This window comes from Streptomyces sp. NPDC044064 (assembly GCF_056434245.1).
In genome coordinates, this window is the sequence record NZ_JBWKFN010000005.1 from 106014 (window position 1) to 219428 (window position 113415).

Sequence of the window (113415 nt, forward strand, 5' to 3'; positions counted from 1 at the left end):
CGCTCCCCCCACCCCCCCCCCCCCCCCCCCCCCCCCCCCCCCCCCCCCCCCCCCCCCCCCCCCCCCCCCCCCCCCGCCGACGTGGCGCTGCTCGGGGTGCAGCTGTGTTCCGCGGTCCACTACCTGCACGGACAGGGCCTGCTGCACCTGGACCTCAAGCCGTCCAACGTGGTGGTGGACTGCGGCCATGCGAAGGTGCTGGACCTGAGCGTCGCGCGGCCGCCCGGCAGCGCGCCCCCGGGCCTGGGCACCTTCCGCTACCTGGCTCCCGAGCAGGCCCGCGGCGGGCCGCTGACGGAGGCGGCGGACGTATGGGGCATCGGCATCACGCTGTACGAACTCGCCTGCGGTGAGGCACCGTTCGACGGCGGCGGGGCCGTGGACGAGTCCTGCGAGGGGCAGTGGGCGGACGACTGTCCGCAGCTGGAGCGGAGCGCCCCGCCCGTCGCGTCCCGGCGGCGGCTGCCGGCCGCTCTGGCCGCTGCCGTCGACGGCTGTCTGCGCGCCGACCCGGCGTCCCGGCCCACCGTCGGCGAGCTGGCCGCCGCCCTCGACGCGCCGGCGCCCGGCCGCCGGCGCCACACCGCGGGCGCCTGAGGCCGTCCCGGGGTGGGCCGGGTTCACTCCCCCTCGGGGGCCTGGACCTGGCCGACGCGCAGGTCGGCCGTGGCCAGGACGGTGCCGTCGGGCTTGGTCAGGCGGGCACCCTTGACCGTCTTGAGGTCGATGGGGGTCGCCGCGCCCCAGTGGCCCTGACCGTCACGCAGGTCGAAGTCACCGACGCGGGTGGTGGTGCCGTCCGCGTGCTCCAGGAGACAGGTGGCCCTGCCGGTGTACGAGGCGTGGGTGCCGTTGAGGTCGACGGTCATGAAGAGCCATCCGGGGGGCCCGGGGTTGGCGTAGACCTCGCCGGCCGGATCCCCGGTCCCGTGGGCCGAGGTCAGGTCCCCGACCAGCACGGGCTCGGTCTCGACGGCGGGGGCCGACGAGGCTGTGAGCGCCTCGACGGCGGTGCCGATGCCCCAGCCGGCGAAGCCGCAGGCGACGGCGAGCGCGGCCACGACGGAGACCAGCCCCAGCCGGGCCCGGCGGGCGCGGCCGCGGAAGCCCTTGTGCTCGGCTGCCCACGGGTGCGCGTGCGCGCGGCCCTCGGGAACGCTCGCGGCGCGGGCCAGTCCGCGCGCCACCCGGGTCTCGAACCCGTTCGGCGGCTCGGCCGGCGGCAGCAGGCCGAGCAGCCGGTCGCCGACGAGGGTCAGATGCCCGACGTACTCCCGGCAGTCCGCACACTGCTCCAGGTGCTCGACCGCTTCGGCCCGCTGGCGCCCGAACAGCACGCCGAGTGCCAGCTCGGCGCCGCTCTCCCGGAGCTTCTCGCAGGTCACGTCACTGACCATGGTCGCCTCGCTTCGGAGACGTGAGCGTGTTCCGCAGCTTTGCCATCGCGGTTCTGATCCGCGTCTTGGCGGTACCCAGCGGGATGTTCTCCCAGTCGGCGATCTGCTGGGCCGTCATTCCGTAGATGCCCGCCATCACCAGGGCACGACCCTGTTCCCGTGGCAGTTCCGCCACGGCGGCCCGCAGCCGGGCCGAGGCCTCGTCGGCCAGCGCCCACTGCTCGGGCGTCTCGCTGACGACGTCCAGGAGCACGTCGAGGTCCTCCGGCGCCATCGGCTCGCTGCGCCGCGACCGGAGTGCGTCCACGGCGAGATTGTGCGCGATGGTCGTCAGCCAGGTCGCCACCGAACCGCGGCGCGGGTCGTAGATCTGGGCATGACGCCACGCGCGCTCGAATGTCTGCTGGGCGATGTCCTCGGCGAGCTGCGGGTCTCCGGTGACGGCGATGGCGACACCGAAGACCGTGTGCTGGAACCTCCGTACAAAGGTGGCCGCGAGTTCCGGGTCACCGGTGGCCAGCCCGGACAGCAGAGCCTCGTCCGGGAGCCGGCCCACAGGGAACCGAATCCCTTGCATACCTCCATATACGGTCCGCCCCCGCCAGGAGATTGTCCGGCCTTCGCGGCGGAAGATCACATTGCTATTCTCCGCCCGTCACCCCGGTGGCGCCCGTCAGTGGCCGTTCTGGGCCAGCCGCAGGAGGTGGTCCGCCAGGGCCTGCCCGCCGGTGGGCTCCCGGCTGATCAGCAGCAGCGTGTCGTCGCCCGCGATGGTGCCGAGGATGTCGTGCAGCTCGGCCTGGTCGATGGCGGAGGCGAGGAACTGGGCGGCCCCCGGAGGGGTCCGCAGGACCACCAGGTTGGCGGAGGCCTCGGCGGAGATCAGCAGTTCCTGGGACAGGCGCCGCATCCGCTCCTCCTTCGCCGACTCCCCGAGCGGCGCCCGGGGCGTGCGGAAGCCGCCCTCGCTCGGCACCGCGTAGATCAGGTCGCCGTCGTTGTTGCGGATCTTGACCGCGTTCAGCTCGTCGAGGTCCCGCGACAGCGTCGCCTGGGTCACGCTCAGCCCGTCGTCGGCGAGCAGCTTCGCCAGCTGGCTCTGCGACCGCACCGGCTGCCGGTTGAGGATGTCCACGATCCGGCGGTGCCGTGCGGTGCGGGTCTGCGGCACGGCGGGCCCGGCGCCCGCCGCGTGCTCATGGTCCTGCGCCTGGCTCATCGTCGTCTCATTCTCCGGATCGTCCGTCCCCGTTCTCCGGGTTCGCTGCGTCGAGGATGCCAGGCAGCGCCCGGAGGAAGGCGCCCGTCTCCTCGTCGCTCAGGTTCAGCGGCGGCATGAGCCGCACGACGTCGGGAGCGGGCGCGTTCACCAGGAACCCGGCCTCCTGGGCCGCCTGCTGCACGTGCGGTGCGAGCGGCCCGGTGAGCACGATACCCAGGAGGAGGCCCGCGCCCCGGACATAATCGATCAACGGGTGGCCGAGCGCTTCGATTCCCTCGCGCAGCGCCCCGCTCTGCCGCTTGACGTTCTCGAGCAGCCCCTCGTCCGCGATGGTGTCGAGGACGGCGAGCCCCGCGGCGCACGCGACCGGGTTGCCGCCGAAGGTCGTACCGTGCTGGCCGGGCCTGAGCAGGTCGGCGGCGCGCCCGAAGGCCACGGTGGCGCCGAGCGGCAGCCCGCCGCCGAGCCCCTTGGCGAGCGTGACGACGTCGGGCAGCACGCCCTCGTGGGCCTGGTACTCGAACCAGCTGCCGGTACGGCCGATGCCGGTCTGCACCTCGTCCAGGACGAGCAGCGCCCCGGTGGCGGCGGTGATCGCCCGGGCCGCCTTCAGATAACCGGTCGGGGGCACCACGACCCCGTTCTCGCCCTGGATCGGCTCGATGACGACGAGCGCCGTCTCCTCCGTGACCGCCGCGGCGAGCGCCTGGGCGTCGCCGTAGGGCACGTGGGTTACGTCGCCGGGCAGCGGCAGGAACGGCGCCTGCTTGCCGGGCTGGCCGGTGAGCGCCAGGGCGCCCATGGTGCGGCCGTGGAAGCCGCCGGTGGTCGCCACCATGTGGGTGCGCCCGGTCAGCCGGCCGATCTTGAAGGCGCCCTCGTTGGCCTCGGCGCCCGAGTTGCAGAAGAAGACCTTGCCGTCCCGGCCGAAGACCTGCAGCAGCCGTTCGGCGAGGGCGACGGGCGGCTCGGCGATGAACAGGTTGGAGACGTGCCCGAGGGAGGCGATCTGCCGGCTGACGGCCTCGACTACGGCCGGGTGGGCGTGGCCGAGCGCGTTGACCGCGATGCCGCCGACGAAGTCCAGGTACTGCTTGCCGTCGGCGTCCCACAGCTTGGCGCCCTCGCCGCGCACGAGGGGCAGTCGGGGGGTGCCGTAGTTGTTCATGAGCGCGCCCTGCCAGCGCGCGGTCAGCTCTGCGTTGGTCGCGGTGCCCGTCATGACTGCTCCCCCTCGGTTTCGTCGGGCACGACCATCGTGCCGATGCCCTCGTCGGTGAAGATCTCCAGCAGGATCGAGTGCTGGACCCGGCCGTCGATGACGCGGGCGGTGGTGACGCCGTTGCGTACGGCGTGCAGGCAGCCCTCCATCTTCGGCACCATGCCCAAGGACAGCTCCGGCAGCAGTTTCTCCAGCTCGGACGCGGTGAGGCGGCTGATCACCTCGTCGGAGTCCGGCCAGTCCTCGTAGAGGCCCTCGACATCGGTGAGGACCATGAGGGTTTCGGCCCCAAGTGCCGCAGCGAGTGCCGCAGCCGCCGTATCAGCATTGACGTTGTAGACATGTCCGTCGTCCTGGGATCGGGCGATCGAGGACACGACCGGGATGCGGCCGTCGGCCAGCAGGGCCTCGATCGCGCCCGTGTCGATCGCGGTGATCTCGCCGACCCGCCCGATGTCGACGAGTTCGCCGTCGATCTCGGGCCGGTGCCTGGTGGCGGTGATGGTGTGGGCGTCCTCGCCCGTCAGGCCCACGGCGAGCGGGCCGTGCTGGTTGAGCAGCCCGACCAGCTCGCGCTGCACCTGCCCGGCCAGCACCATCCGTACGACGTCCATGGCGTCCTCGGTGGTGACCCTGAGGCCCGCCTTGAACTCGCTGACGATGCCGTGCCGGTCGAGGGCGGCGCTGATCTGGGGGCCGCCGCCGTGCACCACGACCGGCCTGAGGCCGGCGTGCCGCAGGAAGACGACGTCCTGGGCGAAGGCGCTCTTCAGCTCCTCGTTCACCATGGCGTTGCCGCCGAACTTGATGACGACGGTCTTGCCGTGGTGCCGGGTCAGCCAGGGCAGCGCCTCGATGAGGGTCTGGGCCTTGGGCAGGGCGGTGTGCTTGCGCGTCGTTCCAGTGCTCATGAGGAGTAGGCGCTGTTCTCGTGGACGTAGTCGGCGGTCAGGTCGTTGGTCCAGATGGTGGCGGTCTCGGAACCGGCCGCGAGGTCGGCGACGATGTGCACCTCGCGGTAGCGCATGTCGACCAGCTCGCGGTCCTCGCCGACTCCGCCGTTCTTGCACACCCAGACGCCGTTGATGGCGACGTTCAGCTGCTCCGGCTCGAAGGCGGCCCTGGTCGTGCCGATCGCGGACAGGACGCGGCCCCAGTTGGGGTCCTCGCCGTGGATCGCGCACTTGAGGAGGTTGTTGCGGGCGATGGAGCGGCCCACCTCGACGGCGTCGTCCTCGGACGCCGCGTTGATCACCTCGACCCTGATGTCCTTGCTGGCGCCCTCGGCGTCCCGGATCAGCTGCTGGCCGAGGTCGTCGCAGACCTGGCGCACGGCCTCGGCGAACTCGGCGTACTCCGGGGTGATGCCGGAGGAGCCGGAGGCGAGCAGCAGCACCGTGTCGTTGGTGGACATGCAGCCGTCGGAGTCGACGCGGTCGAAGGTGACCTTCGTGGCCGCGCGCAGCGTCCGGTCCAGCACCTCCCCGTCCAGGTCGGCGTCGGTGGTGAGGACGACCAGCATGGTGGCCAGGCCCGGCGCGAGCATGCCCGCGCCCTTGGCCATGCCGCCGACGGTCCAGCCGTCCCTGGTCGCCACGGACGTCTTGTGGACGGTGTCGGTGGTCTTGATGGCGATGGCGGCCTTCTCGCCGCCGTGCTCGGAGAGCTGGGCCGCGGCCGTCCCGACGCCGGGGAGCAGCTTGTCCATGGGCAGCAGGACGCCGATGAGGCCGGTGGAGCAGACGGCGACCTCGACGGCACCCCGGCCGAGCACCTCGGCCGCCTTCTCGGCGGTCGCGTGTGTGTCCTGGAAGCCCTTGGGGCCCGTGCAGGCGTTTGCACCGCCGGAGTTGAGGACCACGGCCGACACCTGGCCGCTCCTGAGGACCTGCTCGGACCAGAGCACCGGCGCGGCCTTCACACGGTTGGAGGTGAAGACGCCCGCGGCGGCACGGCGCGGCCCGTTGTTGACCACGAGGGCCAGGTCGGGGTTGCCGTTCTCCTTGATCCCGGCGGCAATGCCGGCCGCCGTGAATCCCTTGGCTGCCGTGACACTCACGGTGCGACTCCGATCGTGGAAAGCCCGGTGGTCTCGTCGAAACCCAGGGCGATGTTCATGCTCTGTACGGCACCGCCCGCGGTGCCCTTGGTCAGGTTGTCGATGGCGCTGATCGCGATGATGCGCCCCACGGCCTCGTCGTACGCGACCTGCACCTGAACGGCGTTGGAACCGTGGACGGACGCGGTGGCGGGCCACTGTCCCTCGGGGAGCAGGTGGACGAACGGCTCGTCGGCGTAGGCCTTCTCATAGGCGGCGCGCACGGACTCCCCGGTCACCCCGTCCCGGGCGGACGCGCTGCACGTGGCGAGGATGCCGCGGGGCATCGGCGCGAGGGTCGGGGTGAACGAGACGGAGATCCGCTCGCCGGCCACCCCGCTGAGGTTCTGGATCATCTCGGGGGTGTGCCGGTGCCCGCCGCCCACGCCGTAGGGCGACATCGACCCCATGACCTCGCTGCCCAGCAGGTGCGGCTTGGGCGCCTTACCCGCGCCGGAGGTGCCGGACGCGGCGACGATCACCGCCTCGGGCTCGGCGAGTGCGGCCGCGTAGGCCGGGAACAGGGCGAGGGTCACGGCGGTCGGGTAGCAACCGGGCACCGCGATGCGCTTGGACCCCTCCAGCGCGGTGCGGGCGCCCGGAAGTTCGGGGAGGCCGTAGGGCCAGGTACCGGCGTGCGGGGAGCCGTAGAACTTCTCCCAGTCGGCCGCGTCCGCGAGGCGGAAGTCGGCGCCCATGTCGACGACGAGGACATCCGGGCCGAGTTGCTCGGCGACGGCGGCGGACTGCCCGTGCGGCAGCGCCAGGAAGACGACATCGTGCCCGGCGAGCACCTCGGCCGTGGTCTCGGTCAGTACCCGGTCGGCCAGCGGCAGCAGATGCGGCTGGAGCGCGCCGAGCCGCTGCCCGGCGTTGGAGTTGCCGGTCAGGGCACCGATCTCGACCTCGGGGTGCGCGAGGAGCAGGCGCAGGACCTCTCCGCCCGCGTATCCGCTCGCTCCGGCCACCGCCGCACGTACCGCCATGTCCACCCTCCTCTGGATGGCATGACTATACGTATCGATGCACGTTTATGCAATCGACCGGGGGAGCATCACCCAGCGGGACACGACGAACGTGACCGGGATGGCCGCCGCGGAGGCGAGCAGCGGGGCGAAGCGGCTGCCGGCGTGCAGGACGTCCACGATCACGTACACCCCGGCGGTCGTGATCAGGAAATTGGTGACGTTGGTCAGCGGGAACAGCAGGAATTTCCGCCAGGTGGGCCGCGTCCGGTAGGTGAAGCGCGCATTGAGGAAAAAGGAACCGATCATGCTGAGCAGAAAGGCGAGAATATGGGCGGCCAGGTAGGGCAGCCAGGTGAGGAACAACAGGTAGAGACAGTAATAAGTGGCGGTGTTGACCACACCGACCGCAGCAAAGGTGACGATCTGTCGTTTCAAGGAATGAGGTCTTTCGTCCGTTCCACATTGGTCGCCTGCACCAGGAAGTGCGGGCGCCCCTTCACCTCGTAGTAGATGCGGCCGGTGTACTCCCCGATCACTCCCAGCATGACCATCTGCACGCCGGCGAGGGCCGTGACGGCGGTGATGATGGTCACATAGCCGGGCGTCTGGACGCCGTTGACGAGCGCGGCGCCCACGATCCAGGCGGTGTACAGCCCGGCGCACAGCAGCAGGCCCATGCCGAGCCAGAGGGCGGCGCGCAGCGGCCGGTTGTTGAAGGAGAGCAGGCCGTCGAGGCCGTAGTTGAGCAGGCTGCGGAAGGACCAGGAGCTGCTGCCGGCGTCACGTGTCGCGTTCTCGTACTCGAAGGTGGTGCTCGGGAAGCCGACCCAGGCGAACAGGCCCTTGGAGAAGCGGTTGTACTCGGTGAGGTTCAGGACCGCGTCCACCACTCGGCGCGACAGCAGACGGAAGTCGCCCACGCCGTCGACGAGTTCGACGTCGACCATGCGGTTGATGAGCCGGTAGTAGAGGCGGGCGGTGACGGTGCGGGTGAGGCGGTCGCCGGTGCGGCTGCGTTTGGCGATGACCTGGTCGTAGCCCTGGCCGCGCAGCTCCACCATCCGCTTGATCAGCTCCGGCGGGTGCTGGAGGTCGGCGTCCATGACGACGACCGAGTCGCCCGAGGCGTGCCTGAGGCCCGCGAGCAGGGCCGCCTCCTTGCCGAAGTTGCGGCTGAAGGAGACGTACCGCACCCGCGAGTCGCGGTCGGCGAGGTGCCCCAGCACGGCGAGCGTGCGGTCCCGGCTGCCGTCGTCGACGTACACGAACTCCATGTCGTGGCCGAGCGGCAGCAGCTCGTCCGCGATCTTCTGGACCTCCTCGTGGAAGCGTTCGAGGACGTCTTCCTCGTTGTAGCAGGGCGCGACGATCGATATCAGCATGGCGGTCCCCCAGGGGCGCGGTCAGAGGGCGGTGGTCACGCGCTCGCGTGGCGGTGTGGTCGTGGGCGGTGCCGGGGCGCGTCTGCGGCGCACGGCGGTGAAGGTGCCGAGCAGGGCGAACGTGAGCAGCGAGGCGCCCCCGACGGCCGTGCCCAGTCGCAGCCCGGGCGGGTGGAAGGTGCAGGTCAGCAAGGTCGAGGTGCCGGCGATGCCGGCGATGCCGTCCAGGGGGACGGCGATCAGCCCGTGGTACTCCCCCGCCGGCCGGGCCGCGCCGCCGCCGGTGGCGCACCGCCAGCCGGCGATCCGGGGCGCGGCGACGACCGCGATCCCCTTGCTGCCCGCGGGCAGTCGGGCCCGGATCGTGCCGTCCGAGACGGTGACCTCGGTGGCGCCGGCGGCCTTCAGCCGGCCGGCCGCCGTGCGCAGGCGTGCGGTGTCCAGGCAGCCGATCGCACCGCCCGGGATACGGCCGGGCCGCTCCGGGGTCAGTTCGATGCGCAGCCGGCCGGAGGCCGGGGCCGGGCCGAGCGGCGCCATGGCCGCGCGGTTGCGCGGGTATTCGAAGTGGAAGCGGGCGGCGGTGCCGGCGCCGTGCTGCCGTGCCGTGCCCGAGTAGTGCGGGGCCCACAGGTACACCTGCGTCCCGGCCGGGCAGCGGGCCGTGATCGTCGGGCTCGTCACGGCGTTGCCGGAACCGACCCGGCCTCCCCGGGCCGGCTTTCCGGTGTCGCCGTGAACGGCGAGCCGGGGCACGGTGTAGACGCGGCTGCCGAGCAGCAGTTCCTGGTTGCGGTACGGCGACGGCCCGAAGGCGGCCCGGTCGGGAGCGGTCCGCACGGTCACCAGCGGCGGCACGTCGCGCCGGGTCACGGTCACCCGGCCGCCGTCCTGCGGCACGTGCTTCTGGTGCGGGTCCGGCGGCGAGTGGACCCGGGCGCCGACCGAGAAGATCACGTCGGTGACGGCGTTGTCCAGGCTCTGCACGCTGCGGCCGCGCGAGGTCCAGCCGTCGCCGAGCGCGGTGAGCGTACGGCTGAGGACGTCGGAGGTGAGGCTGCTGTAGTACTGGGCCCCCTGGCCGCCCACCAGCATCGGGTCGTTGCCGACGGTCTGCTCGCGGCCGGGGTCGGTCCGGTACCGGGGCCAGCCCTCGGCCCCCGCGACGACGTCCGCCTGCCGCTGCTGCCGCTGCCCCCAGGGCGCGTAGTCGTCCAGGTGTCCGAGGCGCAGCCGGGTGGCCACGGCGGAGGTGGCGGCCGTCTCGCCGAGCTGCGCACCGAGCAGGAGGACGACGGCCAGGCCGGCCAGCCGGGTGCGCCGGCCCGCGTCCGCGCGGGCGAGCAGGGCCAGCCCGCCGAGCGCGCCGGCGGTGGCGAGCAGCAGCACCGGCCAGGCGAAGGCCCGCACCAGGTCGCTCCGGCCGGCCACGAGGGCGATCAGGGCGAGCAGCCCGGCCGCCGCCGTGAGCGCGCGCCGGTCGGGCGGGCCGTACGACAGCGCGTGCCAGGCGGCGATGACCAGCAGCCCGCAGAGCACGAAGGCCTGGCGGTAGGGGCTGCCCTGCGGGGTGGCGAAGGCGTGCCAGACCAGGTGGGTCGGCGCCCACTGCAGTGACAGGGTCACCGCGAGCACGAGGAGCGTCCAGCCCGCACGCACCCGGACGGGGACCGCGCGGTGGAACGGCAGCGCGAGGGCGAGCAGCAGGGCCGTGATGCCCACGTAGACGGCCGGGGAGCCGAAGCCGTACGTCGCCGGCATCAGCCGGGCCAGCACGTCCTCGCTCGCCACCGGGGCGAACTGCCGGACACGGCCCGGGTAGGCATGCTTGGTGCCGAAGTAGACGACCGTCACCAGCGGAGCGGCCAGGCCCACGCCGAGGACCACGGTGAGCACGGCGCGGCCGGCCGCCGCGAGCGCCCGCCGCCGGGGCAGGTCCGCGAGCAGCAGCCGGAGCAGCAGCACAAGGCCTGCGCCGACAGTGGCCATGTAGGCGGTGTAGAAGTTGGCCGTCCAGGCGAGGGCCACGACGAGGACGCCCAGGTGACGGCGGCGCCCGGCGATGGCCCACTCACCGACCAGGCACAGCAGCGGCAGCGCGACGAGGCCGTCCAGCCACATGGGGTTGTAGGAGGCGTCGGCGACGCTCCAGCCGCACAGGGCGTAGGAGGCGCCGAGCAGGCCGGCCGCCCACCAGCGGCCGGGGCGCAGGGCGAGCAGCAGGCAGGCCATGGCGGCGGCCGCGGCCGCGGTCTTCAGTCCGGTGACGACGTATACCGCGAGGTCGATCTCGTCCCGCGGGAAGAGGGCCACGAGCAGCGCGAACGGGCTGCCCAGATAGGTGCCGATGTCGGGCAGGAAGCTGGAGCCGTAGCCGGACTGCCAGTTGACGAGGAGGCCGCCGTCGGCCCTGCCGTGCAGCAGGTCCCACAGGTGGGCGTGGAAGGGCACGTACTGGTTGCCCAGGTCGTTGACGCTGCGGGTGCGGGGGCCGAACGGGTAGCTGCGGGCAAGGACGTCGGCGGCACAGAACGCCGTGACCGTGACGGCAGCGGCGAGCAGTGCGGCGGCCCGCCTCGGCCGGGATATCTCTTTCACGCCCTGTTCCTGTCCGGGTGCCGCCGCGCGCTGCAATGCATTTTCGGTGCTCCCCCACGGAATGTATGCCTCGTCGATTCGCCGTCTTAGACGGGACACGTTTCCTGTTGGTTGTGTGCTCAGCGAAAAGTGAGGCGACTTCCTCCGAATACGGGAAACACCGTGTGAATTTCATGAAGCCAAGGAAAACAAACGCTTTCCGGATGGTGTTTTCAAGGTGAACCGGGCTCGGACCCGGGCCCGCTTGACCTGGAGCGCGCTCCAGGTTCTACGGTTGTGTTCATGACCAGCGGACAGCCTCTCCCGCAGGACCGGGAGTCCTCGTTGACCATCGCCCAGGTGGTCGAACGCACCGGCCTCTCGCACGACACGCTGCGCTACTACGAGAGGGCCGGCCTGATCGAGCGGGTCGGCCGCACCACCGGCAACCAGCGGCGCTACCAGGCGGCCGACCTGGCCTGGCTGGAGTTCCTGCTCCGGCTGCGCGAGACCGGCATGTCGATCGCCGACATGCAGCGCTTCGCCCGGCTGCGGGCGGAAGGGGACGCGACGGTCGCGAACCGGCTGGAGATGCTCCGCGAGCACCGCGCCGAGCTGGCCGGCCGCATCCGCGCGCTGAGGCGCAACGCGGTCGCGCTGGACGACAAGATCGATCACTACCGACGGCTGCTGCACGAGCGGGAGCCGGGAACGGACGGCCTCACATGAGCGAGAGCACCACCCGTGACGAGCGTTTCGCGCACGGCCTGGAAGTCCTGAAGAAGGTCGACGGCGAGGCCGGGCAGCGGGTCGTCGACTCGCTCGCCGACATCAGCCCGGAGCTGGGGCACCAGATCGTCTCGTGGGCCTTCGGGGAGATGTACGACCGGCCCGGACTCGCCCCGCGCGACCGCCAGCTGGTCACCCTGGGCATGCTCACCGCGCTCGGCGGCTGCGAGGCCCAGCTGGACGTGCATGTGAACGCGGCGCTCAACGTGGGCCTCACGGCCGAGCAGATCACCGAGGCACTGCTGCACTCCGCCGTCTACTGCGGCATGCCGAAGGCGCTGAACGCGACCTTCGCCGCGAAGAAGGTCTTCGCCGAGCGCGGGCTGCTGCCGCTCGGACAGCAGCCCGCGGGCGGCACCGTGGCCACCTCGGCCCGATCCGCAGGAAGGTGACGGAGTTCGCCGGGAAGGCGCAGGCGCCGTACGTGCCGCGGAGGCCTGGGCGTTGACGACCTTGACGATCAGCTCACCGGTCCTCGCGTCCCAGGTGACGACCTGGCGGAACGGCTCGGCCGGCCGGTCGTCGGTGAAGCTGCCCCACCGCTGCCCGTCGAGGTACAGGGTGACGCGGCGGCCGCGCACTGATGTCGATGTCGTGGGCCCGGCCCGTCTCGACCGAGCCCGCCTTACGAGTTCGAAGTATCGGACAGTGGTCAGCACTTCGAACGGCAAGATAGGGAAGGGATATGCACGTCGATGGGGCGGACGGACAGGGGTGATGATGGGCGGGTTCTGGCCCGTGGCCGACGTCCTGGCCCACCTGGCCGGACGCTGGCGGGTGGAGCGGACCGTGCGCGATCTGGCGAGCGGGCAAGAAGGGCGGTTCGAGGGACTCACCGTCTTCAGCCCGCTCGACGGCGGCGGACTGCTGCACGAGGAGTCGGGGACCTTCACCTGGCAGGGCGTGGCACGTCCCGCGACGCGCACGCTGCGCTTCCTGCCCGGGGCCTCGCCCGGGACGGCCGACGTCCGTTTCGCGGACGGCCGGCCCTTCCACGACCTGGACCTGACCTCGGGACGGTACGCCGTGGGCCACCCCTGTGCGGCCGACCTCTACCGGGGCGAGTTCACGGTCACGGACGCCGGCCACTGGCGCTCGGTGTGGCGGGTCGGCGGACCGGCGAAGGACCTGCTGCTGACCACCGACTACGTGCTCGAGGGCTGAGCGGACCCGCCGTCCAGACGGAGGTTCCAGCGGCCCGAGCGGCCCGTCACCGTGGACGTGGACAGCGGGCGCACGTCGATGTTCCAGTACGTCGCGGGCGGCGCCTTCAGGGCGTACACCAGGGCGGCGCGGATCACCGAGGGCTCGGCGACGGCGACGATCCGGCCGCCGTCGCCCACCGGGCGCGTGTCGAGCCAGCTCGCGACCCGGGAGATGAAGGCCAGCAGCGACTCGCCGCCGTGCGGGGTGGAGCGCGGATCGGCGAGCCAGGCGTCCACGGCGTCCGGTTCGCGGGCCATCGCCTCGCCCAGCGTCAGCCCACGCCAGCGGCCCATGTCGCAGTCGCGCAGCGCGAGCTGGACCAGGGGGGCGTACCCCAGGGCGTCGCCGGTGGCACGGCTGCGCGGGGTCGGGGAGCAGTAACGCAGGTCGGCCGCCCGCAACGGCAGCAGGTCCCAGGCCATGCGCTGCACCTCGTCCCAGCCGGCCTGGTCCAGCGGCCGGTCGTCCTCGAAGCGCTCCGCGAGCAGCGGGGAGCTGCGCGCGGCTGCGACGAACGTGACCCGAAGTGGCATGCGGTGATGGTGAGCCTCGGGTGTACGCAGGTCAAGGCCCATTACCCGGGGTGTGCGGCCGCTTACCCGAAGAGGTGGACCATCCACTGGTCGGGGCGGTCCAGCGGCCGGAAGCCCACCTTCTCGTACACCCCCTGGGCGTCCTCCGTGGCGAGCAGCATGCGCCGCAGCCCGAGGGGCCGCAGGTGGTCCCGTATCCGGCCGACGAACGCCGTGCCGACGCCCTTGCCGCGCACCGAAGGGTCGACGTACACGTCGGCGAGCCAGGCGAACAGGGCCCCGTCGGTCACCACGCGCGCGTACGCCACCTGCTCCCCGGAGGCCGTCGCGTACACCCCGAAGTTGATCGAGGACGCCATCGCGCGCTCGTGCTTCTCCCGCGGGCGGTCGATCGCCCAGTACGCGTCGGTCGACAGCCAGCTGTGGACGCGGTCGACGTCCACACGGGCGGTGTCGGCGGAGAACTCGTAGCCGTCGGGAAGATCGGGTGCGTCGCTCATACCGGGATCCTCACAGGGCCGGCAACCGGCGTCGAATCGATTTGCCCGGCGCTACGACCGCCTTCCCGCCTGAGCACGCCCTGCCTCAGAGCGCCTCGTCGCACGCCACCCGCAGCCGCCGGATCCCTTCCGTGATCTCCCCCACCCCCGCCACCGCCGCGAAGCTCAGACGCAGGTGGGCCGCCGGGGGTTCGGCGCTGAAGTAGGGGCGGCCGGGGGTGAGTGCGACGCCGTTGCGAAGAGCGGCCGCGGTCAGGGCCGACTCTCCCCCGGAGCCGAAGGCCCGGGAGGCGCCGCCCGCGCCGTCGGGGAGACGGAGCCAGAGGTGGTAGCCGCCGGAGGGGATGTGGGGCAGGGCGAGTTCGGGCAGATGGAGGGCCAGTTCGGTCGCCATGGTGGTGCGGCGGGTCTTCAGCTCGGCCGACAGGGCCCGCAGATGGCGGGGCCAGGCCGGGGACCCGACGAGTTCCAGGGCGGCCTCCTGGAGCGGCCGGGGGACGAAGAAGCTGTCCACGACCTGGATCGCGCGCAGGCGTTCCAGCACGGGCCCGCGCGCGGCCAGCGCGGCAACCCGGAAGCTGGGCGAGGTCGCCTTGGTCAGTGAGCCGACGTGGACGACCACGCCGTCGGGGTCGTCGGCGGCCAGCGTGCGGGGCAGCGGGCCGGAGTCCGCGTGCACGAGACGTCGTACGAAGTCGTCCTCGATGACGAACGCGCCCGCGGCGCGGGCGATGCGCAGCACCTCGGCCCGGCGGTCGGGGGCCAGGACCGCGCCGGTCGGGTTCTGGAACAGGGGCTGGCAGACGAAGACCCGGGCGCCGGTGGCCCGGAAGGCGTCGGCGAGGAGGTCGGGGCGCACGCCGTCGGGGTCGACCGGCACCGGGACCGGGCGCAGTCCGGCGGCGCGGGCGAGGGCCAGCATGCCCGGGTAGGTGGGCGACTCCACGAGGACCGGGGCGCCGGGCGGGGCCAGCGCCCTGAGGGCCGTGGCCAGCGCGGCCTGGCCGCCCGCGGCGATCAGCACCTCGGCCGCGGTGACCGCCCCGCCGATGCCGCGCGCGAACCACTCGCGCAGTTCGGGCAGCCCGTCCAGCGGCGGTCTCCCCCAGGCGCCGGGCCGCCGTCCGGCCCGGGCGAGGGCCGCGGCCATGGCCCGCTCGGGCTGCAGCGAGGGGTGCGGATAGCCGCCGTTGAACTCCAGCACGCCCGGGGGCGGGGTGGTGAGCGAGACGGTGACCCCGGAGGCGTCCACCGTGCGCGGTACGAGCTCGGCGATGCCGTCGGCGCTCAGCGCGACCTCCTGCCAGGAGGTGTCCCCGGCGGGCTCGGCGACGGCGTGCGGTGTTGCGCGGAAGGCGCCGGCGCCGGGCCGGGTGACCACCAGGCCTTCGGCGGACAGCTGGGCCAGGGCCCGGGAGACGGTCACCGGGCTCACCCGGAACCGCTCGACCAGAGCCCTGCTCGACGGGAGCTTTCCACCCGGCGAGTAGCGGTCAAGCTCCCTTCGAAGCTGTTCTGCCAGTTCGCCGACACTGCTACGCTCATGCATGAGAGCACAGAGTAGCGCTACTACCGCAACGGCGATAGCGGTCACCGCTCCCCGCGAACACCGGTCCTTCGGCATCGGGATGGCCGCCCTCGGCGTGACCGCCTTCTCCCTGACCTTCCCGTCCACCGCCTGGGGTCTGGAGAGCTTCGGCCCCTGGTCCCTGGTGGCGGTGCGGGGCGTCCTCGCGGCGCTGGTCGCGGGTGGGTGTCTGCTGGTACTGCGGGTGCGGCTGCCCGACCGCAGGCATCTGCCGGGCCTCGCGGTCGTCGCCGCCGGGGTGGTGTTCGGCTTCCCGCTGCTGACCACGCTCGCGCTGCAGACCTCGACCACCTCGCACGCCGCCGTCGTGGTGGGGCTGCTGCCGCTGACCACCGCCGCCTGCTCGGCGCTGCGCATGGGCCACCGGCCCTCGCGGCGGTTCTGGCTGGCGGCGCTGGCGGGCGCGGCGGCCGTGCTCGCCTTCACCGTCGGCCAGAGCGGCGGCGCGCTCACCGCGGCCGACGGCTACCTGTTCGCCGCGCTGCTGGTGTGCGCGGCCGGCTACACCGAGGGCGGGCGGCTGGCCCGGGTCATGCCCGGCTGGCAGGTCATCGGCTGGGCGCTGGTGCTGTGCCTGCCGCTGAGCCTGCCGGCCGCCGTGCTGGCGCTGTCGTACGAGCCGGTGCATCTCACCTGGCACGGGCTGACGGGTCTGGTGTGGGTCTCGGTGGTGTCGCAGTTCCTCGGGCTGGTCGTCTGGTACCGGGGCATGGCGGCCATCGGGATCCCGAAGGCCAGCCAGTTGCAGTTGGCCCAACCGCTGCTCACACTGGTGTGGTCGGCGCTGCTGCTGGGCGAGCACCTTACGGCGGCCGCTCCACTGACCGCCGTCGCCGTGCTGGTCTGCATCGCCGTCACCCAACGGTCATGACCGTGAGGAGAGCCTGATGCGCGCAACCGTCGGCGACCAGCTTGTCCAGCACGGCAGGGTGGTCGGCGAACACGACAAGATCGGCGAGATCGTCGAAGTGATGGGCCAGAAGGGCGAGCCACCGTACCGCGTCCGCTTCGAGGACGGGCACGTGGGCATCTGCTCCCCCGGCCCCGACACCGAGATCCGGCACAAGGAAATGCGAACGTCGTAGCTCAGCGCGGTGGCTTCGCCGGCTGCCCGTAGTGGTCGGCGACCACCCGCGCCATCGCTCCGGCCGGATCCGCCGCCACGTCCTTGGCGGCGAAGAACACGTGCCCGCGGACCTGCGGGTACCCGGCGGCGAGCGTGAGGTGCCGGGACAGCTCGACCGGGTCCTGCCACTGCGAGGGCTGCCCCGCGGCCCCCGCCTTGTACAGCGCCTCCCCGATGTACAGCTGCGTCCTGGTCCCCTCGGCCGCCTGCGCCCACCAGTCGACCAGCGTCGCGTAGTCGGCGGCGGCGAAGCCGATGTGCCAGTAGAGCTGCGGGACGATGTAGTCGATCCAGTGGTTGCGCACCCACTTGCGGGTGTCCGCGTGCAGGTCGTCGTACGTCTGCACGCCCGCCCGGGTGTCCGAGCCCCGTGAGTCGGTCGTGGCGTTGCGCCACACCCCGAACGGGCTGATCCCGAACCGGGTGCCGGGCCGCACCTGCTTGACGGCCGCCGCCGTCTCCCGCACCAGCTTGTCGATGTTGTCGCGGCGCCAGGCGGCCCGGGTGTCGAAGTCGCCGCCGTACCGGTCGTACGCGGCGTCGTCGTCGAAGGTCTGCCCGGCGACCGGGTAGGGGTAGAAGTAGTCGTCGAAGTGGACGGCGTCCACCGGGTACCTGACGACCGCGTCGAGCATGGCCTGCTCCACGAAGGCACGCACCTCGGGCAGGCCCGGGTTGTAGTAGAGCTTCCCGCCGTAGGGCACCACCCAGTCCGGGTGCCTGCGGGCCGGGTGCGAGGCGGCCAGGCGGGTCGGGTCCGTGTGATTGGCGACACGGTACGGGTTGAACCAGGCGTGCAGCTGCAGGCCGCGGGCGTGCGCCTCCCGCACGGCCGTGCCCAGCGGGTCCCAGCCCGGGTTCCGGCCCTGGGTGCCGGTCAGGTACTCCGACCAGGGCTCGTACGGCGAGGGCCACAGGGCGTCCGCCGTGGGCCGCACCTGGAGGATCACCGTGTTGAGCCGGTCCCGGACCGCCCGGTCCAGGTGGGCGATCAGCTCCGCGCGCTGTGCGTCGGCCGTGAGGCCGGACTTCGAGGGCCAGTCGCGGTTGGACACGGTCGCCAGCCACACGCCCCGCATCTCGGCGGCCGCGCGCGGCCACGGCCAGCGCGGGTCCGGCCGCTCCGGCGCCGCCGCCGAGCCCTGGGCCGTCGCCAGCGTCGACAGCGCCGCCAACGCGAACGCGCGCCGTGTCAGTCGCCCCATCTGCACACCCCCATACGCTCCGGATCCGCGCAGTGACGGATCGTTCCGCGCCCCAGGATGCCCCCACCCGGACGATCGATCATCGATACTTGGCGGTAACGTGCACGATCGGAGCAGGCGCCGAACCCGGAGGTCTGCCAGAGCCGGAAACCAGCGAAGGGGTCGATGTGACGGACTTCCCATCGGGAGACATTGCGCGCGTCGGAGTCGTGGGCTGCGGCCAGATGGGCGCGGGCATCGCCGAGGTGTGCGCCCGCGCGGGACTGGACGTGAAGGTCGCCGAGACCACCGGCGAGGCCCTGGAGATCGGCCGTACCCGGCTGTACAACTCCCTGACCAAGGCCGCCGAGCGCGGCAAGATCACCGAGGAGGAGCGGGACGCCACGCTGGCGCGCCTCAGCTTCACCACCGACCTCGGCGAGTTCGCCGACCGCGATCTGGTGATCGAGGCGGTCGTCGAGAACGAGCAGGTGAAGACGGAGATCTTCCAGGTGCTCGACCAGGTGCTGACCCGCGCGGACGCGATCCTGGCCTCCAACACGTCCTCCATCCCGCTGGTGAAGCTGGCGGTCGCCACCTCCCGCCCCGACCACGTGGTCGGCATCCACTTCTTCAACCCGGCCCCGGTGCAGCAGCTGGTCGAGCTGATCCCGGCGCTCACCACCTCCGAGGGCACGCTCAGCCGCGCCCAGCTCTTCGCCGAGAAGGTGCTCGGCAAGCACGCCATCCGCGCCCAGGACCGCTCCGGCTTCGTCGTGAACGCGCTGCTGGTGCCCTACCTGCTGTCCGCGATCCGGATGTTCGAGTCCGGCATCGCGAGCCGCGAGGACATCGACAACGGCATGGAGATGGGCTGCGCCCACCCGATGGGCCCGCTGAAGCTGTCCGACCTGATCGGTCTGGACACCATCGTCTCCATCGCCAACTCGATGTACGCCGAGTACAAGGAGCCGCTGTACGCCGCTCCCCCGCTGCTCCAGCGCATGGTCGAGGCGGGCCGGCTCGGCCGTAAGAGCGGCTCGGGCTTCTACACCTACGGCTGATTACCGTCCGCTACACCTGTGGGCCCGGCACCAATTTCGGTGCCGGGCCCATCTGTTTCACACGCCGTGTGCACGCCGGGCACGCATATGCCCTTCGCACACGCTCCCCACTCGCCCACCAGGCGAGTTGACTCCTCATGCGCATGCAAGGGATGCGGAACAACCAGATTCGACTACGGAAAGGAGTGGACCCGTGACCGCCGATCCGGAGCATCCCGTGGTCCATGGAGAACTCGCAGAGTTACGGCGCCGCCTCGATGTGGCGTACGCCCGAGTCGAGGGAGGACTCGCCCTGCTCAGTCATCGCACCGAGGAGACCGCCAAGGAACTGGACGAGCTGCACACGCGCATGAGTTCGCTGGAACACGCACGCTGGCCGCTGCCCTCGGTGGCCGCGCTCACGGCTCTGGGAGCGCTGGTCGTGACGGTCTGGCAGACGCTGGCCCACTAACCATCCGCGAGCCTCATGTGATGCAGCAGGAGTAACGCGGCCGCCATGTTGGCGGCCGGGACCTCCCCTCGGGCGATCAGGTCGGGGACGACTTTGAGAGGGACCCATTCCCGGCGGTCCGACTCGAAGTCGTCCACGGGGTGCCCGACGTACTCGGCCCGGTCGGACCAGTAGATGTGGTGCCGGGCGTCGGTGAGGCCGTTGGACGGCTCCACGCTCATCAGGTGGTACAGGGGCCCCGGCCGCCAGCCCGTCTCCTCCTCCAGTTCCCTGGCGGCCGCGCTCGCGATGTCCTCGCCGTCCTCCACCACACCCGCGGCCAGTTCCCAGCCCCAGCTGTCGGTGATGAACCGGTGGCGCCACAGGAGCAGGACTTCGTTGGCCCGGTTGACCACCGTGGCGACGGCGACCGGCCGCAGCCGGATCAGGAAGTGGTCGAGGTGCCGGCCGTCCGGCAGCTCGACATCTGCGAGGTTGACGCTGAACCAGCGGTTTTCATACACAGTTTGTTCGTTCTGTTTCGTCCACTGCACGGTTCTGCCACCTTCCGACGAGTAAGTGGCAATATCGCAGCAGGGACTCTCCAGGCCTACAGCGCAGACCCCGGCCCGGGGCTACAGCGGTACGCGCAGTGCGCCGTCGATGAGTTCGGCGGCCTCGGCGGTTCCGGCCGAGCCGCAGTTCACCAGGTGCTCGCGTACCGCGCGGAGTCTGTCGCGCAGCCGCTGGGACTCCATCCCGCGGGCCTGCTCGGCCATCTGCACGGCGGTGACCACCGCCTTGTCGGCGTTGCCCTGGCGCAGTTCGATCGTGCTGAGCATGGCGAGCCGGTGCACCCGGCCCCGGTCGTGGGCGGGGTTGTCGACCGCGGCCGCCGCGTGCTCCCGCGCGGCGGCGAGTTCACCGAGGCTGAGCAGCGCCTCCGCCACCTGGACGTTGACCAGGCCGGGCTGGACATAGCCGGTCTCGTCGGGCTCGTACCCGCGCCGGATGCGGTCGGCGGCCGTCTCGGCCCGGCGGATGCAGGACAGGGCGCTGCTGCCGTCGCCGAGGTGGGCGTACGCCTTGGCCTGCATCGCGTAGAGGTCGGAGGCGAGCGCCGGGGTGATGTGCTTGCCCGCGGCGCGCAGCGCGGCCTCGGCGAACGCGACGGCCTGCCGGTACTCCTTCATGAACAGGGCCTGGTTGACGAGCAGTGCGATCACGTACGCACCGAGTCCGCGGTCCCCGCTGGCCTTTGCCAGCCTGAGCGCCTGGTGGAAGTAGCGCTGGGCGAGACCGTGCGCGTCGGAGTCGTAGGCGCAGATGCCCGCGATCGCCACCAATCCGCCGGTGGCCCGGTGCAGTTGGCGGCCGGTGGCGTCCGTGTAGCTGCCGCGCAGCAGCGGAGCCGCCTCGGCGTTGAGGAACCCGACGATGCGGGTACGGGTCGCCATGCCGCCGGCCTTGCGGTACATCTGCTCGTAGTGGGTGCGGGCGGCGCGCAGCATCTCGATGTCGGCCGCGGTGACCCGGTGCCGGCCGCCCCGGGAGACGTCCACGTCCTCGGGCGGGTTCTCCCACTCCCACACCGGCATGACCGCCGGGGTACCGGTGACCGCGGGAGCGCCGAGCACATGCGGGCGCTGCTGTTCGTCGGAGCGCCACAGGGCGGTGGCGCGCTCCACGAAGCCGGAGAGCGAGCCGGTGTGCGGGGCGCTGGGCTCGCCGGGGACCCCGAGACCGATGTCGTCCAGGGTGACCGGCCGGTGCAGCCGTCCGGCGAGCACCTCGCAGATCAGGTCGGGCACCTGGCCGCGCGGCCGCTGCCCCTTCAACCACCGCGCCACAGCGGTGTGTTCGTACCGGAGCGCGAGGCCCCTTCGGCGGCCCGCCTGGTTGACGTGGGCGGCGAGACCGGCGTGCGAGATCCCCGCCTCGTCCAGGATCGCGTCGAGCAGAGTGTTGGGCTGCATGAATTGCCCCCCGAGTGGCCTGGTGCCGTCAGCGTAGTGCGTCCGCTTTCACACGGGGTGTGAACGGAGTGCGCGCATCCGCAGTGTGTGCACGCTGTCGCAGAGCGTGTTCTGCCGGTTGACTGGGAGTCCTCGCAAGAGGCCGGCCAAGCCGCCGGCTCCCCCTCAGAAAGCGGCGGCTTGGCCTCTGGCGGTGCCTCGTCCGGACAGTTCGAACTTCCTTCGGTCGTTCCGCAGGACCAGTACCGCCACATCGTCCGCGGGTCGGCCGGCCGTGTGCTGCAGGAGGGCCGTGAACACCGTGCGCAGGACTGTCTGGGGCGTCACCGGTTGATCGCACACGACCTCGCGCAGCACGGTCGGCAGCGAGAAGAACCGGCCGCGGGCGTCTCTGGCGTCCTCCGCTCCGTCCGTGAAGAGGACCAGGGACTCGCCCGGGAGCAGACGGCCGCACGAGGCTGCCGCCAACTCGGCGGGGAGCGGAAACGGGCCCAGGGGCGGGAGCGGGTCGGCGCCCGTGAGGGGCTCCACCCGGGTGCCGCTGAGCAGGTACGGCCACGGGTGACCGCAGTTGAGGGCACGCACCTCACCGTCCCTGGCGATCTCCAGGAGCAGCACGGTGACGAACTCCTCGGCGACCGGCGGGCCGGGGTCCTGCCCGTTCGCCGGGTGGTCGGCACGGGCCCGCTCCCGCAGGTGACGGGCGTGCGCCCGCTCCAGCCGCCGCAGCACATGGCCGAGTTCGGCCTCGTCATGGGCGGCCTCACGGAAGCTGCCGAGGACGGCGGCGACGGTCCCGAGAGCGGCGAGCCCATGACCTCGTACGTCACCCATGACCACACGGACTCCGTACTCGGTGGCGACGGCCTCGTACAGATCACCGCCGATGGCCGCGCCGCGGTCGGCGGACAGTTGGGCCGCCGCCAGGTTCAGCCCGTCGAGGCGGGGCGGCAGGGGCCGTAGCAGCACGCTCTGGGCGGCGCCGGCGACCCGGCGGGCCTGCCTCAGTTCGCGCAGCAGCGCATGCCGGACATGGAATATCAGTGCGGTGCCGACGGCGAAGAACACGGCGCTGGTGACGATGCGCGCGCCGAGACCGTTCTGCTGGGCGAGCGGGCAGCCGAACTTGTACGTGACCGCCACGGCTCCCCAGACCGTGGGCAGTACGGCTCCCCGCGCGGTGGGTGCCCGTGCCTTGATACGGATCATGCCTCTGGTCCCCCATGTGGGCCCTGACAGAGCAGACGGACCGACCCCGAAAGGCCGGTCCGATTCTGTCGAGATGGGTGGCCCGGAAGGACCTGATCCCTCCCGATTCCCACTCAAACGAGTGACCTCACCCCAGTCAACCTGCATTTATGCGGTCAACGGCATGGTCACCAGCCCCATGAGCGCGGCCGGCCGCAGACAACCTGCGGCCGGCCGGCATCAGAACCTCGTACGGTGATTCAGCCCCGGAGCACAGCCCCGGTCCGCTCGCCCGCCAGGGCAACGGCCGCATCCCGGGCAGCAGATGCCTCGTCCACGGTCAGCGTCCGGTCCCCGGCACGGAACCGCAGCGCATAGGCGAGGGACTTCTTCCCCTCACCGAGCTGCTCGGCGTTCTCGTACACGTCGAACAGCCGAATGGACTCCAGCAGCTCACCCGCACCCGAACGCAGCGCGGCCTCGACCTCCGCGGCCGGCACCGGCCCGTCGACCACGAGGGCTACGTCCTGCGTGGCGACCGGGAAGGACGAGATGGACGGCGCCTGCGGGACACCGTCGCCCGCCGCCTCCAGCGCGTCCAGGTTCAGCTCCATCGCGCAGGTGCGCTCGGGCAGGCTCAGCGCCTTGGTGACCCGCGGGTGCAGCTCACCCGCGTGGCCCACGACCTGCTCCGTGCCGTCGGCGACGACGACCAGCTCGGCGCAGCGGCCGGGGTGCCAGGGACCGTACTGCCCCTTGCGCACGACCAGCTCCGCACCGGCCTCACGCGCGACGGCGCGCGCCGCCTCGACCGCGTCGGCCCAGCCGGCCGGACGGCCGCCGCCCCACCAGCCGGCCTGCTCGCGAGCGCCCGTCAGGACGACGGCCACGTGCCGCGGCTGGTCGGGCAGCGCGGCGTTCAGCTCCGCGATCTCCTCGGCGGTGGGCCGCCGGTCCACGGACAGGTGCCCGGCGACGCGCCGCTCCTCGCGGGGCCGGAAGACCAGGCCCGTCTCGAAGAGCGCCAGGTCGTGCGAGCCCCGGCCGGCGTTGCGCCGCATGGCACCCAGCAGGCCCGGCAGCAGGGTCGTACGGAGCGCGGGCTCCTCGTCGTTGAGCGGGTTGACCAGCTTCACGACACGGCGGGCCGGGTCGTCGGCCTCCAGGCCGAGCTGGTCGAAGACCTGCTCGCCGACGAACGGGTAGTTCGGCGCCTCGACGTAGCCCGCGCCGGCCAGCGCACGGCCGGCCCGGCGGTGCAGCCGCTGGCGGTGGGTCAGACCGCGGCCCGAGGGGAGCTTGGGCAGCGTGGAGGGCAGGTTCTCGTAGCCCTCCAGCCGGATGACCTCTTCGGCCAGGTCGTTCGACTCGAGGAGGTCGGGCCGCCAGGACGGGACGGTGACGATCAGCTCGTCCTGCCCGTAGACGTCGCAGCCGATCTCCTGCAGGCGGCGCACGACGGTCTCGCGGCCGTAGTCCACGCCCGCGACCTTGTCCGGGTGGTTCGCCGCGGTGGTGATCGTGTGCGGGGCGGAGGGCGCGACGACCTCGGTGACGCCGGCCTCGGCCGTACCGCCCGCGAGCAGCACCAGCAGGTCCACGGTCCGCTGCGCGGCGGCCGCGGCGGCCTGCGGGTCGACACCCCGCTCGAAGCGGCGGGAGGCTTCCGAGGACAGCTTGTGGCGGCGGGCCGTACGCGCGATGGAGACGGCGTCGAAGTGGGCCGCCTCCACGACCACGTCGGACGTGGCGTTCTCAAGGTCGTCGTGGTCGGCGATCTCGGTGTTGGCGCCGCCCATGACACCGGCGAGGCCGATCGGGCCGCGCTCGTCGATGATGACGAGGTCCTCGGCGTGCAGCTTGCGCTCGACGCCGTCGAGGGTGACGAGCTTCTCGCCCTCCTCGGCCCGGCGCACGCCGATCGTGCCCTGGACCAGCTTTCGGTCGTAGGCGTGCAGCGGCTGGCCCAGCTCCATCATCACGTAGTTCGTGACGTCGACGGCGAGCGAGATCGGACGCATGCCGACCTTCTGCAGCCGGCGCTGCAGCCAGATCGGGGAGCGGGCCTCGGGGCTCAGACCGGTGACGGTGCGGGCGGTGAAGCGGTCGCAGCCGGCCGGGTCGGAAACCTGCACCGGGTAGCCGAACGCGTTCGGGCCGGGGACGTCGAGCAGCGCCGGGTCGCGCAGCGGCAGGCCGTAGGCGATGGCGGTCTCGCGGGCGACGCCGCGGATGGACAGGCAGTCGCCGCGGTTGGCGGTGACGGCGATGTCGAGGACCTCGTCGACCAGTTCCAGCAGCTCGATGGCGTCCTTGCCGACCTCGGTCTCCGGCGGCAGCACGATGATGCCGTGGCTGCCGTCGTCACCCATGCCCAGCTCCTCGCCGGAGCAGATCATGCCGTGGGACGTCCTGCCGTAGGTCTTGCGGGCGGCGATCGAGAAGCCGCCCGGCAGCGTGGCGCCGGGGAGGACCACGACGACCTTGTCGCCGACGGCGAAGTTGCGGGCGCCGCAGACGATCTCCTGGGGCTCGCCGGTGCCGTTGGCCCGGCCGACGTCGACGGTGCAGAAGCGGATCGGCTTCTTGAAGCCCTCCAGCTCCTCGATGGTCAGCACCTGGCCCACGACCAGCGGGCCCTTGAGGTCGGCGCCGAGGTGCTCGACGGTCTCGACCTCGAGACCTGCGGAGATGAGCTTGGCCTGGACGTCGCGACCGGTCTGAGTCGCCGGCAGGTCGACGTACTCCCGCAGCCAAGAAAGCGGGACCCGCATCAGATCTCCATCCCGAACGGCCGGGTGAACCGGACGTCACCCTCGACCATGTCTCGCATGTCTTCGACGTTGTGGCGGAACATCAGCATCCGCTCGATGCCGAACCCGAAGGCGAACCCGCTGTACTTCTCCGGGTCGACGCCGCAGGCGGCCAGCACCTTGGGGTTGACCATGCCGCAGCCGCCGAGCTCGATCCAGCCCTCGCTGGAGCAGGTGCGGCAGGGCCGGTCGGGGTTGCCGACGGACTCGCCCTTGCAGACGTAGCAGAGCATGTCCATCTCGGCGCTCGGCTCGGTGAACGGGAAGAAGTTCGGCCGCAGCCGGGTCTTCATGCCCTCGCCGAACAGCGACTGGACCATGTGGTCCAGGGTGCCCTTGAGGTCGGCCATGGTCAGGCCCTCGTCCACGGCGAGCAGCTCGACCTGGTGGAAGACCGGGGTGTGCGTGGCGTCCAGCTCGTCCGTGCGGTACACACGGCCGGGACAGATCACGTAGACCGGCAGCTCGCGGTCGAGCAGGGAGCGGATCTGGACGGGCGAGGTGTGGGTGCGCAGCACGACACCGGACTCGGAGCCGCCGTCGGGACCCTGCACGAAGAAGGTGTCGGCCTCGCCGCGGGCCGGGTGGTCCGGGCCGATGTTCAGTGCGTCGAAGTTGAACCACTCGGCCTCGACCTGCGGACCCTCGGCGACCTCGTAGCCCATGGCCACGAAGATGTCCTCGATCCGCTCGGAGAGCGTGGTCAGGGGGTGGCGGGCGCCGGCCGGGACGCGGTCGAAGGGGAGCGTGACATCCACGTCCTCCTCGACCAGCACACGGGCGTCGCGCTCGGCCTCCAGCTCGCCCTGGCGGGCGGCGAGGGCCTTGTTCACGGCGCCGCGGGCCATGCCGACGCGTTTACCGGCCTCGGCCTTGGCATGCGGGGGCAGGGCGCCGATCTCGCGGTTGGCGAGGGCCAGCGGGGAGGCGGGGCCGGTGTGAGCGACCTTGGCCTCGTGGAGCGCGTCGAGGGAGTCCGCGGCGGCGAAGGCGGCGAGCGCCTCGTCCCGCATGCGCTCGATCTCTTCCGGTTTCAACGCCTCGACCTCGACAGGGTCGTACGACTTATTGGGTGCCGACATCTTTTCCCGTGCTTCCGATTGGCTGGCGGATGGTCCCCGTCACCGACTCGCGAGGGCCGCGTGAAGGACACAAAGGTGCCAAAGGCCGAGTCTAACGGGGTGGGGGTGGACGAATGGCCCGTGGGCCGCTAGGCGAGATACGCCGGGGCTGCCACGGGCAACGTAAATCGGAACTCGGCGCCGCCGCCGGTGGCGCGGCCGACCGTGATGAGGCCGCCGTGGGCTTCGACGATGCCCTTGACGATGTACAGCCCCAGACCCGTGCCACCGCGCTTGCTGCCCCGCCAGAAGCGGGTGAAGACGCGGTTCATGGATTCCTCCGGGATGCCGGGCCCCTCGTCGCTCACCGTGACCGACGTGCCGGTTTCCTCGCCTTCGCGCGGGGATGCCGAGGGCGTGACATCAATGGTGACGGTTCCCTCGCCGTGCCGCACGGCATTTTCCAGCAGGTTGCTGAGCACCTGGTCCACCTTGTCGGGGTCGGCCCACAGGGCGGGCAGCGGCTGCTCGATGCGCAGCAGGAAGCGGTCGGCGGGCTGCCCGGCGGCGACGTAGGCCTGGATGTGCCGGCCGACGGCCGCGCCTATGTCCACGGGCTGGCGCCTGACCTCCAGCCGCCCGCTGTCGATGCGGGAGATGTCCAGCAGCTCGGCGATGAGCCGGGTGACGCGGTCGGCGTCGGCGTCGACGGTCTCCAGCATCAGCCGTTTCTGGTCGTCGGTGAAGCGTTCCCACTTGGCGAGGAGCGTGGCGGTGAAGCCCTTGACGGAGGTCAGCGGGGAGCGCAGTTCGTGGGCGACGGTGGCGATCAGCTCGGCGTGGCTGCGCTCGGTGCGGCGGCGGGCCTCGGTGTCCCGCAGGCAGACGACGACGCGGTGGACGGCTCCGAGGGGTTCGGCGCGCACGTACCGGGCCGAGACCAGCACCTCCCGCCCGCCGGGCAGCAGCAGGTTGCGCTCGGGCTGCCGTACCCGGATGGCGAGACCGCCGTAGGGGTCGGTGAACTGCCACCAGCGCCTGCCCTCCAGGTCCTCCAGGGGCAGGGCCCGCTCCAGCTGCTGCCCGAGGGCGTCGGCGGCACGGACGGCGGTGATGCGTTCGGCGGCGGCGTTGAAGCAGATCACCCGGCCGTCGTCGTCGGCGACGACCAGGCCGTCGGGCAGCTGGTCGGGGTCGATGCCGAGGTCGGTCTCGGCGCAGGCACCGTGCCGGGGCGCGGGGGTGCGGCGCACGTCCCGCCCGTCCGGCGCAGTGCTGGTGCCGACCACACTCATCCCCGTACCCCACCTCTCAGACGGCGCAGGGCCCCGAGCTGGCCACCCTACTAGCTCTCGGTGACGGAGCGGCACCCTTCGGAGGCGCGCTGTGCACGGGCCGACGCATAGAGACATACGGCGGCGGCCGTCGCGAGGTTCAGGCTCTCGGCCTTCCCGTGGATGGGGACGCGGACGACGGCGTCGGCGAGGTCTCGGGTCTCCTCCGGGAGCCCCCAGGCCTCGTTGCCGAACACCCAGGCCGTGGGTCCGCCCATCGTGCCCTTGTCCAGTTCCTCGTCCAGATCGCGGTCACCGGCTCCGTCGGCGGCGAGGATCCGGACGCCGGCGTCCTTCAGTCCCGCCACGGCGTGCTCGACGGGTACGCCGACGGCGACCGGCAGATGGAACAGGGAGCCCACGGAGGCGCGTACGGCCTTGGGGTTGTACAGGTCGACGGAGGCGTCGGTGAGGACGACCGCCTCGGCGCCGGCGGCGTCGGCACAGCGCAGCACGGTGCCTGCGTTGCCCGGGTCGCGGACGTTCGCGAGTACCGCGACGAGCCTCGGCCGGGCGGCGAGAACGTCCTCGAAGGGGGTGTCCAGGAACCGGCAGACACCGACCAGTCCCTGCGGGGTGACGGTGGTGGAGATGTCGGCGATGACCTCCTCGGAGGCGAGGTGCACCCGGGCACCGGCGCCGCGGGCCTCTCCGATGATGTCGGCGTACCGCTCCGCGGCCTCCACGGTGGCGAACAGCTCGACGAGGGTCGCCTGCCCGCCGGCCCGGTGCCCGGCGGCCTCCCGCACGGACTGCGGCCCCTCGGCGAGGAACAGCCGGTCCTTGCCCCGGAAGTTCCGCTTGGCGAGCCGCCGCGCGGCGCTCACACGGGCGGACCGGGGGGAGATCAGCTCGGGGCTGACGGGGGGCATGAAAGTCACCTCTGCTTCGAAACACAAGCGGACCCGCAGGCTTCCGCAGCCTGCGGGTCCCTTCAGTCACGCGGCCTGGAGCCGACGCGGCGTCACGCAGCCTTGGGGGCGTTCACGTCCGCCGGCAGCGCCTTCTGGGCGACCTCGACGAGGGCGGCGAAGGCACCCGCGTCGTTGACGGCCAGCTCGGCCAGGATCTTGCGGTCGACCTCGACGTTCGCGGCCTTCAGACCCTGGATGAAGCGGTTGTACGTGATGCCGTTGGCGCGGGCAGCGGCGTTGATGCGCTGGATCCACAGCTGACGGAAGTCGCCCTTGCGCTTCTTGCGGTCGTTGTAGTTGTAGACCAGCGAGTGGGTGACCTGCTCCTTGGCCTTGCGGTACAGGCGCGAACGCTGACCGCGGTAGCCGGAGGCCGCCTCGAGGATCGCCCGGCGCTTCTTGTGGGCGTTGACTGCCCGCTTGACGCGTGCCACTTGTTAACTCCTTGTAGCGGGGCCGTGGGGGTACTCACACGACCCGGAAACGATTGGGTCCCGGTCCAGACGTACGGCGCTCGGACGGCGCCGCGACGTCACTTGCCGAGAAGCTTCTTGATCTTCGCGGCGTCGCCCGGGGCCATCTCGGCGTTGCCGGTGAGGCGACGCGTCACGCGGGACGACTTGTGCTCGAGCAGGTGGCGCTTGCCGGCGCGCTCACGGAGCACCTTGCCGGAGCCGGTGACCTTGAAGCGCTTGCTGGCACCGCTGTGCGACTTGTTCTTCGGCATAGCGCCGTTCTCTCCTCGTCGGTGGCGTTCCGGTGCCCGGTCGTGAAACCGGGCACGGTGGAACGTCGCTCTTGTATCGGTTACATCCTTGGGGCTCATGCCCCCGGGATCACGCCTCGGCGGAAGCCTCGGCAGGGGCCTCAGCGGCCTCAGCGGTCTCGGCGTTCTCGAGGTCCGCGGCGTTCTGCGAGCGGCCCGGGTTGGCCTTCGCCTCCGCCTTGCGGGCCTCCTGCGCCTGACGCGCCTCGGCCATCGCCTCGGTCTTCTTCTTGTGCGGACCGAGAACCATGATCATGTTGCGGCCGTCCTGCTTCGGGTTCGACTCGACGAAACCGAGGTCCTGGACGTCCTCCGCCAGCCGCTGCAGCAGTCGGTAGCCGAGCTCCGGCCGGGACTGCTCGCGACCACGGAACATGATCGTGATCTTGACCTTGTCGCCCTGCTTGAGGAACCGGACGACGTGACCCTTCTTGGTGTCATAGTCGTGCGGGTCGATCTTCGGCCGGAGCTTCATCTCCTTGATGACCGTGTGCGCCTGGTTCTTGCGCGCCTCACGGGCCTTCATGGCCGACTCGTACTTGAACTTCCCGTAGTCCATGAGCTTGCAGACGGGCGGACGGGCGTTCGCCGCGACCTCGACCAGGTCCAGGTCGTACTCCTGCGCAAGCTCCAGTGCCTTCGCCAGCGGGACGATGCCCACCTGCTCGCCACTGGGACCGACAAGTCGCACCTCGGGAACGCGAATCCGGTCGTTGATGCGGGGCTCGGCGCTGATGGATCCTCCTCGGTAGCACCACACGGCGGTCTGGCGGACAGCCGCGTATGTCTCTTTTCGTTAGACCTAACCGCGCCGAAGCACAAAAAATGCCCCGGCCGATCACAGGCGGGGCTCCAACGACAACCGGAGCACCGCCGCGGTGACCGCGGGGCGCACATCGGGCGACTCCATCGTCCGTACGGAACGATGGTGGCCGCCTGACCGGATGACCCGCCGTCCCTCGGGACGGTCAGGTGGGAGATCGGAGCCTCCACTTGTTGGCCGGACACAGTCATGTCCAGCCGGTCGCCAACCAGATTAGCAGGATCGCTTGACAAGGGCTAATTGAGGCCGGGTGGGGCTGATGAAGACACCCTCCCGCCCTCGCCTATCGTGTGAGGCATGAGTGAGACCCCTCCTGAGAACACCGACTTCGACGCGATGACACGGGACATCGCCGAGGTCCCCGCCGTCGAGGTGATCGTGACGGTCGCCGTCAACCTGATGAGCGCCGCCGCCGTGAAGCTCGGGCTGAGCGAGGAGGGCGACAAGTACAAGGACCTGGACGAGGCCCGCAAGCTGATCACCGGTCTCGCCGGACTGCTGGACGCGAGCGCGACCGAGATCAGCTCCTTCCACGCGGCCCCGCTGCGCGACGGCCTGAAGTCGCTGCAGCTGGCGTTCCGCGAGGCGTCGATCGTCCCGGACGAGCCGGGCCAGGGTCCGGGCGAGAAGTACACCGGGCCGGTCTACGGCTAGACCGGCCACGACCGACCGATCTCCGTACGGGGACTCACCCCGTACGGAGACTCATCGCGTGCGGCGAATCATCCCCGCACGAACAAGGGCTCGCCCGGAGGGGTGGTCCCGGCCGGCAGCAGTGCCAGGTCGAGGCCGCGCACCAGGCGGGCCCGCAGTGTTTCGTCGGCGGCCAGCCGCTCGGCGACCGCGCGGGCGGCCTCGGCGGGCGCGGCGGCCGGGTCGAGGACGAGGGCGAGGGTGCCGTCGGCCCGGCCGGGACCCAGGTGCGCGCGGAGCACGGCGGGCTCCGCCGCCACGGCCGCGCGGACGGCCTCGACGACGGCCGGGTCGGCGAGCGGGTCGGTGCTGGTCCGGCCCTCGGCGAGGGCGAGCAGCGCGGGGCCTGTCAGTTCGAACGGCACCGGTCCGGCCAGGTCCAGGACGACCGTGTCCGCCTTCTCGTGCGCGGCGGCCTGCAGCGCCTGGTGCAGGGGTACGGCGACCGGGCGGGCCGCCGGGTCCCAGCGGGCCAGGGAGTCGGTGGAGGTGAACGCGGGCAGGGCGGTGCGGCCGGCGGCCTTCAGCGTGGGTACGGCCATGTCGCTGGTCTTCTCGCGGCGCAGCCCGTTCTCGTCCTCCTCGACCTCGCCGAGCACGGCCACCACGGGCACGAGCAGCCGGGCGCCCCTGAGCGCCTCCAGGACGGGGCCGACGGCGGTGCGGTCCTCGGCCCAGGCCGCGAGCGCGGCGCTCAGCCGGGGGTCGGCGGAGCCGTCGTCGTCGGAGAAGCCGGGGTCGGGAATGTTCTTGTTCGCCACGGTCACCGACCCTATAGGGGGGAAGCTGCCGGGCTTGTGCGGGGCCGGAAGCCGGGCCGGCACCGGCCTCACAGGAATCTCAGCATTCCCTGAGGCAGATCCAAGGTCCGTCCAACGGAGCGCACAGTCCGCGCCCCGAGCATCGCGGGCATGGAGTCCCCCAGAGCCAGTCGCCGCCGCCGTGCGCGCCGCTCCCGCCGCCCGCTTCTCTTCACGGCACTCGCCGTGGTCGCCGTCGGCGGGGTCACGGCGGGCGGCACGGTCTATGTGAAGGCGCGGGCGCACTCCGGTGCCGGGGCCGTATCGTCGGCGGGGTCGCCGTCGGCCTCCTCCTCGGCCACGGCGGGCGAGGAGGCATCGGTGGAACCCACGACTTCGCCGTCGGCCGTCGACCGGAAGGCGGCGCTGTCCAGGGCCTTGGCCGCGGTGAGCGTGCCGTCCGGCGCGGAGGTGTCGGCGGCGGTGCTGGAACTGGACTCCGGGGAGAGTGCCGGGTACGGCGAGGCCGCCTTCGACACGGCGAGCATCGTCAAGGTCGACATCCTGGCGGCGCTGCTGCTGCAGGCGCAGGATGCCGGGCGGCACCTCACCGCCTCCGAGAAGGCGTACGCCACGAAGATGATCGAGAACAGCGACAACGCGTCCGCGACGGCCCTGTGGCGCACGATCGGGCGGGCCGGGGGGTTGGACGCGGCGAACGAGCGGTTCGGGCTGTCGGCGACCTCGGGTGGTGACGGCGAGCTGTGGGGGCTGACCCAGACCACGGCGGCCGATCAACTGGTGCTGCTTCAGCAGGTGTTCGGGGAGGAGTCGGCGCTCAGCGCGGCCTCGCGGACCTATGTGCAGGGGCTGATGAAGGGGGTGGAGGCCGATCAGCAGTGGGGAGTGTCGGCTGCCGCCGTGGGGTCTTCGTGGGCTTTGAAGAACGGGTGGCTGGCGCGTAGTACGACCGGGCTGTGGGACGTCAACAGCATCGGGCGGGTGACGGTGGACGGCTCCGACTACCTGGTCGCCGTGTTGTCCAGGGGGACGATGAGCCAGGCGAAGGGGATCGTGTTGGTGGAGGCCGCCGCGAAGGCTGCGGTGTCCTCGTTCGCCGCGTCCTAGGACGTCGTCCTGCGGTTCCTCCACAGGACCACGGCCGCCACCAGCAGGACTCCGCCGATGCTGCCTGCCAGGGGGCCCGCCCAGTCGGAGACGGACGTGGTGGACCGGGGGGTGTCCGGGCCGGGGCCGAAGTACTTCTTGTCGTACGACGCCGGGCGCAGGCCCTTCGGCTTGAGCCTGGCCGCTGCCTTGAGGGCTGCCGCGGGGTCGATCATGCCGAAGCCCCGGGAGTCGTCGCGGCCGCCCACCGGAGCGTCGCGGGCCGTGTCCTCGAGGAGCTTCTTGATCTGGGCCGGGGTCAGGGTGGGGTGGGCCGCCTTGATCAGGGCCGCGGCGCCCGAGACGAAGGCGGAGGCGGCCGAGGTGCCCCAGCCCTCGTAGTACTTGTGGTCGGGGTCGGCGATCACGACGTTCACGCCGGGCGCGCTGACCGCTGCGTACCAGCGGCGGGTGGAGAAGGAGGCGCGCGTGCCGTACTTGTCCACGGCCGTGGCGGCGATGACGCCCGGGTAGGCGGCCGGGTAGGAGACGTGGTCACCCTTGTCTCCGCCGTTGCCCGCGGAGGCCACGACGACCACGCCCTTCTTCAGGGCGTACTGCACGGCCTCGTCCTCGCTGGGCTCCGGGTGGGCGGAGTTGGAGTCGTCGCCCAGGGAGAGGTTGATGACGTCGGCGCCGTGGTCGGCGGCCCAGCGGATGCCGTCGGCGAGGGCGTTGCCGCGGGTGGTGCGGGCCTTGGCGCGGGCGGGGTCGCCGTCCTCGAGGATGACCCGCACGGGCAGGATCTTCGCCTCGGGAGCGACGCCCACGACGCCCTCGGTGCCGCCTGGCCCGTGGCCGTGCCCGGCGATGATGCCGGCCATGGCCGTGCCGTGCCGGGCCCAGGCCCGGTCGCCGGGCCCGGCACCGAAGTCGATCATGTCCTTGGTGGACAGGACGTTGCCGGCCAGGTCCGGGTGGTCGGCCTCGACTCCGGTGTCCAGGACGGCGACGGTGACGCCCTGCCCCTTGGTGGTGCGCCAGGCCTCGTCGAGGTGGAGGGCGGACAGGCCCCACTGCTGGGCGCGGATGCTGTCGGCGTGGGCCGCGGCGGACGGCAGCAGGACGAGGGAGCCGGCGAGCAGGAGGCTCACCGCCGACCCGGTCGTTCGCACGCGGCGCCGGCCGCGCGTCGTTCGCCTCATGAGGGTTTCTCCGTGGCCGAGCTGACGGTCTGGCGCAGTCGCCGTTCGACGCGGTCGGCCAGGCCCTGTGCCTCGTTGCCGAGACCGGCCTGGGCGGGTGCCGAGGTGGCGCCCGTACGGAGGGCGTCCGCGGCGGGCTGGGGCGAGTCGACGGTGCGCCCGTCCGCCCAGCCGGAGACCGAATAGGCGACGACGGGGGCGTCGGTGAGGACGGAGAGGGTCCAGCTGGCGCGCTGCTTGTCGCCGAAGCCGGCCGCGGCGGTGCCCTTGGCGGCGTACGGCCGGGGCATCAGGTCGCCGCGGCGGTCCAGGTGCTCGTCGCGGAAGCGGGCGGCGAGCGAGGACATGGCGGCGGAGTCGCCCTTGGTGAAGAGCAGGCCGACGGTGGTGACGTAGGTCTGGGTGGCGTCGGTGTAGGTGGCGCGCAGCAGCCGCTGGCAGCCGACGGGGGCGAGCGCCTTGTGCAGCAGCGGGTCGAAGGCGTCGGCGCACTTGGTGTCCGGGGCGACGGCGATCCGCGTCCAGGTCCGGTCGGCACCGCCGGGGCCGGCACCGGTGCCCTGGAGGGTGGTCGGGAAGAGCCGGTCGACGGGCACGCTGTGCCACAGCGTCGCGGCCGCGGTGAAACCGTTCCCGGCCGGGCCGTCTCCGCCGTCTCCGGTGAGCCAACTCCCGGTCACGGCACCGCCGATGAGGCCGAGTCCGAGGACCAGGCAGGCTGCTGCGGCGGCGGTCCGGGGACCTACTCGCCCGCCCAGCGGCCGCGCCCGCACCCGCTCGTCGTACCCCTCGGGCTCCCCGAACGACACGACGGGCCGAGCGGCGGCCCCGGCACTCCACGAGAGCGCCGGGTCCGGCGAGGCCGGAGCAGGGCTCACCGGGTGCGCGGGATCGCTCGGGCTCCAGGCACCCCGGAGGTCACGCGCCGGGGGCCTGGGGGGCGGCAACGGGGAGGCCGGGCGGTCGCCGGCAGGGGCCTGCGCGGAGGCCGCACGACCGGCGGTCTGCTTTGCCACGGAATCCGGACGACCGGGAGCGGCTCCCTCCGGACGACCCGTGGACGGCGTGGCCGCGGAAGCCGCACGGCCGGCAACGGACCCACCCGGGCCACCGGCGAACGGCGCGGACGCGGAAGCCGCACCACCCGGAGCAGACGCGCCCGGACGACCCGCGGACGGCGCGGACGCATGACCCGCACCACCCGGAGCAGACTCCGCCGGACGACGGGCAGACGGCGCGGACGCAGAACCGGGGCGGCCACCGGGTACGGACTCCCCCGGACGACCGGCGAACGGCGCGGACGCAGGGCCGGGGCGCTGCGGCTCGGCCGCCGCCGGGCGGATCGGCCGCAGCGGGGCCGTCGTCTCCGAGAAGGACTCCGCGGGCGCTGCGGGGCGGCGGGGCGGGGTGCTTGTGTACGGCGGCGCGGACGCGGAATCGGCACGACCGGGAGCGGCCCCCTCCGGACGCCCCGCGGACGGCGTGGCCGCGGAACCCGGACGGCCGGGAGCGGACCCATCCGGGCCACCGGCGAACGGCGCGGACGCGGAACCCGCACGGCCGGCAACGGACCCACCCGGGCCACCGGCGAACGGCGCGGACGCGGAACCCGCACGGCCGGCAACGGACCCACCCGGGCCACCGGCGAACGGCGCGGACGCGGAAGCCGCACCACCCGGAGCAGACTCCGCCGGACGACCGGCGGACGGCGAACCGGGACGGCCGCCGGGTGCGGACTCTCCCGGGCGGCCGGCGAGCGGCACGACCGCAGGGCCGGGGCGCTGTGGCTCGTCCGCCGGCGGGCGGATCGGGCGGAGCCGGGTCGTCGTCTCCGTCAGGGACTCCGCAGGTGCTCCCGGGCGGGGCGGCATGGTGGTGGCGGCCCGTTCGGCGCGTGCCTTGCGGCCCGTGCTCGGTGCCGTGTCGGGGAGCCGGCCCGCGCTCGGCGGGGCGTCGGGGAAGCGGGCCGAGGCGGGGGGCGGCGGCGGGCTCACCGGGCCGGGGGCCTCGGGTACGGCGGTGGGCCGGAAGCCGGCGAACCGGGCGGGGCCCGCGCCGGAAGCCTGTGCCGGGCGGTCGGGCCGTTCCTCCCCCCGCGTCCGCGCAGGCATGCTCCGCGCGGCGCGGGGTGCGAAGACGGAGGGCTCCTCGTCGAGATCCTCGGAGCCCGGTGCGGCCGGGACCGGCGAAGGCCCGGCGGAAGTGGTCCGGTACCCGGCCGGTTCGCGGGCGCCCGTCGGTGCCGAAGGTCCGGCCGTCGGTGCCGCTGCGTGCGTGGCCGGTGACGGGGGTTCGGGGGTGGGGCCGGGAGGCGGATTCGTCGGGCGTGGCGGTACGGGGGCGCGGCGCGCTTCCGTGCTCATGCACCCCCCGTTTCCTCGTGCCCGGGCCGTTTCCTCGTACACGGGCCGTCTCGCTCCTCGGCCGCGCCCGGTGCGGAGCCTCCGTCCGGGCACGCATACCCGTACGGCTGGACCGGCATCCCGGTTCAGGTGAAGTGGCCGGGCACGTTCCGCCGTACGTGCGCGTCACTCTACGGGTTGTCCGGGAGAGAAGGAGAACCAGTCCACGAGCCCGGGGCATCTGCCCGGAACGTCCCCCTACCCTGCGGTAATCCTGTCTGGCAGGCTTCCGTCATGACTGCGCCTGCCGCTGATCGGGCCCGTTACGACCGGGCCACCGCCCATCTCGACGCCCCTGTGGCGATCGTGGATCTGGACGCCTTCGACGCCAACGCGGACGATCTGGTCCGCCGTGCCGCCGGAAAGCCGGTCCGGGTCGCGAGCAAGTCCGTTCGCTGCCGGGCCCTGCTGGAACGTGTCCTGGCCAGGGACGGATTCCAGGGCATCATGTCGTTCACCCTCGCCGAGTCGCTGTGGCTCGCGCGTTCCGGGTTCGACGACGTCCTGCTGGCCTATCCGTCCGCGGACCGGTCCGGTTTCGCGGAGCTGGCCGCCGATCCCAAGCTCGCGGGTGCCGTCACCGTGATGATCGACGACGTCGCCCACCTCGACCTCATCGACGCGGCCCGTGACGGCGGGCGTGAAGTGGTCCGGGTCTGCCTGGAGTTGGACACCTCGCTGAAGCTGCTTGGCGGCCGGGTCCGGGTCGGGGCACTGCGTTCGCCGCTGCGCTCACCCGCCCAGCTCGCCGAGCTGGCCCGGGCGGTGGCCCGGCGGCCGGGCTTCAGGCTGGTGGGCGTCATGGCGTACGAGGGGCACATCGCCGGGGTCGGGGACTCGGTGGCGGGACGGCCGCTGCGGTCGCGGGCGATCCGGCTGATGCAGGCGACCGCGAAGCGTGAGCTGGTCGAGCGGCGCGCCGCCGTGGTGCGGGCGGTGCGGGCGGTGGCGCCCGACCTGGAGTTCGTCAACGGCGGTGGCACGGGCAGTGTGCAGCACACCGCCGCCGAGGACGCGGTGACGGAGATCGCGGCGGGGTCCGGTCTGTACGTGCCGCGGCTCTTCGACAACTACACGTCCTTCAGCGGCCGTCCGGCCGCCCTGTTCGCCCAGCCCGTCGTGCGGCGGCCGGGCGTGGGTGTCGTGACCGTGCTCGGCGGCGGCTATCCGGCCTCCGGCGCGGCCGGTCCCGACCGGCTGCCGGTGCCGTACCTGCCGGAGGGGCTCAGGTACGACCCGCAGGAGGGCCCCGGCGAGGTGCAGACACCGCTGCTGGGCTCGCCCGCCGACGATCTGCTCATCGGCGACAAGGTGTGGTTCCGGCACGCCAAGGCGGGCGAGCTGTGCGAGCGGTTCGACGTGCTGCACCTGATCGAGGGGGACGCGGTGACGGCGACCGTGCCCACCTATCGGGGTGAGGGGCAGACCTTCCTCTGAGGGTCGTGCGGTGGGCGCGGCCGCCGGGGCGGCGGCCGCTGCCGGGGCCGCGCGGGATGCTGTCGCATGCGCGCGGGCCGTACACCTTTGTTCCTACAGGGGCGTGACGTACGCGCCCGAGATCCCGCCGTCCACCAGGAAGTCGGTGGCGTTGACGAAGGAGGAGTCGTCGCTGGCCAGGAAGGCGACGGCGGCGGCGATCTCCTCGGCCTCGGCGAACCGGCCGACGGGGATGTGGACGAGGCGGCGGGCGGCCCGCTCCGGGTCCTTGGCGAACAGCTCCTGCAGGAGCGGGGTGTTCACCGGGCCCGGGCAGAGCGCGTTGACCCGGATGCCCTCGCGGGCGAACTGCACGCCCAGTTCACGGGACATGGCGAGCACGCCGCCCTTGGAGGCCGTGTAGGAGATCTGCGAGGTCGCCGCGCCCATCCGGGCCACGAAGGACGCCGTGTTGATGATGGAGCCCCGGCCCTGGCGGCGCATGTACGGGATGGCGGCCTTGCAGCACAGGTAGACCGAGGTGAGGTTGACCTCCTGGACCCGCTTCCAGGCCTCCAGGCCGGTCTCCAGGATGGAGTCGTCGTCGGGCGGGGAGATGCCCGCGTTGTTGAAGGCGACGTCGACGCTGCCGTAGGTGTCGAAGGCGGTCTTGAACAGCGCCTCGACCTGCTCGGGGTCGGTGACGTCGACCTTGACGAAGGTCCCGCCGACCTCGTCGGCGGCGGCCTTGCCGCGGGCCTCGTCGACGTCGCCGCAGACCACGTGCGCGCCCTCGGAGGCGAGGCGGCGGGCGGCGGCGAGGCCGATGCCGCTGCCGGCTCCGGTGACGACGGCGGTACGGCCGACCAGGCGGCGGCAAACGATGTTGTCGGTCACAGTGCGGGGCCCTCCGTGCTGATGAAGACGTTCTTGGTTTCGGTGAAGGCGGTCAGGGCGTCCGGGCCCAGCTCACGGCCGAGGCCGGACTGCTTGAAGCCGCCGAACGGGGTCCAGTAGCGGACGCTGGAGTGGGAGTTGACGGACAGGTTGCCCGCGCGCACGGCCTGGGAGACGCGCAGGGCGCGGCCGATGTCCCGGGTCCAGATGGAGCCGGAGAGACCGTAGGGGGTGTCGTTGGCGAGGCGGATCGCGTCCTGTTCGTCGGTGAACGGGAGGAGGACGGCGACGGGGCCGAAGATCTCCTCGCGGGCCGCCGCGCTGTCGTGCCGCTCCCCCGTCAGGACGGTCGGCGGGAACCAGAAGCCGGGTCCGTCGGGGGCGCTGCCGCGCAGCGCCTGCGCGCCTTCGGGGACGTACGACCGTACGCGGTCGAGCTGCTGACCGGAGATCAGCGGGCCCATCTGGGTCTTCTCGTCCGCCGGGTCGCCCACCACGACGCCGGCCAGCGCGTCGGCGAGGAAGTCGCGGGCCTCGTCGTACACCGACTCCTGGACGAGGATGCGGGTGCGGGCGCAGCAGTCCTGGCCGGAGTTGTCCAGGAAGGAGAAGGGGTCGAGGGCGGACTTGAGGTCGGCGTCGGCGAAGACGACGTTGGGGCTCTTGCCGCCGAGTTCCAGCGTGACCGGCTTGACGAGCTTCGCGCAGCGCTCCATGACCTCACGGCCGGTGCGGGTGGAGCCGGTGAACACGATCTTGGCGACGTCGGGGTGGTCGACCAGCGCGCGGCCCGCGGTGCGGCCGTAGCCGGGGAGCACCTGGAACACCCCTTCGGGCAGGCCCGCCTCCAGCGCGAGTTCCGCCAGCCGCAGCGCCGTCAGCGGGGTGGTCTCGGCGGGCTTGAGCACGACGGCGTTGCCCGCGGCGAGGGCCGGGAAGGAACCCCAGGCGGCGATCGGCATGGGGAAGTTCCAGGGGGCGATCACGCCCACGACGCCCAGGGGTTCGTGGAACGTGACGTCCCAGCCACCGGGTGCGGGGATCTGCCGGCCGAGCAGGCGTTCGGCGCCGCCGGCCGCGTACAGCAGCAGGTCGCGCGCGTTGCCGGCCTCCCAGCGGGCGTTGCCGAGGGTGTGGCCGGCCTCGCGGACCTCCAGCCGGGCCAGTTCGTCGATGTGGGAGTCGACCACGTCGGCGAAGCGGCGCAGCTGGCGGGCGCGGTCGGCGGGCGGGAGGGCGGCCCACTTCTCCTGGGCGCGCGAGGCCCGTACGACCGCGGCGTCCACCTCGGCCGCGTCGGCGGCGGGGACGGTGGCGACGACCTCCTCGGTGGCGGGGTTGAGGACCTTCAGCTCGTGCGGGTCGGACACGTGTTGACCTTTCACAGGCGTTCGAAGGAGCGGCGCAGCTCCCAGTCGGTGACCGCGGCGTCGAAGGCCTCCAGTTCGACGCGTGCCATGTTGCGGTAGTGCGCGACGACCTCGTCGCCGAAGGCGGCCTTGGCGATCGGGCTGTTCTCCCAGAGTTCGGCGGCCTCGCGCAGGGTGGTCGGGACGTGCTCGAAGTCGGCGGTGTAGGCGTTGCCGGGGCAGGGCTCGGGGAGTTCCAGCTGCTGCTCGATGCCGTACAGGCCGGCGGCGACCAGTCCGGCGACGGCGAGGTACGGGTTGACGTCTCCGCCCGGGAGGCGGTTCTCGAAGCGCAGGGAGCGGCCGTGGCCGACCACCCGCAGGGCGCAGGTGCGGTTGTCGTGGCCCCAGGCGACGGCCGTGGGGGCGAAGGAGCCGGGCTGGAACCGCTTGTAGGAGTTGATGTTGGGGGCGTAGAGCAGGGAGAAGTCGCGCAGGGCGGCGAGCTGTCCGGCGAGGAAGTGCCGCATGACGTCGGACATCCCGCCGTCGCCGGCCTGCGCCATCGCGTTGTCGCCGTCGGCGTCCGCGAGCGAGAGGTGGATGTGGCAGGAGTTGCCCTCGCGCTCGTTGTACTTGGCCATGAAGGTGATCGAGACGCCCTCCTGGGCGGCGATCTCCTTGGCACCTGTCTTGTACAGGGCGTGCTGGTCGCAGGTGCGCAGGGCCTCGTCGTAGCGGAAGGCGATCTCGTGCTGGCCGGGGTTGCACTCGCCCTTGGCGGACTCGACGGTGAGGCCGGCGGCGGCCATGTCGTTGCGCAGCCGGCGCAGCAGGGGCTCGATGCGGCCGGTGCCGAGGATGGAGTAGTCGATGTTGTACTGGTTGGCCGGGGTCAGGTCGCGGTAGTTCGCGTCCCAGGCCTGCTCGTAGCTGTCCTTGAAGACGATGAACTCCAGCTCGGTGCCGACCTGGGCGGTGAGGCCGAGTTCGGCGAGCCGGTCGAGCTGGCGGCGCAGGATCTGGCGCGGGGCGGCGACGACCGGGGCGCCGTCGTTCCAGGCGAGGTCGGCGACGAGCAGGGCGGTGCCGGGGTGCCAGGGGATGCGGCGCAGGGTGGCGAGGTCGGGGTGCATGGCGAAGTCGCCGTAGCCTCGGTCCCAGGAGGACATCGCGTAGCCGTCGACGGTGTTCATCTCGGTGTCGACGGCGAGGAGGTAGTTGCAGCCCTCGGTGCCGTGCTGCAGGACCTCGTCGAGGAAGAATCGGGCGGCGAACCGCTTGCCCTGGAGACGCCCTTGCATGTCGGGGAAGGCCAGGACGACAGTGTCGATCTCACCACCGGCGACGAGGGCGTGCAGCTCCTCGACACTCAATGGGGGTGTGCGGTCTGCCACGGGAGAGCCTCCTTGGGCTGCTTCGCGTCTTACGGCGGGGCCGGGAGTCATAAGGTATTGCGGAGAACCATTGCTTGGGAAGGGGGTACGGCCGGATGTCGCAGGAGACGGACGCGCAGGGCGTGCACGCGCAGGGAGTCGACGACCGGCTGGCTCCGGTGCTGCGGCCGGTGCGGGCGGGCAACGGCTTCGAGGAGGCACTGGAGCAGATCCTGCAGGTCGTACGGCTCGGCCTGGTGGCGGGTGGCGAGCGGCTGCCCGCCGAGCGGGAGCTGGCGGAGCGGCTCGGGATCAGCCGGGTGACCCTGCGCGAGGTGCTGAAGGTGCTGCAGGACCAGGGACTGGTGGAGGCGCGGCGCGGGCGGTACGGCGGAACGTTCGTGCTGCCGCGCACGGACGCGGGCGGCGAGGACGAGCTGCGGCGGCGGATCGCCGAGGTCGACATCGAGGACATGCTGCGCTTCCGCGAGGTGCTCGAGGTGGGAGCGGCGGGGCTGTGCGCGGCGCACGGGCTGACCGGCGAGCAGGCCGACCGGTTGCGGGAGGCGCTGGACCGCACCCACGAGGCGCCGCTCGCGGACTACCGACGACTGGACACACTGCTGCACCTGACGCTGGCCGAGCTGTGCGGTTCGCCGTCGCTGACCGCGCAGTACGCGGCGGTGCGGGCGACCGTCAACGACCTGCTGGACTGCATCCCGCTGCTGGTGCGCAACCTGGAGCACTCGCAGCGGCAGCACATCGCGCTGGTGGAGGCGGTGCTGGACGGAGACGCGGACGGGGCGCGGGAGATGATGCGCGAGCACTGCGCGGGTACGGCGGCACTGCTGCGGGGTTTCCTGGCGTGAGCCCGCTCTGTAAAGGTATTCACGTGTACCTTTGGATGCCTGGGAGGGCGGCATGACCGTACGACCGCTGATCGGTGTGAGCACGTACCTGGAGGCCGGTGCGCGCTGGGGGGTGTGGGAACTGGACGCCGTGCTGCTGCCGGCCGGCTATCCGCGGCTGGTGCAGCGGGCCGGGGGGCTCGCCGCCATGCTCCCGCCGGACGCGCCCGAGCGGGCCGCCGAGGCGGTGGAGCGGCTGGACGGGCTGGTGATCGCGGGCGGGCCGGACGTCGATCCGTCGCGCTACGGCGCCGAGCGGTCGCCGCGCACGGGGCCGCCCGCGCCGGAGCGGGACGCGTGGGAACTCGCGCTGATCGGGGCGGCGCTGGCGGCACGGGTGCCGGTGCTGGGGATCTGCCGGGGGATGCAGCTGCTGAACGTGGCTCTCGGCGGCACGCTGGTGCAGCACATGGACGGGCACGCGGAGGTGGTCGGGGTGTTCGGGGGGCATGCCGTGAAGCCGGTGCCGGGCACGCTGTACGCGGAGATCGCGCCCGAGGAGACGACCGTGCCGACGTATCACCATCAGGCGGTGGAGCGGCTCGGTACGGGGCTGGTGCCCTCCGCACACGCCGCGGACGGGACCGTGGAGGCGATCGAACTGCCGTCGGGCGAGGGCTGGGTGCTCGGCGTGCAGTGGCATCCGGAGATGGGCGACGACCTGCGGGTGATGCGGGCACTGGTGCTGGCCGCGTCCTGAGGTCACCCTCTCGTCAGCGACAGCAGCTCCCGCGCCGGCCCCGTGGGCCGGTGCCCCGTCGGCCACACCGCGCGCAGATCCCGGCGCAACGAAACCCCCTCGACCGGGATGCTCACCAGCCGTCGCATCCCCAGCTCCTCCCCCACGGCCAGTTCACTGAGGACCGAGGGACCCGCGCCGCTGACCGCCGAGGCCTTCACGGCGGTGGTGGAGGAGAGCTCCATCAGGGGGCGGGCCAGGCCGCCGAGGGCCGCGTCCAGGACCTGGCGGGTGCCGGAGCCGCGTTCGCGCAGGATCAGGGGCGTGGCGGCCAGCTCCCGGGGGGTGAGGGGGCGCCGTCGGCGGGCCCAGGGGTGGCCGGGGGCCGTGACGACGATCAGGCGGTCGTGGGCGATCACGGTGGAGTCCAGGCCCGCCGGGACCGTGAGGCCCTCCACGAAGCCCAGGTCCGCCTCGTCGGCCAGCAGGAGTTCCGCCACCTTCGCCGAGTTGCCCGCGAGCAGCGACACCGCGGTGTCGGGGCGCTCGGCGTGCAGGGCGAGGAGCCAGCCCGGGAGCAGGTACTCGGCGATGGTCATGCTCGCAGCCACCCGCAGCCGCGAGTCCCGCCGGTCGCGCAGCGCCCGGGCGCCCGCGTCGAAGGCGGCCGCCGCCTCCACCACCCGGCGGGCCCAGTCCGTCACCAGGGCGCCCGCGTCCGTGAGCCGGGAGCCGCGCGGGGAGCGGTCGACCAGGGCGACGCCCAGCTGCCGTTCCATGGAGCGGATGCGGCTGCTGGCGGCCGGCTGGGTGATGCCGACCTCGCGTGCCGCCGCCCCGAGACTGCCCAGGCGGGCCACGGCCAGCAGCAGTTCCAGCGCGCCGAGGTCCGGCACCCGGTGCGCCAGTGACCCGGCGGGACGGCCGTCGGCCGTCGCGTACTCCTCGCTCATAAAGCCAGTTTATGCCCTCATAGACATGAACTCCCTGGTCAGCGGCGCCCGGGGGCGGGACGGTGGGGCCATGGTCACCGCAGCCCATTTCCCGCCCGCCGCCCGTGTCCGGCACCTCGGTCCCAACTGGTACGCCTCCGTGATGGGGACCTCCGTCGTCGGTACGGCCGGTGCCGCACTGCCCCTGCGCCTTCCCGGGCTGCGCGAGGTGTGCACGGCCGTCTGGGCGCTGGCCCTCCTCATGCTGCTGACCTTGCTGACCGCCCGCGCCCGGCACTGGGCGCACCACCGCGACCAGGCCCGCGCCCACCTCCTGGACCCGGCCATGGCCCCCTTCTACGGCTGCCTGTCCATGGCCCTGCTGGCGGTGGGCGGCGGCGCTCTGACGGTCGGCCGGGACTGGATCGGCACCGGTCCGGCCGTCGCGCTCGACACGGTCCTGTTCAGTCTCGGTACGGCGGTCGGGCTCGCGGCCGCCGTGGCCGTGCCCTACCTGATGACCGTGCACCACCGCGTCCAGGCGGCCCAGGCCACCCCGGTCTGGCTGCTGCCGCTCGTCGCACCGATGGTCTCCGCCGCGCTCGGTCCGCTGCTGGTGCCGCATCTGCCGCCGGGGCAGCCCCGGGAGACGCTGCTGCTGGCGTGCTTCGCGCTGTTCGGGCTGAGCCTGCTGGCGACGCTGCTGATGCTGCCGCTGGTCTTCGGCCGCCTGATCACCTCGGGCCCGCTGCCGCTCGCCCTCACCCCGACCCTGTTCCTGGTCCTCGGTCCGCTCGGGCAGTCCACCACCGCCGTCGGCCTGATCGCGGACGCGGCCCCCCGGGTCGTACCGGCCCCGTACGACCGCGGTTTCGCCGTGTTCGCGCTGATCTACGGCGTGCCGGTCATGGGGTTCGCGCTGCTGTGGCTGGCGCTCGCGGTCGTGCACGTGGTGCGGGCCCGGCGGCGGGGCATGGGTTTCGCCATGACCTGGTGGGCGTTCACCTTCCCCGTGGGCACCTGTGTCACCGGCGCCGCCGCCCTGGCCCGGCACACCGGGCTCGCCGCGTACGAGACGCTGGCAGTCGGCCTGTACGGCATCCTGGTCGCCGCGTGGCTCGCGGCGGCGTCGGGGACGGTGCGGGGGCTGCTCAGCGGTGAGCTGCTCGCAGCGCCTCGGCCAGCACCCGTGGCGCCTCTGCCAGCGACGGTCCGTACCAGGTCAGATGCCGTCCGCTGACCAGGGCGCAGGGCAGGCCCGGGAAGGCCTCGGGGCCGTCGTCGGCGGTGAAGCGGTAAGGCTCGTCCGGCAGCACCACGACGTCCGGGGCGGCCGCCAGCAGTTCCTCCAGGGGCACGCGGGGATAGCGGTCGGGGTGCGCGGCGTGGACGTGGTGCACGCCGAGACGGGCCAGCACGTCACCCGCGAAGGTGTCCCGGCCCAGGACCATCCAGGGGCGGCGCCAGATGGGCACGACCGCGGTCACGGGGCTCCCGGGTCCGGGAAGCCCGGTCCAGGCGGCCTCGGCCTCGTCCAGCCAGGGCGGCCGGGCCGGTGCGCCGCACCCGGTCAGCACCCGCTCCAGCTCCCGGAAGGCCTGCGGCACCGTCCGCACCTCGGTGACCAGCACGTCGAGGCCCGCCGCGCGCAGGGCGTCCAGGTCGGGGGCGCGGTTCTCCTCCTCGTTGGCGATCACCAGGTCGGGGGCGAGGCCGATGATCCGCTCCGTGTCCGGGTTCTTCGTGCCGCCGATCCGGCTGACGTCGAGGTCCGCGGGACGGCTGCACCAGTCGGTGGCCCCGACCAGGACTCCGGGCAGTGTCACGGCGACCGCCTCGGTGAGAGACGGGACCAGGGAGACGACTCGCACTAGCGGGGCCGGTCCTGCACGGCCTCGATGTGTTCGGCGACCGCGACCACGATGACCCGCGTGTCGGGGACGGTGGCCCGCCAGCGATGCCGGACTCCGCCGGTGAGGTAGAGGGTGTCGCCCCGTCCGAGGCGGTACGCGCGGCCCTCGGCCTCGATCTCGACCGCGCCGTCGGCGACGTACATCAGCTCGTCGTTGCGGTGCTGGAACTCGCGGCCGGCGTCGTGGTCTCCGGTGAACTCGGAGGCGTGCAGCTGGTGGTGGCCACGCACCAGGGAGCGGGTGCGCGGGTCGAAGTCGCCCTCGTCCACGGGCTCGCCACGGACGACGTCCACGCTGCAGGCCGGGTCGGCGGCGGCGAGGAGTTCCACGGCCGTGGTGCGCAGGGCGTCGGCCAGCTTCTCCAGGGAGGTGCGGCTCGGGCGGGCCCGGTCGTTCTCGACCTGGCTGAGGAAGGGCACCGAGAGGCCACTGCGCTCGGCCACGACGGCGAGGGTGAGCTCAAGCGCACGGCGACGCCGCCGGACGGCCGCGCCCACCCGCACGGGCTGCTGCTCTTTGTGGTCGCCCATCGCTCCGGCTCCCTCCTTCACTCGTCGTGCCGACAGGGTGTCCACCGCCGGACACACCCCTGCTGAGTTGTCTGCACCCTACGCATGTTCGGCAAACCGTTTCATGCGGCTGTCACATCCCCGACACGCCGGTGGGCCCGCACCCCCATGGTTCGCGCCAGTGCGGCCGCTCGCCGTGCGGGACGGGTCTCCCCTGGTTCAAGGCCGGAGCGAGCCTTCGTGTTCCCGCGGGGGCAGGGCCCATAGCACTCCGTGGTTGGCCGGATCCTGACCGTGCAGAAATCCCGCGGAGGCCGGCGGATGCACCGCGAGGGGTGGCACCCGGATACGCCGCGAGGGGTGGGGGCGCCCGCCCGCAGGCGTACGGCGCCGCCCACCCCCCGGGTGGCGGTCGGGAGGTCAGGTCACCCGGCCGCCCCGCTTCCGGCACCCTTGCGGGCCACCGGCGCCCACCGGTCGACCAGGTCCGGGTGCTGCTCGAGCCAGCCGCGCACGGCGTCCTGCTCCGCGCCCTTGCCCGACTTCTGGATCTGCGCCTCCAGGCCGGTGAGCTGCTCCTCGGTCATCGAGAAGTTCTTCAGCCAGGTGCCGACCTCCGGGTTGTCGGCGGCGAAGCCCTTGCGGGCGAGGGTGTGCACGCCGTCGCCCGAGCCCCAGGCGCCCTTCGGGTCCTTCAGCTTCTTCAGGTCGTAGTCGCTGTACGCCCAGTGCGGGGACCACAGGGTGACGACGACCGGCTGCTTCTTGGCGTAGTCCCGCTTCAGCTCGGCGAGCATCGCGGGCGTGGAGCCGTCGACGACGTCGTACGTGCCCTCGAGGCCGTACTCCTTGAGGACCTTGGTCTTGAGCAGGCCCATCATGCCCGCGCTGGGCTCGATGCCGACGATCTTCCCGCCGAACTCGGAGGCGTGGTCCTTCAGGTCCGCCAGGGAGTTCACGTCCTTCACATAGGACGGGACGGTCAGTTCCAGGGAGGTGGGGCCGTACCACTTTCCGAGGTCGTCGAGCCTGCTGCCGTACTTCTTCCAGTACTCGGCGTGCGTGGTGGGCAGCCAGGAGTCGGTCTGGAAGTCGACCTGGCCGGTGGCGAGGCCGGTGTAGAGGGGGGCGGCGGCGTACTGGGTGGTCGTGACCTTGAAGCCGCGCTCCTCCAGCAGCTCCTTCCAGAGGTAGGTGGAGGCGATGCCCTCGTCCCACGGGATGTAGCCGATCCTGATCTCCTTGCCCCGGCCGACGTTCGTGGCGGAGGCCCCGGAGGTGCCCGAGGACGAGCCGAAGATCCCCATGCCTCCGGCGACGAGCGCGAGGACGACCACGCCGACGACGGCGACCTGCGGGCGCGGGCTGTACGACCACACGGTCGTCCGGTCCTTCGCAGCGGCCCTGCGGCCCTGCGGGGAGATCTGGGTGCCGAGGGCGCCGGTCACGCGGTCCAGGTAGATGGCGAGGACGACGATGCCGACGCCCGCCTCGAAGCCGAAGCCGATGTCGAGCTGCCCGATGGCCTCGTTGACAGCGCCGCCCAGTCCGCCCGTGCCGACCATGCCCGCGATGACGACCATGGACAGGCCCAGCATGATCACCTGGTTGACGCCGGCCATGATGGTCGGCAGGGCGAGCGGCAGCTGGACGCGCAGCAGGGTGTCGCGCGGCGTGGTGCCGAACGCCTCGGCGGCCTCGACCAGTTCGGCGTCGACCTGACGGATGCCCAGCTCGGTCATGCGGACGCCGGGGGCGAGCGCGAAGATCAGCGTGGCGATGACACCGGCGGCGGTGCCCAGGCCGAAGAAGAGGATGGCCGGGATCAGCAGGACCATCGACGGCATGGTCTGGAGCAGATCCAGGACGGGCCGTACGGCGGCGCTGACCGCGCGGGAGCGGGCGGCCCAGATGCCCAGCGGGACCGAGATCAACAGGGCGATGACGGTGGCGACGAGGACCAGTGCCAGGGTGGACATGGCCCGGTCCCACAGGTCGAGCGAGTCGACGAGGGCGAACCCGGCGAAGGCGAGGACACCTGCGGCGAGCCCGCGCAGCCACCAGGCGACGACCGCGAGCATGCCCGCCAGGAGCAGGGGCGCGGGCGCGGCGAGGACGGTGTCGATGCCGTCGTACATGCCCTCCACGACCGCGCGGACCGCGTCGAACAGCCAGGAGAGGTGGGCGACCAGCCAGTCGACGCCCGAGTCGACCCAGTCGCCGAGGTGCAGCCTAGGCACGGGCGTTCACCTTCTTCCCGCTGTTGTCGCACGCCGTGGGCTCGCCCTGTTCGTCGCCGAGGAGGCCGACGAGGCGCTGCCGGGGGACGACGCCGACGAGCGCGCGGTCCGCGTCGAGGACGGCGACCGGGTGGGTCAGGCGGGCGCTGATCGCGCACAGTTCGGCGAACGGCGTGCCCGGGGCGGCCGTCTCACAGCCGCAGTCGGCCTCGTCGCCGCGCACGTCGGTGTCCATGACGGCGGCGGCGGTCAGCACCCGGGAGCGGTCGACGTCCTGGATGAAGGAGGCGACGTAGTCGTTCGCGGGGCGCAGCAGGATGTCCTCGGCGGTGCCGGTCTGCACGATGCGGCCGTCCCGCATGACGGCGATGCGGTCGCCGAGGCGCATGGCCTCGTTGAGGTCGTGGGTGATGAAGACGATGGTCTTCTTCAGGGTCTTCTGCAGCTCCAGGAGCTGGTCCTGCATGTCACGGCGGATCAGCGGGTCCAGGGCGCTGAAGGACTCGTCCATGAGGAGCAGGTCGGCGTCGGTGGCGAGGGCGCGGGCGAGGCCCACGCGCTGCTGCATGCCGCCGGACAGCTCGTCGGGCCAGGAGTCCTCCCAGCCGGCCAGGCCGCACAGGGCGAGCGCCTCGTCGGCGCGACGCTCGCGCTCGGCGCGGGGCACGCCCTGCACGCTCAGGCCGTAGGCGGCGTTGTGGCGGACGCTGCGGTGCGGGAAGAGCGCGAAGTGCTGGAAGACCATGCTGATCTTCTTCGAGCGCAGCTCGCGCAGGGCGCGGTCGCCGAGCGCGGTCAGGTCCTGGCCGTCGAAGCGGACATGGCCGGCGGTCGGCTCCAGCAGGCCGTTGAGCATGCGCAGCAGGGTGGACTTTCCGGAGCCGGACAGGCCCATGACGACGAAGATCTCGCCGGCCTCGACCTCGAAGGAGGCGTCGATGACGGCGGCCGTGGTGCCGTCGGCGCGCAGCTCCTCCCGGTCGGCGCCCTGGCGCAGCCGTTCCACTGCCTGGTCCGGTCGTCTGCCGAACACCTTGAACAGGTGTTCCGCCTCAAGCCTGGATGACACGCTTGCCTCTCGTCTGGGTGGACACAACAGAGGCCGCGCCTCCCCACGACCGCTTTGGTCAAACTTTTAAGTGGCCCAGCTCACAGGGGTGGATCCGTGGCGGCAGGTGACCGTCAGTGCCGTACGGCATGATGCGACCGTGACCGGACGACTCATGCTTCTCGACACCGCCTCGCTGTACTTCCGCGCCTACTTCGGCGTGCCGGACTCCGTGCGGGCGCCCGACGGCACGCCGGTGAACGCCGTGCGGGGACTGCTGGACTTCATCGACCGGCTGGTCCAGGACCACCGGCCGGCGAAGCTGGTGGCCTGCATGGACGCCGACTGGCGGCCGCAGTGGCGGGTGGACCTGATCCCCACCTACAAGGCGCACCGGGTCGCCGAGGAGCACGAGGGCACACCGGACGAGGAGCAGGTGCCGGACACGCTCACCCCGCAGGTGCCGGTCATCGAGGCCGTGCTGGACGCGGTCGGCATCGCCCGGGTCGGGGTCGCGGACTACGAGGCCGACGATGTGATCGGCACGTTCACGGCGCGCGCCGACGGACCGGTGGACATCGTCACCGGCGACCGCGACCTGTATCAGCTCGTCGACGACGAGCGCGGCATCCGCGTGCTGTACCCGCTGAAGGGGGTCGGCACGCTGCAGCTGACCGACGAGGCCGTACTGCGTGAGAAGTATGGGGTCGACGGGCGGGGGTACGCGGATCTGGCGCTGCTGCGCGGCGACCCGAGCGACGGCCTGCCGGGCGTGTCCGGGATCGGCGAGAAGACGGCCGCCAAGCTGCTCGCCGAGTTCGGCGACCTGGCCGGGATCATGGCGGCGGTCGACGACCCGAAGGCGAAGCTCACGCCGTCGCAGCGCAAGCGGCTGACCGAGGCCGGGCCGTACGTCGCGGTCGCGCCGAAGGTGGTGCGGGTGGCCGACGACGTCCCGCTGCCGGACGTCGACCCCGCGCTGCCGCGCACCCCGCGGGATCCGGCGGGACTTGAGGAGCTGGCGGCGCGCTGGGGGCTGGGCGGCTCCCTGCAGCGGCTGCTGACGACACTGGGACAGTGAGTCCGACCGGAATATTCCGGCAAAGCGCGTTCACCGAGGCCTTCTGGAAGGCGTGTCAACCAGAGAGAGATGCTAACTTAGGTAAACCTAACCAATGCAGCAGGAGGCCGTGATGGCAGAGCGCCCGGGACGAAAGCCGCGCAAGCCCCATACCGCCCAGGTGGTGCGCACGGAGCGGCTCACGCCGCATATGCAGCGTGTGGTGCTCGGCGGCGAGGGCCTCGCCGATTTCGCCGCGGACACCTGCACCGACCACTATGTGAAGCTGCTGTTCGGCCCTCCTGGCGTGACCTACCCGGAGCCCTTCGACGTGGAGCGGATCCGCGCGGAGTTCCCCCGTGAGCAGTGGCCGGTGACGCGGACGTACACCGTGCGCGCCTGGGATCCCGAGCACCGCGAGCTGACCCTGGACTTCGTGATCCACGGCGACGAGGGTCTGGCCGGGCCGTGGGCCACCCGGGTGCAGCCCGGTGAGAGTGTGCGCTTCATGGGCCCGGGGGGTGCCTACGCGCCCGACCCGAGCGCCGACTGGCATCTGCTCGCCGGTGACGAGAGCGCGCTGCCCGCGATCGCCCGCGCCCTGGAGACGCTGCCCTCCGACGCCCGGGCGTACGCCTTCGTGGAGGTGTCCGGCCCCGAGGAGGAGCAGAAGATCGACTCCGAGGTGGAGGTCGTCTGGGTGCACCGCGGGGACCGGCCGGTGGGCGAGGCCCTGGTGGCGGCCGTGCACGCGCTGGAGTTCCCCGAGGGCCGGATGCACGCGTTCGTGCACGGCGAGGCGAGCTTCGTGAAGGAGCTGCGCCGGCTGTTCCGGGTCGAGCTGCAGATTCCGCGCGAGGACCTGTCGATCTCCGGCTACTGGCGCCTCGGCCACAACGAGGACGGCTGGCAGGCCTCCAAGCGGGACTGGAACGCCCGCATCGAGGCCGAGCAGGAGAGCGACGGCGCGGCGGCGGCCTGAACACTTCGAAAGCGGCGGCACCCTGACGGGGTGCCGCCGCTTTCGTCTGCCGTCCGGGCAGCCTCGTACCCTTGACCGATGAGACGCCGTAGCCCGCCCCCGCCTGCCCCGCTCCCCCAGCGTGACGGTGTCGACCCGGTGCGGGTGCGGCTGCCGTTCGACGGGGTGTGGGCGACCGTGCGGGAGCATCTCGTGGAGCGGCTGACGGGGGCCGGGCCCGGGGTGGTCGAGGCGATGCTCGACGCGGGGCTGATCGTGGGCGCCGACGGGCGGGCGGTGGCGCCGGACGCACCGTACGAACCGGGGATGTTCGTCTGGTTCCACCGGGAGCTGCCCGCCGAGGTACCGGTGCCCTTCCCGCTGGAGGTGGTCCACCGGGACGCGCACATCGTCGTGGCCGACAAGCCGCACTTCCTCGCGACGACCCCGCGCGGCACGCATGTCACCCAGACCGTGCTGGCCAGGCTGCGGACCGAGCTGGGTATCCCGTCGCTGTCCGCCGCACACCGGCTGGACCGGCTCACCGCCGGCCTCGTGCTGTTCACGGTGCGGCCCGAGGAGCGCGGCGCGTACCAGACGCTGTTCGCGGACCGGCTGGTCCGCAAGGAGTACGAGGCGATCGCACCGTACGACGCCTCGCTCGCCCTGCCCCGCACCGTGCGCAGCCGGATCCTGAAGGAGCGCGGCATTCCGGCCGCGCGCGAGATCGAGGGCGAACCCAACGCCGTGACCCGGGTGGAGCTGGCCGAACACCGGGCCGCGCTGGGCCGGTACCGGCTCGTCCCGGAGACGGGGCAGACGCACCAGCTGCGGGTGCACCTGAGCGCGCTGGGCATCCCCATCCTCGGCGATCCGCTCTACCCGGAGGTGACCGCCCCCGTACCGCCCGGCGACTTCCGGCGTCCGCTGCAACTGCTCGCACGGCGGCTGGAGTTCACCGATCCGGTGACGGGGGCGGAGCACGCGTTCGTCAGCGGGCGGACGCTGGAGGCCTGGCACTCGCCCGGGCGGTGGGCCGGCCAGGAGCCCTGACCGCGCTCCGCTCGCTCACTCCCCTCGCCACCAGCGCAGCATCCGCTGCCACACGTTCTGCCGGCGGGGCTGCGCCGGTGCCACGGGGGCCGGCTCGGGGGCCGGGCTCGGGGTCGCCGGGGTGGGCTCCGGCACGGGGGCCGGTTCCGGGCGGACGGAGCCGACCTGCCAGGTGGCGCGCTGGGTCGGGATGTGCGACGGGCTGGGCGGGAGGCCGGCGTCCTGCTGGGGCTTCGGTTCGAAGCGCACCGGCAGGGCCACCAGATGCCGGGAGGCGATCGACGACCGCCAGCGCAGGTCCTCCTCGGCACAGTCCAGCTGGATGTCCGAGAGCCGCGTCAGCAGGGCGTCCACACCGACGTCGGCGATGGCACGGCCGATGTCCTGGCCGGGGCACTCGTGGGGGCCGCCGCCGAAGGCGAGGTGGGAGCGGTTGCCCTGCATGTTGGCCGACAGGTCGGGCCGCACCCGCGGGTCCACGTTGCCCGGGGCCGGCGCGAAGAGCAGCCCGTCCCCCTTGCGGATGCGCTGGCCCCCCAGCTCGGTGTCCTGCTTGGCGAAGTAGCCGAGGACGGTGCTGAACGGCGGCTCGTCCCACAGGGACTGCTCGATCGCCTCCGGCACGGTCATCTGGCCCCCGTTGAGCTGGGCACGGAAGCCCGGCTCGGTGAGGACCATGCGCAGCGCGTTGGCGAGCAGGTTGGCGGTGGCCTCGTAGGCCGCGAAGAAGACGAGGCGCAGGTGTTCGCGGACCTCGTCGTCGGTCAGTCCCGCGGGGTGGGTGATGAGGTGACTGGTGAAGTCGTCGTCGGGCCGGGCTCGGCGACGGGTGGTGAGCCGGCTCAGCGCGTCGATGACGTACGCATGGCTCTCGATGGCGGTCTCGGTGCCCTTGAGCGCGTCGCGGGCGGCCTGCACCATCCGGTCGTTGTACTCCTCGGGCATGCCGAGGAGCTCGCACATGACGGCCATCGGCAGGTGCTCGGCGAACTGGGAGACCAGGTCGGCACGGCCGCGTTCGCAGAAGTCGTTGACCAGCTCCTGGGTGTAGCGGCCGATGTGCCGGCGCATGCTGCGGTGGTCGATGGTCGACATGGCGCCGGTGACCGCCGCGCGCAGCCGCTGGTGCTCGTCGCCCTCGGCGAAAGCGCAGATGGGCTGCCAGGCGATGTGCGGCATGAGGGGGTGGTCGGGTTTGACCATGCCCTCCTGCAGCGCGGTCCACGTCCGGCTGTCGCGGGCGTACTGGGAGGGGCTGCGGACCATGTGCAGGTTCTCGGCGTGCCCGAGGACCACCCACACCGGCACGTCCTCGTGGAGCAGCACGGGCGCGACGCTGCCGTGCTCCTCCCGCAGCCGCTCGTACAGGTCGTCCAGGTCCGCCGCGTCGGGGCCGTAGAGGCGGTGCACTCCTCCGGGACCGAGGCCGTGCGCCGGGCAGCCGGGCGGCGGCCCGGCGGTGGCGTCGGTACCGGTGAGGGATTGGGATTCAGGCGTCACAGTGTCGCTCCGGAGCGGAAGGTGTGGGGGTCGGTCGGATGCGGGTCAGGTGAGGGCGCCGGACATGGCGAGCGAGTGCAGGAAACGCATCAGGGTCATCAGCACGTCCTTGCTGGAGGCCCGGCGGCGCACGTCGCAGTCGATGATCGGGATCTCCGGGGCCAGGTCCAGCGCGATGCGCAGTTCCTCCAGCGGATAACGAGGCGCGTCGGGGAAGGAGTTGACGGCGACGACGAACGGGACGCCGCGTTCCTCCAGCCGTCCCATGACGTCGAAACTGACTTCCAGGCGGCGGGTGTCGACCAGGACGACCGCCCCGAGCGCGCCCTCGAACAGGCCGTTCCACAGGAACCAGAAGCGCTCCTGGCCCGGGGTGCCGAAGAGGTAGAGCACCAGCTTGTCGGTGATGCTGATCCGGCCGAAGTCCATGGCCACGGTGGTGGCGGTCTTGGTCTCGGAGCCGTAGTTGTCGTCGACCCCGATCCCGGCCTGGGTCATGGTCTCCTCCGTGGTCAGCGGCCTGATCTCGCTGACCGAACCGACCATGGTGGTCTTGCCGACGCCGAAGCCGCCCACGATCACGATCTTCACCGCGGCCTGCGCCGTCTGCGGGAGGTGATCACCGGTGCGTGGGCCGGGGATGGTGTCAGAGCCGTTGAAGTCCATGCATCACCGCTTCGAGGAGAGAACGGTCCGGGAGCGCCTTGCGGACGATCGGGGCGCGCGCCTGCACCAGTTCGTTCGTGATCAGCTCGGTGATCAGGACGGTCATCGCGCTGAACGGCAGGTTGAGGTAGGCCGAGAGCTCGGCCACGGACAGGGGGTTGGTACAGAGCTGGATCACGGCCGCCTCCTCCGGTGAGGCCGACGGCGGCGGCGCGGATCGCGCCACGATCAGGGTGACCAGGTCGAGTTCGGCCCGGCCGCCGTCGGCGGTGTCGGCGATGGCGTACAGCCGTTCGGGATTCCCGGGCTTCTCCTCGCCGTCCGCGGGGGTGGGGGGCGGCGGCGGTGGAGGGGGCGGTTGGTGCGGCAGGCGCCGTTTGCGTTGCGGAGGAGTCATACGGTCTGCCCGTTCCGCCGGGGCGGACTGGTGAGATGGGCTCCGATCCGGACGACGAGGTCGCGCATCATGCCGGCCATCCGGCCCGGCTCGCAGGTCACGTCGGCCAGCACGGCCAGGTAGGCGTTGGCGCCGGCGTCCATGAGGTAGAAGTAGCCGCCCTCGATCTCGATGACGACGAGCTTCATGTCGCCGGCACCCTCGATCTCCTGGATGATGGCACCGGCGAGGCTCTGCACGCCCGCGCAGGCGGCGGCCACCCGGTCGGCCGCGTCGGGGTCGCCGCCGTAACGGGCGATGCGCAGTCCGTCGGCGGAGAGGACCACGATCATCTGGACGCCCGGTACGCCGTCGTTGAGCTGCTTGAGCATCCAGTCGAAGTTGCCTCGCTGCTGGATCACTTGAGGTTCCCCTCGTCGTCGGTGACGCCCTCGATGGCGGTGTCCGAATCGTTGAGCAGGTGCAGGTACTTGGTGGGGTTCCGCGTGAAGTCGGTCAGCTCGGGCGCGGTGGCGTCCTCGGGCATGCCCTTCCGCAGGCCGTTCCAGAAGTCGTCGACCCACATGCCCGGCGGCCGGTCCCGGAGCTTTTGGATCTCGGGGTCGATCTCGGGCTCGGGCTCGGGTTCGGGCTTGTGCTGGGACCAGATGGTCGGCCGGCCCTCGCGCTCGGCGCGCTCGATGGCGGCCTGTTCGGCGTACCGCTGGCTGAGCGGTGTCTTCACCCGGCTGCGCCGCTGCGGCAGACCGCCCGCCGTCCACTCGGTGACCTCGGGGACGTCGTCCTCCATCGAGATCCCGGCGGGGATGCGGGGGCTGGTGGGGCGCCGCTTCTTGGGCCTGCGCTTCGGGCCCTCCACCGCGCCGAGTTCGGGCTTGGGCACGCCGGTGGCACCGATGCCGTGGGCGGCGCCGACGCCGGGTTCGGTGGTGGTCATCACGCGCGGTACGACGAGGATCGCGCGGACGCCGCCGTAGGCGGAGGCGCGCAGCGAGACCTGCATGTCGAAGGCCTTGCACAGCCGGCCGACGACGGCGAGGCCGAGGCGCGGGTTGGAGCCCAGGTTCTCCGCGTCGTCGCCCGCCATGGCGTCGTAGATCGCCTTCTCGATGCGGGCGCGGCCTTCCTCGCTGAGGCTGACGCCGGCGTCCTCGATCTCGATGACGAGTCCGGACTGCACCTCGGCGGCGGTGACGTGCACCTTGGTCGACGGCGGCGAGTAGCGGGTGGCGTTGTCGAGGAGTTCGGCGGCCGCGTGGAGGAGCGGCTCGACGGACGTGCCCTTGATGTTGATGTTGACGATGGAGTTCAGCTCGATGCGCCGGTACTCCAGGATCCGGGACATGGCACCGCGCAGCACGCTGTAGAGCGAGACGGGCAGCGGCCACTGACGGCCGGGGCGTCCGCCGCCGAGCACGGAGATGGTGTCGGCGAGGCGGCCGATCAGCGCGGTGCCGTGGTCGATGCGCAGCAGGTCGTCGAAGACCTCGGGGTTGCGGCCGTGGTCCTCCTCCATCTCCCGCAGTTCGTTGGCCTGCTGGTGGACGATGGCCTGGATGCGGCGGGCGATGCTGACGTAGGAGCGCTCGGTGGCGTCGCGCATCGAGATCTCGAAGTCGGCACCCTTCAGCGCCGTGCGCAGCAGGGTGCGCTGCGACTCGGGCATGTGGCGCAGGTCGGGGTCGTTGTCGACGACCTTACGCATCACCTCTCTGAGCGGTTCTCCGTGGCGCAGCCGGAGAAGCGCGGTGGGCAGGACGTCGACGCCGAGGCGGACGATCTCCGCGTCGTGGACGGCGAGGCGGCGCTCCAGATACGCGGTGTGACGGTCGTGCTCGGCCTGCGCCTCGCGCAGTTTGCGTCCGCGGCGGACGGCTTCGGCGCCCGTGGCGAGGACCAGCAGCAGGGCCACGGCCCCGCACCCGCCCACGGCGATCCGGGCCGGGGCCGGGGCCAGGGCGACCGCCGCCGCGGTCGCCGCGGCCATCGCTATGGCCGGCAGCAACAGCACGCGCGCATAAGGACGTTCACGGCCACCGGGAGGCTTTTGAACACTCACCATGGATGCCTTCTGAGACGAGTCGGCTGGGTGTCAGGAGAGCTTGCGGGGGGAAGAGTCATGGAACCGAAGGGATCATCGGGAAGTTTGGGAACAGGCGCACGAATTCACCTCAACTCGGTGCGCCGCGGGCGAGCTTAGTCCGACCGGATCATCGCCGTGTCATATTCGGCAAGCACCTGAAATCGCCCACACAACAGGAGTACGCTCGACTCCATTTACACGCTCGGCGATCATTCGAACACGACGCGTAACGGCGTACGGATATACGAAAACTACTCACCGTGATGAGTGAAAAGACGGCTCAGACTCCGGCGGTCAGGACGAGTGCCCCTGTCGGCAGGCAGCGCGCACAGAAGGGCGCCGAGCCACGCTCGGCGCCCTTCTTCAGTCGGCACTCACCGACGGGACATCACCCCACCGACGAGTAGGCGACGACCCCTCGCAGCAACTGGTCGACAGCCTTGCGCGCGGCCTTGGTCACGGTCGAACCCTCCACCGGAGATGCCGCCGAGATCTGCCCGAGGACATCGATGACCTGCTTGCACCACCGCACGAAGTCACCCGCGGGCATCTCCGCCTCGCGCAGCACCTCGTCGAGCCCCGTCCCCGAGGCCCACATGTACGCGGCCCAGGCGAAGCCGAGGTCCGGCTCGCGCTGGCCGACGCCCTCGGTCTGGGTGATCCGGAACTCCTCCTCCAGACCGTCCAGCCGGCCCCAGATCCGGACCATCTCGCTGAGCGCGGCCTTCGCCTTGCCGGAGGGCAGCTTGGGCGCCATGGCGTCGTCGCCGACCCGGGCCTCGTACACCAACGCCGAGACGCAGGCGGCGAGTTCGGCCGGGCCGAGACCCTCCCACACGCCCTCGCGCAGGCACTCACTGGCCAGCAGGTCGAGTTCGCCGTAGAGCCGGGCGAGCCGCTTGCCGTGCTCGGTGACCTCGTCGCCGCGCAGGTAGTCCAGCTCGGTCAGCAGGGCGACGATCCGGTCGAAGGTCCGCGCGATGGTGTTCGTACGGCCCTCGATGCGCCGCTCCAGCTGCGAGGTGTCCCGCAGCAGCCGGTGGTACCGCTCGGCCCAACGGGCGTGGTCCTCACGGTCGTTGCACCCATGACACGGATGCGCCCGGATCTCCGTGCGCAGCCGGGCGATCTCGCGGTCGTCGGCGGCCTGCGAGCGCTTCTTGCGGGCCCGCTCCGCCGGGACGTGCCCGGCCTTGGTGCGCAGCGCGGAGGCCAGGTCCCGACGGGACTGCGGTGAGCGCGGGTTGAAGGACTTCGGGATCCGCATCCGGTCCAGCGGCTCGACCGGGACCGGGAAGTCCATCGACGCCAGCCGCTTGACCTGCCGTTCGGCGGTCAGCACCAGCGGGCGCGGGCCGTCGTGGTGGTCGAAGCCGCGGTGGCCGTTGGAACGGCCGGCGGGCAGGCCGGGGTCCAGCACCAGCGCCAGACCTGCGTACTTGCCCGTGGGGACGTGGATGATGTCGCCCGGCTTGAGCTTCTCCAGGGACACGGCTGCCTCGGCCCGCCGCTGGTTGGCGCCCTGCCGGACCAGCTCGGTCTCGCGGTCCTTCAGTTCGCGGCGCAGCCGCGCGTACTCCTCGAAGTCGCCGAGGTGGCAGGTCATGGAGGCCTTGTAGCCCTCCAGGCCCTCCTCGTTGCGCTGCACCTGCCGGGAGATGCCGACGACCGACTTGTCGGCCTGGAACTGCGCGAAGGAGGTCTCCAGCAGCTCGCGCGAGCGGTGCCGGCCGAACTGCTCGACCAGGTTGACCGCCATGTTGTACGACGGCTTGAAGCTGGAGCGCAGCGGATACGTACGGGTGCCCGCCAGTCCGGCGAGGTGCTCGGGGCTCATCCCGCGCTGCCACAGCACCACGGCATGACCCTCGACGTCGATGCCACGCCGGCCCGCACGCCCCGTCAACTGGGTGTACTCACCGGGCGTGATGTCGGCGTGCTGCTCGCCGTTCCACTTGACGAGCTTCTCCAGGACCACCGAGCGGGCGGGCATGTTGATGCCGAGGGCGAGGGTCTCGGTGGCGAACACGGCCTTGACCAGGCCGCGTACGAACAGCTCCTCGACGACCTCCTTGAAGGTCGGCAGCATGCCCGCGTGATGGGCGGCGATGCCCCGCTCCAGGCCCTCCAGCCACTCGTAGTAGCCGAGGACGTGCAGGTCCTCGGACGGGATCGCGGCGGTGCGCTCCTCCACCAGCGCGCGCACCTGCTCCCGCGCCTCCTCGTCGTTGAGCCGCAGGCCCGCGAACAGGCACTGCTGGACGGCGGCCTCGCAGGCGGCGCGGCTGAAGATGAAGGTGATCGCGGGCAGCAGGCCCTCGGAGTCGAGGCGTTCGATGACCTCGGGCCGGCCCGGCGTCCACACGCGCGAGCGCTGTCTGCGCTCCCGCTCGCGGTCGGCCTCGCGCATCGCGCGGCCGCGCCGGCGGTCCTGGTACGACGGCCGGGTCGACTCCATGCGGGCGAGGCGGACGAGGTCGGGGTTGACGGCCTTCTTGTGGCCCTCGCCCTCCTCGAACAGGTCGTACGTCCGGCGCCCGGCGAGCACGTGCTGGAACAGCGGCACGGGCCGGTGCTCGGAGACGATCACCTCGGTGTCACCACGGACGGTGTCCAGCCAGTCACCGAACTCCTCGGCGTTGGACACGGTCGCCGAAAGCGACACCAGAGTCACCGACTCGGGCAGGTGGATGATCACTTCCTCCCAGACGGCACCCCGGAAGCGGTCGGAGAGGTAGTGCACCTCGTCCATGACCACGTAGCCGAGGCCGAGGAGGGTCTGCGAGCCGGCGTACAGCATGTTCCGCAGCACCTCGGTGGTCATCACGACCACCGGGGCGTCGGAGTTGACGCTGTTGTCGCCGGTGAGCAGGCCGACCTTGTCCGCGCCGTAGCGGCGGCACAGGTCGGCGTACTTCTGGTTCGACAGCGCCTTGATGGGTGTCGTGTAGAAGCACTTCTTGCCCTGCAGCAGGGCGAGGTGGACGGCGAACTCGCCCACGATCGTCTTGCCCGAGCCGGTGGGGGCGGCCACCAGCACGCCCTTCCCCTCTTCGAGGGCCTGGCAGGCCTCGATCTGGAAGGGGTCGAGGCCGAAGTCGTACATCTCGCGGAAGGACGCGAGCGCGGTGGCCTGCTCGGCTGCCCGCCTCCGGGCTGCCGCGTACCGCTCGGCCGGTGAGAGATCCTCTGTCATCGTGCTTTCGAGCGTACCGGGCGGCACTGACAACAGGACGATCATTATCCCGAACGTGCGTTGATCGACAAAGTGCGATGCCCCCGTCCTCGGGGACGGGGGCATCGCGCTTTCGGCTCGGTGGATGCTCAGGTGACGTCGTCGTAACCGTTGACCCGGTCGGCGCCTGCCTGCTCGGGCACGGTCCGGCTGGCCGGGACGGGCTCGACGTCGCCGATGTCCTCGGGCGTGAGGTCCAGGTCGGAGGCCTCGTCGTCGGCCGGCCCCGCGGCCTCGCGGCGGCGCTTGCGCTTGTCGTTCATCAGCGAGAAGCCGACCGCCGCGAAGTACAGCACCCAGATCGGTCCGGCGAGCGCCAGCATCGACAGCGGGTCGGTGCTCGGCGTGGCCACGGCCGCGAAGACCGTGATGCCGAGGATCATGCCGCGCCACCAGCCGAGCATGCGCTGGCCGCTGAGCACCCCGGTGAGGTTGAGCATGATCAGCAGCAGCGGCAGCTCGAAGGAGAGGCCGAAGACGATCACCATGCGCGTGACCAGCTGGAGCAGGTCGTCCAGCGGCAGGAAGTTCCTGATGGCACCGTTCGGCGTGAAGTCGATCAGCACCTTCGCCGTGGTGGGCAGCACCTTGTACGCGAAGAAGGCACCGGCGAAGAACAGCGGGGCGCCGGTGAACACGAAGGCGTAGGCGTACTTCTTCTCGTGCCGGTGCAGACCCGGCGCGACGAACGCCCACAGCTGGTAGAGCCAGATCGGCGACGCGAGCACGACACCCGCCATCAGCGAGACCTGGAGGGCCAGCGTGAACGGGGCGAGGAGACCGTTGATCGTGATCTCCGCGCACTGGGTCTTGCCGCTGGACTTCGCCAGCTCCTCGAACGTCTGCGGGCAACCGATCGAGTCGAGGATGGGCCTCGTCAGGAAGTTGATGATGTCGTTGTAGAAGAAGGCGGCGACGATCGTCACCACGACGATGGCCAGCATGGCCTTCGCGAGCCGGTTGCGGAGCTCACGAAGGTGATCCGCGAGAGGCATCCGCCCCTCGGGATCCTTCTCCTGCTTGCGGGCAGACTTGAGCAACCCACGTCCTCATCTCGTGCGGCAGGCCGGAGGGTTCCGGCGCTGGGTCAGCGCTTGGTGGTGTCCGTCGGCTCGTTGACCGGCCGCGAGCTGGTCACGTCGCCGGGGGCCGCCTGGATGGTGCGCTGGGCCGCGGGCTGCTCGTTGGAAGCGGGAGCCTGGGCGGAAGTGTTGCCCTCCTCCTTCATCGCCTTGGCTTCGCTCTTCAGGATGCGCGCGGACTTGCCGAGCGAGCGGGCCATGTCCGGAAGCTTCTTCGCGCCGAACAGCAGCACGATGACGACGAGGATGAGAATGATCTCGGGGGCTCCGAGCCTTCCGAACATAAGTCTTTACCTTCTCACCGAGGCGACTGGATGGGGTGCTGTCCGACCAGTCGGACATGTGCCCGATGGTCGTGCTGACAGCGATCGTAACGCTCAGGGGTGAACGTCAGGCAATCCCCGTGCGTACTCCCGGTCCGCGGTACGCGCCTCGCTCTTCGCACCGCGATCAGAGCGTACCTGTCCCGGCACTCAGCATGACAGGGCGAAGTGGCCCAAAGCGCATCCCACGGGCGACTCACAGGTCCCGGGGGTGTCGTTCACAGCGTGTCCACGGCGCGGGCCGCGCCGGCCGCCGCCCGCTCCAGGTCCTCGGCCGCCCTGTTGATACGGCGTGCGGAGGCCGAGACCTGCTCACCGAGACGCCGCGCCTCCAGGAAGACCCGGACGGCGAGCACCCCCAGGACGGCGAGACCCAGGAAACCCACGGCTACCGCGAACATCGGCCAGAACATGACGTCGAGCCTAGACGGTCCTACACGGTGGAGTGCAGCCGCAGGGTCCTGACGCCGCCGCCGGTGAGCAGCTCGACGATGCGCTCCCCGGCCGGCTTGCGCACCGAGGAGCCGCAGTCGGGGCAGACGAAGGAGTAGAACGTCGTCCGGCTCGTGGCGCCGATGGCCAGGCGCAGGGCGCTCGCGGCGAGCTCGAAGCGGCCCCGGCAGTCCGGGCAGCCGGCCTTGAACATCACGGGGACCACTCTCTTCATCCCGGCGAAAGCGGCCGCCACCGTCATTTCACCGGCACCGGACCCCGCAGACTCGTTCAAAGCCCTCGCTCCTGCCTGTCGTCCTGCCCGTCGTGAACACCGTGCGCCGCCGCCGGCGGTGTGTCGTACGCCGCCAGGGCCTCGCGGGCCGCCGTGCGGGCGCTTTCGGCCAGCTCGGGCGGCGAGACGATCCTGCCGTCGCGGCCGAGGCGCAGGGCCAGCCGGCGCAGGGAGGCCGGATCGGGGGTGCGCAGAGTAATACGCAGCCCGCCGTCGGGAAGCTCATCGGCGCTGTCGTGCGGGTAGTACTCGGCCACCCAGCGGCCGCCGGGACCGACCTCGATCACGACCTCCGGATCCTCGGCGGCCGGCTGCACCAGTGCCTCGGAGAGGTCCCGCAGCTCGATCTCCGGCGGCGCCGAGGGCTCGTCGAGGATCCTGATCTCGGCCACCCGGTCGAGCCGGAAGGTGCGCCGGGCCTCGGAGCGGCGGCACCAGGCCTCCACATAGGTGTGGCCGACGCTGACCAGGCGGATGGGGTCGATCTCGCGCTCGGTGACCTCGTCACGGGCGGGTGAGTAGTAGCGGATCCACAGCCGGCGGCGCTCCGAGATCGCCCGGTCGACGTCGGCGAAGACGCCGCCCTCGGACTCGAACGTCACCGAGAGACGGGAGCTGGCACCGGCGGCCTCTCCGGCCGCCGTCTCCACCTTGGCCGTCGCCCGCAGCAGCGCCTGGCGGTCGCCCTCCCGCAGGCCGGGCAGGGTCGACACCGCGCGCGCGGCCACCAGCAGGGCCGTGGCCTCGTCGGCGGCGAGCCGCAGCGGCTCGGCCGCCTCCTCGCCGAGCGCGGCCGCGTTGTGCCACCAGATGCGCTCGCCGTCGGTGTCGATGTCCAGCAGGTCGCCGCCGCGGAAGCTGGTGCCGCACATGGGCAGCAGATCGAGGTCGGAGACCAGCTCGTCCTCGGTGATGCCGAAGGCGCGCGCGACGTCCGCGATCCGGGCGCCGGGGCGCTCCCTCAGGTAGGTGACCAGCGAAAGCATCCGCCGGGTCTGGTCGATCGCGTTCACGGGCCTGGCCGGTTTGCCTGCCATGGTTATGCTCCGCTCCCCCTCAGCCCTTGGCCACGGCACGCAGCCGGTCCACCACGTCGGCCCGCAGCTCGGCGGGCTCCACGACGATCACGTCCGGCCCGAACTCCACCAGCCAGGCGTCCAGGCCGTGCCCGTACGGAATCTCCAACTCGTCCCAGCCGTCACCGAGTTCCCGGACCTCGGTGGCTTTCGCCCGAAGGGGGTAACCGGCGCCGGAACGCAGTCTGATCAGCGCCGACCGGTCGGCGATCTCGCCGGCCCAGCCCGCGACGGTCTCGCGCACGGTGACGACGTCCGGAACGGGCGCGGTGAAGCCGGTGCCCCGTGAGCGCACCCGGCCGGTGATCCGGGAGAGCCGGAAGACGCGCTCGGCGCCCCGGTCGCGGTCCCAGCCGGCCAGGTACCAGTGGCCGCGCCAGCACTCCAGCGCCCACGGCTCGACGTGCCGGGGCTCGGGGTGGGCGGCGGAGGCCTTGCGGTAGTCGAAGACGACCGGGCGGCGGTCGCGGCAGGCGAGCATCAGCGGCTCGAACGCGGCTTCGTGCACCGGGATGCGCGGTTCCAGGGCACCGTGGGCCTCGTACGGGTCGACGTCCTCGGGCAGCCCGGCCGCGCGCAGCTTCTGCAGTGCGCCGCTGGCCGCTCCGGCCAGGCGGGCCTGCTGCCAGACCTTGGCGGCGAGACCGAGGGCGGCGGCCTCCTCGGCGTCCAGGGTGATGGGGGGCAGACGGTTGCTGTCGCGACGGGCGAGGTAGCCGACCTCTCCGTCGATGTTCTCGACGGTCTCGATGACCAGGCCCAGCTCGCGCAGGTCGTCCTTGTCCCGCTCGAACATCCGGTTGAAGGAGTCGTCCGAGCCGGCCGCGCCCTTCTCCGGCCTGCCGGCCTCGACGTAGGCCTCGATGGAGTCGCGAAGCTCCCGCTTGCTGAGCGGCCGCCGTGTCCCGAGCAGACACAGCGCGAGGTTCATCAGCCGCTCTGCCTTGGCAATGGCCATCGACGCCCTTCGCCTTCCTGTGGTGCTTACGGACGACGACCGTACCGCTCAGAAGTGGCCTGGCAAAGCCGAGGGCCCATGCCCGGACAGGCATGGGCCCCAGTCGATCGGGTCCGGTCAGATCCCGAAAACAGGCCGTACGACGATCAGACCGCGATCAGGTCCACGACGAAGATCAGCGTCTCGCCGGGCTTGATCGCCGGGGTCGGGCTCTGGTCGCCGTAGGCGAGGTGCGCCGGGATGGTCAGCTGGCGGCGGCCGCCGACCTTCATGCCCTGCACGCCGAGGTCCCAGCCCTTGATGACCCGGCCGCCGCCCAGCGGGAAGCGGAACGGCGTGCCGCGGTTCCAGCTGGCGTCGAACTCCTCGCCCGTGCTGAAGGCAACACCCACGTAGTGGACGGTGACGGTCTGGCCCGCCTCCGCGACGGCGCCGTCACCCTCCCAGATGTCCTTGATCTCGAGGTCCGCCGGGGGCTCGCCGCCCGGGAAGTCGATCTCGGGCTTGTCGATGCTCACGTCTAAAGCTCCTGCTTGTGTACGACACGAAACACGGACAGTCTTTCATCCCCGCTGGTCTGGCGCCTGCCATCTCCACCACGGCGCGGCACGGCTACATCGCGGCCAGGATGTCCACCGAGAACACCAGCGTGGAGCCCTTCTTGACGGCACCGCCGCTCGGCGGGTTGTCGCCGTAGCCCAGCTCCGGCGGGATGACGACGAGGACCCTGCTGCCCACCTTCTTGCCGGTCAGTCCCTCGGCCAGGCCCTTGACGGCCTGCTGCATCTGCTCCAGCGAGAACTGGCTGAGCCGCCCGGAGCCGTACGTCTGCTGAAACGTCTTGCCGCCGTCCCAGACCACTGCCTTGAACTGGCACAGGACCGTCTGGTTCGCCTTGACCTCGTCGCCGTCGCCCTCCAGGACGTAGGCCGACACCAGCTTCTTGGGCGGCGCGGACTTCGGGACGGTGATCTCGGGCGCCTTGCCGTCGGTGTTGGTGCCGACCTTGGGCAGGGCGGCGTCGGTCTGCGGGACCGGCTTGCCCTGGGCGGAGCTCTTGGAGTTGAACGAGTCCATCAGGTCGATGACGAAGACCAGGGTGTCGGTGCCCTTGATGCCCGCCTGCGGGTTGCCCGACTTGCCGTAGCCCAGCTCCGGCGGGACGGCCAGCTCGATCCGGCTGCCCACCTTCTTGCCCGCGATCGCGTACCGCCAGCCGTCGATGATGCTGCCCTGGGCGAGCTGGATGATCAGCGGGCGGTTGCGGTCGTAGGAGTTGTCGAAGACCTTGGCGGTGCTCCAGATCTGGCCCAGGTAGTTCGCCTTGATGAAGTCGTTCTCCGCGATCGTGCGGCCGTTGCCCGGGATGACGGTCTTGACCGCGAGGTTCTTCGAGGGCTCGCCCGGCCCCTTGGCGACCGTCGGCTTCTCGCCGAACTTCGTGCCCGCCGTGATCGCCGGCAGCGGCCCCTCCACGATCTTGGGCGGGGGCGTGGAGGCCGAGGGCGACGGTGACGCACTGGCCTTGCTGGATTCGGACTTGTCGTCGCCGCACGCGGCGAGCGTGACCAGTCCTGCGGGTACAGCGGCGAGGAGGAGGGAGCGTCGGCGCACGGAGATGCCTCGTAATCGGTCGATCTTGTGGATTGGCGTGCGCGCAACTCTACGACGCGAGAAGGGCGCCGTACGGGAAACGTACGACGCCCGTGTGGCGTTCCGGCATTTCAGTGCGGAAACGCTTGACTCACGTGCCTTTGTCACATTCCGGCGATGAGCTTCTCCACCCGGTCGTCCACCGAACGGAACGGGTCCTTGCACAACACGGTGCGCTGTGCCTGGTCGTTGAGCTTCAGGTGCACCCAGTCGACCGTGAAGTCCCGGCGCTGTTCCTGTGCCCTGCGGATGAAGTCGCCGCGCAGCCGTGCCCGAGTGGTCTGCGGGGGAACCGACTTGCCCTCGAAGATCTTCAAGTCGTTGCAGATCCGGGCGGCTTGGCCTCTCTTCTCCAGCAGGTAGTACAGACCACGACGGCGGTGGATGTCGTGGTAGGCGAGGTCTATCTGGGCGACCCTCGGGTGGGACATGGTCATGTTGTGCTTGGCCCGGTACCGCTCGATGAGCTTGTACTTCATGACCCAGTCGATCTCGGTGCCGATGCGGTCGAGCTCCTCGGTCTCGATCGCGTCGAGGGTACGGCCCCACAGCTCCAGGACCTGCGCGACGGTGCCGGTGCGGATGCCCCGGCGGTCGCAGAAGTCCACGGCCTTGTCGAAGTACTCGCGCTGCACCTCCAGCGCGGAGGCCTCCCGGCCGCTGGCCAGGCGCACCTTGCGCCGGCCGGTGATGTCGTGGCTGACCTCGCGGATCGCCCGGATCGGGTTCTCCAGGGTGAGGTCGCGCATCACGGTCCCCGCCTCGATCATGCGCAGCACCAGGTCGGTGGCGCCGACCTTGAGCAGCATGGTCGTCTCGGACATGTTCGAGTCGCCCACGATGACGTGCAGGCGGCGGTAGCGCTCGGCGTCCGCGTGCGGTTCGTCGCGGGTGTTGATGATGGGCCGGGAGCGGGTCGTCGCCGAGGAGACGCCCTCCCAGATGTGCTCCGCCCGCTGGCTGACGCAGTAGACGGCGCCGCGCGGGGTCTGCAGGACCTTGCCCGCGCCGCACAGCAGCTGCCTGGTCACCAGGAAGGGGATGAGGATGTCCGCGAGCCGGGAGAACTCCCCGTGCCGCGCCACCAGATAGTTCTCGTGGCAGCCGTAGGAGTTGCCTGCCGAGTCGGTGTTGTTCTTGAAGAGGTAGACGTCGCCCGCGATTCCCTCCTCGTGCAGGCGTCGTTCCGCGTCCACCAGGAGTCCTTCGAGAATGCGCTCGCCGGCCTTGTCGTGGGTGACCAGTTCGGTCACGTTGTCACATTCGGGTGTCGCGTATTCCGGATGTGACCCCACGTCGAGATAGAGCCGGGCGCCGTTTCGCAGAAAGACATTACTGCTGCGGCCCCATGACACGACACGGCGGAAGAGGTACCGCGCCACCTCGTCAGGAGACAGGCGCCGCTGTCCCCTGAACGTGCACGTGACGCCGTACTCGTTCTCCAGCCCGAAAATGCGGCGGTCCATGACTGAACATTACGCCCGATCCCCTGAGCTGAAACGGGGTTCGGCAGCACGATTTGGATCATTTTCCGATGAAGCCGCAACAACCCCGCTCCGCGCGGGAGCTGCGAGGACCCCTCCGGTGGCGAGGAGGACCAGCAGGGACACGGCTCCCGCGACGCCCGGGAGGGCGAATCCCCACAGCGCGCCACCGGCCTGTATCACCGGGCCCGCCAGCCCCGTTCCGACCGAGGCACCCACGGTGAACGTCGTCACGAGCCAGGAGAACGCCTCGGTGACGGTTCCGCTCGGCGCGTGCCGGTCGACGATGATGAACGCGCAGGCGATACAGGGGGCCAGGAACACGCCGGAGACCACGGTGAGCAGCACCATGCCGACGGCGCCCGGCATCAGCATCAGCGGCAGGTAACACACCGCCAGAAGCGCCACCAGGATGCGCAGTCGCCGCTCGGGCGTGCCGCTCCACCGGCGCGCGCCGTAGACGGTGCCGCCGACGAGGGCCCCGAGGCCGAGTGCGGCCATCAGCCAGCCGTAGACGGCGTCACCGCCGTGGTCGTCCGCGTACGGCACCGAGGCCACGGTGATGGAGCCGAGCGCGATGCCGACGAACAGGAAGGCGCCGAGCAGTACGAGCAGGCCGGGCGAGCGCAGGGCGCCGAGCCAGTGCGCCTCGCGCGGGGCCGAGCGCCACGCGCGCGAGGGCGGCGAGGCGACCACCGAGAGGGCACCGAGGACGCCGACGACGTTGAGCACCAGCAGGGCCGCACGCTCCGACCACAGGGACACGCACAGGGTCACCAGCAACGGGCCGACGGTGAACATGACTTCCTGGGCGACGGCGTCCATGGCGTACGCGGTGTGCACCTGCTCCTCGCGGCGCAGTACGGAGGGCCACAGGGCACGCAGACCGCCCTCCAGGGGCGGTGTGAAGAGGCCGGCGGCCGCGACGGCGGCGTACGCGAGGGGCAGTCGGTCGGTGCCGGAGAAGGCGAAGGCCGTCATGGCGAGGGCGGAGAGGACGGCGGCGGGCAGCTGGACGCGCGGCTGGCCGTACAGGTCCACGAGGCGGCCCAGCACGGGCTGCCCCACCGCGTTGGCGACGCCGTACACGGCCGCGAGAGCGCCCGCCAGGCTGTACGTGCCGCCCTCGCCGCGGACGAAGAGCACCAGGGCGATCGCGGCGGTCGCGTTGGGCAGCCGGCCCACCAGCGTGCCGGTCAGCAGACGGGCCGCGTGTCTCTGCTTCAGGATCTCCAGGTATCCCGCGGCCATGTCCCGCCTCCAAGTGTTACGTATAACGTCGCCACTCATACGTACCATGTGCGCTGTTCACACGTCCACACGAAGGAGCAGGCCCCCGCCGTGGCACGCAGCAGTACGCGCCCGACCAGCCGTGACGTCGCACAGGCGGCCGGGGTCTCCCAGGCGGCCGTCTCGCTCGTCCTGGGCGACAAGTGGCGCGGCCGGGTCTCCGAGGCCACCGCCGAGCGGGTCCGGGAGGCCGCGCGCGAGCTGGGCTACCGGCCCAACCTGGCCGCCCGCAACCTGCGTCTGGGCCGTACCCGCACGGTGCTGCTCGTGGTGCCGGCGCTGACCACCGAGTTCTTCGCGGGTGTCTACACGGGCGCGGCCCGGGTGGCCGCCCGGCACGGCTTCGGCGTCGTGCTGTACCCCTCCCCCGAGGGCATCGGCCCGGCCCGCGACCCCTTCGCCTCCGCCCAGGCCGCCCTGGACGGCGTCATCGCCTCCTCGATGGCGGCCGACGCGCTCACCGCGATCCGCGGCGACCAGCTCCCGCTGGTCATGCTCGACAGCGACCCCATGGGCAGCCTGGGCGCGGCCACCGTGAACCTGGACATCGCCGACGGCGTCCGGCAGGTCGCCGAGCACCTGCTGGGCCTCGGCCACCGCCGCGTCCTGCACCTGGCCGCCGACGTGCCCTCCTGGACGTTCGAGATGCGCGCGCGGGAGCTGGCGGCGCGCTTGTCCGCCGTGCCGGGGACCCGGATCCTTACGGCCCCCGCACCGATCTCCATCGAGGGCGCCCTGGCGGCCGCCGAGGCCGCGTTCACCGCGCCCGGCCCCCGGCCGACGGCGGTGGTCTGCGACGACGACAAGCTGGCGGCCGGTGCCTACAAGGCCCTGCGCCGCCTGGGTCTGCGCGTGCCTGACGACGTCTCGGTGACCGGACTGGACGACCTCGCCCTGGCCACGGCCCTCGACCCCGAGCTGACGACGGTGCGACTGGACGCCGAGCTGTTCGGGGAACGCGGCATGGAGGCCCTGCTGGCGGTCCTGGAGGGCCGGGAGCCCGAGCGCGGGGACATTCCGGTGGAACTGGTCGTACGGGGGTCCACGGCGCCGCCTCGCGCCTCCTGAACGCCGTGTGCCCCGGCCGGAGGACCGGCCGGGGCACACGGGAGCGGGATACGGACGGGCTGCTCCTCGGAGCGCTACTCCTCGGAGCCCTCCTCCTCGGAGCTCTCGGCCTCGGTGGCCGCGCCGTTCTCCTCCAGGAGGCGGGCGAGCTGACGGCCGACGATGCGCTTGAACTTACGGGTCTGGGGGCGGGTGCGGTCCAGCACCGCGACCTCCAGGCGCTCGGCGGGGATCTCCCGCTGGCTGCCGTTCGACTCGCGGGACAGGGCCTGCACGGCCAGCTTCAGCGCCTCGGCCAGGGTCATGCCGTCCTGGTGGCGCTGGTCCAGGTAGTTGCTGATCAGCTCCGCGTTGCCACCGACCGCGACCGAGCCGTGCTCGTCGACGATCGAGCCGTCGTGCGGCAGCCGGTAGATCTGGTCGCCGTCCGGGGTGTTCCCGACCTCCGCGACGACCAGCTCCACCTCGTACGGCTTCTCGGCGGCGCTGGAGAAGATCGTGCCGAGGGTCTGGGCGTAGACGTTGGCGAGACCGCGGGCGGTCACGTCGTCCCGGTCGTAGGTGTAACCGCGCAGGTCGGCGTAGCGGACGCCGCCGATGCGGAGGTTCTCGTACTCGTTGTACTTGCCGGCGGCCGCGAAGCCGATCCGGTCGTAGATCTCGCTGAACTTGTGCAGCGCGCGGGACGGGTTCTCGCCGACGAAGACGATGCCGTCGGCGTACTGCAGCACGACCAGGCTGCGGCCGCGGGCGATGCCCTTGCGGGCGTACTCGGCCCGGTCGGCCATGGCCTGCTGGGGTGAGACATAGAACGGCGTCGACACCGGTTATCCGTCCCTTTCTGTCTTGATCACTGGATCACCTCGATAAGAGCCGGGCCCGCGCTCAGAGCAGGGCGGCCTTGGGACCGTCGGGCTCCTCCAGGCGGCGCTGGAGCACCGCCCGGGAGAGCTCGGAGGCCTCGTCGTCGGAGAGCCGGCGGAAGCCGTCCTCGGTGATCACGGTGATGATCGGGTAGATCCGGCGGGCGACATCGGGACCACCGGTCGCCGAGTCGTCGTCTGCCGCGTCGTACAGGGCCTGGACCACGAGGGTCGTGGCCTGCTCCTCGGTCAGGTCGTCACGGAAGAGCTTCTTCATGGCACCCCGCGCGAAGATCGAGCCGGAGCCCGTCGCGGCGAAGTTGTGCTCCTCTGAGCGGCCGCCCGTGACGTCGTAGGAGAAGATGCGCCCCCTCTCCCGGTCCAGGTCGAACCCGGCGAACAGGGGCACCACGGCCAGGCCCTGCATGGCCATGCCGAGGTTGGAACGGATCATGGTCGACAGCCGGTTCGCCTTGCCCTCCAGCGACAGCTGGGCGCCCTCGACCTTCTCGAAGTGCTCCAGCTCGAGCTGGAAGAGCTTGACCATCTCGACGGCGAGACCGGCGGTGCCGGCGATGCCGACGGCCGAGTACTCGTCCGCCGGGAACACCTTCTCGATGTCCCGCTGGGCGATGACGTTGCCCATGGTGGCGCGGCGGTCACCGGCCAGCACCACACCGCCGGGGAACGTGACGGCCACGATGGTCGTGCCGTGCGGCGCCTCGATCACCCCCTGGGTGGGCAGCTGCCGCTTGCCGGGCAGCAGCTCGGGCTGGTGCTCGCCGAGGAAGTCCATGAACGAAGAAGAGCCTGGCGTCAGGAAGGCAGCTGGTAGACGCCCGGTGCCACGAGTATTGGCTTCCACAAGTTTCCTTCCAAGTAAGCGGTATGTCACGGACCTTACCCGGCTCGTGACGGTGATCCACATGCTCGGCCGGAGCCGATACCCAGAACGAAGACTGCTCGCGGACCGGACTCCTCCGGCCGCGAGCAGCGCTTCGTCGTCCGCTCATCGGCCACTCACGACTCCCGCACCCTCGAACCTCTGATTCGAAGGTAAGGTCGGTCTACTGACCGCCCTTTTGAACGAAGGAACGCACGAAGTCCTCTGCGTTCTCCTCCAGGACGTCGTCGATCTCGTCCAGGACGGAGTCCACGTCGTCGGACAGCTTCTCGTGCCGCTCCTTGAGGTCGCCCTGAGCCTGCGCGTCCTGCGCCTGCTCCTCGACCTCCTCGGTGGAGCGCGTGGCCTTCTGCTGACCGCCGCCGGTGTCCTTGGTTGCCATATCCCTCACCCCGCTCAGTTCGCCCGACATGGTCGACGGGTCGGCATTCCTGCCGATCGGTGATGATCAGACCCTACAAGCCGGGTCCGACATCGGCCCCGCAGTTTCGACAACGTGCGGGGGCCACCTCGATGATTCCCGGACGGTGGGATTTCCACCCTGCCCGCCCGGGCCGGTACGCGTACCGGCCGGCCGCGGTCAGCCGCCTGACAGGACCTTGACCAGGTCTTCCGCCGTACGGCAGCGGTCCAGCAGCTCCTTGACGTGATTTCGCGTTCCGCGAAGCGGTTCGAGGGTTGGAACGCGCTGGAGCGAGTCCCGGCCGGGCAGGTCGAAGATGACCGAGTCCCAGGAGGCAGCGGCCACGTCGTCCGCGTACTGCTCCAGACAGCGGCCGCGGAAGTACGCGCGTGTGTCCTCCGGCGGCTTGGTACGGGCCCTGTCGACCTCGGACTCGTCCAGCAGCCGCTTCATGCGCCCGCGGGCGGCCAGACGGTTGTAGAGGCCCTTCTCGGCGCGTACGTCGGCGTACTGCAGGTCGACCAGGTGCAGCCGGGCGGCGTCCCAGTCGAGGCCGTCACGACGGCGGTAGCCCTCCATCAGCTCCCGCTTGGCGACCCAGTCCAGCTCGCCGGCGAGGCTCATCGGGTCGTTCTCCAGCCGGTTGAGCGTGTCCTCCCAGCGGGAGAGCACGTCCTTGGTCTGCTCGTCGGCGTCCGCACCGAAGCGCTCCTCCACGTACTTGCGGGACAGCTCGAAGTACTCCATCTGCAACTGGACCGCGGTCAGTGTCCGGCCGCTGCGGAGGGTGACCACACGCTTGAGGGACGGATCGTGGGAGACCTGGTGGAGCGTGCGCACGGGCTGGTCCACCGCGAGGTCGACCGCGATGAAGCCGTCCTCGATCATGGACAGGACCAGGGCGGTCGTGCCCAGCTTGAGGTAGGTGGAGATCTCGGAGAGGTTGGCGTCGCCGATGATCACGTGCAGGCGGCGGTACTTCTCCGCGTCCGCGTGGGGCTCGTCCCGGGTGTTGATGATCGGGCGCTTGAGGGTGGTCTCCAGGCCCACCTCGACCTCGAAGTAGTCCGCGCGCTGACTGAGCTGGAAGCCGTGCTCGTGCCCGTCCTGACCGATGCCGACGCGGCCCGCTCCGGCGAAGACCTGGCGGGAGACGAAGAAGGGCGTGAGGTGGCGCACGATGTCCGAGAAGGGGGTCTCCCGCTTCATCAGGTAGTTCTCGTGCGTGCCGTAGGAGGCGCCCTTGTTGTCGGTGTTGTTCTTGTAGAGGTGGATCTGCTGGGCGCCGGGCAGCTGGGCGGCCCGCTCGGCGGCCTCGGCCATGATCCGCTCGCCGGCCTTGTCCCAGAGGACGGCGTCGCGGGGATTGGTCACCTCGGGGGCGCTGTACTCGGGGTGGGCATGGTCCACGTACAGGCGCGCGCCGTTGGTGAGGATCACGTTGGCGAGGCCGATGTCCTCGTCGGTGAGCTGGCTGGCGTCGGCGGCCTCCCGGGCGAGGTCGAAGCCTCGCGCGTCCCGCAGCGGGTTCTCCTCCTCGAAGTCCCAGCGGGCCCGGCGGGCCCGGTGCATCGCCGCCGCGTAGGCGTTGACGATCTGGGACGAGGTGAGCATGGCATTGGCGTTCGGGTGGCCGGGGACGGAGATCCCGTACTCCGTCTCAATGCCCATTACTCGCCGTACGGTCATGCGGCCCTCCTTGCCCGGCGGCACCCTCGGTCGTGGGCGCCGCTCAAGTACCGCTGGAGCTCCGGTGCGTGTGCGGTGCCCGTCCCCGCACTGCGCGACTCGGCGGTAGGAAAGAGCCTAGAACGCCTTTGCGCTGGTGGGGAGATCATTTGCGTCATTGCCTGCTCCGGTCGTGGCCAGAAAAACAGTCGGCTGCGGGTACCCGCCGAGGGCACCCGCAGCCGCCCTGCCTTTACAGGTACTGACCGGTATTCGCCACCGTGTCGATCGAGCGGCCGGTGTCCGCACCCTGCTTTCCGGTGATGAGCGTACGGATGTACACGATCCGCTCGCCCTTCTTTCCGGAGATCCGGGCCCAGTCGTCCGGGTTGGTGGTGTTGGGCAGGTCCTCGTTCTCCTTGAACTCGTCCACACAGGCCTGGAGCAGGTGGGAGACGCGGAGACCCTTCTGGCTCTTCTCCAGGAAGTCCTTGATCGCCATCTTCTTGGCGCGGCCCACGATGTTCTCGATCATGGCGCCGGAATTGAAGTCCTTGAAGTAAAGGACTTCCTTGTCGCCATTGGCGTAGGTGACCTCCAGGAAGCGGTTCTCCTCGGATTCGGCGTACATGTGCTCGACCGCCGTCTGGATCATGCTCTGGACGGTCGTCTCCTTGCTGCCGCCGTGCTCGCCGAGGTCATCGGCGTGCAGCGGGAGCCGCTCGGTGAGGTACTTGCCGAAGATGTCCTTCGCCGCCTCGGCGTCCGGACGCTCGATCTTGATCTTCACGTCGAGCCGGCCGGGGCGCAGGATGGCGGGGTCGATCATGTCCTCACGGTTGGAGGCACCGATCACGACCACGTTCTCCAGGCCCTCCACGCCGTCGATCTCGGCGAGCAGCTGCGGGACGATGGTGTTCTCCACGTCCGAGCTGACACCGGAGCCACGGGTGCGGAAGAGGGACTCCATCTCGTCGAAGAAGACGATCACGGGGGTGCCCTCGCTGGCCTTCTCACGCGCACGCTGGAAGACCAGGCGGATCTGCCGCTCGGTCTCGCCGACGTACTTGTTGAGCAGCTCGGGGCCCTTGATGTTGAGGAAGAAGCTCTTGCCGGCGGCCTGGCCGGTCACCTCGGCGACCTTCTTGGCCAGCGAGTTGGCCACGGCCTTGGCGATCAGCGTCTTGCCGCAGCCGGGAGGGCCGTAGAGCAGGACGCCCTTCGGCGGCCGCAGCTCGTGCTCCTTGAACAGGTCGGGGTAGAGGTACGGCAGCTCGACCGCGTCGCGGATCGCCTCGATCTGGTTGCCCAGGCCACCGATCTGCTCGTAGCCGATGTCGGGGACCTCTTCGAGGACGAGCTCCTCGACCTCGCTCTTGGGCACGACCTCGTAGACGTAGCCGGAGCGGGGCTCGAGCAGCAGGGCGTCGCCGGGGCGGATGGTGACGTCCAGCAGCGGCTCGGCGAGCCGCACCACCCGCTCCTCGTCGGTGTGCCCCAGCACCAGCGCGCGCTCGCCGTCCTCGAGGATCTCCTTGAGGGTGACGATGTCGCCGACGCTCTCGTACTCCATGGCCTCGACCACGTTGAGCGCCTCGTTGAGCATGACCTCCTGGCCGCGCCTGAGGTCTTCGAGTTCGACACTCGGGCTGACGTTCACCCGCAGTTTGCGGCCGCCGGTGAAGATGTCGGCCGTGCCGTCCTCGTTGGCCTGCAGGAAGACACCGAAGCCGGCAGGCGGCTGGGCGAGCCGGTCGACCTCCTCCTTGAGGGCCACGATCTGGTCGCGGGCCTCGCGGAGCGTGTTGGCCAGTCGCTCGTTCTGGGCGGAGACGCCGGCCAGGTTGGTCTGCAGCTCGACGATCCGCTCTTCGAGAATCCTCGTGTGCCGCGGAGAGTCGGCGAGCTTGCGTCGCAGGACGGCGATCTCCTGCTCAAGGTAGGCGATCTGCCCGGCCGGGTCGTCGGACCCTCGTCCCGGGCGGATGCCGCGGTTCATGTCGTCGTCGTGGGCTGCCACGGTCCTCACCTCCTCCAAGGGGAGCTGGACGCTTCCAGACCCTACCTGGGTGGGTGTCGATTGAAACCCCTAGATCACAAAGACTGTCAAGGTGTGTCGTCGGTCACCCGGTGCGCTCCCTCTCGCACGGAGGGAATACCCACTCAACGTGATTCAGAAGCCGGTTGTTCCTTGTCGGGGGCGGTCAAAACCCTTCAGGACTGGCCGGAGTTGTCCCTTCCGGGCCGGTCGGCCGGTACGCGGGCAGACCTGTGGACGCTCCCGCGATCATCACGCAGAGCGACGGTGTGAACGGTCGGCGTCACCGCCGGGGTGGCCTGAAGTGCTCCCCCGGCCCGCCGGGGCTCCCTTCCCCGGTCGGGCGGTCGTACCCGAGGGGCCCCGGGAGGAAACCCCGGCCCCCGCCGGACACCGGCGGAAATCGGACGGAGGTAGGGTCGAGGTGTTCAACAGCCGCTGGAGCGGACCCGGCTGGCCTTCGCGGCTCGGCCACCGCCCGGCGAACCGAAGGCAGGAGAGATGACCGTGCAGCAGGAGGCCCCGGGCGGCGAGGCGCTGGAGGTCTGGATCGACCAGGACCTGTGTACCGGCGACGGGATCTGCGCCCAGTACGCCCCCGAGGTGTTCGAGCTGGACATCGACGGGCTGGCCTATGTGAAGGGCACGGACGACGAGCTGCTCCTGCACCAGGGGGCCACGGCCCCGGTGCCGCTGCCGCTGCTCACGGACGTCGTGGACTCGGCGAAGGAGTGTCCCGGCGAGTGCATCCACGTACGCCGGGTTTCGGACAAGGTCGAGGTGTACGGGCCCGACGCGGACTGAGCCGGGCCTCGGACAGGCTCCGGGTCAGACGCTGTGCGCCCCGGCCGGGGTGGAGCGGAGGAACGCCGTGCCGTTCCACCGCCACTTGGCCGGGGTTTTCACGTCGGGGCAGCAACTGGGCACGTCGGACGACGAATAGCCGAGCAGGGTGGCGCTGACGGCACCGGCGCGCAGCGCGAAGTCGGTGACGGTGCGGCGGTCCTTGGGGTCGACGAGTGTGGCGACCACGCGGGCCCTGCCGCCGTCCGCGCCCCGGGTGAGGACGTAGACACCGTCGGGCGGGGTGCCCATGGGGGCGTCGCAGTGCACGACCGCGACGGTTTCCGGTCTGCCGTCGCCGTCCAGGTCGCCGGCGGCCTGCTTCACCACCAACGCCTTCACCGGTCCGCAGTCGAGGGGGAAGTCCACGCCCGTCGTGCTGGGCGGCGCGACGGCGGCGGGGGCGGATCTGACCTCGGTGCCGGGGGCCGGCTGGGCGGCCGTGGCCGAACCGGGCTGCACGACGGAGGACAGGGCGATCACGCCGGCGACCGCGGTGGCCGTGGCGACCCAGTGGATCGGCCGGGCGTGCGCGTGGGCGAGCTCCGGAACGGCGGATTGCTGCACTAGGAGTGTCTCCTGTGAGGGCTGTGCCGGTGGGGGGGGTGGCCTGCATGGTGCCACACGTCACAGAGCGGGGGAACGGCGGGGTCGGTGCGGAATTTCCGCCGGCGAAGTGCACACGCACGCGCGCGGGGCCGCACCCGGCCCGGTGCCGTCCCAACGAACGGGCGCCGTGCCCGAGTTCCCCGGATCGGCCGGGAACTCGGGCACGGCGCCATGGCGTTGTGCTCGGTGGGAGCGGGTCAGCGGCCGGAGCCACCGTCGGCGTTGGGGCCGGCGTAGTCCTCGCCGTAGGCGCCCTTGGCGGGGCGGCGGCGGCGCATGGGCGGCTCGACGCCGTCCGCGAGGCGGCGGGCGGTGAGCAGGAAGCCGGTGTGGCCGATCATCCGGTGGTCCGGGCGGACGGCCAGGCCCTCGATGTGCCAGTTGCGGATCATCGTCTCCCAGGCGGTCGGCTCGTTGAAGCAGCCGATCTCCCGGATGGACTCGACGGTCCGGGCGAGCTGGGTGGTGGTGGCCACGTAGCAGCACAGGATGCCGCCCGGCACGAGCGCCTTGGAGACGGCCTCCAGGCACTCCCAGGGAGCGAGCATGTCGAGGATGACGCGGTCGACGTCGGCGTCGGACAGGTTGTCCTGCAGGTCGCCGACGGTGAGCTGCCAGGCGGGGTGCGGGCCGCCGAAGTAGCGCTCCACGTTCTGCTGAGCGATCTCGGCGAAGTCCTCGCGGCGCTCGTAGGAGTGCAGCATGCCCTGGTCGCCGATGGCGCGCAGCAGGAAGCTGCTGAGCGAGCCGGAGCCGACACCGGCCTCCACGACGCGGGCGCCGGGGAAGATGTCGGCGAAGGCGAGGATCTGCCCCGCGTCCTTCGGGTAGACGACGGCTGCCCCACGGGGCATGGACAGGACGTAGTCGGGGAGCAGGGGGCGCAGCGCGAGGTAGGCCACGTTGCCGGTGGTGCGGACAACGCTGCCCTCGGGAGCACCGATCAGTTCGTCGTGCGGGAAGGAGCCCTTGTGGGTGTGGAAGTTCTTCCCGGCTTCGAGCGTGAACGTGTAGTGGCGGCCCTTGGGGTCGGTCAGCTGAACCTGGTCCCCGACCTTGAAGGGCCCGCGCCTGCGGGCGGCACCGGTCGGTTCGGACATGTGACCAGCCTACCGGCACCTGACGGGGCCGCCGACCACTAGGACGGCCTCGCCATGGCCTTCACGAAGGCGCGTTCGACGTCCGCGGCGGACAGGACGCCGTAGATCTCGCCGCTCTCCTCGACCACCAGGTACTCGGTCGCCGGGGTGGCCCGCAGGACGTCCAGCAGTTCCTCCCCCGACAGCTCGGCGGAGACCCGCATGCCGTCGGTCAGCTCCTGGGCGAGGCCGCTGACGGCGACCCAGGGGCGGCGGTGCTCGGGTACGCCGACGATGGCGGCCTCGCGGACGAGGGAGAGGGGGTGGCCCTCGGAGTCGACGACGACCAGGGCGCGGGCACCGGCGGCGTTGGCGCGGCGCAGGGCCTCGGAGAGCGGGGTGTCGGTCTCCACGGGTACGGCCCGCCGGGTCAGGGTGCGGGCCCGCAGCTCGGGGAGGTGCTCGCGCAGCCGGGCCATGCGCAGGCTGTTGCCGGCGCCGGTCCAGATGATCCCGGCGAGGATGGCGGCGAGCAGGGCGTCGGTGACGGTGTCCATGCCGCTGATCTCCTCGCCGCCACCGCCGAGGGCGCCGGACTGGTTGAGCAGCGGGAGACCGACGAGGACCGAGATGGCGAGGGCGCGGCCGACCCAGGCGGCGGCGACGGTGCCGCTCATGGGCCTGCCGGTGATCTTCCAGACGACGGCGCGGAGCATGCGGCCGCCGTCCAGGGGCAGGCCGGGCAGCAGGTTGAAGCCGGCGACGATGAGGTTGGAGATCATCAGGCCGGCCAGCAGAACGCCCGGGACGGTGTCGGGCTGCACCGGTTTCATGGCCAGGTAGAAGATCCCGGCGAGGACGAGCGAGAGCAGCGGTCCGACGAAGGCCAGGACGAACTCCCGGCCCGGGGTCTCGGCCTCCTTCTCGATCTCGGAGACGCCGCCGAAGAACTGGAGCTGGATGCGGCGGACCGGGAGCTTGAAGCGGATCGCGGCGACCGTGTGGGCCAGCTCGTGGACCAGCACGGAGGCGTAGAAGGCGACGGCGAAGAAGAGGGACACCAGATAGCGGGCGGCGCCCAGTTCCGGCAGCACCCGGTCCAGCTGGCCGCCGAAGACCCAGGTGATCAGCGCGGCGACCAGGAACCAGCTCGGCGCGACGTAGACCGGCACGCCGAAGGGCCGGCCCATGAGCAGGCCGCCACCGGGTTCCTTGGCCGGCGGCTGGGGCGGCTCGCCCTTGGCGATGCCGGAGTGGGCGAGGGTCCGGTGCTCGCCGGACCCGGTGCGGGCGCCCGCGGCGGGCGCCTCTTCGCCGGTCCCGGTGTCATCGGTGTCACCGCTGTCACCGCCGGTCGTCGGGTGCGGGGGCTCGGTCGGGGTGTCCTCGGCGGTGCCGGGGTCCCGACCGGGGTCCCGGTCCGCCGGAGGCGTCGGGGCGTCGTGGGGCTCCGGCCCGGGGTGGTCGGTGGTTCCGGTCGTCGGGGCCGTAGGACCTGCGGGGTGCTCGGCCGGCTCGTCGTTGCCGGACCGCGGCTGCCCGCTCCCGCCGCTCACGTCCACGCTGTCCCCTCGTTCGAAGCGTCTTCCGCGCCAACCGGGCGGAAGGGTCTGGGTCGATGGTATGCGGCCGTGGTGGCACGTTCCGCCCCGGCACCCCCTGTGTTTGCCCCGCCGGCGCGCGCCCGACGCGGCCCGCGGCTGGGTCACTGTCAGTGCCGGGCCGTATGGTCTGGAGTCATGGACAGCAGCAACGAGGACGCGGGGGCCCGGCCCGGCGCGGTCGAGGACTCAGGGACAGCAGGCGTCGGCGGTGACGCCGCCGGGCCGGCGGGTGAGCGGGCCGCGATCGCGCCGACGTCGTTGTCCCCGTCGCGCGCCAGTGACTTCATGCAGTGTCCGCTGCTGTACCGGTTCCGGGTGATCGACCGGTTGCCGGAGAAGCCGAGCGAGGCGGCGACCCGGGGCACGCTGGTGCACGCCGTGCTGGAGCGGTTGTTCGACGCGCCCGCCGGGGAGCGGACCGCGCCGCAGGCCAAGGCCCTGATCCCGGGCCAGTGGGACCGGCTGCGGGAGAGCAGGCCCGAGGTCGGCGAGCTGTTCGCCGACGACCCCGAGGGCGAGCGGCTGGCCCGCTGGCTCGGCGAGGCCGAGCAGCTCGTGGAGCGCTGGTTCACGCTGGAGGACCCGTCCCGGCTGGAGCCCGCCGAGCGGGAGCTGTTCGTGGAGGCCGAGCTGGAGTCGGGGCTGCGGCTGCGCGGGATCATCGACCGGGTGGACGTGGCGCCCACGGGCGAGGTGCGGATCGTCGACTACAAGACGGGCAAGGCGCCGCGGCCGGAGTACGCCGAGGGCGCGCTGTTCCAGATGAAGTTCTACGCCCTCGTCGTATGGCGGCTGAAGCAGGTGATCCCGCGCCGGCTCCAGCTCGTCTATCTCGGCAGCGGGGACGTGCTGACGTACGACCCCGTCCTCGCCGACCTGGAGCGCGTGGAGCGCAAGCTGCTCGCCCTGTGGGAGGCCATCAGGCGGGCCACGGACACCGGGGAGTGGCGGCCCCGGCCGACCAAGCTGTGCGGCTGGTGCGACCACCAGGCGCACTGCCCGGAGTTCGGCGGCACTCCCCCGCCCTATCCGCTACCGCTGAGGGCGCCTGAGTCGCAGGCCGTGCAGCAGGGCAGAATGGGCCGGGACTAGCGAAGGAGTGTCACGTGGCCATCCGCGTCCTACTGGTCGACGACCAGCCCCTGCTGCGTACCGGTTTCCGCATGATCCTGGAGGCCGAGCAGGACATCGCGGTCGTGGGCGAGGCCGGTGACGGCCTGCAGGCTCTCGACCAGGTGCGCGCCCTGCAGCCCGATGTGGTGCTCATGGACATCCGGATGCCGCGGATGGACGGGGTGGAGGCGACGCGGCAGATCTCCGGTCCGGGCCGGGACGGCCCGGCGAAGGTGCTCGTGCTGACCACGTTCGACCTCGACGAGTACGTGGTGGAGGCGCTGCGGGCCGGGGCGAGCGGCTTCCTGCTCAAGGACGCGCCCGCCAACGAGCTGGTGCAGGCGATCCGGGTCGTGGCGGCCGGCGAGGCCATGCTGGCGCCGAGCATCACCCGCCGTCTGCTGGACAAGTACGCCACGCATCTGCCCTCCGGCGAGGAGCCCGTGCCGGACACCCTGCACACCCTCACCGACCGCGAGGTCGAGGTGCTGAAGCTGGTGGCGCGCGGGCTGTCCAACGCCGAGATCGCCGCCGACCTGTTCGTCAGCGAGACCACGGTCAAGACGCACGTCGGGCACGTCCTGACCAAGCTGGGCCTCAGGGACCGGGTGCAGGCCGCGGTGTACGCGTACGAGAGCGGCCTGGTGCGGCCCGGCGCGCAGTAGCGCGTAAAGCGGTACGAAAACGCCGAGGGCGCCCTCCCCCGCGGGGAAGGGCGCCCTTTCGCATGGCCGGGGCCGAGGCCGTCAGCCCTTGCTCAGCTCCCAGAACCGGAACACCGTCGAGGCGTCCAGGCAGTACTCCAGCCCGTAGACGCCGTCGCGGGCGAGCGCGTACTGCTTGGCCTGCCAGACCGGCAGCACGGGCAGCTCGTCGGCGACGATGTCCTGCAGCTTCCCGAAGTCCTTGTCGGTCGCGGAACGGTCGCTCTGCGCGGCCGTGCCGGGGATGAGGGAGCCGGTGATGGTGTTGTTGCTGTAGTTGTTGCCCAGCACGTTGCCCTTGCCGAAGAAGGGGGCCGTGAAGTTGTCGGCGTCCGGGTAGTCCGGCACCCAGCCCTTCACGTAGACGCCGTACTTGCCCTGGGCGATGTCCTTCTCGTACTGGTCGAAGCCGACGGACTTGACGTCGGCCTGGAAGAGTCCGCTCGCGTTGAGCTGGCCGGCGATGGCCGTCAGCTCCTCGTCGGTGGCGGGGCCGTAACGGGACGGCGTGGACCACAGGGTGAGCTTCACCTTGCCGGTGATGCCTGCGGCACGCAGCGCGGCGGCGGCCTTCTCCTTGGACGGGCGGGCGCCGTAGGTGTCGAAGAACGCCGTGTTGTGGCCCGCGATGCCCGCCGGGATGATCGAGTAGAGCGGGGTGGCGGTGCCCTGGTAGACGTTCTTGACCAGGGCGTCGCGGTCGAGGAGGTAGGCCATGGCCTTGCGGACGCCGAGCTTGCCGGCGACCGGGTCCTTCATGTTGAAGACCAGGTGCTGGACCTCGGCGCTGCTGCCCTCGACGACGTCGACGCCCTTCTTGCCGTCCTGCTGGTCGAGGTCGGCGATGTCGGTCGCGGACAGACCACGGTAGGCGATGTCGACGTCACCGTCCTCGAGGGACTTCTTCAGGTCGGCCTGGTCGCCGTGGAAGAACTTCAGGGTGATGCCGGAGTTCTTGACCTCGGCGGTGCCCTTGTAGTCGGAGTTGACGGAGAAGACCGCCTCGTCCTTGTCGAAGGAGTCCAGCTTGTAGGGGCCGGAGCCGACGGCCTTGTCGTCGGTGCGCAGGCCGTTCGCGTCGTACTGCCGGTGGTCGACGATGGAGCCGGCACCGGAGGCGATCTTGCTGGGGAAGGTGGCGTCGGGGACCTTGAGCCGGAAGACGACCGTCTTCGCGTCCGGCGCCTCGACCTTGCGGAGCATCGGGAACATGATCGCCGGGCCGGCGGAGTCGTTGATCTTCAGCATGCGGTCGAAGGAGAACTTCACGTCCTCGGAGGTGAGGTCGTCACCGTTGCTGAACTTCAGGCCGTCCTTCAGCTCGCACCTGAACACCATCGCCCGGGTGTCGGTGAAGGAGCACTGCTTCGCCGCCTCCGGCTCGGGCTCCGTGCCGCCCTTGGGGAAGCTGAGCAGCGACTGGAAGACGTTGTTGAACAACAGCCAGGAGCCGGGGTCGTAACCGGAAGCCGGGTCCGTGGCGAGGACGTCGTCGGACATCCCCATCACCACGGAGGAGCCGGTACCCCCGGATGCACCGTCTTCCGAGCCGCAGCCGGTCAGCAGGCCGGAGGCCAGCCCCGCCACGATGGGAAGAACTGGCCACTGGTTGCGCATGTTCACTGTGTGCCTTGTCGTCGGTTCGTCGATCCGGGGCCCCCGTTCCGTGCCCCGGACAAGGAGAACGTCAGCCGCTCACGCCGCGGCCGAGCTCCCACAGCTGAAGCGTCGAGGAGGAGTTCAGGGCGTAGGAGACGCCCGTGATGTCGTTCCGTGCGGCGACGTACTGCTTGCCCTGCCACAGGGGCAGCACGGGGACGTCCTCGGCGACGATGTCCTGAATCTCGGTCAGGGTCTTGGTGGCGTTGAGCCGGTCGGCCTCGCGGCGGGACTCCGGGATCAGCGAGCGCTGGACGGAGCTGTTGGAGTACGGCGAGCCCAGGAAGTTGCCCTTGTCGAGGAAGGGCGCGATGAAGTTGTCGGCGTCCGGGAAGTCGGGGAACCAGCCCATCCCGTAGACGTCGTACTGGCCCTTCTTCTCGGCGGGCCGGAAGGACGACCAGAGGTGGCCCTTGATGCTGACGTCGAACAGACCGCTGGCGTTGAGCTGCTGCTGCAGGATCTGGAACTCCTGCTTGGTGGCCGAGCCGTAGTGGTCGGTGGTGTAGTGCAGCGTCAGCTTCACCGGTGTGGTGATGCCGGCCTTGGCCAGCAGGTCCTTCGCCTTGCCGACGTTGGGGTCGCCGTACTTGTTGAAGAACGAGTTGGAGTGGCCGGTGAGGGTCGCCGGGACCAGCGAGTACAGCGGCTCGGCCTGGGTGCCGTAGACCTTGGAGACGAGTTCGCCGCGGTTGACGACCTGGGCCATGGCCTGGCGGACGGCCTTGCTCTTCACCGTCGGCGCATTGGTGTTGAAGGCCAGGTAGCGGATCTCCAGACCCGGCATGTCGACCAGGTCGACGTTCGCGTCGGAGCCGCTGTCCAGCTTGTCGATCTGCGCCGGGGACATGGCGCGCGTCATGACGTCGATGTCGCCCTTGTCGATCGCCTCGCCCATGGCGTCAGCGTCGTGGTAGGTGCGCAGCACGACCTCGCTGTTGTTCACCTGCACGCTGCCCTTGTAGGACGGGTTCTTGGTGAACGTGGCACTGACGATCGCGTTGTTCTCGACGTCGGCCTTGAAGGTGTACGGGCCGGAGCCGTCGACCTCGAAGCCGTCGCGCAGCTTGCGCCGGTCGTAGTCCTTGGGGTCGATGATGCCCGCGACCGGGGTGGACAGCTTGTACGGGAACGTGGCGTCGGCCGTCTTGAGGTGGAAGATGACCTCGCGGTCGCCCTGGGTCTCGATCGTGTCGATCGTGTTCAGCAGGGTGGCGACACCGCTGTCGGCGTTGATGTGCAGGGCACGCTCGATGGAGTACTTGACGGCCTCGGCGGTGACCTTGTCGCCGTTGGCGAAGGTCAGGCCGTCCCGCAGCTTGCAGGCGTAGCGCTCGTTGCCGCTGTCGGTGAAGGCGCAGCTCTCGGCCGCCTCGGGCACCGGCACGCCCTCGCCCTTGGGCTGGGTCATCAGGGTCTGCACGGTCTGGCGCAGGATGTTCCAGGTGCCGACGTCGTAGGCGTAGGCGGGGTCGAGGGGCGCGGGGATGTCGTTCGTGACGGTGAACCGGTCCGTGGTGCCCACGACGATGGCGTTCCCGCTCTTGCTCCCGCTGCCGGATCCGCCGCACGCGGCGAGAACCGGCGTAAGCAGGCCGACGACTGCCGGCAGCACCAAAGTCTTGCGGTTCATGCGGGACTTTCTCCAGGACTGTTCGAATCCGTGTACCCGGCATGCAAGGGTGGCTGCGGCGGATCACGGGGGTTGCGGCGATGTTCTCGCGACGAGATTAGACCGCGCTCGCAGGGGGGTTCACAGCCGCGCGAGTTGAGACCCCATCACGCAGTGAAACCGGGCGTGGACACACCGAAAACCCGACAGCGGCAGGTTTGGTGCAGCATCCCATCAATCGGGACACAAGGACACGTCAGTCGACCCCGAACCGGGGTGATCGGCACACCAGGGCAACGTTGTCGACCCCGTCACACGTGGGGAACGTCACACTTCCAACTGGGTTGGCGGTTACCGGAATTAGGCCGGGCGGCCCGCTTCGAATTCCACCCCGGTGTACTTCCCCGGAATTTTGTCCATCGCGTCCAATGGACTTTGCACGCTGGGTGAACGGCTAGCGCATTTCCGTCATCAGGCCGCGCAGAAATGCCAGGTCGACCTCTTCCAGCGAGCTCACGACCGTGCGCCCGTCGATCGGCGCAATGGGCGCCACCGAGGGTACGGCGACCACCCGGCAGCCCGCGGCCTCGGCGGACTCGACGCCGGTCGCGGTGTCCTCGATCACCGCGCACCGGGCCGGATCGGCACCGAGCCCGGCGGCGGCGAGCAGATACGGGTCCGGGTACGGCTTGGTGCGCGACACCTCGTCGCCGGCCACGGTCAGGGCGAAGTGCTGGGGGCCGAGGGTGGCCAGCACACGGTCGATGATGCGCCGGTGGGAGGCGGAGACCAGGGCGGTCGGGATCTCGTGCTCGTACAGCTCGGCGAGCAGCCGCTCGGCGCCGGGCATCAGCGGCAGGGCGCGGCCGATGCGGTCCTCGAACCCGTCGTTGAGCAGCGTGGTGAGCTCGGCGAGGGTGATGCCGGCGCCGGTGGCCTCGATCAGGAACCCGGCGCTGCGGGTCATGGGGCCGCCGACCACGACGTGGCGCCAGGTCTCGTCCAGGGTGTGCCCCAGGGCTGCGAAGACCTCGACCTCCACGTCCCACCAGAAGCCCTCGGTGTCCACCAGGGTGCCGTCCATGTCGAGGAGCACGGCCTGCAGGGCTGAGCCTTCGGCCGTACGGGTTCCGAGCGCGGGGACCGTACTGGTCATCCTGGCGCACCTCCTTGAGGGACGACCAGGCCGGCTCCCGGACAGGGAACCGGCCTGCGGTGGACCGACAAGTGTACGACTTATCCGATCAATGCGCTGTGCGACGCGCCTCACCGGGCGTTGAAGTACTTCGCCTCCGGGTGGTGGATCACGATCGCGTCGGTGGACTGCTCGGGGTGGAGCTGGAACTCCTCGGACAGGTGGACGCCGATCCGCTCGGGCTGGAGCAGTTCGGCGATCTTGGCCCGGTCCTCCAGGTCGGGGCAGGCGCCGTAGCCGAGGGAGAAGCGGGCGCCCCGGTACTTCAGGGCGAACATGTCCTCGATGTCGGCCGGGTCCTCGCCGGCGAAGCCGAGTTCGGAGCGGACACGGGCGTGCCAGTACTCGGCCAGCGCCTCCGCCAACTGCACGGACAGGCCGTGCAGTTCGAGGTAGTCGCGGTAGGAGTTCGACTCGAAGAGCTTGGCCGTCTCCTCGCCGATGCGGGAGCCGACGGTGACCACCTGGAGCCCGACGACGTCCGTCTCCCCCGACTCCTCCGGGCGGAAGAAGTCGGCGAGGCACAGCCGGCGACCGCGGCGCTGGCGCGGGAAGGTGAACCGGGTGCGCTCGTTGCCCCGCTCGTCCAGGATGATCAGGTCGTCGTCCTTGGAGACGCACGGGAAGTAGCCGTAGACCACGGCCGCCTCCAGCAGGTTCTCCGTCTGGAGCCGGTCCAGCAGGCCGCGCAGGCGGGGGCGGCCCTCGGTCTCCGCCAGCTCCTCGTACGTCGGACCGTCCCCGGTGCGGGCCTGCTTCAGCCCCCACTGACCCTTGAACAGCGCGCCCTCGTCCAGCCAGCTCGCGTACTCCTTGAGCTGGATGCCCTTGATCACGCGGGTGTCCCAGAACGGCGGGGCCGGCACCGGGTTGTCGGTGGCCACGTCGGAGCGGACGTGCCCCTCCTCGGGCCGCTCCTCGACCTGGACGGCGGCCGTCGCGCGGACCCGGCGCTGCCTCAGCTCGGGCAGCTGCGCGCCGGGCACACCCCGCTTGACGCCGATCAGGGCGTCCATCAGGTGCAGGCCCTCGAAGGCGTCGCGGGCATAGCGGACCTCGCCCTCGTAGATCTCGTGCAGGTCCTGCTCGACGTAGGCGCGGGTGAGGGCGGCGCCGCCGAGGATGACCGGGAAGCGGGCGGCGAGGCCGCGCTGGTTCAGCTCCTCCAGGTTCTCCTTCATGATCACCGTGGACTTCACCAGGAGGCCGGACATGCCGATGACGTCGGCCCGGTGCTCCTCGGCGGCTTCCAGGATCGCGGAGACCGGCTGCTTGATGCCCAGGTTGACGACGTTGTAGCCGTTGTTGGAGAGGATGATGTCGACGAGGTTTTTGCCGATGTCGTGCACGTCGCCGCGGACGGTGGCAAGGACGATGGTGCCCTTGCCCTCGGCGTCCGACTTCTCCATGTGCGGTTCGAGGTGGGCGACGGCCGTCTTCATGACCTCGGCGGACTGGAGGACGAACGGCAGCTGCATCTGGCCGGAGCCGAAGAGCTCGCCGACGACCTTCATGCCGTCCAGGAGGGTGTCGTTGACGATGTCCAGGGCGGGCCGGTCCTGGAGGGCCTCGTCCAGGTCCGCCTCCAGGCCGTTGCGCTCGCCGTCGATGATGCGGCGCTTGAGACGCTCCTCCAGCGGGAGGGCGGCCAGCTCCTCGGCCTTGCCGGCCTTCAGGGACTTGGCGGTGGCTCCCTCGAACAGGGCCATGAGCTTCTGCAGCGGGTCGTAGCCCTCGCTGCGGCGGTCGTAGATGAGGTCGAGGGCGGTGTTGACCTGCTCCTCGTCGAAGCGGGCGATCGGCAGGATCTTGGAGGCGTGCACGATCGCCGAGTCGAGGCCCGCCTTGACGCACTCGTCCAGGAAGACGGAGTTCAGCAGGATGCGGGCGGCCGGGTTGAGACCGAAGGAGATGTTCGACAGGCCCAGCGTGGTCTGCACCGCCGGGCGGCGCTTCTTCAGCTCGCGGATCGCCTCGATGGTGGCGATGCCGTCCTTGCGGGACTCCTCCTGACCGGTGCAGATGGTGAAGGTCAGGGTGTCGACGAGGATGTCCTCCTCGCGGATGCCCCAGTTCCCGCTGAGGTCGTCGATCAGCCGTTCGGCGATCTCGACCTTCTTCTCGGGGGTACGGGCCTGGCCCACCTCGTCGATGGTCAGCGCGATCAGGGCGGCGCCGTGCTCCTGGGCCAGCCGGGTGACCTTGGCGAAGCGGGAGTCGGGGCCGTCGCCGTCCTCGTAGTTGACCGAGTTGATCACCGCGCGGCCGCCGAGCTTCTCCAGGCCCGCCTGGATGACGTCGACCTCGGTGGAGTCGAGGACGATCGGCAGGGTGGACGCGGTGGCGAAGCGGCCGGCCAGCTCCTCCATGTCGGCGACGCCGTCGCGGCCGACGTAGTCCACGCACAGGTCGAGCATGTGCGCGCCCTCGCGGATCTGCTCGCGCGCCATCTCCACGCAGTCGTCCCAGCGGGCTTCCAGCATGGCCTCGCGGAACTTCTTGGAGCCGTTGGCGTTGGTGCGCTCGCCGATGGCCAGGTAGGAGGTGTCCTGGCGGAACGGCACGGTCTGGTAGAGGGAGGCGGCTCCGGGCTCGGGGCGCGGCTGCCGCTCGGGCGGGGTGAGGCCCCGGACGCGCTCGACGACCTGGCGCAGGTGCTCCGGGGTGGTGCCGCAGCAGCCGCCGACCAGCGAGAGGCCGTACTCGCGAACGAAGGTCTCCTGGGCGTCGGCCAGCTCCGGCGCGGTCAGCGGGTAGTGGGCGCCGTCCTTGCCGAGGACCGGCAGGCCCGCGTTGGGCATGCAGGACAGCGGGATACGGGCGGTGCGGGCGAGGTAGCGCAGGTGCTCGCTCATCTCGGCCGGGCCGGTGGCGCAGTTCAGGCCGATCATGTCGATGCCGAGCGGCTCCAGCGCGGTGAGGGCGGCGCCGATCTCGGAGCCGAGCAGCATGGTGCCGGTGGTCTCGACGGTCACCGACACGATCACCGGCGCGTCCAGGCCGAGGGCGTCCAGGCCCCGGCGTGCGCCGAGGACGGCGGCCTTGGTCTGCAGCAGGTCCTGGGTGGTCTCCACGAGCAGCGCGTCGGCGCCGCCCGCGACCAGGCCCTCGGCATTGCGCTGGTAGGCGTCGCGCAGGGTGGTGTAGGGGGCGTGGCCGAGGGTGGGCAGCTTGGTGCCGGGGCCGATGGAGCCGAGCACCCAGCGGGGCTTGCCGTCCTTGGCGGTGAACTCGTCGGCGACCTCGCGGGCCACGCGGGCGCCGGCCTCGGACAGCTCGTGGACGCGGTCGGGGATGTCGTACTCGCCGAGCGCGGAGTGGTTGGCGCCGAAGGTGTTGGTCTCGACGCAGTCGACGCCCACGGCGAAGTACGCCTCGTGGACGGAGCGGACGATGTCGGGGCGGGTGACGTTGAGAATCTCGTTGCAGCCCTCGAGGTCCTGGAAGTCCTCGAGGGTCGGTTCCTGGGCCTGGAGCATCGTGCCCATCGCTCCGTCGGCGACCACCACACGGGTGGCGAGTGCCTCTCGGAGCGCGGACGCACGGGTCCGGCTGTCGGCGGAAGGGGTCGTTGGCAACGAGGCCATGAAGGGGCTCCCTGGAGTGCGACGGCTGTCGGCTATGCGGCTTCCCCGGACGCTGCCGGGCAAGGGCACGGCGTCAGAGTAACCGGCAGTGGGCTTGGATGGGCAGCGGCGTCCACGAGGCGGACTCAAGTGGTGGACCCTGTATGACCGCGGCGCCACATGCAGGCCACAAGAGATGTAACAGGTATCGGTCGACCATTAGCGGGAGGCCGTCATGGACCGGTAGTGTTCGACATTGCCGAACGGCGTCTTGGATGCTGTTCGGCAATGGTCGATGGGGACGGAGGGCAGGACGGCGATGGCACGGAACATCCAGTCGCTCGAACGGGCGGCCGCGATGCTGCGGCTGCTCGCGGGCGGCGAGCGACGGCTCGGCCTGTCGGACATCGCCTCGTCGCTGGGCCTCGCCAAGGGCACCGCCCACGGCATCCTGCGCACCCTCCAGCAGGAGGGCTTCGTCGAACAGGACGACGCCTCCGGGCGCTATCAACTGGGCGCCGAGCTGCTGCGCCTGGGCACCACCTATCTCGATGTGCACGAACTGCGGGCGCGGGCCCTGGTATGGACCGACGACCTGGCCCGGGCCAGCGGGGAGAGCGTGTACCTGGGCGTCCTGCACCAGCAGGGCGTACTGATCGTGCACCACGTCTTCCGGCCCGACGACAGCCGGCAGGTGCTGGAGATAGGGGCCATGCAGCCGCTTCACTCCACGGCACTGGGCAAGGTGCTGTCCGCCTACGACCCGGTGGCGCACAGCGAGGCCCTGGAGGCCGACCGCAAACCCTTCACCGACCGCACGGTGTGCGAGCAGGCGGACTTCGAGCACATCCTCGACATCACCCGCGCGCGTGGGTACGCGGCGGACGTGGAGGAGACCTGGGAGGGCGTGGCCTCGGTGGCCGCACCCATCCACGACCGGCGCCGGATGCCCGTGGGCGCCGTCGGCATCACGGGCGCCGTGGAACGGCTCGGCCGGGACGGCGAAGTGCGCCCCGAACTGATCGCGGCGGTGCGGGACTGCGCCCGCGCGGTCTCCCGCGACCTGGGCGCGGGACGGTTCTGAGCAGCCGGGCGATGCGCCGCTGACCAGCGGATGACCCACCGGGGGACGACCGGGACGCGAGGCGGCGTTCCGGTTCTCGCCATACCCTGAAGTGGACATATAGGGCGAGATGGTACGTCAGCGCACGAAGAGCGATAACCGGCAGCGATCAATAACGATCCTGTTTTCGATAACAGAACCCTTGACGCATGCGTAACGCCGAAGCAAGACTCCCGTCCATCGGTCGGCATTGTCGAACACCTACCGGCAATACGCGCTAGAGTGTGACAACGCCAAGGGCCGAATTCGCTCTCACCCCCGAGGGCGCCAGAACCCCCGGCGGGACCCGGGGTTCGGCTTCCCTGGACGAAGGACAAAGGAGTCGCGGGTGTCCAGCTCCGACATCTTCATCGGCGAGACCATCGGTACCGCCATACTCATCCTGCTCGGTGGCGGCGTGTGCGCCGCTGTCACTCTGAAGGCCTCCAAGGCCCGTAACGCCGGTTGGCTCGCCATCACCTTCGGGTGGGGTTTCGCCGTACTGACGGCCGTTTACACCTCGGCGCCGCTCTCCGGCGCCCACCTGAATCCGGCCGTGACGCTCGCGCTCGCGATCAAGGACAAGGACTTCAGCAACCTGCCCGTCTACTGGGGCGGTCAGCTGCTCGGCGCCATGATCGGTGCCACCCTGGTGTGGATCGCCTACTACGGCCAGTTCCACGCGCACCTCACCGACAAGGAGATCGTCGGCGGTCCGGGTGCGCAGGCCACGGAGACCAAGGCCGTCGAGGCGCAGGAGACGGGCGCCGGCCCGGTCCTGGGCGTCTTCTCCACCGGTCCCGAGATCCGGAACGTGGTGCAGAACCTCCTCACCGAGATCATCGGCACCGTGGTGCTGGTGCTCGCCGTCCTCACACAGGGCCTGAACGACAAGGGCAACGGCCTCGGCACCCTGGGTGCCCTGATCACCGCCTTCGTGGTCGTCGGCATCGGCCTCTCGCTCGGCGGTCCGACCGGTTACGCGATCAACCCGGCGCGTGACCTCGGCCCGCGCATCGTGCACGCCCTCCTGCCCCTGCCCAACAAGGGGGGCTCCGACTGGAGCTACGCCTGGATCCCGGTGGTCGGTCCGCTGATCGGCGCCGCCATCGCTGCAGGCATCTACAACGTCGCCTTTGCCTAAGAAGAACCGAGAACAACCGAGTCTTCCAGCACGCGCCGTACGTACAGCCCCATCACCACGGATCTTTCAGGAGCACACAGTGACCGACGCCCACACCGCAGGCCCGTTCATCGCGGCCATCGACCAGGGCACGACTTCCTCGCGCTGCATCGTCTTCGACAAGGACGGTCGTATCGTCTCCGTCGACCAGAAGGAGCACGAGCAGATCTTCCCGAAGCCGGGCTGGGTCGAGCACAACGCCAACGAGATCTGGACCAACGTCCAGGAGGTCGTCGCCGGAGCCATCCAGAAGGCCGGCATCACCCGCGACGACATCAAGGCCATCGGCATCACCAACCAGCGCGAGACCACCGTGCTGTGGGACAAGAACACCGGTGAGCCCGTCCACAACGCCCTCGTCTGGCAGGACACCCGCACCGACTCCCTCTGCCGGGAGCTCGGCCGCAACGTCGGCCAGGACCGCTTCCGCCGCGAGACCGGCCTCCCGCTCGCGTCGTACTTCTCCGGCCCCAAGGCCCGCTGGCTGCTCGACAACGTCGACGGCCTGCGGGAGCGCGCCGAGGCGGGCGACATCCTCTTCGGCACCATGGACACCTGGGTCATCTGGAACCTGACCGGCGGTGTCAACGGCGGCAAGCACGTCACCGACGTGACCAACGCCTCCCGCACCCTGCTCATGAACCTGCACACCATGCAGTGGGACGACAAGATCGCCGAGTCGATCGGCGTGCCGCTGCAGATCATGCCGGAGATCCGCTCCTCCGCGGAGGTCTACGGCGAGGTCACCGGCGGCAAGCTCGGCGACCTGCTCGGCGGCATCCCGGTCGCGTCCGCGCTCGGCGACCAGCAGGCGGCCCTGTTCGGCCAGACCTGCTTCTCCGAGGGCGAGACCAAGTCCACCTACGGCACCGGCACCTTCATGGTGATGAACACCGGTGACAAGATCATCAACTCCTACGCGGGCCTGCTGACCACGGTCGGCTACAAGATCGGCGAGCAGCCGACCGTGTACGCCCTCGAGGGTTCGATCGCCGTCACCGGCTCCCTGGTGCAGTGGATGCGCGACCAGATGGGCCTGATCTCCACCGCTGCCGAGATCGAGACGCTCGCGCTCTCGGTCGAGGACAACGGCGGCGCCTACTTCGTGCCGGCCTTCTCGGGCCTGTTCGCCCCGCACTGGCGCTCCGACGCCCGCGGTGTGATCGCCGGCCTGACCCGGTACGTCACCAAGGCGCACCTCGCCCGTGCGGTCCTGGAGGCGACCGCCTGGCAGACCCGGGAGATCGCCGACGCGATGGTCAAGGACTCCGGCGACGAGCTGGTGGCCCTGAAGGTCGACGGCGGCATGACCTCCAACAACCTGCTGATGCAGACGCTCTCGGACGTCCTGGACGCACCGGTGGTGCGCCCGATGGTCGCCGAGACCACCTGCCTCGGCGCCGCCTACGCCGCCGGTCTGGCCGTCGGCTTCTGGTCCAGCACCGATGAACTGCGCGCCAACTGGCGCCGGGCCGCCGAGTGGACCCCCCAGATGGACGCGGACATCCGCGACCGTGAGTACAAGAACTGGCTCAAGGCCGTCGACCGGACCATGGGCTGGATCGAGGACGAGGACTGAGCGGCCCGGACCGCCCAGCCAACTCTGACTAGGAGTAAGAACCCGAAATGACCAGTCAGCCCACCCTGCAGTCCGTGCCTGCCCTGGGGACGCACCCCGCCTCCGGCTCCAACCCGAGCCGGGCCGAGACCAGGGAGCAGCTCTCCAAGGCGTCGTACGACCTTCTTGTGATCGGCGGCGGCATCCTGGGCATCTCCACCGCCTGGCACGCCGCGCAGTCCGGACTCAGGGTGGCGCTGGTCGACGCCGGTGACTTCGCCGGCGCCACCTCCTCCGCCTCCTCCAAGCTGCTCCACGGCGGTCTGCGCTACCTGCAGACCGGCGCGGTGAAGCTGGTGGCGGAGAACCACTTCGAGCGCCGTGCGGTCTCCCGCCAGGTGGCCCCCCACCTGGCGAACCCGCTCACCTTCTACCTCCCCGTGTACAAGGGGGGTCCGCACGGCGCGGCGAAGCTCGGCGCGGGCGTCTTCGCCTACTCCGCGCTCTCCGCGTTCGGCGACGGCGTCGGCCACCTGCTCTCCCCCGCCAAGGCGGCGCAGGACGTGCCCGAGCTGCGCACCGAGAACCTCAAGGCCGTGGCCGTGTACGGCGACGACCAGATGAACGACGCGCGCATGGCGCTGATGACGGTCCGCGCGGCCGTCGAGGCGGGCGCGGTCGTCCTCAACCACGCCGAGGTCACCGGCCTGCGCTTCACCAAGGGCCGGGTCACCGGCGCCGACCTCCGGGACCGCATATCCGGCGAGGAGTTCGGGGCCAACGCCCGCCTGGTGCTGAACGCGACCGGCCCCTGGGTCGACCACCTGCGCCGGATGGAGGACCCCGACGCGGCCCCGTCCATCCGCCTGTCCAAGGGCGCGCACCTGGTCCTGAAGCGCACCTCCCCCTGGAAGGCCGCGCTCGCGACCCCCATCGACAAGTACCGCATCACCTTCGCCCTCCCCTGGGAGGACATGCTGCTGCTCGGCACCACCGACGAGGAGTACGAGGGCGACCCGGCGGACGTCTCGGTCAACGAGAAGGACATCGCCCAGATCCTGGACGAGGCCGCGTTCTCCGTCCGGGACCAGCAGCTGCAGCGCGACCTGATCACCTACGCCTTCGCCGGTCTGCGCGTGCTGCCGGGCGGCCCCGGTGACACGGCCAAGGCCAAGCGCGAGACCGTCGTCACCGAGGGCAAGGCCGGCATGCTGTCGGTCGCCGGCGGCAAGTGGACGACCTTCCGGCACATCGGCCGTACGGTGATGCAGAAGCTGGAGGAGCTGCCGGGCCACCCGCTCGGCGACGACTTCGAGCCCATCGCCTCGCTGCCGAAGAAGCTCCCGCTGCCCGGTGTCGCCAACCCGCGCGCCGTCGCCCACCGCCTGCTGGTGGACCACCCGGCGCCCGGCCCGCGCATGGCCGCCGACACCGCCAAGCACCTGGCCACCCACTACGGCTCGCTGGCCTTCGACATCGCCCGGATGGCGAACGAGAGCCCGGAGCTGGCCGAGCGCGTCCACCCGGACGCCCCGGAGATCTGGGCGCAGGTCGTGTGGGCCCGCGACCACGAGTGGGCCGAGACGGCGGACGACGTGCTGCGCCGCCGCACCACGCTGACCATCCGTGGCCTGGCCACGGACGAGGTCCGCGACAAGGTCCAGGGCCTGCTCGACAAGAAGTAGGCCCCGGCCGGCCCCTCCCCCTGACCGGGGCCGGAACGGATGAGGGACGGCTCCTCCCGCACGAGGAGCCGGTGTGACGAGAGGGGCGGCTCCGCGCCGACGGAGCCGCCCCTCTCGTGTGCGCGCGTCGCGCCCCGGAGCTGTGAAGCCGCGCTCCTGTGGCGGTACTTCTGTGGCGGTAAAGGCGGGCTATAGCCACCGCCTCCATGGTCATGAACCGCGATCCGACGGACGGATCGCGGTTCTTCATGGAGGTGTGGGATGCACCGCAGACTCGCCACCGGCCTCGCCGCCTCGGCCCTGGCTCTCATCACCGTCACGGCCACCGCCACCGCGGCCACCGCGGCTCCGGCCGACAAGCCGCAGGTGCTCGCCGACTTCACCCAGACCACCGCGTCCAGCTACAACGTCTGGGCCGCGGCGCGCGCCAACCAGTCGGCCTGGTCCGCCTACGGGTTCGACTGGTCGACCGACTACTGCTCCTCCTCGCCGGACAACCCGTTCGGCTTCCCCTTCGCCATGTCCTGTGCCCGCCACGACTTCGGCTACCGCAACTACAAGGCGGCCGGCACCTTCAGCGCCAACAAGGCCCGCCTGGACAGCGCCCTGTACGAGGACCTCAAGCGCGTGTGCGCCAACTACGGCGGTGCGACGAAGACCGCCTGCACCAGCACGGCGTGGACGTACTACCAGGCCGTGAAGGCCTTCGGCTGACGGGCCCCGCCGGCCTTCTCACCAGTGCCCCCATAATGTGCTGAGACATCCGATGTCTGAGCCACTGGGAGGCCGGTCATGGCAGTCACCGACGAGGCGATCGAGAAGATCAAGGACATGATCGTCTCCGGTGCCCTGCGCCCCGGTGACCGGCTGCCCAAGGAAAGCGAACTCGCCGCCGACCTCGGCCTGTCCCGCAACTCGCTGCGGGAGGCCGTACGGGCCCTGTCGCTGATCCGGATCCTGGACGTGCGACAGGGCGACGGCACCTACGTCACCAGCCTCGATCCGCAGTTGCTGCTGGAGGCGATGAGCTTCGTCGTGGACTTCCACCGTGACGACACGGTGCTGGAGTTCCTGGCCGTGCGCCGGATCCTGGAGCCGGCCGCGACCGCGATGGCGGCCTCCCGGATCGGCGAGCAGCAACTGGACGTCCTGTCGGCCCAGTTGGACGCGCTCGGCGCCGAGCCCTCGGTGGAGGAGCTGGTCGCCTGCGACCTGGAGTTCCACCGCGGCATCGTGCAGGGCGCGGGCAACTCCGTGCTGTGCTCGCTGCTTGACGGCCTCTCGGGGCCCACCACCCGGGCCCGGATCTGGCGGGGACTCACCCAGGAGGACGCGGTCGCCCGCACCCTGCGCGAACACCGGGCGATCCTCGCCGCACTGCGCGACCGGGACGCGGAGGCGGCCCGCTCCTGGGCCACCGTGCACATCGCGAGTGTGGAGCAGTGGTTGCGCAGCACTCTGTGAAATTCCTGAGCGGAGCGGGCCGGGTGCCCCGTCGGCAGGTGGGGTGTTCCGATGTGACGAACGGGGCAGTGATCCGTGCATCCCCCCGGCCCGGGGGGCTGCGGACGCCCCCGCCGGACGCCGTAAGGTTGGGACGTCAGGCGAGGGCACGTCGGAAGGAGGCACTGGGTGATCGAGCTGGAGGGGGTTCCCGAGCTGATCGACCCAGTCATGGTGGCCGCGTTCGAGGGCTGGAACGATGCCGGCGACGCCGCCTCCACGGCGGTCGCGCATCTGGAACGCGAGTGGAAGGGCGAGGTGTTCGCGGCGCTCGACGCCGAGGACTACTACGACTTCCAGGTGAACCGCCCCACGGTGTTCATGGACGGCGGAGTGCGCAAGATCACGTGGCCGACGACAAGACTGTCGGTGGTCCGGGTCGGCGGCGAGAGACCGCGGGACCTGGTACTGGTACGCGGCATCGAACCGTCCATGCGCTGGCGCTCGTTCTGCAACGAGCTGCTCGGCTTCGCGCACGAGCTGGGCGTGGAGCTGGTGGTCGTGCTGGGCGCCCTGCTCGGTGACACCCCGCACACGCGTCCGGTCCCGGTCAGCGGCGTCACGTCCGACCCGGACCTGGCCCGCCGCATGGACCTGGAGGAGACCAAGTACGAGGGCCCGACGGGCATCGTCGGCGTCCTGCAGGAGGCGTGCACGCACGCGGGCGTCCCGGCGGTGTCGCTGTGGGCGGCCGTACCGCACTACGTCTCGCAGCCGCCCAACCCGAAGGCCACGCTGGCGCTGCTGAACCGGCTGGAGGACCTGCTCGACCTGCGCATCCCGCAGGGCGAGCTGCCCGAGGACGCGCGCGCCTGGCAGGTGGGCGTGGATCAGCTGGCGGCCGAGGACAGCGAGGTCGCCGAGTACGTCCAGACGCTGGAGGAGGCCCGGGACACCGCCGAGTTGCCCGAGGCCTCCGGTGAGGCGATCGCCCGCGAGTTCGAGCGGTATCTGCGGCGCCGGGACGTCGGCCCGCCGGGCGGGCACGCGACGGCGGACGGCGGGGACGCCTCGTACCTGCGGGACAGCCCCGGCGGCAAGGCCCGGCCACCGAGGCCGCCGAGGCCGGGAGCCCCCGGGACCACGGAAGGCTCCTCGGAAGGTTCCGCCGACGGCACGGCGGACGGTCCCTCGGAGGGCTCCGCCGAGGGTCCGGCCAAGGGTTCGCCCGAGGGCGGCGACGAGGACACGTCGGAGGACTGAGCCGACGGATCGGGACAACGTAAAGAGGGGCGGTTCCCTTGCCGGGAACCGCCCCTTCGTCGTACCTGCGGTTACAGGGCCACGCCGAGCAGCGCGTCGACCGCCCGGGTCACGAGACCGGGCGCGGCGATGTCGTCGCCGCCCTCCGCCTCCTGACGGGCCGCCCAGCGGTCCACGGCGGCGAGCGCCGCGGGGGCGTCCAGGTCGTTCGTGAGGGCCTCGCGGATCTCCTCCACCAGCGCGTCGGCGGACGGGCCGTCGGGCCGGGAGACGGCAGCGCGCCAGCGGCCGAGACGGTCCACGGCGTCCTGGAGCACCTGGTCGGTCCACTCCCAGTCGGAGCGGTAGTGGTGAGCGAGCAGGGACAGCCGGATGGCCGCCGGGTCGACGCCGTCCCGGCGCAGCTTCGAGACGAAGACGAGGTTGCCCTTGGACTTGGACATCTTCTCGCCGTGCAGGGCGACCATGCCGGCGTGCACGTACGCCTTGGCCATGGGGAACTCGCCGGTGAGCACCTGGGCGTGCGAGGCGCCCATCTCGTGGTGCGGGAAGGCCAGGTCGGAGCCGCCGCCCTGGACGTCGAAGCCCATGCCGAGGTGGTCGAGGGCGATGGCCACGCACTCGATGTGCCAGCCGGGTCGGCCGCGGCCGAGCGAGCCGCCGTCCCAGCTGGGCTCGCCCTCGCGGGCGGCCATCCACAGCATCGGGTCGAGCGGGTTCTTCTTGCCCGGGCGGTCCGGGTCACCGCCGCGCTCGGCGGACAGCAGCCGCATCGCGGCCGCGTCCAGGCCCGAGACCTCGCCGAAGTGCGGGTCGGACTCGACGGAGAAGTAGGTGTCGCCCTCCAGCTCGTAGGCCGCGCCGAGGTCGCGCAGCCGCTCCACGAGCGGGACGATGCCGGGTATCGCCTCGACGGCGCCGATGTAGTGCTGGGGCGGGAGCATCCGCAGGGCGGTCATGTCCTCACGGAAGAGGACCGTCTCCTGCTCGGCGAGGGCGACCCAGTCGACGCCGTCCCGCTCCGCGCGCTCCAGCAGTGGGTCGTCGACGTCGGTCACGTTCTGGACGTAGTGAACCTGCCGCTTGGTGTCGAGCCACACGCGCTGAACGAGGTCGAACGCGTTGTAGGTCGCCGCGTGACCCATGTGGGTCGCGTCGTACGGCGTGATGCCGCAGACGTAGATACGGGCGACGGGACCGGGGTCGAGGGTGACGAGGCCGCCGGTCGCGGTGTCGTGGATCCTCAGGTCGCGGCCCTGACCAGGCAGGGCGGGGACCTCGGAAGCGGGCCAGGCATGCATGTACATGAGCCTAACCGGCCACGAGCCGCCGATACGAACGGGATCAGGCCGGATGGCCTGTCGGGCCCTCTTGTACCTCGGCCCCGGATGTGCTCACACCGGCGGCCAGGGGATCGCCGGCCACTCCCCGCCCGGCTCCGGGTGGTGACCGGCGGCGAGCAGAGCCTCGACACGCGCGCGCGTGGCATCGATTTCGGCCGTCGTGATGAGTCCGGCCAGCCGCACGGCCAGCTCCCCGCCGTCGGAAAGGGTCTCCTTCAGCCTTCGGAGCACCTCGACGGCCTCCGGGGTGAGCGGCTCACCGGCCCAGCCCCACAGCAGCGTGCGGAGCTTGTTCTCGACGTTGAAGGCGACCCCGTGGTCGATGCCGAAGAGCCGGCCGTCCCCGGTGGGCAGCAGGTGGCCGCCCTTGCGGTCGGCGTTGTTGATCACCGCGTCCAGGACGGCGAGGCGGCGCAGCCGCTCGTCGTCGGCGTGCACCAGCAGCGCGGTGCGGCCCTCGCCGACCTCTGCGAACCCGATGGCCTTCCAGCCCGGCTCGGGCTCCTCGCCGTCGACCAGGGCGAGCAGCTCGGCCTCGGCGCTCGCCTCGATCCACAGCTGGCACATGCCCTCGCCGTAGGGGCCGTCGCGCAGCACGGTCGGCGGGACGAGCCCCCAGCCCGTGGCCTCGGAGACTTCGTAGGCGGCCACCTCGCGGCCGGCCAGGGTGCCGTCGGGGAAGTCCCACAGCGGACGCTCGCCGGCGACCGGCTTGTACACGCAGGACGCTTCCTGCCCGTCGTACGCGACCGTGCAGAACAGTGCCGCGTTGGACGCCTCGCGGATGCGGCCGCGCACCTTCAGCTCACCGCTGGTGAGCAGTTCGGCGGCGGTCAGGCTCCGCGGCGGTATCCGTTCTGGCGCGGACATACGTGTCCTTCCGGGTCGAGCGGGAGGCTGCACAGCGGGCACGGCGGCCGCCCGGCGTTGACGACGTCCAGGGCGCGTCTGGCGAAGGCCCTGGCCTGCGCGCCGGTCAGCCGGACCCGCAGCATGGGGGGCCCGTTCTCCTCGTCCTGGAGCAGCCGCTCCTCGGCCTCGGCGAGGTCCTCCTCGGTGTCGGCGTCCAGCTCCACGAGGGCCTGGGCCTCCACGATCATGCGCTGTTCCTCGCCGTCCCAGGCCAGGGCCATGGTGCCGACCCGGAACTCCTCCTCGATGGGGGTGTCCAGCGGGGCGGTGTCGGCGACCTCCGTGGGGGCCATGGCGGGGACGGCCGCGCTGCCGCCACTGCGCCGCACGACCTCGTCCAGCAGCTCGTCCATGCGCTCGGCGAGCGCGGCCACCTGGGTCTTCTCCAGAGCCACGCTGGTCACCCGGGGGCCTGCAGTGGCCTGGAGGAAGAACGTACGGCGTCCGGGCAGTCCTACCGTGCCCGCCACGAAGCGGTCCGGCGGATCGTAGAGGAACACCTGACGGGACACGTCCTGTCTCCATTGGATTCGAGAGTGGGTGCGGTGCGGGCCGTACGTGAGGGCGACTGTGCGGATCGCTTCACCCTACTGCGCCCGACGATCACGGTGCGCCCGCACCGCCCCCGACCGGTGCGTCTTCCCCCGGAGGTTCCTCGCGCGGGGCAAGGGAGGCGAAATCGCCGGTGTCGCCGAGACGAACGAGAAACGGCCTCAGGCGGGTGTAGCGGATCGCGGTGACGGAGCACGGTTCCACCGAGATCCGCTGGAACAGGTCGAGATGCAGTCCGAGGGCGTCCGCCACCAGTGACTTGATGATGTCGCCGTGCGAGCACATCAGGTAGACGGCGTCGGCGCCGTGGTCGCGCTCCACGCGCGCGTTCCACTCGCGTACGGCCTCGGCGGCGCGGGTCTGCATGGCCCGCATCGACTCGCCGCCGGGGAAGGCCGCGGCCGAGGGGTGCGCCTGGACGACCTCCATCAGCGGCTCGTCCTTCAGCTCGGCGAGCTTGCGGCCGGACCAGTCGCCGTAGTGGCACTCACCGATCCGTTCGTCGGTGTGGGCGCGCAGCCCGGGCCGGGCGTCCAGCAGCGGCCGTACAGTTTCCTGACAGCGTTCCAGGGGGCTGGCGACGACCTCGGAGATCGGCAGCCCCTGGAGGCGTCCGGGCAGCGCGGCGGCCTGTGCGGCCCCCCGCTCGTCGAGGGCGACGCCTGGCGTCCACCCGGCGAGCACCCCCGAAGTGTTGGCGGTCGACCGTCCGTGCCTGACGAGGATCAACGTGGGCATGCCGCCCAGCGTAAGCGCATCACGACATGCGCAGGCGGCCGGGCGAGGGGAGAATGCGCTCCGTGATCGTGGACTGCGCCATCTACCGGGACGGTCACCGCACCGAGGGCCCGGAGGACCTGTCCGACGCCCTCGACGACGCGCGGGCGGTCGGCGGGTTCGTGTGGATCGGGCTGTACGAACCGTCGGAGCGGGAGTTCGGCCTGGTCACCCAGGAGTTCGCGCTGCATCCGCTGGCGGTCGAGGACGCCCTGAAGGCGCACCAGCGGCCGAAGCTGGAGGTGTACGACGACTCGCTGTTCATGGTCCTCAAGCCGGTGGTGTACGAGCCCGAGAGCGACACCGTCTCGGCCGGCGAGGTCATGGTCTTCGTCGGCGACGGCTTCGTGGTGACCGTGCGGCACGGCGAGGGATCGCCGCTCGCCGCCGTGCGGCACCGGCTGGAGGAGGACCCGGAGATACTGGCCAAGGGCCCCACGGCGGTGCTGTACGCGATCGCCGACGCCACCGTCGACCACTACCTGGAGGTGGCGACGGAGCTGCAGACGGACCTGGAGGAACTGGAGGCCGAGGTGTTCCAGCCGGAGCGCGGCGGCACCCGCCACACCGCGTCCCGGATCTACACCTTCAAGCGGCAGATCCTGGAGTTCCGCCGGGCCACCGTGCCGCTGGCGGTGCCGCTGACCCGGCTGGCGGGCACCGGCACGCTCGGCGTCGCGGTGCCCTTCGTGCACGAGAAGGCGCGGCCCTTCTTCCGGGACGTGAACGACCACCTCGCGCGCGTGAACGAGTCCGTGGAAGGCCTGGACCGGCTGGTGTCGGACATCCTGTCGGCGCATCTGGCGCAGATGAGCGTGCGGCAGAACGACGACATGCGGAAGATCTCGGCGTGGGCGGCGATGGCCGCGATCCCCACCATGATGGCCGGGATCTACGGCATGAACTTCGACCACATGCCCGAGCTGCACTGGCTGTGGTCCTACCCGGCGGTGATCCTGCTGATGGCCGGCCTGGAGGTGCTGCTGTACCGGACCTTCAAGCGGCGCGGCTGGCTGTGAGCGCGGCTCAGGCGTACTCGGGGGCGGGGGTGGCCGGCCCGCCGAGGGCGTTGCGGCGCTCGGGCATGCGCAGGCTCACCATGCGGTGCCAGCCGGCCAGCCGCTCGTAGGCGTACACGGCGTGGACACCGGCCGCGAGGGCCGCCGACCTGGCCCGGGACCAGCCGAGGACGCGGCTCATGAGGGCTGTCACGGCGAGGCTGACGTCGCGATGGACGCGGATCTCGGCCAGCGCGCACTCGCGCAGGGTCCGCTGGATGAGCCGGCCGTGTCCGGCGGCGGCGAAGCGGAGCAGTTCCTCGTGGACGTAGGCGAGGTGGTTGTCCTCGTCGCCCGAGATCATCCGTACCGCCCTGCCGATCTCGGGATGGTCGCCGAAGTACCTGCGGAGCATCTCCATCTGTTCGGAGGCCCGCTGTTCGGTGACCCGGCTGTGCGCGAGGTAGACGATGACGTCCCGCACGGTGAGCGGCTCGTCCCGCTCGAGCTTCTCGTGGGCCAGCCCGATGCCCGCGCGCTCCAGGAGCATCGTGTAGTCGGTCTCGGGCGGGACCGGGACCGGGGTGAGGCCGCGCTTCTTCAGCAGGGCGTCGAAGATGCGCCCGTGCTTGTCCTCGTCGGCGCCGTGCCGGGCGATCTTGGGGGCCATCGCCCGTTCGCTCCGCGGTACCAGTGCGGAGATCCGGCCGTTCTCCCAGCCGCCCTGGGACTCCCCGCTGGCGGCGATGGAGCAGAAGAGCCGGAAGGACTCGTCGTCGTCGAGGATCTCCTGGAACAGACTCTTGGCCGAGAACATGGCAGACACCTCTCTGCAGGATTCCGCAAAGAACGAGTCAAATGCGGACAGAGGGGAGCCGCAACAGCTGTGCGGGTCGACTCGGCCGAAAGGCGGAGCGCCGGGGTCGTAACCGCGCGGCGCCCGGCGCGTTGTTCCCCGTGACGGCCGTGGCGGGGAAGACCCCCGAGCCCCCACCACGGCCGCAGAAATCCCACCTGTCAGGCGAGCCCGGCGCGCTCCATGGCCTCGGTGCCGGCCCGCAGGGAGGCGAGCCGCTCGTCCAGCGTGAAGCCGGCGGGGGCGAGGGTGAGGGTGGTGACCCCGGCCGCGGCGTAGGCCTGCATGCGGTCGGCGATGCGCTCCGCCGAGCCGAGCAGCGTGGTCTTGTCGATGAGGTCCTGCGGAATGGCCGCCGCGGCCCCCTCCTTGTCCCCGGACAGGTACTTGTCCTGGATCTCGGCGGCCTCCTTCTCGTACCCCATGCGCTGGGCGAGCTGGTTGTAGAAGTTCTGCTTGCGGCTGCCCATGCCGCCCACGTACAGCGCCGTGTAGGGGCGGAAGGTGTCGGCCAGCCGGGGCACGTCCTTGTCCTCGCCGACGGCGAGCGGCAGCGTCGGGCAGATGTCGAACCCGTCGAGGGTCTTGCCGGCCTTCTCCCGGCCCGCCCGCAGGTACTTGACGGCGGTGTCCTCGAGGTGTTCGGCGGAGGGGAAGATCAGCAGCGCGCCGTCGGCGATCTCACCGGTCTGCTCCAAGTTCTTGGGGCCGATGGCGGCGATGTACAGCGGGATGTGCTCGCGCTCCGGGTGCACGGTCAGCTTGATCGGCTTGCCCGGACCGCCGGGCAGCGGCAGCGTCCAGTGCTCGCCCTCGTACGACAGCCGCTCGCGGGTCATCGCCTTGCGGACGATCTCCACGTACTCACGCGTACGGGCCAGCGGCTTGTCGAACTTGACTCCGTACCAGCCCTCGGAGACCTGCGGCCCGGAGACGCCGAGGCCGAGCCGGAAGCGGCCCTTGGACAGCGAGTCCAGCGTCGCCGCGGTCATCGCCGTCATCGCCGGCTGCCGGGCCGGGATCTGGAAGATGGCCGAGCCGACGTCGATGCGCTCGGTCTGGGCGGCGACCCAGGTGAGCACCGTGGCCGCGTCGGAGCCGTACGCCTCGGCGGCCCAGCACACGGAGTACCCGAGCCGCTCGGCCTCCTGCGCCACGGCCAGATTGTCCGCGTCCATCCCGGCACCCCAGTAGCCGAGGTTGATCCCGAGCTGCATGGCCGATTCCCCTTACCCATGAGTAACGTCCCTTGGCGGAGACCATAGCGCGGGGCCGGGGCCGACGGGCAGGGCATGCCCGGGACCGGAGGGCACCCGGCCCGGCCGATCACACCGGACGGAGTTGTCCACAGGCAACCCACCGCACCAGTTCTGGCCAGTAATCTCGCGCACATGGAGCAGAGGCATCTCGGCCGCACAGGCCTTCGCGTGTCCCGGATCGGGCTCGGCACCCTCACCTGGGGCCGGGACACCGACGAGCACGACGCCGCGGACATGCTGAAGGCGTTCTGGGAGGCCGGCGGAACCCTCGTCGACACCGCGGACGTGTACGGCGACGGCGAGGCCGAGTATCTGCTCGGACAGTTGACCGGCGGTCTGGTGCCGCGCCGGGACCTGGTGATCTCGACCAAGGCGGGCAGCGTCCCCGACCCCGACCGGCGCTTCGACGGCTCCCGCGGCCATCTGCTCGCCGCGCTGGACGCCTCGCTGGCCCGGCTCGGCACGGACTACGTCGACATCTGGCACGTCCACGCCTTCGACCCCGACACCCCGCTCGAGGAGACGCTCCAGGCCCTCGACCTGGCCGTGAGCAGCGGCCGCGCCCGGTACGCGGGCGTCTCCAACTTCTGTGGCTGGCAGCTCGCCAAGGCGGCCACCTGGCAGCTCGCCGCACCCGGCACCCGCACCCGGCTGGCCAGCACCCAGCTGGAGTACTCGCTGCTGCAGCGCGGCGTCGAGCGGGAGGTGCTGCCCGCCGCGCTCGACCTGGGCGTCGGCCTGCTGCCCTCCTCACCGCTGGGCCGCGGCGTGCTGACCGCCAAGTACCGGCACACCACTCCCCCGGACTCGCGCGGCGCCTCCGAGCACCTGGCGCCCTTCGTCGCGCCGTATCTCGACGACACCGCGACGCACATCGTGGACGCGGTGCAGACGGCCGCCGACGGGCTCGCGGTCACCCCGCTGCAGGTGGCCCTCGCCTGGGTCCGGGACCGGCCGGGAGTGGCCGCCCCGATCGTCGGCGCACGCAACGCGCAGCAGCTCACGGCGGCGTTGTCAGTGGAGGCGCTTAGTCTTCCTGACGAGATCTGCCGGGCGCTCGACGATGTGTCGGCGCCCGTGCACCGCTATCCCGATCACGACTGGAGCACGCTGTGAGCACGGAGCCGGAGACCACGGAGGACACCGGGCCGGGGACCCCGGAGAACCCGGAGCAGGACACGGCGGCCGACGACAGCCGTGGGACCACCGCTGCCGAGACCGCGGAGGGCGGGACCACCGCCGACGAAACGGCCGGGGGCGAAGCCGCGCCCGGGCGGTCGGAGGCCGAGGCCGAGCTGGCCGCGCAGCAGGTCGAGCGGGAGCGGATCGAGCGGCGCAAGGCCGAGCGGACGGCGCCCGTCGAGAGCGGCACCAAGCTGAGCGGCAAGGCCGCCGACCTGCTCGCCGCGGTCCGCGCGGTGGAGAGCGGCGAGAGGCCGGTCGCCACGGCCTTCACCGAGCCGCCACCCGCCCCGCGCCGCCCCGCCCCGGAGCCCGTACGGCATCCCCAGCCCGCCCCGGCCGCCGCCGCACCCGCTGCTCCCGCCGCCGAGGCCGTCGAGACCGTGCGGCGTGTGCTGCGCGAGGGCGGCGCACCCGAGGCTCTCGCGCCCCAGGTGGCCACAGCCCTCGGCGAGGGCGCCGACATCGCGCTCCGGGAGGACCCCTGGCAGCTGCTGCGGATCGGTGGCGCACGGCCGGAACAGGCCGACGGGTTCGCGCGGGCGCTGCTCGGCGAGGCGTGCGGTCCGAACGACGAGCGGCGGGTTCGCGCGTTGACGGTCTGGCTGCTGGAGCAGGCGGCGCTGGCCGGGCACACCGCCCTGGAACTGCCGGCGCTCACCGCGGCCCTGGCCCAGCGGGGCGTGCCCGACGCGGACGCGGCCGTGCAGGACACCATCGCCGAGGGCGAGGCGCTGGTCTTCCAGGACGCCCTGGAGGAGCCCGGCGCCCCGGCCCCGCAGGAGGAGGACGGCGAGGAGGAGGAGCGCCCGGTCCGCGTCCTCGCCGGCCTGGAGCGGTACGCGCTCGCCGAGGAGAGCCTCGCCGACGGCCTGGCCCGCCTGGTCAACTCGCCGTCCGAGGAAGCAGCCGAGCGGTGGGAGGAGGCCGCGGCCGGGACGTCCGGCGGTGCTGCCGAGCTGGCCCGGGCGGTCGCCGGGCACGGCCTGGTGCTGCACACCGGCGGCGAGGCGGCCCGCGCCGAGCCGGCCGCCCTGCTCGGCGCCGCCCGCGCCGCCGGTCTGCGGGCCTTCGCCGTCTGCCACACCGCTGGCGGCAGCCGTCGCCTCGCCGCATCGGTGGGCGAAGGAGCGGAGGAGGCCATGGGCACCGTCGCCGGTCTCCTGTCCGGAGCCGAGGGACCCGGCCGGGACGCGGACGGTGCCCTGGACCTCGACCTGCTGATCGTGCTCGACGCGCCGCAACTCGACGTGGAGGGCGCCGCGATGCTGGTGGAGTCGCTGCCCGACGGCGCCCGCCTGGTGCTGAGCGGCGACCCCGCGGTGCTGTGGTCGGCCGGGCCCGGGCGGGTCTTCGCCGATCTGCTCGCGGCCCGTGCCTGCCCCCAGATCGCCTCCCGCACCCCGGACCCCGGCCCGCTCGGCGAGCTGGTCTCCGGCATCGGCGCCGGCGAGCTGAACCAGGTCGAGGCGCCCGGCAAGGAGATCGTCATCGTCCCGGTGCGGGACGCCGGCGAGGCCGTGCACCGCACCGTGCAGCTGGTCGCGGACTCGGTGCCGCGGGCCCTCGGTGTGCCGGCCGAACAGACCGTGGTGATCACCCCGGGCCACGGTGGCGCGGCGGGCACCCGGGCGCTCAACTCCGCTTTGAAGGAACGCCTCAACCCGGGCCCCGGCCGCTTCGGCGGCTTCGACGCCGGTGACCGGATCGCCTACTCCCCCGCCCCGGGCCGTACGGTGCCGGGCCGGGTGGTGAACGCCGACGCCGACGGGCTGCACCTGGAGTGCGCGGGCGCTCCCGTCGTCGTACCGCGGGAGCGGGTGGAGCAGTGCGTACGGCACGGCTGGGCGCTGACCGCGCACCAGGCGGTGGGCGGCCGCTGGCCGGCCGCGGTGGTCGTGCTGCCCGGCGACGCGGCGCAGACGCTCAGCAGGCCGTGGGTGTACACGGCGTTCGGCCGGGCGGAGCGGCACCTGTCGGTGGTGCACGGTGTGGAGCAGGCCCTGCCGAAGGCGGTCGCCGAGGTCTCGGCCAAGCCCCGTACGACGCGCCTGCAGACGCTGCTGCGCACGCAGGTCCCGTCGGCCGGCTGACGCCTTCTCCGCCGCAGCGACGATCAGCCGCAAGGCGGATCACGGCGGTGCCTTACGGGCTTCCGGCCCCACGGCACCGCCGCCTCACCTCACCGCTCGGCGTCGATCGGCTCCAGGTCCTGGTCCTCGTCGCCGTCGAACTCGAGGTCGTCCTCCTCCTCGATGTCGTCGGTGGCGTCCTCGTCGAACACCGCGCTGACGTCGAACCGGCACACCACCCGCTCCGGGTCGGCCTGCTCGAACGGCGCCTCCAGCCACTCCCCGGGCTCGGCGGGCTCGTCGGCGGCCGTGACCCAGAGCGTGGAGTCGCCCTCCTCCAGGCCGAACTCCTTGTGCCGGGAAGCGATCTCGTCCGGTTCGAACTCGCCGAACAGAACTCCCAGCGCCCCATGGACCGTACCGGCGGTGTCCTCCCCCGCGCCGCCGTCGTCCTCGTACTCCACCGCTTCGACCCGCTGGGCCTGCGCCAGCAGCCGCTGGGGCTCCGCCACGGCGTAGTCGCGTCGGATCAGCACACTGATCGCGTTCGGTTCCTCGGGGCCCGCGTACGGCGGCAACGAGTCGTCGGCGCCGGGGATCTCGAAGGGCGTGACCTCGTCGTAGCGGTCGTAGAGCAGTTCGTCGTACACCTCGGCGGCCGCGGCCAGCTCGTTGAACGCCTCGTAGACGGCCGGGTCGTCCTCCCCCGACCTGCGTTCGACCGCCGCCAGGTGGCGATCGAGCGCGGTCTTGACCGCCTCGGCGGCGGCGCGTACCTCGGCAGCGGTGGGCTGCGCAGCATCAGACATAGTGCAGACGCTATCCGTACCGGGCACCAGCCCGCACAATAGATGCGATGCCGGAATACGAATTTGTCGACGTGTACGTACCGCGTGGGGTGTCCCGCAAGGAGGCGACACGTCTGCTGACGGACCATGCCGAGTACGGAAACTGGGAGTTGGACCGACTGAGCCTGCTGCGAGACGGCAGCCGCAGGGTGCGGTTGCGCCGACGGATCATCCGCCAGGTGCGGGCCACCTGGTGAGGCAGCACGCATGAACGGAGCGGGCCCCGCCGTCCTGGCAGGGCCCGCTCCGTTTTCCGGCCGCTGCCTCGCTACGCCGAGGCCCGGGCCTTGCGGTACAGCACGGCACCCGCGAGCAGCGCGCCCGCGCCTGCCGGCAGCGCGAGGCCCAGCGGCAGGTCACTGCCGGTGTGGGCGAGCTGGGCGGTGTTCAGGTACGTGCTGGACTGTCCGCCCTGCTGCTCGACCTGGGACGAGCCGTGGGAGGTGTGGCCGCCGCCCGCGTGCGGGGTCCCCGGCCGGCCCGGAGTTCCCGGGTGACCGGGCTGACCGGGCGTGCCCGGGTGACCAGGCGTACCGGGGTGGCCCGGGGTACCGGGGTGACCAGGCGTACCGGGGTGTCCGGGCTGGCCCGGGTGTCCCGGCTGACCGGGGTGTCCGGGCTGGCCCGGCTGACCGGGGTGCCCCGGCTCGCTCGGCTGCCCGGGGTTGTCGTGCCCGCCGCCCGGCGGCAGGCTCTGGTGACCGCCGCCGTTGGCACAGTCGTTGCCCGTGGTGGCGTTGCCCGCCCCGACGACGTCCACGCTGTTGCCGCACACGTTCACCGGGACGTCGATCGGCACCTGGACGGTGTTGCCCGAGCCGACGCCCGGCGAGTCGCCGGTGTGGCCGCCCGCGTGCGAACCGCCGGAGCCGCCGTGGCCGTTCGAGTCGCCGTAGCCGCCCGCGTCACTGCCGCCATGATTGGCGCATTTGTTGCCCATGGCCGGGTTGAGTACCCCGACCACGTTCACGGTGTTGCCGCACACGTTCACCGGCGCGTGCACCGGTGCCTGCACCGTGTTGCCGGACAGTACGCCGGGCGAGCCGGCCGCGGAGCCGATCGCGCCCGAGTCGGCCTGGGCGTAGCCGCTCGCTGCGGCGATCACACCGGTGGCGGCCGCCATGGTCATCAGGCCCTTGCGGGTGCCCTGTCGCATTTCTGGATTCCCCCCTGCCTTCGATTCTCCGTGCATTCCGCGAAAAGGAGTTCCGCGGGAAAAGACCGGTCGGCCTCGGAGCGCATGGCGCGCGCTCCGAGGCCGACGGCTCGTGATGAACGCCCCTCAGAAAGCCGGCGTCAGTCGTTGATGCAGGTGTTGCCGAAGGCGGGGTTCAGGAGCCCGATCACGCTGATCGTGTTGCCGCACACGTTCACCGGGACATGCACGGGCACCTGGACGACGTTGCCGGAAATGACGCCCGGAGAGTGCACGGCGGCACCCTGGGCACCCGCGTCGGCAACAGCCAGGCCCGCGCCGGCGAGAACCAGACCACCGGTGGCAGCGGCGGCAGCGACGACCTTCTTGATCATTATTCCTCCTTGTAGGCAAATGCGATCCACAGTGCGGCATCGCATCACCTGTAACGAGGAAGGAGTAATGGAGCTACGAGCTTATCGTCGCATTCACTCTTCTCAGGAGATCTCGTACGGGCGCCCGAATACCTGGGCCCAAGACTTCACGAGGCGTCGATGAACCGGTCAAGCACTCGCACGCCGAACTTCAGCCCGTCCACCGGCACGCGCTCGTCCACGCCGTGGAACATGCCGGCGAAGTCCAGCTCCGGCGGCAGCTTCAGCGGCACGAAGCCGAAGCCGCGGATGCCGAGGTCGTCGAAGGACTTGGCGTCGGTCCCGGCGGAGAGCGTGAAGGGGATCGCCTTGGCGGTCGGGTCCTCGGCCAGCAGCGAGGACTGCATGGCCTCGACGAGCGCCCCGTCGAAGGTGGTCTCGATCGCCTTGTCGGCGTGCACGTCCTCGCGGCGGACGTTGGGCCCGAGCAGCCGGTCGAGGTCGGCGAGGAACTCCTCCTCGTGGCCCGGCAGGAACCGTCCGTCGATGTGCGCGGTGGCCTCGCCGGGGATGACGTTGACCTTGTAACCGGCGTTCAGCTGGGTGGGATTGGCGGTGTTGGACAGGGACGCGCCGATGAGCTTGGCGATGCCGCCGAGCTTGGCCAGGGTGGCCTCCATGTCCTCCGGGTCCAGCTCGGTGCCGAGCGCGTCGCCCAGCTCGTCGAGGAAGGCCCGGGTGGTCTTGGTGACCCGCACCGGGAACTTGTGCCGGCCGACCCGGGCGACGGCCTCGGCCAGCTCGGTGATGGCGTTGTCCCGGTGGATCATCGACCCGTGTCCGGCGGTGCCGGCCACGGTCAGCTTCATCCAGTGCATGCCCTTCTGGGCGGTCTCGATCAGGTACAGCCGCCGCTGCTCGTTCACCGTGAAGGAGAAGCCGCCCACCTCGCTGATCGCCTCGGTGACGCCCTCGAACAGGTCCGGGTGCCTGTCGACCAGGTACCGGGCGCCGTACGTGCCGCCGGCCTCCTCGTCGGCGAGGAAGGCGAGCACGATGTCCCGCGGCGGCCGCCGCCCGCTGCGCAGCCGGTCGCGCACGACCGCGAGGGTCATGGCGTCCATGTCCTTCATGTCGACGGCCCCGCGGCCCCACACGCACCCGTCGGTGACCTCACCGGAGAACGGGTGGTGGGTCCAGTCGTCGGCGTTGGCCGGTACGACGTCCAGGTGGCCGTGGATGAGCAGCGCGGGCCGGGAGGGGTCCTCGCCCTCGATCCGGGCCACGGTGGAGGCACGCCCCGGGTGCGACTCGAAGATCTTCGGCTCCAGCCCGACCTCGGCGAGCTTCTCCGCGACGTACTCGGCGGCCTTGCGCTCGCCGGGGCCCGAGTGGTCGCCGTAGTTGCTGGTGTCGAACCGGATCAGCTCACGGCAGAGGTCCACGACCTCGTCCTCGCCGGTGACGCCCTTGGCCGTGTCCGTCTCGCTCACGCTGCGTCCTTCCGCTGTCTGCTGGTGGTCCCCCTCATCCTCTCTCCGGCCCGCCCCGGGCCCAAGACCGGTCCCGGCCCGTCACACGCCGTTCACGCAGGCACGGGCCCCCGGACGGGGTGTGATCAGCCACCCCCGAAAGCCTGGTAATGTTTCCTTCGTCGCCGCGAGGGAAACCCCGCACGACAGACACCTTGTCCGGGTGGCGGAATGGCAGACGCGCTAGCTTGAGGTGCTAGTGCCCTTTATCGGGCGTGGGGGTTCAAGTCCCCCCTCGGACACCAGTGAGGGCCCCTGATCATCAGGGGCCCTTTGCTTTTCCCTCACCGGCCCCGCTCGGCCGAGCGTGAATTGCCCTGTGTGTCCGTCCCCTTGCGGTGCGTGTGGGGCATCTCTCGTGGCGCGCGAAAGCCGCAGGTCAGGCATGTCGGGCCGATCCGTCGCCGCTCCCCCGGACAGCCTTCCCGAGTGGCTGGACCAAGTGGAGGAGCCTAGCGTCGTACTAATATTTCCGGCTTGTTACCGAGCTGGAGCCGGACAACCCCAGGCAGACCTGCGGGCCCGCCAGCGCCCCGGAGGCTTCCGGGATCGAGACGCGAGGACCGATGGCAGCCATAGACGAGAGCAGCGCTCTCGGCCTGCTCGACGAAGAGTTCCGCACGCAGTTCGGCGACAGAGCACGTTTCTCCGCGGGGTCCGCCGCCTCACCGCGCACGCTGGTCGACGTCTTCGACGCCTCCGTGCGGTCGTACCCCGACGAACTCGCCCTCGACGACGGCACCCACCGGCTCACCTACCGCGGCCTGGCCGTGGAGGTGGAGCGGTTGCGGCGGCGGCTCGACGAGGCGGGCGTCGGGCTCGGGGACCGGGTGGGGGTGCGGGTTCCCTCCGGGACCAACGAGCTGTACGTGGCCATTCTCGCGGTACTCGCCGCCGGCGCCGCCTACGTCCCCGTGGACGCCGAGGACCCGGACGAGCGGGCCGAGCTGGTCTTCGGGGAGGCGGCCGTACGGGCCGTCGTCGGGGCCGGGCACACCGTCACCACCCAGGGTGCCGCCGGCTCCCCCGCCGCACGGCCCGGGGTCGGGCACGACGCCTGGATCATCTTCACCTCCGGGTCCACCGGAAGGCCGAAGGGCGTGGCCGTCACGCACCGCAGCGCCGCCGCGTTCGTGGACGCGGAGGCGGCCCTCTTCCTCACCGACGAGCCGATCGGGCCCGGCGACCGGGTCATGGCGGGGCTGTCCGTGGCGTTCGACGCGTCCTGCGAGGAGATGTGGCTGGCATGGCGGTACGGCGCCTGCCTGGTACCCGTGCCCCGGTCGCAGG

At 71.4% G+C, this 113415-nt stretch carries 106 protein-coding genes, 1 tRNA gene and 1 pseudogene (2 of these 108 running past the window's edge); 34 read left to right on the forward strand and 74 right to left on the reverse strand.

Features of this window, described 5'->3' with window-relative positions; translation table 11 throughout:
• Positions 1 to 597, forward strand: partial view of a serine/threonine-protein kinase gene (locus AC07DS_RS10260; protein WP_479144018.1) — the 3' portion only. Its footprint begins 423 nt before the window's first position; only the last 597 of its 1020 coding nucleotides appear in the window; its start codon lies beyond the left edge, outside the window; its stop codon occupies positions 595 to 597.
• 23 nt (positions 598 to 620) lie between these two features.
• Here AC07DS_RS10260 and AC07DS_RS10265 read toward each other — a convergent pair whose 3' ends face one another.
• From AC07DS_RS10265 to AC07DS_RS10310, 10 genes are all read right to left on the reverse strand, one after another.
• Complete coding sequence (locus AC07DS_RS10265) at positions 621 to 1385, reverse strand: hypothetical protein (protein WP_479144019.1); 765 nt, start codon at positions 1383 to 1385, stop codon at positions 621 to 623.
• A 1-nt stretch (position 1386) separates the two neighbouring features.
• Complete coding sequence (locus AC07DS_RS10270; protein WP_479144020.1) at positions 1387 to 1974, reverse strand: RNA polymerase sigma factor; 588 nt, start codon at positions 1972 to 1974, stop codon at positions 1387 to 1389.
• Positions 1975 to 2070: 96 nt separating this feature from the next.
• On the reverse strand, positions 2071 to 2616 hold the full coding sequence (locus tag AC07DS_RS10275; protein ID WP_468813722.1) for an arginine repressor: 546 nt from the start codon (positions 2614 to 2616) through the stop codon (positions 2071 to 2073).
• Positions 2617 to 2623: 7 nt separating this feature from the next.
• Positions 2624 to 3841 (reverse strand): acetylornithine transaminase, encoded by a 1218-nt coding sequence (locus AC07DS_RS10280; protein WP_479144021.1) that lies wholly within the window; start codon positions 3839 to 3841, stop codon positions 2624 to 2626.
• The gene (gene argB, locus AC07DS_RS10285) at positions 3838 to 4752 is read right to left on the reverse strand and encodes an acetylglutamate kinase (RefSeq protein ID WP_479144022.1); all 915 of its coding nucleotides are present in this window, start codon (positions 4750 to 4752) and stop codon (positions 3838 to 3840) included. Before argB ends, AC07DS_RS10280 begins: the two co-directional genes overlap by 4 nt.
• On the reverse strand, positions 4749 to 5900 hold the full coding sequence (argJ, locus tag AC07DS_RS10290) for a bifunctional glutamate N-acetyltransferase/amino-acid acetyltransferase ArgJ (protein ID WP_479144023.1): 1152 nt from the start codon (positions 5898 to 5900) through the stop codon (positions 4749 to 4751). The genes argB and argJ overlap by 4 nt, the downstream gene beginning before the upstream one ends.
• A complete protein-coding gene (argC, locus tag AC07DS_RS10295; protein ID WP_479144024.1) occupies positions 5897 to 6925 on the reverse strand; it encodes an N-acetyl-gamma-glutamyl-phosphate reductase in 1029 nt (342 codons plus the stop codon). Before argC ends, argJ begins: the two co-directional genes overlap by 4 nt.
• 45 nt (positions 6926 to 6970) lie before the next feature.
• Positions 6971 to 7342 (reverse strand): GtrA family protein, encoded by a 372-nt coding sequence (locus tag AC07DS_RS10300; protein WP_479144025.1) that lies wholly within the window; start codon positions 7340 to 7342, stop codon positions 6971 to 6973.
• Positions 7339 to 8289, reverse strand: coding sequence for a glycosyltransferase family 2 protein (locus AC07DS_RS10305; protein WP_479144026.1), 951 nt, complete (start codon positions 8287 to 8289; stop codon positions 7339 to 7341). Before AC07DS_RS10305 ends, AC07DS_RS10300 begins: the two co-directional genes overlap by 4 nt.
• Before the next feature lie 21 nt (positions 8290 to 8310).
• Positions 8311 to 10887: a YfhO family protein gene (locus AC07DS_RS10310; protein ID WP_479144027.1), complete on the reverse strand. Its 2577-nt coding sequence runs from the start codon at positions 10885 to 10887 to the stop codon at positions 8311 to 8313.
• Between the two features lie 282 nt (positions 10888 to 11169).
• Here AC07DS_RS10310 and AC07DS_RS10315 point away from each other — a divergent pair, with 282 nt between their 5' ends.
• The gene (locus tag AC07DS_RS10315; protein WP_479144028.1) at positions 11170 to 11595 is read left to right on the forward strand and encodes a MerR family transcriptional regulator; all 426 of its coding nucleotides are present in this window, start codon (positions 11170 to 11172) and stop codon (positions 11593 to 11595) included.
• A complete protein-coding gene (locus tag AC07DS_RS10320) occupies positions 11592 to 12047 on the forward strand; it encodes a carboxymuconolactone decarboxylase family protein (protein ID WP_479144029.1) in 456 nt (151 codons plus the stop codon). Before AC07DS_RS10315 ends, AC07DS_RS10320 begins: the two co-directional genes overlap by 4 nt.
• A gap of 24 nt (positions 12048 to 12071) precedes the next feature.
• Here the strand turns inward: AC07DS_RS10320 and AC07DS_RS10325 are convergent.
• A pseudogene (locus AC07DS_RS10325) lies at positions 12072 to 12282 on the reverse strand (hypothetical protein); the annotation flags it as partial.
• A gap of 93 nt (positions 12283 to 12375) precedes the next feature.
• On the opposite strand from AC07DS_RS10325, the gene AC07DS_RS10330 reads away from it, so the two are divergent.
• Positions 12376 to 12819 carry a DUF6314 family protein gene (locus AC07DS_RS10330; RefSeq protein ID WP_479144230.1) on the forward strand — a complete coding sequence of 148 codons (444 nt, stop codon included), beginning with the start codon at positions 12376 to 12378 and terminating at the stop codon, positions 12817 to 12819.
• On the opposite strand, the gene AC07DS_RS10335 is transcribed toward AC07DS_RS10330, so the two are convergent.
• From AC07DS_RS10335 to AC07DS_RS10345, 3 genes are all read right to left on the reverse strand, one after another.
• Positions 12801 to 13394, reverse strand: a complete 594-nt coding sequence (locus tag AC07DS_RS10335) for a histidine phosphatase family protein (protein ID WP_479144030.1) — start codon at positions 13392 to 13394, stop codon at positions 12801 to 12803. The two genes, AC07DS_RS10330 and AC07DS_RS10335, sit on opposite strands and share 19 nt — an antisense overlap.
• A 62-nt stretch (positions 13395 to 13456) precedes the next feature.
• On the reverse strand, positions 13457 to 13894 hold the full coding sequence (locus AC07DS_RS10340) for a GNAT family N-acetyltransferase (protein ID WP_479144031.1): 438 nt from the start codon (positions 13892 to 13894) through the stop codon (positions 13457 to 13459).
• Positions 13895 to 13979: 85 nt separating this feature from the next.
• Positions 13980 to 15443: an aminotransferase-like domain-containing protein gene (locus AC07DS_RS10345; RefSeq protein ID WP_479144032.1), complete on the reverse strand. Its 1464-nt coding sequence runs from the start codon at positions 15441 to 15443 to the stop codon at positions 13980 to 13982.
• Between AC07DS_RS10345 and AC07DS_RS10350 the strand changes: the two genes are divergently transcribed.
• Both AC07DS_RS10350 and AC07DS_RS10355 read left to right on the forward strand, forming a co-directional pair.
• Positions 15442 to 16353: a DMT family transporter gene (locus AC07DS_RS10350; protein WP_479144033.1), complete on the forward strand. Its 912-nt coding sequence runs from the start codon at positions 15442 to 15444 to the stop codon at positions 16351 to 16353. The two genes, AC07DS_RS10345 and AC07DS_RS10350, sit on opposite strands and share 2 nt — an antisense overlap.
• A 16-nt stretch (positions 16354 to 16369) precedes the next feature.
• A complete protein-coding gene (locus AC07DS_RS10355) occupies positions 16370 to 16567 on the forward strand; it encodes a DUF1918 domain-containing protein (protein ID WP_479144034.1) in 198 nt (65 codons plus the stop codon).
• 1 nt (position 16568) lies between these two features.
• Here AC07DS_RS10355 and AC07DS_RS10360 read toward each other — a convergent pair whose 3' ends face one another.
• Positions 16569 to 17813 (reverse strand): glycoside hydrolase family 10-like protein, encoded by a 1245-nt coding sequence (locus tag AC07DS_RS10360; protein WP_479144035.1) that lies wholly within the window; start codon positions 17811 to 17813, stop codon positions 16569 to 16571.
• A gap of 167 nt (positions 17814 to 17980) precedes the next feature.
• On the opposite strand from AC07DS_RS10360, the gene AC07DS_RS10365 reads away from it, so the two are divergent.
• Positions 17981 to 18856, forward strand: a complete 876-nt coding sequence (locus AC07DS_RS10365) for a 3-hydroxybutyryl-CoA dehydrogenase (RefSeq protein ID WP_479144036.1) — start codon at positions 17981 to 17983, stop codon at positions 18854 to 18856.
• 193 nt (positions 18857 to 19049) lie between these two features.
• Positions 19050 to 19307, forward strand: a complete 258-nt coding sequence (locus AC07DS_RS10370) for a hypothetical protein (RefSeq protein ID WP_145881316.1) — start codon at positions 19050 to 19052, stop codon at positions 19305 to 19307.
• Here AC07DS_RS10370 and AC07DS_RS10375 read toward each other — a convergent pair.
• The 10 genes from AC07DS_RS10375 to infC all read right to left on the reverse strand — a co-directional run bounded on the left by AC07DS_RS10375 (position 19304) and on the right by infC (position 30098).
• The gene (locus tag AC07DS_RS10375; RefSeq protein WP_479144037.1) at positions 19304 to 19840 is read right to left on the reverse strand and encodes an NUDIX hydrolase; all 537 of its coding nucleotides are present in this window, start codon (positions 19838 to 19840) and stop codon (positions 19304 to 19306) included. The genes AC07DS_RS10370 and AC07DS_RS10375 overlap by 4 nt on opposite strands.
• Positions 19841 to 19921: 81 nt before the next feature.
• Positions 19922 to 21262, reverse strand: coding sequence for an NsdA family TPR-like regulatory protein (locus tag AC07DS_RS10380; protein WP_145881318.1), 1341 nt, complete (start codon positions 21260 to 21262; stop codon positions 19922 to 19924).
• Between the two features lie 165 nt (positions 21263 to 21427).
• The gene (locus AC07DS_RS10385) at positions 21428 to 22471 is read right to left on the reverse strand and encodes a PP2C family protein-serine/threonine phosphatase (protein ID WP_479144038.1); all 1044 of its coding nucleotides are present in this window, start codon (positions 22469 to 22471) and stop codon (positions 21428 to 21430) included.
• 239 nt (positions 22472 to 22710) lie between these two features.
• Positions 22711 to 25224: a phenylalanine--tRNA ligase subunit beta gene (pheT, locus tag AC07DS_RS10390; protein ID WP_479144039.1), complete on the reverse strand. Its 2514-nt coding sequence runs from the start codon at positions 25222 to 25224 to the stop codon at positions 22711 to 22713.
• Complete coding sequence (gene pheS, locus AC07DS_RS10395; protein WP_145881323.1) at positions 25224 to 26345, reverse strand: phenylalanine--tRNA ligase subunit alpha; 1122 nt, start codon at positions 26343 to 26345, stop codon at positions 25224 to 25226. The genes pheT and pheS overlap by 1 nt, the downstream gene beginning before the upstream one ends.
• A gap of 128 nt (positions 26346 to 26473) precedes the next feature.
• Positions 26474 to 27619 (reverse strand): sensor histidine kinase, encoded by a 1146-nt coding sequence (locus AC07DS_RS10400; protein WP_479144040.1) that lies wholly within the window; start codon positions 27617 to 27619, stop codon positions 26474 to 26476.
• A 50-nt stretch (positions 27620 to 27669) separates the two neighbouring features.
• Positions 27670 to 28530, reverse strand: a complete 861-nt coding sequence (locus AC07DS_RS10405) for a TrmH family RNA methyltransferase (protein WP_479144041.1) — start codon at positions 28528 to 28530, stop codon at positions 27670 to 27672.
• A gap of 92 nt (positions 28531 to 28622) precedes the next feature.
• Entirely contained in the window at positions 28623 to 29006 is a 384-nt protein-coding gene (rplT, locus tag AC07DS_RS10410; protein WP_018549117.1) for a 50S ribosomal protein L20, read from the reverse strand.
• A gap of 98 nt (positions 29007 to 29104) precedes the next feature.
• Positions 29105 to 29299, reverse strand: a complete 195-nt coding sequence (rpmI, locus tag AC07DS_RS10415) for a 50S ribosomal protein L35 (protein WP_004933563.1) — start codon at positions 29297 to 29299, stop codon at positions 29105 to 29107.
• A gap of 109 nt (positions 29300 to 29408) precedes the next feature.
• A complete protein-coding gene (gene infC / locus AC07DS_RS10420) occupies positions 29409 to 30098 on the reverse strand; it encodes a translation initiation factor IF-3 (RefSeq protein WP_479144042.1) in 690 nt (229 codons plus the stop codon).
• Positions 30099 to 30458: 360 nt separating this feature from the next.
• On the opposite strand from infC, the gene AC07DS_RS10425 reads away from it, so the two are divergent.
• Positions 30459 to 30815 (forward strand): DUF1844 domain-containing protein, encoded by a 357-nt coding sequence (locus AC07DS_RS10425; RefSeq protein ID WP_145881329.1) that lies wholly within the window; start codon positions 30459 to 30461, stop codon positions 30813 to 30815.
• 68 nt (positions 30816 to 30883) lie between these two features.
• On the opposite strand, the gene AC07DS_RS10430 is transcribed toward AC07DS_RS10425, so the two are convergent.
• Positions 30884 to 31615, reverse strand: coding sequence for an SseB family protein (locus AC07DS_RS10430; protein ID WP_479144043.1), 732 nt, complete (start codon positions 31613 to 31615; stop codon positions 30884 to 30886).
• A gap of 150 nt (positions 31616 to 31765) precedes the next feature.
• Between AC07DS_RS10430 and AC07DS_RS10435 the strand changes: the two genes are divergently transcribed.
• Positions 31766 to 32722, forward strand: coding sequence for a serine hydrolase (locus AC07DS_RS10435; protein ID WP_479144044.1), 957 nt, complete (start codon positions 31766 to 31768; stop codon positions 32720 to 32722).
• Here AC07DS_RS10435 and mycP read toward each other — a convergent pair.
• Together mycP and AC07DS_RS10445 are read right to left on the reverse strand one after the other, a co-directional pair.
• Positions 32719 to 33906, reverse strand: a complete 1188-nt coding sequence (gene mycP / locus AC07DS_RS10440) for a type VII secretion-associated serine protease mycosin (protein WP_479144045.1) — start codon at positions 33904 to 33906, stop codon at positions 32719 to 32721. The two genes, AC07DS_RS10435 and mycP, sit on opposite strands and share 4 nt — an antisense overlap.
• Positions 33903 to 34784: a hypothetical protein gene (locus AC07DS_RS10445; RefSeq protein WP_479144046.1), complete on the reverse strand. Its 882-nt coding sequence runs from the start codon at positions 34782 to 34784 to the stop codon at positions 33903 to 33905. The genes mycP and AC07DS_RS10445 overlap by 4 nt, the downstream gene beginning before the upstream one ends.
• Positions 34785 to 36542: 1758 nt before the next feature.
• Between AC07DS_RS10445 and AC07DS_RS10450 the strand changes: the two genes are divergently transcribed.
• Positions 36543 to 37745: an amino acid deaminase/aldolase gene (locus AC07DS_RS10450; protein ID WP_479144047.1), complete on the forward strand. Its 1203-nt coding sequence runs from the start codon at positions 36543 to 36545 to the stop codon at positions 37743 to 37745.
• Between the two features lie 93 nt (positions 37746 to 37838).
• Here the strand turns inward: AC07DS_RS10450 and AC07DS_RS10455 are convergent, their stop codons facing one another.
• From AC07DS_RS10455 to AC07DS_RS10465, 3 genes are read right to left on the reverse strand one after another with little or no spacing between them, the layout of a single operon-like run.
• Complete coding sequence (locus tag AC07DS_RS10455; RefSeq protein ID WP_336110902.1) at positions 37839 to 38621, reverse strand: 3-oxoacyl-ACP reductase; 783 nt, start codon at positions 38619 to 38621, stop codon at positions 37839 to 37841.
• On the reverse strand, positions 38618 to 39991 hold the full coding sequence (locus tag AC07DS_RS10460) for an aldehyde dehydrogenase family protein (RefSeq protein ID WP_479144048.1): 1374 nt from the start codon (positions 39989 to 39991) through the stop codon (positions 38618 to 38620). Before AC07DS_RS10460 ends, AC07DS_RS10455 begins: the two co-directional genes overlap by 4 nt.
• A gap of 11 nt (positions 39992 to 40002) precedes the next feature.
• Positions 40003 to 41367 carry a glutamine synthetase family protein gene (locus AC07DS_RS10465; protein WP_479144049.1) on the reverse strand — a complete coding sequence of 455 codons (1365 nt, stop codon included), beginning with the start codon at positions 41365 to 41367 and terminating at the stop codon, positions 40003 to 40005.
• Between the two features lie 95 nt (positions 41368 to 41462).
• Between AC07DS_RS10465 and AC07DS_RS10470 the strand changes: the two genes are divergently transcribed.
• Both AC07DS_RS10470 and AC07DS_RS10475 read left to right on the forward strand, forming a co-directional pair.
• Positions 41463 to 42215 (forward strand): FadR/GntR family transcriptional regulator, encoded by a 753-nt coding sequence (locus tag AC07DS_RS10470; RefSeq protein ID WP_479144050.1) that lies wholly within the window; start codon positions 41463 to 41465, stop codon positions 42213 to 42215.
• A 52-nt stretch (positions 42216 to 42267) separates the two neighbouring features.
• The gene (locus AC07DS_RS10475; protein ID WP_479144051.1) at positions 42268 to 42954 is read left to right on the forward strand and encodes a gamma-glutamyl-gamma-aminobutyrate hydrolase family protein; all 687 of its coding nucleotides are present in this window, start codon (positions 42268 to 42270) and stop codon (positions 42952 to 42954) included.
• 2 nt (positions 42955 to 42956) lie between these two features.
• Here AC07DS_RS10475 and AC07DS_RS10480 read toward each other — a convergent pair whose 3' ends face one another.
• Positions 42957 to 43886: a LysR family transcriptional regulator gene (locus AC07DS_RS10480; protein ID WP_479144052.1), complete on the reverse strand. Its 930-nt coding sequence runs from the start codon at positions 43884 to 43886 to the stop codon at positions 42957 to 42959.
• A gap of 70 nt (positions 43887 to 43956) precedes the next feature.
• Here AC07DS_RS10480 and AC07DS_RS10485 point away from each other — a divergent pair, with 70 nt between their 5' ends.
• Entirely contained in the window at positions 43957 to 45105 is a 1149-nt protein-coding gene (locus AC07DS_RS10485; RefSeq protein WP_479144231.1) for a TDT family transporter, read from the forward strand.
• Here AC07DS_RS10485 and AC07DS_RS10490 read toward each other — a convergent pair.
• The 4 genes from AC07DS_RS10490 to AC07DS_RS10505 form a co-directional block, all read right to left on the reverse strand.
• Positions 45017 to 45736: a helical backbone metal receptor gene (locus tag AC07DS_RS10490; RefSeq protein WP_479144053.1), complete on the reverse strand. Its 720-nt coding sequence runs from the start codon at positions 45734 to 45736 to the stop codon at positions 45017 to 45019. The two genes, AC07DS_RS10485 and AC07DS_RS10490, sit on opposite strands and share 89 nt — an antisense overlap.
• Positions 45736 to 46308: a helix-turn-helix domain-containing protein gene (locus tag AC07DS_RS10495; RefSeq protein WP_336110909.1), complete on the reverse strand. Its 573-nt coding sequence runs from the start codon at positions 46306 to 46308 to the stop codon at positions 45736 to 45738. Before AC07DS_RS10495 ends, AC07DS_RS10490 begins: the two co-directional genes overlap by 1 nt.
• Before the next feature lie 404 nt (positions 46309 to 46712).
• The gene (locus AC07DS_RS10500) at positions 46713 to 48527 is read right to left on the reverse strand and encodes an ABC transporter permease/substrate binding protein (RefSeq protein ID WP_479144054.1); all 1815 of its coding nucleotides are present in this window, start codon (positions 48525 to 48527) and stop codon (positions 46713 to 46715) included.
• Positions 48520 to 49596, reverse strand: a complete 1077-nt coding sequence (locus AC07DS_RS10505; RefSeq protein ID WP_479144055.1) for a quaternary amine ABC transporter ATP-binding protein — start codon at positions 49594 to 49596, stop codon at positions 48520 to 48522. Before AC07DS_RS10505 ends, AC07DS_RS10500 begins: the two co-directional genes overlap by 8 nt.
• 139 nt (positions 49597 to 49735) lie before the next feature.
• Between AC07DS_RS10505 and AC07DS_RS10510 the strand changes: the two genes are divergently transcribed.
• The 3 genes from AC07DS_RS10510 (at position 49736) to AC07DS_RS10520 (ending at position 52649) form a co-directional block, all read left to right on the forward strand.
• Positions 49736 to 50656, forward strand: coding sequence for a 5'-3' exonuclease (locus tag AC07DS_RS10510; protein ID WP_479144056.1), 921 nt, complete (start codon positions 49736 to 49738; stop codon positions 50654 to 50656).
• Between the two features lie 112 nt (positions 50657 to 50768).
• A complete protein-coding gene (locus AC07DS_RS10515; RefSeq protein WP_479144057.1) occupies positions 50769 to 51617 on the forward strand; it encodes a siderophore-interacting protein in 849 nt (282 codons plus the stop codon).
• 78 nt (positions 51618 to 51695) lie between these two features.
• The gene (locus AC07DS_RS10520; protein WP_479144058.1) at positions 51696 to 52649 is read left to right on the forward strand and encodes an RluA family pseudouridine synthase; all 954 of its coding nucleotides are present in this window, start codon (positions 51696 to 51698) and stop codon (positions 52647 to 52649) included.
• Positions 52650 to 52664: 15 nt separating this feature from the next.
• Here the strand turns inward: AC07DS_RS10520 and AC07DS_RS10525 are convergent, their stop codons facing one another.
• From AC07DS_RS10525 to AC07DS_RS10600, 16 genes are all read right to left on the reverse strand, one after another.
• Positions 52665 to 54149, reverse strand: coding sequence for a cytochrome P450 (locus AC07DS_RS10525; RefSeq protein WP_479144059.1), 1485 nt, complete (start codon positions 54147 to 54149; stop codon positions 52665 to 52667).
• A 45-nt stretch (positions 54150 to 54194) separates the two neighbouring features.
• The gene (locus AC07DS_RS10530; RefSeq protein ID WP_479144060.1) at positions 54195 to 54815 is read right to left on the reverse strand and encodes a GTP-binding protein; all 621 of its coding nucleotides are present in this window, start codon (positions 54813 to 54815) and stop codon (positions 54195 to 54197) included.
• Entirely contained in the window at positions 54796 to 55212 is a 417-nt protein-coding gene (locus AC07DS_RS10535) for a DUF742 domain-containing protein (RefSeq protein WP_479144061.1), read from the reverse strand. The genes AC07DS_RS10530 and AC07DS_RS10535 overlap by 20 nt, the downstream gene beginning before the upstream one ends.
• On the reverse strand, positions 55209 to 55613 hold the full coding sequence (locus tag AC07DS_RS10540; protein WP_145882813.1) for a roadblock/LC7 domain-containing protein: 405 nt from the start codon (positions 55611 to 55613) through the stop codon (positions 55209 to 55211). Before AC07DS_RS10540 ends, AC07DS_RS10535 begins: the two co-directional genes overlap by 4 nt.
• Positions 55610 to 57274, reverse strand: a complete 1665-nt coding sequence (locus AC07DS_RS10545; protein ID WP_479144062.1) for a sensor histidine kinase — start codon at positions 57272 to 57274, stop codon at positions 55610 to 55612. Before AC07DS_RS10545 ends, AC07DS_RS10540 begins: the two co-directional genes overlap by 4 nt.
• A 409-nt stretch (positions 57275 to 57683) precedes the next feature.
• On the reverse strand, positions 57684 to 60536 hold the full coding sequence (locus AC07DS_RS10550) for a DEAD/DEAH box helicase (RefSeq protein WP_479144063.1): 2853 nt from the start codon (positions 60534 to 60536) through the stop codon (positions 57684 to 57686).
• Positions 60537 to 60619: 83 nt separating this feature from the next.
• On the reverse strand, positions 60620 to 61570 hold the full coding sequence (gene tatC, locus AC07DS_RS10555) for a twin-arginine translocase subunit TatC (protein WP_479144064.1): 951 nt from the start codon (positions 61568 to 61570) through the stop codon (positions 60620 to 60622).
• 47 nt (positions 61571 to 61617) lie between these two features.
• The gene (gene tatA, locus AC07DS_RS10560) at positions 61618 to 61896 is read right to left on the reverse strand and encodes a Sec-independent protein translocase subunit TatA (RefSeq protein WP_479144065.1); all 279 of its coding nucleotides are present in this window, start codon (positions 61894 to 61896) and stop codon (positions 61618 to 61620) included.
• A 257-nt stretch (positions 61897 to 62153) separates the two neighbouring features.
• Positions 62154 to 62348 (reverse strand): hypothetical protein, encoded by a 195-nt coding sequence (locus AC07DS_RS10565; protein ID WP_479144066.1) that lies wholly within the window; start codon positions 62346 to 62348, stop codon positions 62154 to 62156.
• 20 nt (positions 62349 to 62368) lie between these two features.
• Positions 62369 to 62662 carry a hypothetical protein gene (locus AC07DS_RS10570; RefSeq protein ID WP_479144067.1) on the reverse strand — a complete coding sequence of 98 codons (294 nt, stop codon included), beginning with the start codon at positions 62660 to 62662 and terminating at the stop codon, positions 62369 to 62371.
• Positions 62659 to 63699 carry a helix-turn-helix transcriptional regulator gene (locus tag AC07DS_RS10575; RefSeq protein ID WP_479144068.1) on the reverse strand — a complete coding sequence of 347 codons (1041 nt, stop codon included), beginning with the start codon at positions 63697 to 63699 and terminating at the stop codon, positions 62659 to 62661. Before AC07DS_RS10575 ends, AC07DS_RS10570 begins: the two co-directional genes overlap by 4 nt.
• A 19-nt stretch (positions 63700 to 63718) precedes the next feature.
• On the reverse strand, positions 63719 to 64696 hold the full coding sequence (locus tag AC07DS_RS10580) for a helix-turn-helix transcriptional regulator (protein ID WP_479144069.1): 978 nt from the start codon (positions 64694 to 64696) through the stop codon (positions 63719 to 63721).
• 146 nt (positions 64697 to 64842) lie between these two features.
• The gene (locus AC07DS_RS10585) at positions 64843 to 65214 is read right to left on the reverse strand and encodes an FKBP-type peptidyl-prolyl cis-trans isomerase (RefSeq protein ID WP_479144070.1); all 372 of its coding nucleotides are present in this window, start codon (positions 65212 to 65214) and stop codon (positions 64843 to 64845) included.
• 94 nt (positions 65215 to 65308) lie between these two features.
• The gene (locus tag AC07DS_RS10590; RefSeq protein ID WP_479144071.1) at positions 65309 to 66310 is read right to left on the reverse strand and encodes an FKBP-type peptidyl-prolyl cis-trans isomerase; all 1002 of its coding nucleotides are present in this window, start codon (positions 66308 to 66310) and stop codon (positions 65309 to 65311) included.
• 143 nt (positions 66311 to 66453) lie between these two features.
• On the reverse strand, positions 66454 to 67815 hold the full coding sequence (pafA, locus tag AC07DS_RS10595; RefSeq protein ID WP_094216830.1) for a Pup--protein ligase: 1362 nt from the start codon (positions 67813 to 67815) through the stop codon (positions 66454 to 66456).
• 9 nt (positions 67816 to 67824) lie between these two features.
• Positions 67825 to 69084 carry an MFS transporter gene (locus AC07DS_RS10600; protein ID WP_479144072.1) on the reverse strand — a complete coding sequence of 420 codons (1260 nt, stop codon included), beginning with the start codon at positions 69082 to 69084 and terminating at the stop codon, positions 67825 to 67827.
• 90 nt (positions 69085 to 69174) lie between these two features.
• Here AC07DS_RS10600 and AC07DS_RS10605 point away from each other — a divergent pair, with 90 nt between their 5' ends.
• On the forward strand, positions 69175 to 70191 hold the full coding sequence (locus tag AC07DS_RS10605; protein ID WP_479144073.1) for a LacI family DNA-binding transcriptional regulator: 1017 nt from the start codon (positions 69175 to 69177) through the stop codon (positions 70189 to 70191).
• A gap of 74 nt (positions 70192 to 70265) precedes the next feature.
• On the opposite strand, the gene prcA is transcribed toward AC07DS_RS10605, so the two are convergent.
• The 5 genes from prcA to arc form a co-directional block, all read right to left on the reverse strand.
• The gene (gene prcA / locus AC07DS_RS10610; RefSeq protein WP_479144074.1) at positions 70266 to 71015 is read right to left on the reverse strand and encodes a proteasome subunit alpha; all 750 of its coding nucleotides are present in this window, start codon (positions 71013 to 71015) and stop codon (positions 70266 to 70268) included.
• A 61-nt stretch (positions 71016 to 71076) separates the two neighbouring features.
• Complete coding sequence (prcB, locus tag AC07DS_RS10615) at positions 71077 to 71919, reverse strand: proteasome subunit beta (RefSeq protein ID WP_479144075.1); 843 nt, start codon at positions 71917 to 71919, stop codon at positions 71077 to 71079.
• Between the two features lie 202 nt (positions 71920 to 72121).
• Complete coding sequence (locus tag AC07DS_RS10620) at positions 72122 to 72340, reverse strand: ubiquitin-like protein Pup (RefSeq protein WP_030744708.1); 219 nt, start codon at positions 72338 to 72340, stop codon at positions 72122 to 72124.
• 198 nt (positions 72341 to 72538) lie between these two features.
• Entirely contained in the window at positions 72539 to 74050 is a 1512-nt protein-coding gene (gene dop, locus AC07DS_RS10625; protein ID WP_479144076.1) for a depupylase/deamidase Dop, read from the reverse strand.
• 232 nt (positions 74051 to 74282) lie between these two features.
• Complete coding sequence (gene arc / locus AC07DS_RS10630; RefSeq protein WP_479144077.1) at positions 74283 to 76049, reverse strand: proteasome ATPase; 1767 nt, start codon at positions 76047 to 76049, stop codon at positions 74283 to 74285.
• A gap of 519 nt (positions 76050 to 76568) precedes the next feature.
• Between arc and AC07DS_RS10635 the strand changes: the two genes are divergently transcribed.
• Positions 76569 to 76871: a ferredoxin gene (locus AC07DS_RS10635; protein ID WP_479144078.1), complete on the forward strand. Its 303-nt coding sequence runs from the start codon at positions 76569 to 76571 to the stop codon at positions 76869 to 76871.
• Between the two features lie 24 nt (positions 76872 to 76895).
• On the opposite strand, the gene AC07DS_RS10640 is transcribed toward AC07DS_RS10635, so the two are convergent.
• From AC07DS_RS10640 to AC07DS_RS10650, 3 genes are all read right to left on the reverse strand, one after another.
• Positions 76896 to 77477 (reverse strand): hypothetical protein, encoded by a 582-nt coding sequence (locus AC07DS_RS10640; protein ID WP_479144079.1) that lies wholly within the window; start codon positions 77475 to 77477, stop codon positions 76896 to 76898.
• A gap of 239 nt (positions 77478 to 77716) precedes the next feature.
• A complete protein-coding gene (locus AC07DS_RS10645; RefSeq protein WP_393476160.1) occupies positions 77717 to 78619 on the reverse strand; it encodes a tRNA (adenine-N1)-methyltransferase in 903 nt (300 codons plus the stop codon).
• A 38-nt stretch (positions 78620 to 78657) separates the two neighbouring features.
• A complete protein-coding gene (locus AC07DS_RS10650) occupies positions 78658 to 80160 on the reverse strand; it encodes a site-2 protease family protein (protein WP_479144080.1) in 1503 nt (500 codons plus the stop codon).
• A 177-nt stretch (positions 80161 to 80337) separates the two neighbouring features.
• On the opposite strand from AC07DS_RS10650, the gene AC07DS_RS10655 reads away from it, so the two are divergent.
• Both AC07DS_RS10655 and AC07DS_RS10660 read left to right on the forward strand, forming a co-directional pair.
• Positions 80338 to 81294 carry a RecB family exonuclease gene (locus AC07DS_RS10655; RefSeq protein WP_479144081.1) on the forward strand — a complete coding sequence of 319 codons (957 nt, stop codon included), beginning with the start codon at positions 80338 to 80340 and terminating at the stop codon, positions 81292 to 81294.
• 14 nt (positions 81295 to 81308) lie between these two features.
• Positions 81309 to 81980, forward strand: coding sequence for a response regulator (locus tag AC07DS_RS10660; protein ID WP_094216819.1), 672 nt, complete (start codon positions 81309 to 81311; stop codon positions 81978 to 81980).
• 81 nt (positions 81981 to 82061) lie between these two features.
• On the opposite strand, the gene AC07DS_RS10665 is transcribed toward AC07DS_RS10660, so the two are convergent.
• From AC07DS_RS10665 to metH, 4 genes are all read right to left on the reverse strand, one after another.
• Positions 82062 to 83642, reverse strand: coding sequence for an ABC transporter substrate-binding protein (locus tag AC07DS_RS10665; RefSeq protein WP_479144082.1), 1581 nt, complete (start codon positions 83640 to 83642; stop codon positions 82062 to 82064).
• A gap of 64 nt (positions 83643 to 83706) precedes the next feature.
• The gene (locus AC07DS_RS10670) at positions 83707 to 85311 is read right to left on the reverse strand and encodes an ABC transporter substrate-binding protein (protein ID WP_479144083.1); all 1605 of its coding nucleotides are present in this window, start codon (positions 85309 to 85311) and stop codon (positions 83707 to 83709) included.
• Between the two features lie 433 nt (positions 85312 to 85744).
• Positions 85745 to 86446, reverse strand: a complete 702-nt coding sequence (locus AC07DS_RS10675) for an HAD family hydrolase (RefSeq protein WP_479144084.1) — start codon at positions 86444 to 86446, stop codon at positions 85745 to 85747.
• 110 nt (positions 86447 to 86556) lie between these two features.
• Positions 86557 to 90072: a methionine synthase gene (metH, locus tag AC07DS_RS10680; protein ID WP_479144085.1), complete on the reverse strand. Its 3516-nt coding sequence runs from the start codon at positions 90070 to 90072 to the stop codon at positions 86557 to 86559.
• Positions 90073 to 90370: 298 nt separating this feature from the next.
• Between metH and AC07DS_RS10685 the strand changes: the two genes are divergently transcribed.
• From AC07DS_RS10685 to AC07DS_RS10715, 7 genes are all read left to right on the forward strand, one after another.
• Positions 90371 to 91135, forward strand: a complete 765-nt coding sequence (locus AC07DS_RS10685; RefSeq protein ID WP_479144086.1) for an IclR family transcriptional regulator — start codon at positions 90371 to 90373, stop codon at positions 91133 to 91135.
• A 367-nt stretch (positions 91136 to 91502) separates the two neighbouring features.
• Positions 91503 to 92297 (forward strand): MIP/aquaporin family protein, encoded by a 795-nt coding sequence (locus tag AC07DS_RS10690; protein WP_479144087.1) that lies wholly within the window; start codon positions 91503 to 91505, stop codon positions 92295 to 92297.
• Positions 92298 to 92376: 79 nt separating this feature from the next.
• Positions 92377 to 93915 carry a glycerol kinase GlpK gene (gene glpK / locus AC07DS_RS10695; protein WP_479144088.1) on the forward strand — a complete coding sequence of 513 codons (1539 nt, stop codon included), beginning with the start codon at positions 92377 to 92379 and terminating at the stop codon, positions 93913 to 93915.
• 47 nt (positions 93916 to 93962) lie between these two features.
• Positions 93963 to 95579: a glycerol-3-phosphate dehydrogenase/oxidase gene (locus AC07DS_RS10700; protein ID WP_479144089.1), complete on the forward strand. Its 1617-nt coding sequence runs from the start codon at positions 93963 to 93965 to the stop codon at positions 95577 to 95579.
• Between the two features lie 261 nt (positions 95580 to 95840).
• Positions 95841 to 96293: a phospholipase gene (locus tag AC07DS_RS10705; RefSeq protein WP_479144090.1), complete on the forward strand. Its 453-nt coding sequence runs from the start codon at positions 95841 to 95843 to the stop codon at positions 96291 to 96293.
• A gap of 78 nt (positions 96294 to 96371) precedes the next feature.
• Entirely contained in the window at positions 96372 to 97043 is a 672-nt protein-coding gene (locus AC07DS_RS10710; RefSeq protein WP_479144091.1) for a FadR/GntR family transcriptional regulator, read from the forward strand.
• A 168-nt stretch (positions 97044 to 97211) separates the two neighbouring features.
• Positions 97212 to 98285 (forward strand): PAC2 family protein, encoded by a 1074-nt coding sequence (locus AC07DS_RS10715; RefSeq protein WP_479144092.1) that lies wholly within the window; start codon positions 97212 to 97214, stop codon positions 98283 to 98285.
• A gap of 71 nt (positions 98286 to 98356) precedes the next feature.
• On the opposite strand, the gene mshC is transcribed toward AC07DS_RS10715, so the two are convergent.
• From mshC to AC07DS_RS10735, 4 genes are all read right to left on the reverse strand, one after another.
• Positions 98357 to 99586, reverse strand: a complete 1230-nt coding sequence (gene mshC / locus AC07DS_RS10720; protein WP_145882776.1) for a cysteine--1-D-myo-inosityl 2-amino-2-deoxy-alpha-D-glucopyranoside ligase — start codon at positions 99584 to 99586, stop codon at positions 98357 to 98359.
• Between the two features lie 93 nt (positions 99587 to 99679).
• Positions 99680 to 100498 carry an SCO1664 family protein gene (locus AC07DS_RS10725; RefSeq protein WP_479144093.1) on the reverse strand — a complete coding sequence of 273 codons (819 nt, stop codon included), beginning with the start codon at positions 100496 to 100498 and terminating at the stop codon, positions 99680 to 99682.
• Positions 100462 to 101052 (reverse strand): DUF3090 domain-containing protein, encoded by a 591-nt coding sequence (locus tag AC07DS_RS10730; protein ID WP_479144094.1) that lies wholly within the window; start codon positions 101050 to 101052, stop codon positions 100462 to 100464. Before AC07DS_RS10730 ends, AC07DS_RS10725 begins: the two co-directional genes overlap by 37 nt.
• 91 nt (positions 101053 to 101143) lie before the next feature.
• Positions 101144 to 101830, reverse strand: coding sequence for a histidine phosphatase family protein (locus AC07DS_RS10735; RefSeq protein WP_479144095.1), 687 nt, complete (start codon positions 101828 to 101830; stop codon positions 101144 to 101146).
• Positions 101831 to 101892: 62 nt separating this feature from the next.
• Here AC07DS_RS10735 and corA point away from each other — a divergent pair, with 62 nt between their 5' ends.
• A complete protein-coding gene (gene corA / locus AC07DS_RS10740; protein WP_479144096.1) occupies positions 101893 to 102888 on the forward strand; it encodes a magnesium/cobalt transporter CorA in 996 nt (331 codons plus the stop codon).
• Between the two features lie 7 nt (positions 102889 to 102895).
• Here corA and AC07DS_RS10745 read toward each other — a convergent pair whose 3' ends face one another.
• A complete protein-coding gene (locus AC07DS_RS10745) occupies positions 102896 to 103684 on the reverse strand; it encodes a ferritin-like domain-containing protein (RefSeq protein WP_479144097.1) in 789 nt (262 codons plus the stop codon).
• Between the two features lie 200 nt (positions 103685 to 103884).
• Complete coding sequence (locus AC07DS_RS10750; protein ID WP_479144098.1) at positions 103885 to 104940, reverse strand: LLM class F420-dependent oxidoreductase; 1056 nt, start codon at positions 104938 to 104940, stop codon at positions 103885 to 103887.
• Positions 104941 to 105114: 174 nt separating this feature from the next.
• Between AC07DS_RS10750 and AC07DS_RS10755 the strand changes: the two genes are divergently transcribed.
• Positions 105115 to 106098, forward strand: coding sequence for an aldo/keto reductase (locus tag AC07DS_RS10755; RefSeq protein ID WP_145882769.1), 984 nt, complete (start codon positions 105115 to 105117; stop codon positions 106096 to 106098).
• Positions 106095 to 108257 (forward strand): helix-hairpin-helix domain-containing protein, encoded by a 2163-nt coding sequence (locus AC07DS_RS10760; RefSeq protein ID WP_479144099.1) that lies wholly within the window; start codon positions 106095 to 106097, stop codon positions 108255 to 108257. The genes AC07DS_RS10755 and AC07DS_RS10760 overlap by 4 nt, the downstream gene beginning before the upstream one ends.
• 89 nt (positions 108258 to 108346) lie before the next feature.
• Here AC07DS_RS10760 and AC07DS_RS10765 read toward each other — a convergent pair whose 3' ends face one another.
• The gene (locus AC07DS_RS10765) at positions 108347 to 109045 is read right to left on the reverse strand and encodes a hypothetical protein (RefSeq protein ID WP_479144100.1); all 699 of its coding nucleotides are present in this window, start codon (positions 109043 to 109045) and stop codon (positions 108347 to 108349) included.
• Positions 109046 to 109092: 47 nt separating this feature from the next.
• On the opposite strand from AC07DS_RS10765, the gene AC07DS_RS10770 reads away from it, so the two are divergent.
• On the forward strand, positions 109093 to 109281 hold the full coding sequence (locus tag AC07DS_RS10770) for a DUF5703 family protein (protein ID WP_145882766.1): 189 nt from the start codon (positions 109093 to 109095) through the stop codon (positions 109279 to 109281).
• 71 nt (positions 109282 to 109352) lie between these two features.
• Here AC07DS_RS10770 and AC07DS_RS10775 read toward each other — a convergent pair whose 3' ends face one another.
• The 3 genes from AC07DS_RS10775 to AC07DS_RS10785 all read right to left on the reverse strand — a co-directional run bounded on the left by AC07DS_RS10775 (position 109353) and on the right by AC07DS_RS10785 (position 112086).
• Positions 109353 to 110240 carry a chaplin family protein gene (locus AC07DS_RS10775; RefSeq protein WP_479144101.1) on the reverse strand — a complete coding sequence of 296 codons (888 nt, stop codon included), beginning with the start codon at positions 110238 to 110240 and terminating at the stop codon, positions 109353 to 109355.
• A gap of 140 nt (positions 110241 to 110380) precedes the next feature.
• Positions 110381 to 110614, reverse strand: a complete 234-nt coding sequence (gene chpH, locus AC07DS_RS10780; protein ID WP_145882764.1) for a chaplin ChpH — start codon at positions 110612 to 110614, stop codon at positions 110381 to 110383.
• A gap of 146 nt (positions 110615 to 110760) precedes the next feature.
• Positions 110761 to 112086 carry a M20/M25/M40 family metallo-hydrolase gene (locus AC07DS_RS10785; RefSeq protein WP_479144102.1) on the reverse strand — a complete coding sequence of 442 codons (1326 nt, stop codon included), beginning with the start codon at positions 112084 to 112086 and terminating at the stop codon, positions 110761 to 110763.
• A gap of 196 nt (positions 112087 to 112282) precedes the next feature.
• On the opposite strand from AC07DS_RS10785, the gene AC07DS_RS10790 reads away from it, so the two are divergent.
• Positions 112283 to 112370: transfer RNA gene (locus AC07DS_RS10790), tRNA-Leu, on the forward strand.
• A 321-nt stretch (positions 112371 to 112691) separates the two neighbouring features.
• Positions 112692 to 113415, forward strand: partial view of a Pls/PosA family non-ribosomal peptide synthetase gene (locus tag AC07DS_RS10795; RefSeq protein ID WP_479144103.1) — the 5' end (the start) only. 3137 nt of this gene lie beyond the right edge of the window; only the first 724 of its 3861 coding nucleotides appear in the window; it begins with the start codon at positions 112692 to 112694; its stop codon lies beyond the right edge, outside the window.

Coding starts and splice junctions, on each gene's coding strand:
- pheS (WP_145881323.1), bottom strand. CDS start 26,345: ATGTCGGCACCCAATAAGTCGTACGACCCTGTCGAGGTCGAGGCGTTG.
- AC07DS_RS10350 (WP_479144033.1), top strand. CDS start 15,442: ATGAGAGCACAGAGTAGCGCTACTACCGCAACGGCGATAGCGGTCACC.
- dop (WP_479144076.1), bottom strand. CDS start 74,050: ATGACCGTACGGCGAGTAATGGGCATTGAGACGGAGTACGGGATCTCC.
- metH (WP_479144085.1), bottom strand. CDS start 90,072: ATGGCCTCGTTGCCAACGACCCCTTCCGCCGACAGCCGGACCCGTGCG.
- AC07DS_RS10495 (WP_336110909.1), bottom strand. CDS start 46,308: ATGGGCGACCACAAAGAGCAGCAGCCCGTGCGGGTGGGCGCGGCCGTC.
- AC07DS_RS10765 (WP_479144100.1), bottom strand. CDS start 109,045: ATGTCTGATGCTGCGCAGCCCACCGCTGCCGAGGTACGCGCCGCCGCC.
- AC07DS_RS10340 (WP_479144031.1), bottom strand. CDS start 13,894: ATGAGCGACGCACCCGATCTTCCCGACGGCTACGAGTTCTCCGCCGAC.
- AC07DS_RS10320 (WP_479144029.1), top strand. CDS start 11,592: ATGAGCGAGAGCACCACCCGTGACGAGCGTTTCGCGCACGGCCTGGAA.
- AC07DS_RS10400 (WP_479144040.1), bottom strand. CDS start 27,619: ATGAGTGTGGTCGGCACCAGCACTGCGCCGGACGGGCGGGACGTGCGC.
- AC07DS_RS10600 (WP_479144072.1), bottom strand. CDS start 69,084: ATGGCCGCGGGATACCTGGAGATCCTGAAGCAGAGACACGCGGCCCGT.
- AC07DS_RS10405 (WP_479144041.1), bottom strand. CDS start 28,530: ATGCCCCCCGTCAGCCCCGAGCTGATCTCCCCCCGGTCCGCCCGTGTG.
- AC07DS_RS10745 (WP_479144097.1), bottom strand. CDS start 103,684: ATGTTCTCGGCCAAGAGTCTGTTCCAGGAGATCCTCGACGACGACGAG.
- AC07DS_RS10545 (WP_479144062.1), bottom strand. CDS start 57,274: ATGGTGAGTGTTCAAAAGCCTCCCGGTGGCCGTGAACGTCCTTATGCG.
- AC07DS_RS10270 (WP_479144020.1), bottom strand. CDS start 1,974: ATGCAAGGGATTCGGTTCCCTGTGGGCCGGCTCCCGGACGAGGCTCTG.
- AC07DS_RS10710 (WP_479144091.1), top strand. CDS start 96,372: ATGGCAGTCACCGACGAGGCGATCGAGAAGATCAAGGACATGATCGTC.
- AC07DS_RS10330 (WP_479144230.1), top strand. CDS start 12,376: ATGGGCGGGTTCTGGCCCGTGGCCGACGTCCTGGCCCACCTGGCCGGA.
- AC07DS_RS10575 (WP_479144068.1), bottom strand. CDS start 63,699: ATGGCAGGCAAACCGGCCAGGCCCGTGAACGCGATCGACCAGACCCGG.
- AC07DS_RS10435 (WP_479144044.1), top strand. CDS start 31,766: ATGGAGTCCCCCAGAGCCAGTCGCCGCCGCCGTGCGCGCCGCTCCCGC.
- AC07DS_RS10620 (WP_030744708.1), bottom strand. CDS start 72,340: ATGGCAACCAAGGACACCGGCGGCGGTCAGCAGAAGGCCACGCGCTCC.
- AC07DS_RS10535 (WP_479144061.1), bottom strand. CDS start 55,212: ATGACTCCTCCGCAACGCAAACGGCGCCTGCCGCACCAACCGCCCCCT.
- AC07DS_RS10655 (WP_479144081.1), top strand. CDS start 80,338: ATGGACAGCAGCAACGAGGACGCGGGGGCCCGGCCCGGCGCGGTCGAG.
- AC07DS_RS10635 (WP_479144078.1), top strand. CDS start 76,569: ATGACCGTGCAGCAGGAGGCCCCGGGCGGCGAGGCGCTGGAGGTCTGG.
- argC (WP_479144024.1), bottom strand. CDS start 6,925: ATGGCGGTACGTGCGGCGGTGGCCGGAGCGAGCGGATACGCGGGCGGA.
- AC07DS_RS10515 (WP_479144057.1), top strand. CDS start 50,769: ATGGCAGAGCGCCCGGGACGAAAGCCGCGCAAGCCCCATACCGCCCAG.
- AC07DS_RS10275 (WP_468813722.1), bottom strand. CDS start 2,616: ATGAGCCAGGCGCAGGACCATGAGCACGCGGCGGGCGCCGGGCCCGCC.
- AC07DS_RS10645 (WP_393476160.1), bottom strand. CDS start 78,619: ATGTCCGAACCGACCGGTGCCGCCCGCAGGCGCGGGCCCTTCAAGGTC.
- AC07DS_RS10530 (WP_479144060.1), bottom strand. CDS start 54,815: ATGGACTTCAACGGCTCTGACACCATCCCCGGCCCACGCACCGGTGAT.
- AC07DS_RS10450 (WP_479144047.1), top strand. CDS start 36,543: ATGACTGCGCCTGCCGCTGATCGGGCCCGTTACGACCGGGCCACCGCC.
- mycP (WP_479144045.1), bottom strand. CDS start 33,906: ATGAGGCGAACGACGCGCGGCCGGCGCCGCGTGCGAACGACCGGGTCG.
- AC07DS_RS10770 (WP_145882766.1), top strand. CDS start 109,093: ATGCCGGAATACGAATTTGTCGACGTGTACGTACCGCGTGGGGTGTCC.
- AC07DS_RS10565 (WP_479144066.1), bottom strand. CDS start 62,348: ATGTTCTGGCCGATGTTCGCGGTAGCCGTGGGTTTCCTGGGTCTCGCC.
- AC07DS_RS10735 (WP_479144095.1), bottom strand. CDS start 101,830: ATGCCCACGTTGATCCTCGTCAGGCACGGACGGTCGACCGCCAACACT.
- tatA (WP_479144065.1), bottom strand. CDS start 61,896: ATGTTCGGAAGGCTCGGAGCCCCCGAGATCATTCTCATCCTCGTCGTC.
- AC07DS_RS10360 (WP_479144035.1), bottom strand. CDS start 17,813: ATGGGGCGACTGACACGGCGCGCGTTCGCGTTGGCGGCGCTGTCGACG.
- AC07DS_RS10380 (WP_145881318.1), bottom strand. CDS start 21,262: ATGCAGCCCAACACTCTGCTCGACGCGATCCTGGACGAGGCGGGGATC.
- AC07DS_RS10700 (WP_479144089.1), top strand. CDS start 93,963: ATGACCAGTCAGCCCACCCTGCAGTCCGTGCCTGCCCTGGGGACGCAC.
- AC07DS_RS10685 (WP_479144086.1), top strand. CDS start 90,371: ATGGCACGGAACATCCAGTCGCTCGAACGGGCGGCCGCGATGCTGCGG.
- chpH (WP_145882764.1), bottom strand. CDS start 110,614: ATGATCAAGAAGGTCGTCGCTGCCGCCGCTGCCACCGGTGGTCTGGTT.
- mshC (WP_145882776.1), bottom strand. CDS start 99,586: ATGCATGCCTGGCCCGCTTCCGAGGTCCCCGCCCTGCCTGGTCAGGGC.
- AC07DS_RS10355 (WP_479144034.1), top strand. CDS start 16,370: ATGCGCGCAACCGTCGGCGACCAGCTTGTCCAGCACGGCAGGGTGGTC.
- AC07DS_RS10385 (WP_479144038.1), bottom strand. CDS start 22,471: ATGATCCGTATCAAGGCACGGGCACCCACCGCGCGGGGAGCCGTACTG.
- AC07DS_RS10750 (WP_479144098.1), bottom strand. CDS start 104,940: ATGCAGCTCGGGATCAACCTCGGCTACTGGGGTGCCGGGATGGACGCG.
- AC07DS_RS10775 (WP_479144101.1), bottom strand. CDS start 110,240: ATGCGACAGGGCACCCGCAAGGGCCTGATGACCATGGCGGCCGCCACC.
- AC07DS_RS10725 (WP_479144093.1), bottom strand. CDS start 100,498: ATGTCCGCGCCAGAACGGATACCGCCGCGGAGCCTGACCGCCGCCGAA.
- argB (WP_479144022.1), bottom strand. CDS start 4,752: ATGAGCACTGGAACGACGCGCAAGCACACCGCCCTGCCCAAGGCCCAG.
- pafA (WP_094216830.1), bottom strand. CDS start 67,815: ATGGACCGCCGCATTTTCGGGCTGGAGAACGAGTACGGCGTCACGTGC.
- AC07DS_RS10280 (WP_479144021.1), bottom strand. CDS start 3,841: ATGACGGGCACCGCGACCAACGCAGAGCTGACCGCGCGCTGGCAGGGC.
- AC07DS_RS10755 (WP_145882769.1), top strand. CDS start 105,115: ATGGAGCAGAGGCATCTCGGCCGCACAGGCCTTCGCGTGTCCCGGATC.
- AC07DS_RS10520 (WP_479144058.1), top strand. CDS start 51,696: ATGAGACGCCGTAGCCCGCCCCCGCCTGCCCCGCTCCCCCAGCGTGAC.
- AC07DS_RS10670 (WP_479144083.1), bottom strand. CDS start 85,311: ATGAACCGCAAGACTTTGGTGCTGCCGGCAGTCGTCGGCCTGCTTACG.
- AC07DS_RS10470 (WP_479144050.1), top strand. CDS start 41,463: ATGTCGCAGGAGACGGACGCGCAGGGCGTGCACGCGCAGGGAGTCGAC.
- AC07DS_RS10480 (WP_479144052.1), bottom strand. CDS start 43,886: ATGAGCGAGGAGTACGCGACGGCCGACGGCCGTCCCGCCGGGTCACTG.
- AC07DS_RS10335 (WP_479144030.1), bottom strand. CDS start 13,394: ATGCCACTTCGGGTCACGTTCGTCGCAGCCGCGCGCAGCTCCCCGCTG.
- AC07DS_RS10425 (WP_145881329.1), top strand. CDS start 30,459: ATGAGTGAGACCCCTCCTGAGAACACCGACTTCGACGCGATGACACGG.
- AC07DS_RS10475 (WP_479144051.1), top strand. CDS start 42,268: ATGACCGTACGACCGCTGATCGGTGTGAGCACGTACCTGGAGGCCGGT.
- AC07DS_RS10705 (WP_479144090.1), top strand. CDS start 95,841: ATGCACCGCAGACTCGCCACCGGCCTCGCCGCCTCGGCCCTGGCTCTC.
- AC07DS_RS10315 (WP_479144028.1), top strand. CDS start 11,170: ATGACCAGCGGACAGCCTCTCCCGCAGGACCGGGAGTCCTCGTTGACC.
- AC07DS_RS10305 (WP_479144026.1), bottom strand. CDS start 8,289: ATGCTGATATCGATCGTCGCGCCCTGCTACAACGAGGAAGACGTCCTC.
- rpmI (WP_004933563.1), bottom strand. CDS start 29,299: ATGCCGAAGAACAAGTCGCACAGCGGTGCCAGCAAGCGCTTCAAGGTC.
- pheT (WP_479144039.1), bottom strand. CDS start 25,224: ATGCGGGTCCCGCTTTCTTGGCTGCGGGAGTACGTCGACCTGCCGGCG.
- AC07DS_RS10550 (WP_479144063.1), bottom strand. CDS start 60,536: ATGATCGTCCTGTTGTCAGTGCCGCCCGGTACGCTCGAAAGCACGATG.
- AC07DS_RS10580 (WP_479144069.1), bottom strand. CDS start 64,696: ATGGCCATTGCCAAGGCAGAGCGGCTGATGAACCTCGCGCTGTGTCTG.
- AC07DS_RS10485 (WP_479144231.1), top strand. CDS start 43,957: ATGGTCACCGCAGCCCATTTCCCGCCCGCCGCCCGTGTCCGGCACCTC.
- AC07DS_RS10675 (WP_479144084.1), bottom strand. CDS start 86,446: ATGACCAGTACGGTCCCCGCGCTCGGAACCCGTACGGCCGAAGGCTCA.
- AC07DS_RS10345 (WP_479144032.1), bottom strand. CDS start 15,443: ATGCATGAGCGTAGCAGTGTCGGCGAACTGGCAGAACAGCTTCGAAGG.